The organism is Pantoea sp. At-9b (assembly GCF_000175935.2).
Taxonomy (GTDB): domain Bacteria; phylum Pseudomonadota; class Gammaproteobacteria; order Enterobacterales; family Enterobacteriaceae; genus Pantoea.
In genome coordinates this window covers 1,441,788-1,557,130 of sequence record NC_014837.1, presented here as the reverse complement: position 1 = coordinate 1,557,130, position 115,343 = coordinate 1,441,788, and the positions used below count along the sequence as shown (strand labels likewise).

Here is a 115,343-nt window from a genome sequence, read left to right as displayed (position 1 = left end):
CCGCTGCAGGCCGGTGACGATTTGTAATCAACAATTTTTTCCAGTTGCTGGTACGCCGGTTTTAACGCCAGCTTTTCGTTAGCCGCCGTCATCGCCGCGAGGGCTTTTTTGTTGAAATCGTCGCTGCCATCGGTGACCACCGGGTTAAACACCGGGTCCATCGTGCCCATGGCATCCTGATGGGTTACCGCAATGTCACAGCCCGGGAAGGCACCATTAACGAAGAACTGGGCGGTCGCCACGGTACGTTGCAGGCTGTTAGCGTAGACGAAGACATTGTTGCTGTCCGGGCAGGTGCCGTTTTCAACCAGGCCCTGCTGTGCCAGCCACTGGCGGGTGTAATTACCCATGTAGACTTCCAGCACCCCACCTTTGGTGGTGAGTTGCCCACCAGGTACATCCCACTCTGGCCAGCTTTTCTTGGTTGATTGCTCCAGCACGCTGCCGTTGTTCGCCAGCGGTGCACGCAGGTTGTGACGGCTCAGCATCAGCACCTGCTGCAGTTGCATGTCCCCTTCCGCAGCCTGCGCTGCCATGCCCATCGGTAACGCAGCGATGACTGACAACGCGCAAAGACTCAGTTTCTTGATCATTGTGCCTATTCCATAATTCATCAGTGAAACACTCTGGCATTCAAACGATTAGCTCGGCCACAGAGCGAAATGCCCCACAGTGTAACTCAGCTTGCCTGGGAAAATCGCCAGATGTTTGCAAAAACCGTGAATGGACTATAGCAGACATGGGGGCCGCCGGTGGACTGCGGCAGCAGATTGAAAAGCAACGGGATGTTTTTCGGAATCTCTGAAGTAAAAATGCAAAAAGCCCGCATCGCTGCGGGCTTCTTTAATGTGGCGGAGGAAGAGAGATTCGAACTCTCGGATGGTTTCCCATCGGCGGTTTTCAAGACCGCTGCCTTAAGCCACTCGGCCATCCCTCCGGATAAAACAGTTACTTAACTCTGAGCGAGTTAAGTGGCGGAGGAGGAGAGATTCGAACTCTCGGATGGTTTCCCATCGGCGGTTTTCAAGACCGCTGCCTTAAGCCGCTCGGCCACCCCTCCGCAATGACGCGCACTATAAACATCCCCCCGAAAGATGTAAAGCCTGTAGCGATTCATTCGCCTGAAAAACAGTCAAAAACTTTTTAATCGGCGTCATAATCGCCATTCCGCTCAGGGAAACAGCAATTTATCGCGTAAAGAAGGGTAAAACGCCTTTTCTGTCCCGGCAGCGCTGCGTATTCTCTCCGCATATTTAGTGTTCTTTCACTTTAAGGAGCGCATGATGGATAGAATTATTACCTCGTCGCAGCGACAGTCGCTAATCAGCACGCATAAAGTGCTGCGTAATACCTACTTCTTACTCGGCCTGACGCTGGCGTTCTCGGCGCTCACCGCCACGTTGAGCACCGTCTTTGCCCTGCCATCACCAGGACTGATTCTGATGCTGGTCGGCTTTTATGGTCTGATGTTTCTGACCTATCGCCTGGCAAACAGCCCGGCAGGCATTCTGGCGGCCTTTGCCTTTACCGGATTCCTGGGATACTGCTTGGGTCCGATTCTTAACTCGTTCCTGTCAGCGGGCATGGGTGACGTGATTGGCATGGCGCTGGGCGGTACGGCGCTGGTGTTCTTCTGTTGTTCGGCTTATGTGCTGACCACCCGTCGTGATATGTCGTTCCTCGGCGGGATGATGATGGCGGGCTTTGTGGTGCTGCTGGTGGCGGTGGTTGCCAACATCTTCCTGCAGTTACCGGCTCTGCATCTGGCAATCAGCGCGCTGTTTATTCTGTTCTCAGCCGGTGCCATTTTGTGGGAAACCAGTAACATCATCCACGGCGGCGAAACGAACTACATCCGCGCCACCGTCAGCCTGTATGTTTCGCTGTACAACATCTTTGTCAGCCTGCTCAGTCTGTTGGGCTTTGCCAGCCGCGACTAACCTCTGCCAGGTTGTCATGAAAACCCCGCTCCGGCGGGGTTTTGCTTTTTCTGGCTACACCGCCCTACAATACGCGCAAACTGAACCTGAGGAGTCACCGTGATTTTTGCCGGTAAAGAGATTGCCACCGATACAGAAGGCTATCTGAAAAACAGCGCCGACTGGAGCGAAGCCCTGGCGGAAGCCATCGCCGCGACCGAGGCCATCACCCTGAGTGAAGCACACTGGGAAGTGGTCCATTTTGTGCGGGCGTTTTACCTGGAATTTAATACCTCGCCAGCGATCCGTATGCTGGTCAAAGCGATGGCACAGAAATATGGTGAGGAAAAAGGTAACAGCCGCTATCTGTTCCGCCTGTTTCCGGAAGGCCCGGCGAAGCAGGCGACGAAAATTGCTGGATTACCCAAACCGGCGAAATGTCTGTGATCACCCGGTGGTAAAACGGCTGGGTGGTTCGGCGGGTTGATGCGGTTCCACCAGCACTTTTTCCACCCGCGCGCTGCGTGGACCTCCCGCCTTTAACCACGCAATCAATGCGCTAACCTGGGGTTCTTCCCCCCATGCCAGTACTTCGACGCTGCCATCACTCAGGTTACGCGCATAACCGGTTACGTTCAGCGCTTTGGCCTGCGCTTGCGTGCTGTAGCGAAAACCGACCCCCTGCACCATACCGTGCACCCAAATTTTGAAGCAGGTTGTGCTCATTATCCCCTTCCCTCACTGTTCATTGCATTTTGCCGCTATCCACCGGAAAATAGCGCCTCATTTTTTCAGGTAAGCATAGCAAACTATGACTGTTCGATTGATTCTCGCTAAGGGACGTGAAAAATCCCTGCTCCGCCGTCATCCCTGGGTGTTTTCGGGTGCCGTTGCCCGCATGGAAGGCAAAGCCCAATCAGGGGAAACCATTGATGTCTGCGACAGCAATGGCAAATGGCTGGCACGTGCCGCTTATTCACCGCAATCACAAATTCGGGCGCGCGTCTGGAGCTGGCAACAGGATGAGTCAATCGACATTGCCTTCTTTGTGCGCCGCTTCGAGCAGGCCCAGCAATGGCGCGCCTGGCTGGCGCAACGTGATGGGCTGGATAGCTACCGCCTGATTGCAGGCGAGTCAGATGGGATGCCAGGCGTCACCATTGACCGCTTCGGCAATTTCCTGGTTCTCCAGTTGCTGTCTGCCGGGGCCGAATATCAACGCCCGGCAATTATCTCTGCCCTGCAACAATGCTTCCCACAGTGCGCGATCTACGATCGTTCCGATGTGGCGGTGCGTAAAAAAGAGGGTCTGGAGCTGACCCAGGGACCGGTCACCGGTGAGCTGCCGCCCGCGTTGCTGCCAATTACCGAGCACGGCATGAAATTGCTGGTGGATATTCAGGGCGGTCACAAAACCGGGTATTACCTTGATCAGCGCGACAGCCGCTTTGCCACCCGTCGCTATGCCGAAAATGCCCGCGTGCTGAATTGCTTCTCCTACACCGGTGGTTTTGCCGTTTCGGCGTTGCTGGGCGGTTGCCGTGAAGTGATCAGCGTGGATACGTCGCAGGATGCGCTCGACGTAGCGAAACAGAATGTCGAGCTGAATGGCCTGGATGTATCCCGTGCCCAGTTCCTGCGTGATGACGTGTTTAAATTGCTGCGTCGTTATCGTGACAGCGGGGAAAAGTTTGATGTCATCGTGATGGACCCGCCCAAATTTGTTGAGAACAAAAATCAGCTGGCGGGCGCCTGCCGGGGCTATAAAGATATCAATATGCTGGCGATGCAGCTGCTGAATCCCAACGGCATTCTGATGACGTTCTCCTGTTCCGGCCTGATGGCAACCGATCTGTTCCAGAAGATCATTGCCGATGCCGCTGTAGATGCAGGCCGTGATGTACAATTTATAGAACAGTTCCGTCAGGCAGCAGACCACCCGGTCATTGCCAGCTACCCGGAAGGGCTTTATCTGAAAGGGTTTGCCTGCCGCGTACTGTGACTTGAAAATTCTGCCCTCGCCTCCATATCTGGTGCAGGGCAGTATTTTGGGAGGTCACTATGATTGCCAGTAAGTTTGGAATTGGACAGCAGGTCCGTCATCGTCTCTCCGGGGTGCTCGGCGTGATTGTGGATGTCGATCCGGAGTATTCGCTGGAAGAGCCTAAGCTCGAAGACGTGGGGGCTGCCGAGAAGCTACGCGCCGCTCCCTGGTATCATGTGGTGATGGAAGATGAGGACGGTGAACAGGTCCACACTTACGTTGCCGAAATTCAGCTGGCCGGTGAAACATCGTTCGAACATCCAGAACAACCCTCGATGGACGAGCTGGCCGCGTCAATCCGCCAGCAACTTCAGGCACCTCGCCTGCGGCATTGATAAAAAACGGCGACCTCAGGTCGCCGTTTGTTTTAGTGCACCGGTTGCGCCAGCCCGAGTCGAGGTATCTCAATTTTCGGGCAACGATCCATCACCACCGTCAACCCGGCATCCTGCGCCAATACCGCCGCCTGTTCATTGATCACCCCCAACTGCAGCCACAACGTCTGTGCGCCAATGGCAATGGCTTCCTGTGCAACACCCCAGGCCGCCTCGGCATTACGGAACACATCGACCATATCGACCTTGCCTGGGATATCCGCAAGGGTCGCGTAGGCAGTTTGTCCCAATAGCTGCTGCCCGGCCAGTTTCGGGCTGACCGGCACCACGTCATAACCCTGATCGAGCAAATACTTCATTACGCCGTAGCTGGGACGATCGGGACGATCGCTGGCACCCACCAGCGCAATACGTTTGGTGTGGGTCAAAACATCACGAATGATTTGATCGTTCATGCATCTCTCCTTTTTCACTCGCCTGAGTGTAGATGGCATCAGGTTACACCACGCAACCCGCACGACAGAAAACTTTGCGCGGCAGCACGAATAAATATGTTAAAATGTAAATTTACTGCCATAATGTAATAATTTGCTACACATCACTGATTTGCGCCCAGCTTACGGGAGTTGAAATGAAGCTGTTTTTCGCTGTTACAAGCCTGATTTTGTTGCTTGTATCAGCAACCTGCCATGCCATAACCTTGAAACTTGATCCGGAGATCGATCTTCTGGTGCTGGATGGGCGCAAAATTTCCGGTTCTCTGTTGAAAGGTGCCGATGGTCTGGAGCTGGATCGCGGTCAGCACCAATTCCTGTTTCGGGTAGAAAAATCCCCGACGTCCTCGACAGACAACGGCCCGCATTATCAGTCTGTGCCGATGATTGTCACCTTTACCGCCAGTGGCAAAACCGTGGCGATCCGCCTGCCAGCGCTGGACAATCGCCGTGAACGTTATGCCTTCGATAAATCACTGAATTTCCAGCTGGTTGACGAACAGGGTAAAGAGATTGCCAGCATCCGCGACCGCCTGCCTTTGCCATCGAGTGGCGACCTTGAGCAAGCCATGTTGAATTATAACCGTAATGGCCAGGCCGCCTCCGTCCCGCGTTTTGCCGTGCAAACCAGCAACACGCCCGATGTTCAGTTGAACGCCGATTTCGCCTGGCAGGAAGCCAGCGACCTGCCCTCACTTCAGCGTTGGTTTGAACGTTTTGATGCGGCCACCCGCCTGCGTTTTCTTAGCTGGATGAAAACCTTACGCGCAAGTTGATAGGAACGAAACGCCAGGGGTAAACTCGTGCATCACTAACCTAGCCCGAGAAGAGTCAGGAAGCCCTATGGAGCAGACCGTTCGTACCCTCAAGATTCAGAAACATATTGCCCTCGTGGCCCATGATCATTGCAAAGCCTCACTGCTGGACTGGGTGCAGAAGAACCAAGGCACACTGCAGTCGCATGTCCTGTATGCCACCGGCACAACAGGCAATCTGATCAACCGTCATACCGGCCTTGATGTCAACGCCATGCTGAGCGGCCCGATGGGCGGCGATCAGCAGGTGGGTGCGTTAATTTCCGAAGGGAAAATTGATGTGCTGTTCTTCTTCTGGGACCCGCTCAATGCCGTGCCGCACGATCCGGACGTCAAGGCGCTGCTGCGTCTGGCAACGGTGTGGAATATCCCGGTTGCCACCAATCGCTCCACCGCTGACTTCCTGATCCAGTCACCGCTGTTTGCCAGCGAAGTCGAGATCCAGATCCCCGATTATCCACGTTACCTGGCCGAACGCCTGCAGTCGTAACGCCTCAGGCCTTCCTGCTCTGCGGTACACCTAAATCGCGGAAATGATCGACAAACACGGAAGGCCGCTCCTTATCGAACAGCAACCAAACCTGCTGACGTGCCCGCGTCAGCGCTACGTAAGCCAGACGTCGCTCCTCAGCGTCCGGAAACGCCTCAGGCTGCGGTAGCAACCCCTGCTCCATGATCGATTCACGTGCCGCCGCCGGGAAACCATCGCGGCCGTCATGCAACCCCAGCAAAATGACAAAATCGGCCTGTTGCCCTTTGCTGGCGTGAATGGTCATAAAATCCAGTTGCAGCTTAGGCCAGCGGGTTTTGGCTTTATCCAGCAGTGCCGGGCGCAGATGATGGTAGCGCGCCAGCAATAATACCCGCTCATCCGGTTTGACATACCCACTCATCTTATCGAGCAGCGGTTCCAGCTGTTCCTGCGTCAGCAATGTCACCGATTTTTTATTGCCTTTGGTCAGGCTATTCAGTGGTTTGCGCAGCTGATGTGGGTTTTGTTGTACAAAACGGTTGGCGATCTCACCGATGCGATCATTGAAACGATAGGTGGTATCCAATACACAGCGGTCACCTTCGCCGAAATAGTGATGGAAAGCCGTCGTCAGGCTCATCTCAGCACCGCTGAAACGATAAATCGCCTGCCAGTCATCACCGACGGCAAACAGCGAGGTACGCTTATTTTGTTGACGTAACGCCGTCAGCAATGCTGCCCGCTGCGGTGAGATATCCTGGAACTCATCCACCAGAATATGCTTCCACGGGCTGATAAATCGCCCTTTTTCCAGAATGGCAATCGCCTGATGGATCAGGCCGGAGAAGTCGACAGCGCCTTCAGCTTTCAACGCACTTTTCCACGCTTTCAGGATGGGAGCCATCAACTTAATGCGCTTACTAAATTGCTCGCGTTGCTCCTCGGGGACGTCAGCAATCATCGCTGCCTGTGCACCACCGTGCATGCGCATCAGTCCCAGCCAGCGCTCCAGGCGCGATGCCAGCCGCTGCGCCAGTTTGTCATCCTGCCAGAATGGCCCCTCGGCAATCTCCCATTCCAGTTCTTCCTGTAACCATTGACGCCAGCCGCTGGCCTGGGCTTTTTTGCTGTTGCATTGTTCGCGCCAGCTCTCAATCAACAATTGACGACGGGCCTTGCTGTCGCTCTCCAGCTTGCTGATGGCAGGCTGTTTATTGCTGCCTTCACGGATAATGTGCAACGCCAGGGCGTGAAAAGTTCGCGCCTGAATCGCGTTTTCACCCAGCCGGGACTGAATACGGTCATTCATCTCTTCTGCCGCCTGACGCCCAAAGGCTAACAGCAGAATTTGCTCCGGCTGCGCCAGTTTACGTTGTAGCAACCAGCCGGCACGCGCCACCAGCACCGAGGTTTTCCCGCTGCCAGCCCCTGCCAGTACCAGCAGTGCGTCTTCGCCATTGACCACCGCTTCACACTGCGAAGGATTGAGTGGCGTGGTTTCAACCGTGGAAAAGAACGTCTGGTACTGCTGCAAAATTTTTGCTGTCCATTCACGGTTGCGCTGACGAATCGCCGTTTCACCCTGCCCGAGCCATTGCTGGCAGAACTGCCACAATTCGCGGCAATTCTCGAATTTTTCCAGCCGCGATGTCGGCAAAGGCAAAGCGGAAAACTGCCGGGTAATGTTTTCTTTGACTGCCTGAAGTTCGCTGCGCTTGAGCCAGCGATCCTGCCCGGTAAAGGCGAAAATCTCCTGCTGTAATCCCGTCAAAACCTCGACGCAGACCTCGCTCATTTCCTGACTCCACTGTTGCCAGGCTTGTTGCAGGTAATGAAAAAAACGCTGCGTTTCCTGCCATTCCGTGCCGTGTAACCGCACGACTTTGTCTTCCGGCAGCAAAAATTCCAGCTCTCCCCACACCAGACCTCGCTTGCAAGCGATATCCAGTAACTGGTTGAAAGGGATGAGGTATTCGTGTCGATCGCCGCTAACTTCCACCCCTGCTTCCAGCAGGCGCACGCGATTATAAGGGTGCTGAGCCAGACGTTTACCCATTGATGTTGCTTTCAGTTCCATGTCCGCACCGTGTTCAGCCAGAGAATTATCGCGCAGTTTACCTGTCAGACCCTTGACGCTCCAGCCTTAAAACAGGCTAAACTGGGCAACACATATTGCGGATTGCAAAAGGAAAATCGTGTTATGCGCACCGTGCTCAACATTCTCAACTTTGTACTGGGTGGTGTTTTCACCACCCTGAGCTGGTTACTGGCGACGCTGGTCAGCATCGTTCTTATCTTCACGCTGCCATTAACGCGTTCCTGTTGGGAGATAACTAAACTTTCGTTGCTGCCATTCGGCAACGAGGCGGTACATATCGATGTGCTGCGTCCGGACAGCAAAAATCAGGTGATGAACGCCGGTGGAACCTTCCTCAACATCTTTTGGCTGGTGTTTTTCGGCTGGTGGTTGTGCCTGATGCATATCTCAGCCGGTATTGTTCAGTGCCTGACCATCATTGGCATTCCTGTTGGCATCGCGAATTTCAAAATTGCCGCCATTGCCCTGTGGCCCGTCGGCCGCCGTGTCGTCTCTGTTGAAGAAGCACAAGCAGCACGGGAAGCGAATGCCCGTCGTCGTTACTAAGGCGAAGTCATGATGCATGAAGCCTTACCCGGCTGGCGCCGCTATCTGTTTAACAGCAGTTTGCGTTATCTGCTGCGCATCTTTTTCGCCCTTGCCGGTTGTGCAGCGGTTCCCTGGTGGTTGCAGCAGATTGAGTGGACGATCCCCCTCACACTTGGCGTGGTGGCCGCTGCCCTGGCCGATCTTGATGATCGCCTGGCCGGGCGTCTGCGCAATCTCCTGATTACGCTGGTCTGTTTCTGTATCGCTTCGGTATCCGTTGAATTACTGTTTCCACACCCATGGGCTTTCGTACTCGGCCTCGCCCTCTCCACCTGGGGGTTTATTCTGCTGGGTGCGCTCGGCCAGCGTTATGCCACCATCGCCTTTGGTGCGCTATTGATTGCGGTGTATACCATGCTCGGCGTGGGCTTGTTCTCACAATGGTGGATGCAGCCATCACTCCTGCTGGTAGGTGCCTTGTGGTACAACCTACTGACCCTGATTGGCCATGTCATGTTTCCGGTACGTCCAGTGCAGGAGCAACTTGCCGCGAGTTTTTCTCAGCTGGCGCGTTATCTGGACGCCAAAGCCAACCTGTTTGATCCTGATGGTGGCGAGCAAGATGATGCGAACCTGATTGCTACTGCCATGGTCAACAGTCAGCTGGTGGCTCAACTTAATCTGACCAAAAGTACCATTCAAAGCCGGTTACGCGGCGACCGTGGTTCACGCAGTACCCGACGCAGCCTGCATTACTACTTCGTGGCGCAGGACATTCATGAACGCGCCAGTTCTTCACATCTGCAATACCATCAACTGCGCGACGACTGGCGCTATACTGAAGTGCTTTTTCGCTTCCAGCGCGTGCTTAACATGCAGGCACAAGCCTGCCGCCAGTTAGCTGAAGCCCTGTTTTTACGTCAGGCCTGGCATCATGATACGCACGTTGAACGCGCCTTCGAACGGCTGGAAACCGCGCTGCAACGCCTGCAACAAAATGCCCCGGACGATGCCCATATTCGCGCGCTGTTCTGGTTGCTGCGTAATTTGCGCGCCATCGACGCGCAACTGGCGTCGATCGAATCTGAACAGCAACTGGCACAACCGGCCACATCCAGCGATGACAATCTTTCCAGCGACGGCCCAGGTGGCTGGGCGGATATTCGCTTGCGCATTAGCCGTCATCTCACACCGTCATCGGCACTTTTCCGCCACGCAGTGAGGATGTCGCTGGTATTGTGCATCGGCTATGGGTTTATCCAGATTACCGGTGTGCATCGCGGCTATTGGATTCTGCTCACCAGCCTGTTTGTCTGCCAGCCAAACTACAATGCCACCCGACGTCGTCTGGCGCTGCGTATCGGTGGCACGCTGGCCGGGATTGCCATCGGGTTACCGGTACTGTGGCTGGTGCCTTCTATTGAAGGGCAGCTTGTGTTGATTGTGCTCAGCGGTGTGTTGTTCTTCGCGTTCCGCCAGATACAGTATGCTCAGGCAACGCTGTTTATTACCCTGCTGGTATTATTATGCTTCAACCTGCTGGGTGAAGGTTTCGAAGTCGCACTGCCACGCGTGGTGGATACCCTGCTCGGCTGCGGCCTCGCCTGGCTGGCGGTGGCTTTCGTCTGGCCGGACTGGCGCTTCCGCCAGTTACCCGCTGTTGCCGAGCGGACCCTCAATGCCAACTGCCGCTACCTTGATGCGATCATGGAGCAATATCATCAGGGGAAAGATAACCGTCTGGCTTATCGTGTTGCGCGTCGCGATGCGCACAACGCCGATGCCGAGCTGGCTTCGGTCGTATCCAACATGAGCAATGAAGCGCGTTATCAGCAAACGTTACGTGAAAATGCCTTCCGGTTGCTGTGTCTGAATCACTCTTTTCTCAGCTATATTTCAGCGCTGGGCGCTCATCGTGTCAGGTTAAATGACGCCACGCTGTTGAAGCTGCTGGATGATGCCGTGTGCTTTGTTGACGATGTTCTGCAAATTGAACGCGTCAGCGATGCGGAGGCCACGCAGATGCAGCAAGTGCTGCTGCACCGCCTGACAGCAATGACGGCCAGTGCCGAGACGCAAGCGCCACTGGTGTTACAACAGCTGGGATTGTTAATTGCTCTGATGCCTAAAATTGCGCGTCTACGCCGTACCCTCGCAACGGAGTAAAACCTGAAACGCTCTGCGGTTAGCGGAGCGTTTTCTGATACCACGCGCAAAGTTCGTCTCTCACCTCACGAGGCAACGCGGCTTCATGATGGCCGGAGATCGCCCCTTCTAATGCCAGTAGTGTTTTCAGCCCTATATTTTTATTAATGGCACGCAGTTTCAACCAGCTCTTCTTGGCACCTATTTCACACAAGTGTTTGACTGAGCGGATACCGACCTTGTGCAACATCATCTCCATGCGCAGGCTGAGATTAGGCAAATCCTTCAGCCGTAGCGAGACATAGCGCGTTTGTAGTTCTTCACGCGCCGCTCGTAACGCGCTCGCTGATAGCTGCATTAACTGTTCCGGTTTCTGCCAAAGATGCGTGTCAACTTTGTAATAACTGAGCGTTACCGGCATCCCACGTTTACTGTAAATCAGCGGCTCCATCGGGCATTGCGTCGCATAGTTCGTCACCGCTTCGCAGGCTCGCAAATAAAGCGCGTCGTCATTGATAAACGCAAAGACCACCTTCTCCACGGACAGGGTATAACCACCAAACTGCGTGCGAGATTCTATGTCGCCTAAGGCGGCTAAATGCGTTTTTGATTGTTCAACCATCGGGTGAGATTTTTTCATCCTGATACCTTCCTGAATTCCTTTTACCAGAACTGTCCTAATAAATACCTCATGTATTCATCAGGTTAGAAGATATTGAAAACGATCAGGCTGTTCAATGAATAAATGCATTTAAGGCGAAAATTTGTGCGATTTTGCGAGACGTTTTCAGAAATTGAGGTTGATCTTTGTCCAGGAACTCATTACTGTATATTCATACAGTTCATTACTGAGTGATTAAATTATGCGTACTCAATTCTCTGGCACCGCTGATCGTTCTCATCGTTTTGCGACTTCAGACGTAGCGCAGCCCTCTTTGGGCGGCATTACCGAATTACGCTACAGCGAACAACCTGGAATGATGCAGCTTCTGTTGCTGCCAGTACTGAAACAATTGAGCCTGCAATCACGCTGGCAGCTGTGGTTAACGCCTGCGCATAAGCTCAACCGTCACTGGATGCAGCAGTCGGGTTTGCCGCTGGATAAGAGCATGCATATCACTGAGTGCGAACGCTACAGCACAGTAGAAAGCATGGTGAAGGCGCTACGCACCGGGAACTATAGCGTTGTGCTGGCGTGGATACCTTATGAGCTAAATGATGATGAACGCCGCGAACTGAAACTGGCTGCCGCAGAAGGCGAAGCGCTGGGTCTGATTATGCGTCCTCAGGGACACGAGGGAGTTTTGAGCAGACAATCTTCAGCGTCAAAAATTCCCTCAGATTTGTTTCATTAAGTAAAATTAGGATTTTTCTCACACTGTTTTTTGCGGAAGTTGACGCTAAGCCACTGATTCTTGTCCTGCCAGCTTAGACAATGGCTTAGCCGATTTTTTCATTTCTGATCACGAAGATTATCCCGTGTCAATTGTTAAAATGTGTGTATAAATCCCTGTTTTTTTATCGACTGGCGTCACATCATACTTGTAACTTTCCAATCTCGTTGTAGACTTTACCTCGCCAGGGTGCTCAATAACCTCCGTTTTTTTCGGTAGAGTCATAAGCGAGCGTTTTGACCCGGCGAAGGATTAAACCCAGAGCAAACTATTTTTGCTCATTGCCTATTTGGATGATAACGAGGCGCAAAATGAAAAAGACAGCTATCGCAATTGCAGTGGCACTGGCTGGCTTCGCTACCGTAGCGCAGGCCGCTCCTAAAGATGACACCTGGTATACCGGTGCTAAACTGGGCTGGTCTCAGTATCACGATACTGGTTACTACGGTAACGGTTATGAGAACAACAACGGTCCGACTCACGAAAGCCAGCTGGGCGCAGGTGCCTTCCTGGGCTACCAAGCTAACCCGTACCTGGGCTTCGAGCTGGGCTACGACTGGCTGGGCCGTATGCCGAACAAAGGCAGCGAAATCAACGGCGCATTCAAAGCACAAGGCGTTCAGCTGGCTGCTAAACTGAGCTACCCGATCACTGACGATCTGGACGTGTACACGCGTCTGGGTGGCATGGTATGGCGTGCTGACTCAACTCAGAACAACAACGGCGTTCGCATCAGCGACCACGACACCGGCGTTTCTCCGCTGGCTGCTGTTGGTGTTGAATACGCACTGACCAAAAACTGGGCAACTCGTCTGGACTATCAGTGGGTTAACAACATCGGCGACGCTGGTACCGTTGGCGCACGCCCTGACAACAGCATGCTGAGCGTCGGTGTTTCTTACCGTTTCGGTCAGGATGAAGCTGCTGCACCAGTTGTTGCTGCTCCGACCCCGGCTCCGGCTCCGGTTGTTGAAACCAAGCGTTTCACCCTGAAGTCTGACGTTCTGTTCAACTTCAACAAAGCAACCCTGAAACCGGAAGGTCAGCAGGCTCTGGATCAGCTGTACAGCCAGCTGAGCTCACTGGACCCGAAAGACGGTTCAGTCGTAGTACTGGGCTTCACCGACCGTATCGGTTCAGAGCAGTACAACCAGAAACTGTCTGAGAAACGCGCTCAGTCTGTTGTCGACTACCTGGTATCTAAAGGTATCCCGGCTAACAAGATCTCTGCACGTGGCATGGGCAAATCTAACCCGGTTACTGGCAACACCTGTGACAGCGTGAAAGGCCGCAATGCCCTGATCGACTGCCTGGCGCCGGACCGTCGCGTTGAAATCGACGTGAAAGGTATCAAAGACGTGGTAACTCAGCCGCAGGCTTAAGTTTCTCGCGTAATAAAAACCCCGCTTCGGCGGGGTTTTTTTATAGCTGGATGACAGCAGAAAGAAGATTACTCGTTCCCGGTGTCACCTTTACCCAGAATAGCCTGGAGATCTTGTTTCAACGTCGACATCTGGCTGGCGTACTTCTCTTTACGTTCCGCATCTTCAATCAACTGCACAATAGTTTCAGAAAGCGTACTGCTACGACGCTGCGCCAGGCCCGCCAGGCGTTGCCACACCAGATACTCCAAATCGATCGATTTCTTCCGGGTATGCTGATGCTCCGCATTAAAGTGGCGCTTACGACGAGCACGGATGGTCTGCTTAAGACGATTATCCAAATCAGGATGAATATGCTGGGCAATCCAATCGTTGACGTCGACAGGGCTGTTCTCCATCGTCAGCAGCGTATCCACCGCAGCCTGTGCAGCACTCAGCTCCAGATGACGGGTGATCAGTTCACCTTCCCGATGTTTTTTCACCAGGTATTTCCACTTCCATCCACTTTCAAGATTTTCGAGCTGCTGGTATTTCATCGGAATCTCATCGTGATCACGTAACAAACTAAGAATAACAGCTTTTTTCCTGGATGCAGCAAGGAAAAACATGTTGCGGCCATCACAATTCGGGCCGGAACTCCGCAGTGCTTAACCCGGTTGATTCCTGTATAATCGCGCTTTTCCCGAATTCGACGAATGGAATATTTTGACCAGCTCTCAACTTACGTGGCAAGCCCTGCAGCCGGATAGCACCCGCTACCAATCCATTTTCTCCAACGTCTCACTGGAAGATAGCGATAGTCTAGCCGCGGTCCAGCCGCGTCTGCTGAATGCCCTGGCGCATTTACATCATCAACAACAAGGTTTCCCGCTGCTGTTGTTACGCAGTCAGGAAAACAGCGACTACCTCGCCTGGGTTGCCTCTGCCGCGCAGCGTTTTCAGCCTGATGAAGAATCCCTGTTCGGCGGTGATTATCTGGTCATGGGTGACAATGTCAGCTTGTTGCCACCCGCGGAAAATCGCCCCTTTACCAGCCAGGGCGGTGTGCACTATGCCGACTGGATTGAATTTGAGCAGCTGTTCGGCTGCGTCCGTCAGTTTAAAGACCGCGTCCAGCTAGAGCCAGGTTTAGTCCACCGCGCCAACGGCGGCACCCTGATCCTCAGCGTCAACACACTTCTGGCACAACCGCTGATGTGGTTACGACTGAAAAAATGTGTTGAACAGGGTCAGTTTGAGTGGCATTCCCAGAATGAGCGCCAGCCATTACCGGTTGCGATTCCGCCGTTGCCGTTACAGCTGCGCCTGATTCTGTGCGGCGAACGTGATGCATTGGCCGATTTTCAGACTTTGGACACGGAAGCGCATGAAATGGCGCTTTACAGTGAGTTTGAAGAGAGTCTGCAGTTGGTGGATGAAGACGATATGACGTCCTGGTGCCAATGGACGCTCACCCAAGCCGAGCTGGCTGGTTTGCCGGCCCCGGAAGCGGACTTCTGGCCTTTGTTGATCAATGAAGCCGTGCGTAATACCGGCGATCAGGACACTTTACCGCTTTGCCCACGCTGGTTACGCCGCCAGATGCAGGAAGCCGCGCTGCACGGCGATGTCCTCAATGCTGAAGCGTTGAAGGATGCGCTGGAAGCCCGCCAGTGGCGCGAAAGTTTCCTCGCCGATCGTATGCGTGATGAAATTCTGCTCAACCAGATCATGATTGAGACAGAAGGGGAAGTCGTCGGTCAGATCAACGGTCTGTCAGTGATTGAGTTTCCGGGCCATCCCCGTCCGTGGGGCGAACCGTCCCGTATCACCTGCGTGGTGCATCCGGGTGACGGTGAATTTACCGACGTCGAACGTAAAGCAGAGCTGGGCGGCAATATCCATGCTAAAGGCATGATGATCATGCAGGCCTACCTGATTGCCGAGCTGGAGCTGGAGCAGCAGCTCCCCTTCTCCGCTTCACTGGTGTTTGAACAATCCTACTCTGAAGTCGATGGAGACAGCGCATCTCTGGCTGAGCTTTGTGCGCTGATCAGTGCACTGGCGAATCAGCCGCTCAATCAGCAAATCGCCGTCACCGGTTCGGTGGACCAGTTTGGCAATGTCCAGCCCGTCGGTGGCCTCAATGAAAAAATTGAAGGCTTCTTCAGCATCTGCAACGAACGCGGCCTTACCGGCCAGCAGGGCGTTATTTTGCCTGCCAGTAATGTGCGTCATCTGAGTCTGAATGCCGCTGTGGTTGAAGCGGTACAGCAGGGTCAGTTCCATATCTGGGCGATTGAAAGTGTCGATGAAGCATTACCCTTACTGACCGGTGTGGCGTGGCAAAGTGAAAGCGGGGATTCCCTGCTGAGCACCATTCAGGAACGTATCGCGCAGCTGAACCAGCAAGAAACACGTCAGCGTCCATGGCCCTTACGTTGGCTTAACTGGTTCAACCACAGCTGATAGCATTGCCCAGCGTACAACTGTTCGCTAATATTCGGGCTTCACTAAATAAGGCTTATTGAGAACATGGTAGATAAACGCGAATCCTATAGCAAAGAAGACCTGGTTGCCTCAGGTCGCGGAGAACTGTTTGGCGAAAACGGACCGCCGCTTCCATCAGGCAATATGTTGATGATGGACCGCGTGGTCAAAATGACCGAAGACGGCGGTAAATATGACAAGGGCTTTGTCGAAGCCGAACTGGATATCCGCCCTGACCTGTGGTTCTTTGATTGCCACTTCATCGGCGATCCGGTGATGCCAGGTTGTCTCGGTCTGGATGCCATGTGGCAGCTGGTTGGTTTCTATCTGGGTTGGTTAGGTGCAGAAGGTAAAGGCCGCGCTTTGGGTGTCGGCGAAGTGAAGTTCACCGGTCAGGTGCTGCCAACAGCGAAGAAAGTGTCTTATAAAATTCACTTCAAACGTGTCATCAACCGCAAACTGGTGATGGGCGTGGCTGATGGCGAAGTGTTTGTCGACGGTAACCTGATTTACTCTGCGACTGATCTGAAAGTGGGTCTGTTTAAAGACACCACCGCTTTCTGATTCCCCTGTCCCCTGAAAGATTCGGGTCATCTCCAATCGTTGAAGGGTACAAATGACAACCTCCGCATTACGCGGAGGTTTGTTCCTTAACGATAGACATCCGGCTGTGCTAAGCCACCGCCGACCTGTCCTCCATGGCTTGTCGCCAACCTCCCAACCAGTGAGACCGTGCGTCGATCATTTGATACGGGCAAATCTCTTTTGAGCGTCCCGTAATACCGGCCTGATAGCCTCGTGAATGTGCTCGTTCCAGGCGGTCTCGTTTCTGTCTCTTCATACCTCGTTTCCCTCATTTCAGGTCTGGTGGAATCTGGTGGAAAGATAGAGTGGTGGAATAATGTTCAACCACTCTAACGTTCTAACGCCATGCGCCGAAAAGATCAATGCGCAAATTTCACGCCAATGTCATAAATATGACCTGAAACCGACATCACAGAATGAGGTAAATTTTCGGAAAAATCGCTTATCTGGCTGATTAGCCAATAAAAAAGTCCCTGATATTTTTGCCACTCGTTAATGACAAATCAAGGACTTAGCTAAGCTTCGAACAATTCTTAATTTAGCGCGATCGCATTATTCGCTATTTGTTGGGCGACTTGCTGCCAACCCAGCGCCAGCGTGCGCACCAGGGCATCATAGCCATCTTCCGTCTGCGGCAGCGTCAGATTAAAGCCATGTTTGATTAGGCGTCCTTCATGTTGCAACACCCATTCACCGCTCACAACGGCTTTTCCATCAAAGCGCCCCTGGAAACCGGTCACGTTAACGCTCAACGTATCATGCGTGTCACCCAGCGGCGAACCAGACACCAGACGGCCTGGCAGCGCGCGGCTAAGATTATTCACCAGCGTTTGCTGCAATTGTTGGTCGAGTGGACTGGCCCACAGATTATTAGCGGCGATGACGTATTTCACGTCGCTGGTCTGATACACCAAACCATTCCCCGCCAGATAATCTGGCACGCTGATCTGCTGCACCCAAAGCATCGGCTGCTGGCTACTGGCCTCGCTGCTGACAGGTGCCACAGCGGCACCCGCAGGCAGTTGGTAGTAAGTGGTTTCAACGGTGCTGCTGCAACCCGCCAGCAGCAGCAGCGCCCCAATCATCAGCCCTTTTTTCACTGTTTCGCCCTCTTTGGCTGTGGGTCCTGGCCCGGTTTGGCTTCAAACACCAGCGCGTTACTTTTGCTGTTCAACGTTTTCAACACCGGCTGCAATTCACGCAGCGTCTTATCCAGTTGCTGCATATCCCCCACCAGCTTGTTGTAGGCTGGCGAGCCCGGTTGCAGCCCTTTCATGCTGCGGTTCAGCTCACGTAACGTCTGTTGCATATCGGCCGGCAGCGTCTTCATCGCCGGGCTGGCGGTGATCTGATTCAGGTTGTTCAACGTTTTCTGCAACTGTTGCAGGGTTTTCTGGCTCTCTTTCAGCGTACCGGTCGCTTCATTAATCATCGGATTAAGCGGCAGGTTGTTGATCTTATCGAGCGCTGCCAACAGTTTCTGCTGGATCTGGCTCAGCCCCCCGCTGACGGTTGGAATCACTTCAATACCGGCAACTTTGTTGGGTCCCTGATAAGCCGGAACATTGTCGTAGAAATCCAGATCAATATAGAGCGCCCCTGACAGCAGGTTACCCGTCTTCAACGTCGCACGCAGGCCGCGTTTTTTACCATCCTGGAGATGTTGTTCCAGGTTGAAATCCCCGCCCAGACGGCTGAGGAAGCGATCAGGTTCGATGCGGATCAATACCGGCACGCGATAGTCGTTATCCAGAGCCTGATTGACGCCGGGAACCATATAAGGTGCCTGTGCAACCGTCCCCAGACGAATGCCGCGGAATTCCACTGGCGCGCCCGCCTGCAAGCCACGAATCGAGTCGGTAAAGAACATCAGGAAATCAATGTGGTTGGTGTAGAGCGAGTTTTGGATGCTGCGCTGATCGTCAAACAGATGATACTCGGCCTTGTTCTGTGCCACGTCACCCAGCTCCCACCCATCCGGCACATCAAAGCTAACACCGCCGCTAAACAGCGTGGTGAGCGATCCCATTTCTACGCGCATCCCGGAAGAGGACATATCCACAGCGATGCCGCTGTCCTTCCAGAAACGCACATTGGTGGTCACCAGACGATCATAGGGTGCAGAGATAAACAGCTGGTAGGTCATCATGCGTTTATCGGTATCAAAGCTGCTGCTCTCCACTGAACCCACCTGATAGCCCCGGAACAGTACCGGATCTCCCGGGGTTAACTGCCCGGCCTTTTTACTGTCCAGCGTAATGCGAATACCTTTTGCATCAGGCGGTGCCAGCGGCGGCGCATCCAGCAGCGGGTAACTGGTCGGTTTTTCGCCCTTTGTGCCCGGCTGCAATTCAATGTAAGCACCAGACAGCAAGGTGCCGAGACCGGTGATCCCCTCACGGCCAACCTGCGGCTTCACCACCCAGAACACGCTGTCATCATGCAACAGTTTCTCCATGCCGGAGTTCAGCCTGGCCTTGATCTCGACATGATGTAAATCATCAGTCAGCACCGCGCTTTCCACTACGCCAACATTGACGCTGCGGCTTTTAATCGTGGTTTTGCCCGCTTCAATACCTTCGGCATTTTCGGTGATCAGCGTCACTTCCGGCCCCTGATGGCTGAAGTGATAAAAAAGAATCCATCCACCGATCAACAGCGTGACGATGGGTACAATCCAGACCGGCGACCAGCGTTTAATCTGGTCGACGTTAGCAATGCCCTGATGATTGTCCGTCAAGACGCGGCTCCTTACGTTCGGTTTTCCGTACACGATCCCAGGTCAGACGCGGATCAAAAGCCAATGCTGCAAACATGGTGAGAATCACCACCATCGCAAACAATAGCGCGCCTGGCGCCGGGTAAACACTCATTAATCGCCCCATCTGCACCAGTGCGGAGAGAACGGCGATAACAAATACATCGATCATTGACCAACGGCCAACAAATTCCACCACCTCATAAACCAGATGCATCTTTTCGCTGTCATGCTGGCCACGGCCACTGGCATCCCAACACAGCCAGCCAATTGCCAGCATTTTCAGCGACGGCACCATGATGCTGGCGATAAAAATCACCAGCGCCACCGGCCATGAGCCTTCACTCCACAACAAGATCACCCCGGCCATAATGTTAGAGGGATATTGTGAGCCCAATGTCTCTGTCACCATGATCGGCATAATATTGGAAGGAAGGTAGAGCATCAGGGAGGTAATCAGCAATGCCATAGTCCATTGCAGGCTGTGGGGGCGTCGCGCATGTGCCACCACGTTACAGCGGCTACAGTGATGACGGGCCACCGGCATGATGGCGGTACAACAGGGGCAGCGTCGCATCCCTTGTTGCAAACCGCTAATACCCGCTTTCGGTGCATGCGGGAGCGCGGGCAATGGCGCGATCTTCTGCCACACCCAGCGGCGATCCACCACCTGAAACGCCCGCAACTGCAATACACAAAACAGGCACCACGCCCAGAAACTCATCCCCAGACCAATCTCACCGTAGGCCATCAGTTTGACAAAACTGACCAGCACGCCGGCCATGAAAATTTCCGCCATGCCCCAGTTACGTAACTGAAACAGGATACGCGCCAGCACCAGACGCAGGTGGTGCGGCATTCTGACACGATTGACCAGCAAAATGATGGTCACCATGCAGAATGCCGGGATGCCTTGTACGAACAGCAAAAACAAGGTTGCGAGGCTACTGTAGTCCTCGCGCACCATCACATTGGGAATTTCCGGTAGCGAGATTTCACTACTGAGGCCGGCGACATGCATATTAACGAAGGGGAACAGATTCGCCAGCACCAGCATAAACAACGCGGCAAGAGCATAGCCGGTCGGACGCTTTTGCGGCTCGTGCCAGTTGGCGGTCAGCGTAGTATGGCAGCGCGGGCAACGCGCCCGGCTGCCGACCGGTATAGCAGGCAATTTAACCGTTAAATCGCACTGTGGACAGAGTATCCACGATTGCGCATCATCCGCTGCACACATACCGGTTTCCTTCTGTATTAAGCGCCGTTTTTCAACGCTTCCAACTCTTCCCAGCGTTCAAACGCCGTTTCCAGTTCCTGCTCAGTCTGCGCGAGGGCATCCAGCACCGGCTGCGTTTTATCATGCGGCTGACTGAAGAAATCCGGATGGCTCATCTGCGCCTGTAACTCACCAATGCGCGATTCGAGTTGCTCCAGTTTTTGCGGCAGCTGCTCCAGCTCACGTGTCAGGTTATAGCTTAACTTGGCGACATTACGTTTGCTGGCATCATTTTTTTCTGCCGGTTTTACTGACGTCGTGGTTTTCGCGGCCGGTGCTGTCTTCAGCTGTTTATAGGCGGCACGCTGCTGCTGCGCATCATGATAACCACCAACAAAGGTACCTATCTCACCGTTGCCTTCAAAGATCCAACACTCAGTGACGGTGTTATCAACAAACTGACGATCGTGGCTCACCAGCAATACCGTGCCCTGATAGCCATCAATCAACTCCTCCAGCAGTTCGAGCGTTTCCACATCGAGGTCGTTGGTCGGTTCATCGAGAATCATCAGGTTGCTGGGTTTCAGGAACAGACGCGCCAGCAACAGGCGGTTGCGTTCACCGCCGGAAAGCGCACGCACCGGCGTCATGGCACGTTTCGGGTGGAACAAAAAGTCCTGCAGATAGCCCAGCACATGGCGCGGCTTGCCGTTCACCATCACTTCCTGCTTGCCTTCCGCCAGGTTATCCATCACGGTGCGATCCGGATCCAGTTCCGCGCGATGCTGATCAAAATACGCCACTTCCAGCTTAGTGCCGGAGTGCACGCGACCACTGTCCGCCTTCAGTTGTTGCAACATCAGGCGCAGCAACGTGGTTTTACCGCAACCATTAGGGCCAATCAGCGCAATCTTGTCACCACGCTGCACCTGCGAAGAGAAGTCCTGTACCAGCACCTTGCCATCGACAGCGTAGTTGACGTGTTCCAGCTCAAACACAATCTTGCCGGAGCGTGAGGCTTCCCCCACCTGCATGTTGGCTTTGCCCATCACTTCACGGCGTTCAGAACGCTCACGGCGCAACGCTTTCAGCGCGCGCACGCGACCTTCGTTACGGGTACGACGCGCTTTGATGCCTTGGCGAATCCACACCTCTTCCTGTGCCAGCTTGCGGTCAAATTCGGCGTTTTGCATCTCTTCCACGCGCAGCGCTTCTTCTTTGCCCAGCAGATACTGGTCGTAATCGCCCGGCCAGGAAACCAGCTTGCCGCGATCAAGATCGACAATACGTGTCGCCATGTTGCGGATAAAGGAACGGTCGTGCGAAATAAACACGATACTGCCGGTAAAGGTTTTGAGGAAGGTTTCCAGCCAGTCGATGGTTTCGATATCGAGGTGGTTGGTTGGTTCATCCAGCATCAGTACGCGTGGGTTGCTGACCAGCGCGCGCCCCAGTGCCGCCTTACGCAGCCAGCCACCGGACAGCGACGACAGCTCGGTATCTGCCTGTAAACCAATTTTCTCCAGCACATCATTGATGCGGCTTTCCAGCTGCCACAGATTGTGGTGATCCAGAATGCCCTGCAAACGCGCCATCTCGTTGAGATTTTTCTCGCTCGGATCTTCCATCACCACATGGGAAATGGCGTGGTACGCCTTCAGGTGCTCCGCCTGTTCTTCCACCCCTTCGGCGACAAAGTCATACACCGAACCGGTGATGTTGCGTGGCGGGTCCTGTTGCAGACGCGCCACCACCAGGTCGGTTTCATAAATAATGCGCCCATCATCAAGCGGCTGCTCGCCGTTGATGATTTTCATCAGCGTAGATTTACCGGCACCGTTGCGGCCCACCAGACAGACGCGTTCGCCCTCTTCAATGTGCAGCTCGGTGTTATCCAACAACGGCGCATCGCTGAAGGAAAGGTAAGCGCCATGGATACTGATCAGTGACATAAAACTTATTCCTTACCGGCGTGGCTAACCAGCCAGCAGTTGTGAATGTGATGATTACGGGCGAAGTCCTGCGACTGGGTCTTCTGGGTGATTTCCTGCGCCTGCAAGCCCAGACGCTGTAACCCATCGAGATCCATTTTAAAACCGCGTTTATTGTTAGAAAACATAATGGTGCCGCCACGACGCAACAGACGCTTCAGGTTCTGCATCAGCATCAGATGATCGCGCTGCACGTCGAAATCGTCTTCCATACGCTTCGAGTTGGAAAACGTCGGCGGATCGATGAAGATCAAGTCAAACTGTTCGTTACTCTCACGCAGCCAGCTCAGGCAATCTGCCTGCATCAGGCGATGCTGACGGCCAGTCAGGCCGTTGAGGCGTAAATTGCGCTCTGCCCACTCAAGATAGGTGCGCGACATATCCACCGTCGTCGTTGATTTCGCGCCACCCAGACCGGCATGGACACTGGCACTGCCGGTGTACGAGAACAGGTTAAGGAAATCTTTGCCCTGACTCATTTTGCCCAACATCTGGCGTGCAATACGGTGATCGAGGAACAGGCCGGTATCAAGATAGTCAGTCAGGTTCACCAGGAAGCGAGCGTCAAATTCCTGCACTTCAAAGAAGTTGCCTTTTTCCGCCAGCTTCTGATACTGGTTTTTGCCTTTCTGACGCTCACGCGTCTTCAGTACCAGGCGGTTCGCCGGGATCTCCAGCACGCTGAGCGTGGCGCTGATCACGTCAAACAGGCGCTGGCGCGCTTTGTTGGCATCAACCGTTTTCGGCGGTGCATATTCCTGAATCACTACCCACTCGGCGTAACGATCCACCGCTACGTTATATTCCGGCAGATCAGCATCGTATAAACGATAACAATCGATGTTCGACTGACGCGCCCATTTTTCCAGTTTTTTCAGATTCTTGCGCAGGCGGTTGGCGTAATCTTCGGCGATCTGTGCCGCACCTTCCCCACTGGTGGCCGCCAGCTGATAATTTTTCTGCACACATTCGAGCGGGCCGTTTTTCGCTTTGAATTGACGATCGGCACGCAGCGACAGGCAGCTAAGCAGTTCCGGTGAAGCGCTGAACAACGACAGGTTCCAGCCACCAAACTTCTGCTTCATGATGCGACCCAACTGGCTGTGCAACGCAATCAGCGCCGGTTCACTCTCCAGACGCTCACCATACGGCGGGTTACTCAGCACCGTGCCGGTCACTTCAGCGGGCAGCGGATTACTCAGCTTCAGAACATCCTGTTGGGCAAAGGTGAAGAGATCGGCCACACCGGCACGACGCGCATTGGCACGCGCCCACTCCAGCACGCGCCCATCATTGTCATAACCAAAGAAACGCGCGCTGGTGGCCGCCGTGCCTGCGCGGGCGCGCTGCTGCGCTTCGCTGCGCAATTCCAGCCATAACGGTTGATTATGTTTTTTCCAGCCGTTAAAACCCCAGCGCGAACGCAACAGGCCCGGTGCCCGATCGCAGGCAATCAGTGCCGCTTCAATCAGCAAGGTGCCGGAACCACACATCGGATCGATCAGTGGCGTGCTGGTTTGCCAGCCGGAACGCATCACAATCGCCGCTGCCAGATTCTCTTTCAGCGGTGCCTGGCCGGTTTGCTGGCGATAACCACGCTGATGCAGCGCATCACCACTCAGATCCAGCGCGATGCTGACACGATCTTTATTCAGCCACGCATTGATACGAATGCCCGGCTGTTCCCGATCCACATTAGGACGCGGCAGATTTTGGCGCGTAAAACTGTCAACAATGGCGTCTTTGATGCGCAGCGCCCCAAACTGGCTGTTGCGGATCACTTCATTCGTACCGCTGAAGTGAATGGCAAAGCTGGTGTTGCTGTCGAAGATGTCACACCACGGAATACTCTGGGCACCGACATACAGATCGAGATCGCTCCAGACGCCGAATTCTCCCAGCGGCAGTAAAATTCGCGAAGCCAGGCGGCTCCACAGCAGACTTTGGTACATCACGCGGTCATCGGCCTCGAAATGGACCCCGCCCTGCACCACCTGCAAATCCTGCGCACCCAGCGCGTCCAGCTCAGTTTTCAACAGCTCTTCGAGCCCACGCGCCGTACTGGCAAACAGAGAATTCATATCGTCACTTATACCCTTGATAAAATTGTTGCGCATTATAGCGAATCAGCGTCCTATGTCCTAAAGTTAGCTTCTTTTTGTCCTGTATGACGGCTTTCAGGGAGTAGTGATGATTACGTTGTCCCGTCTGTATATCCATCCGGTGAAATCGATGCGTGGTTTGCAGCTGTCGCATGCTCAGGTGCAGGAGAGCGGCCTGGGCTTTGACCGCATCTTTATGGTCACCGAAACCGATGGCACGTTTATCACTGCCCGTCAGTACCCGGAGATGGTGCGCTTCACGCCCGCGCTGTTACCGGATGGTCTGTTTTTACAGGCACCAGACGGCAGCCAGGCCTTGATTCGCTTTGCCGATTTCGCCGCCGATGACGCGCCCACCGAAGTATGGGGGAATCACTTTACTTCACGTGTTGCCCCGGATGCGGTCAATCAATGGTTAAGCGGCTTTTTTCCGCGCCCGGTGCAGCTACGCTGGACCGGCTCGCAACCCACCCGACGAGTTAAACGCTTTGATCAGGTGCCATTGAGTTTCGCCGATGGCTTTCCTTATCTGCTGGTGAATATGGCGTCATTGCAGGATCTGCAACAACGCTGCCCCGCCAGCGTTCGGGTGGAACAGTTCCGCCCCAATCTGGTGGTCAGTGGCGCGCAGGCGTGGGAAGAGGACAGCTGGAAAACCCTGAAAATTGGCGATATCACCTTTGAGATGCCGAAACCCTGTAGCCGCTGCGTGTTTACCACCGTGGGAACCGAAAGTGGGCAGAAACATCCGCAGGGCGAGCCGCTGGCGACGTTGCAACGATTCCGGAGTGCGCTGGATGGCAGCGGCGATATCGATTTCGGTCTGAATTTAATTGCGCTGAACAGCGGCGTGATCCGGGTCGGCGATCCCGTCACCATCATTGAAAAACAACCCACGCGTGCCTACGGTGCCGGTCAGGTGGTGGAGACGCTGGCGACGACCGCCAGCCCAACCAGTCAAGTCACCATCGGTTATCAAGGCAGCGCCTTTGTTGGCGACAATCAACAGGTTTTGCTGGAGCAACTGGAAATGCAGGGCTTTCGCATCCCCTACTCCTGTCGGGCCGGGATTTGCGGCAGCTGCAAAATGACGCTGGTAGCGGGGGAAGTGAAAGCATTAAAGAAAAGTGCCGTGCGCGCCGATGGCACCATCCTGAGTTGTAGTTGTATTCCCGCCGGAGATATTGAGTTGGCGTAACCGCTTATACCGCCCTGGCGAACGGGGCGGATGATTCCTGCTGACAACGTTGCAGGCGATCGTTCATGACTTTGATCGCATCCCCCAGCACCATGCCTTTACCTGCCACGGTCAGTGCATGTTGTGCCAGCAGGCACAGCGCCGCATTCTCACCACTCTCCACCACCAGCAGTTGTGCCTGCTCGCCGCTATCGGCCAGCGTCACCGCCACCATGTCACCTGCGGCAGGCTGCCAGCTATGGGCGTGGCTGGTGAAATGCCAGCTTTTCGGCATCAACGGTTTGAGAAAACGGCTGGCAACCAGCGCATTTAATACCAGCTCCGCACGTTGATCGCTTTTTAATCCGCTCTGACGACAACGTTCCTCAAAGGTAAAATAAAGCGCGGCATCATCCACGCAAAAACCGCTTTCACTGAATGCATCCGGCGTGAGCATTTTACGTGAGAAGCGCGAGCGAAATAACATGCCATCAGCCAGATCAAGCATCATCCGGTCATGCTCCGCGTCAAAATACCAACGCCAGTTGTCATCGGGTTTGATTTTCATGATGTGCCCTGTGGTTTATCGCTGCGCAAAATTGCGGTTCACAGCAAGGAAAAATAACGCTAAGGAAAAGCTGAAAAATGCACCAGCAGAACAAAATATAAACGAGCCAGAGGGATAAATAAACCCCCTGGCGAGGGAATGTGGGAAATGTCTTAGAGGTGGGTCACGATATCTTTAATTAAGCCAGGACCTTTATAAATAAATCCGGAGTATATCTGCACCAGGGTGGCACCTGCGGCGATTTTTTCACGCGCCGCTACCAGCGAATCAATCCCCCCGACACCAATAATCGGCAGGCGGCCTTGCAGCTCCTGTGACAGGCGGCGAATGATTTCAGTGCTGCGTGTTTGTACCGGGCGACCACTTAAACCACCGGCTTCTTCGCTGTATTTCAACCCGGCAACCAATGAACGGTCCAGCGTAGTATTGGTGGCAATCACACCATCAATTTCATGGCGGACTAAACTGTCAGCCACCTGGATCAATTCCTCTTCAGAAAGATCCGGCGCGATCTTCACGGCCACCGGAACATATTTAAGGTGCCGTTCCTGCAACTCTTTTTGCTTTAATTTGATCGCCGACAGCAGATCATCCAGCGCTTCACCATATTGCAGCGTGCGTAATCCTGGGGTGTTCGGCGACGAAATATTGATGGCAATATAACCGGCATGGGCATACACCTTCTCCATGCAAATCAGATAATCGTCTTTGCCTTGTTCAACCGGTGTATCTTTATTTTTACCAATATTGATACCAAGGATTCCTTTAAAACGCGCCTTTTTAACGTTTTCCACCAGGTGGTCGACACCCAGATTATTAAATCCCATGCGGTTAATTATGCCTTCCGCTTCCACCAGGCGGAACATACGCGGTTTATCATTACCGGGTTGCGCACGGGGTGTGACGGTGCCAACTTCGACAAAACCAAAGCCCATCGCACCAAAGGCATCAATACATTCGGCGTTTTTATCGAGACCGGCTGCCAGCCCCAGAGCATTTGGAAAGGTCAGCCCCATACAGTTCACTGGACGCGCAGGTAACGACTGGCGGATAAACCCTTCCAGCGGCGTACCACTGATAAAACGCAGTTGTTGAAAGGTAAGTTCGTGCGCGCGCTCTGGATCGAGCTTAAACAGCGCCGGCCGGACGATAGGATATAACATGCACTCTCCTGAATGGCGGAAGCTTCGTGAAAGTCGGGGTGCACGGGAAAATGTGCGCCAGAATGGTAAAGGCCTCTGGCACAAAAGTAAATTACAGCGCGCGGAAACGCAGGTCAGATTGACCTGCATCATCATTCACTTGCGGTATCTTTAATCGGTGAACGGGTTGAGGGAGGATTATGCAGGTATTCGCGCAGAATACCGTGCCGCGCCATGACCCAAAAAATCCCCACGCAGACGAGAAATTCAGCAATCACCATGGACCAGGCGGCACCGATTGCTCCGTACTTCCAGGCCAGAAACGCACAAACCGGAATGTTGATTACCCCCGGGCCTAACATCACCAGCATACGCTGGCGCGCCAGACCGTGTGGGATCAGCACCTGCAACCCGGCCGGATAAGCGATGTTGCCGAACAGAAAGCACAACACAAACACCCGCAGCACGTCTGCCGAGGCGACAAACTCTTTCCCCAGCAGAATACCCACCACCTCATCGGCGAAGAAGTACGTAAAGATCACAATGCCCAGGCTGAGCAGGAAAGAGATCAGCAAACTTTTCCGTGTTGCGGCGATAGCAGCCGCTTTATCACGGGAGAACAGATAACTGACGCGGGGAAAGAACGCGTTACCGATCTGTTCCGGCACCGAGTTTGCCGCCTTACGCAGACGATCGGCCCCGTTATAGATACCAATCGCGTAGTGAGAGGTAAAGGCCGCCAGAATCACCACGTTGACGCTGTTAAACAAATTGGCACCCGCGATGGCGATAAACACATGCACACTGTCTTTCAGGCGCTGTTTGATTTCACCAGGTTCGAAACGATAGCGGCCAATCACCTTCATCATTAATACAAACCGCAGGGTGATCAACGCGCTGATGATCGACACCACGCCAGGGATCAGCGCCGCCAGCCAGGTATCGTCGGGCGTTTTCACCAGCAGAAAGGTCAGCGGAATGGCGCAGAAATTACCGAAGGTGGCGATCACCGCCGTTTTGCCGAGTTTCTCAAACCCCTGCATCAACCAGCCAAAGGAGAACAGCGAACCCAGCAACGTGGTGCAATTCGCCAGCACCACCCAGAACAGATAGTGCCAACCCGGGTTAAGCCAGGTAGCCAGCAACAGCACCCCGCTGGTGGACAGCATCAACAATAATTTGGCGTTGAAAGTCGACCAGAAAATTTGCGTCACCCGCGTTTTATCTTCGCGATGGTGGGCAATGTCCTTGGTGGTATAAACGTTAAAGCCCCAATCTGAGATGGTGCTGCAATACATCACGCAGGCAATCGCCAGCGCCAGCACCCCCATCTGGTTGACGCCTAAAATACGCGCCAGATAGGGCAAGGTGACTAAAGGAAAGAGAAATGACGCTCCCCGATAGGCCAGCAAAGATAAAATATTAATCACTAAACTCTTATCGAGTGTTTTAGCCATGACGCAACAACCTTAATGCTCATACCAGCAATGACTTTCGCACTGAATCCTGGTTCAATCAAACCACCTGAACACTTTTCGGAATAAGGCGGTTTTTCTTCATCTCCTTCTTCACTTTGTAATTCTGGAGACGAATAAACAGTTCCGGCTGATTCAATAAAAGCCACTCTTTAAAACCGGTGGGTTTGATTTCCCGACCGAGAAAACGAATGGCATTGATCACGTAATGTGGTACCGGCGTGCGGTTATACAACGAGAGATAAATCATCAAGCGAAAAGAATGTAACAAATACTCTTTCTGCAACTGATTGCGCCAATTATTTTTCTCCAACGTGGTCATTAAATCATGATAGGCCTGCATGAAAGCATGATAACGCTGCAAAAAATAATCACTATTTTTACTTCCGTTAGTTAATGAACCCGCACGTACACGTTGTTGATAATAACTGTTCTCGCTCACCCACGCCTGATGACTTTTCAGAAAAGCGCCAAGGCTGAAGCAATGATCTTCGTGCACCCGTTGCTCAAAACGTAACTGATAATTATCCACCACTGTGCGTTTCAATATGTAGTTCCACGCCGCAGAGGTATAAGTGCCGTTGCGTAATAAAGAGGAAAGTACCTGTTGCGCCGGTTGCAAACCCGCAAGGTCATGCTTCACTTTGAAGGAGCTGAGCTGTGGCTTTTCATGATCGAAGGCTATCGAGTTGAAGCAGAACAGCTCCACCTGCGGGTGTTGCTGCACCACGTGCTGCAACTCCTGTATCAGCCCCGGCGCGACGCGGTCATCCGGGTCACAGAAAAACAGGAAATCCCCTTGTGCCAGCTCAATCCCTTTGTCGCGCGCCAGCCCGGCCCCACCGTTAGGAACAGTGATAATCTGCACCTGTGGCATCCTGCCGTAATGATGCCTGAGCAGTGCCAGCGTGCCATCGGTTGAGCTGTCATTAACAATAATGATTTCATTGGGCGCAGATATTTGCGCTAACAGAGAATCCACACATTCAACAATATATTTCTCTACGTTGTAAGTAGGAATGATAACGGACAGCAGTTTCTCTGACATAAGCACTCTCTTTTTTAAACTTTTTAAAAAGAAAAACAGCAACCACACCACTGTGCGCCAGAACGCACAGAATGCATTATCAAAAAAATCATTTAGCGCTAGCTTAATCAGTGGCGGGAGGTTTTGACAGTTCCGTTTTTCAACTGAGCCTCTGATAACCAGAGAGAATGATTATCAGCCATAAAGTATCCGTTTATTATTTTCACCCTGTTGACTTGTGGTTTACTCTTTACGCCCGAAAGAAATCTTGCCATTTGTAATTTAAGACAAAAAACCATTTAAAAACGGTTTATTTGTCATGGATAGTGATAGTAGCGAAAGCGATTAAATTGATACCTGATGATACAACCAGACATAATCACCCTGCTGTCAGTCACAGCTTCATGATTGTTTTTACGGAAGATTATCGTTAATCAATGAATATAATAGCGTTGTGCGCTGGTATGGTGCGGACATGACTTGTGAACCCAAACGATACAGTTGTTATCCTTCTGCACACTAATAAATCTGTGCTGCTGCATTTCATTGCTTTAAGAGAGTGAATCATTTCTATTTTGTGACTCACTGGTTTTCGGAATTGTCGTATCGATCCCTCCACAGATCATTATTGGTACCCGGCGTTTATTTGCAGATTCCGGCTTACCATTGCCGGATAAATCATTTAAGCCCTGCCCCCTGCTCTGTCAGGATTACCACATCAGTTCTCAATATCAGATAATCAATAACTTTCAGTTATAAGGAGTGACTATGCGGGTTATTACGCTGGCAGGCAGCCCACGATTTCCTTCTCGTTCTACCGCGCTGCTGAGCCTGTGCCAGCAGGCGTTGGAAGCACGCGGTGTCGAAGTGATTCCCTGGAATATTCACAACTTTCAACCGGAAGATTTACTGTATGCGCGTTTCGATTCCCCGGCATTACAGGCACTCAAAGAGGATCTGGCGCTGGCGGATGGCTTAATCGTTGCCACGCCAATTTATAAGGCCTCATTTTCGGGCGCACTGAAAACGCTGCTGGATCTGTTACCGGAACGCGCGCTGGAACATAAAGTCGTACTGCCGCTGGCGAGTGGCGGCAGCGTGGCACATATGTTGGCGGTGGATTACGCCCTGAAACCGGTGCTCAACGCACTGAAAGCGCAGGAAGTGCTGCATGGCGTGTTCGCTGACGACAGCCAGATTCAACACTATGACCGCCAGCCGGAACTGGATCAGTTACTGGCCGCACGCATTGATGAAGCGCTGGATACCTTCTGGCATGCGCTGCATCGTCGCCATCAGCCCTATGCGCAAGCCGTATAAAGGAAGACGTATGAAAAGGACGCTATCCGGCTTGCTGCTGTTTACCCTTAGCGCATTGTTCAGTCTGAGCACACACGCCGCTGAAGCCCCGGCGCAGTTTCGTATTGGTTACCAGAAAGGTTCGGTCAGCATGGTGCTGGCCAAGTCCCATCAGCTGCTGGAGCAACGTTTCCCGCATACGCAGATTCAGTGGATTGAGTTTCCCGCCGGTCCGCAGATGCTGGAAGCGTTGAATGTCGGCAGTATCGACCTCGGCAGCACCGGCGATATCCCACCGATTTTTGCCCAAGCCGCAGGCGCGGATTTGCTGTATGTCGGCTCGGAGCCACCCAAGCCCAAAGCCGAAGTGATTCTGGTGCCAAAGGATAGCCCGATTCACAGCGTGGCCGACTTAAAAGGCCATAAGGTCGCATTTCAGAAAGGCTCCAGTTCGCACAACCTGTTATTACGTGCGCTGGCGCAGGCCGGTCTCAGCTTTAAGGATATTCAGCCCACCTACCTGACCCCTGCCGATGCCCGTGCGGCCTTCCAGCAGGGCGACGTTGATGCCTGGGCGATTTGGGACCCCTACTACTCTGCCGCGTTATTACAAGGCAATGTCCGCGTGCTGGCCGATGGCAGCAAACTGAATCAAACCGGTTCGTTCTATCTTGCCACGCGCCCATTCACCGCCGCCAATGGCAACTTTGTACAGCAGGTGCTGCAAACCTTCAGTGATGCCGATGCGTTAACCCGTAGCCAGCGCGACCAGAGTATTGATCTGCTGGCGCAGGCCATGGGTCTGCCCAAACCGGTGATTGCCAGCTATCTCGACCATCGGCCCCCTACCACCATTACGCCGGTCAGCGCCCATACCGCGCAGGCCCAACAGCAAACGGCCGATCTGTTCTATGCCAACCATTTGATGCCGGTGAAGGTGACGATCGCCGACCGCATCTGGCAGCCACAGTCCGCCCAGCCTTAAGGAGTGAATAATGAGCGTATCCGTATTCTGGTTTCTCCCGACCCACGGCGATGGTCACTATCTCGGCACCGATCAGGGTGCGCGCCCGGTGGATCACGCCTACCTGCAACAAGTTGCGCAAGCCGCCGATCGTCTCGGCTTTGGTGGCGTGCTGATCCCAACCGGTCGTTCCTGTGAAGATGCCTGGCTGGTGGCGGCCTCACTGATTCCGGTGACGCAGCGTCTGCGTTTTCTGGTCGCGCTGCGCCCCGGGGTGATTTCACCGACCCAGGCCGCCCGTCAGGCCGCCACCCTCGATCGTCTGTCGAATGGCCGCGCATTATTTAACCTGGTCACCGGCGGAGACCCAGAGGAACTGGCTGGCGACGGTGTGTTCCTCGATCACCGTGAGCGCTATGCCGAATCCGCCGAATTTACCCGTATCTGGCGGCGTGTGCTGGAAGGCGAAACCGTCGATTATGAAGGCAAGCACGTCAAGGTACGCGGTGCCCGTCTGCTGTTTAAGCCGGTGCAGCAACCCCGCCCCCCGCTGTGGTTCGGTGGTTCCTCTGACGCGGCGCAGGATCTGGCGGCTGAGCAGGTCGATGTCTATCTCACCTGGGGTGAACCACCAGCCCAGGTCAAAGAGAAAATCGCCCAAGTGCGTGCGAAAGCGGAAGCTCAGGGGCGCAAAGTACGTTTCGGTATTCGCTTGCATGTCATTGTCCGTGAGACGAATGAAGAAGCATGGCGCGCGGCCGATCGGCTGATTGCCCATCTGGATGATGCCACCATCGCCAAAGCGCAGGCCGCACTGGCCCGCACCGACTCTGTCGGGCAGCAACGTATGGCGGCGTTGCATGGTGGCCGCCGTGACAAGCTGGAGATCAGCCCGAACTTGTGGGCCGGTGTCGGCCTGGTACGTGGCGGTGCCGGTACGGCATTAGTTGGGGATGGTCCGACGATTGCCGCACGCATGCAGGAATATACTGACCTCGGAATCGAGACCTTTATTCTTTCCGGCTATCCGCATCTGGAAGAGGCGTATCGCGTTGGCGAGTTGCTGTTCCCGCATCTCGACCTGGCGGTGCCGCAGATTCCACAGCCGTCGACGATTAAAGCGCGCGGTGAAGCGGTCGCCCATGACTTCGCGCCCCAAAAAGTGTCGCAGAGCTGAGGAGCCGATCATGGCAAAGAAACAACTGACCAATGCTCTGCTGCCGTGGGCGCTGCCGGTGCTGCTGGTGGTGGTATGGCAATTGGCCTCACAAATCGGGCTACTGTCGACACGTATTTTGCCCTCGCCGGAAAATATCCTGATCACCTTCTGGAAGCTCTCAGCCAGCGGCGAATTGTGGCAGCATCTCGCCATCAGTGGCTGGCGCGCGGCCATCGGTTTCAGTATTGGCGGCTCCATCGGCCTGTTACTGGGCCTGATTACCGGCACCTCGCGCTTGGGTGAGCGTCTGCTCGATACCTCGGTGCAAATGCTGCGTAACGTGCCACATCTGGCGCTGATCCCGCTGGTGATCCTGTGGTTCGGCATCGATGAGGCGGCGAAGATTTTCCTCGTGGCACTCGGTACGCTGTTCCCGATTTATCTCAATACCTACCACGGTATCCGCAATATTGATCGCGGGCTGGTGGAGATGGCGCGCAGCTATGGCCTCTCCGGCTGGAGTCTGTTTATTCAGGTGATTCTGCCCGGCGCGCTGCCGTCAATCATGGTTGGAGTGCGCTTTGCGCTGGGTCTGATGTGGCTGACACTGATCGTCGCCGAGACCATCTCTGCCAACTCGGGCATTGGCTATCTGGCGATGAACGCGCGTGAATTTCTGCAAACCGACGTGGTGGTGGTCGCCATCATTCTGTATGCCCTGCTCGGCAAACTGGCCGATGTTGCGGCACAGCTGCTGGAGCGCGTCTGGCTGCGCTGGCACCCGGCCTATCAATTGAAGGAGGCTAACGCATGAGCACTGCAACCCTCACCCCGGCGCGTCTCAACAGTGGCACACCGGTGGGCGTTAACGGCGTCGTCAAACGCTATGGCGACCGTACCATCCTGAATAACATCGACCTGCATATTCCGGCAGGGCAATTTGTCGCCGTGGTGGGCCGCAGTGGCTGCGGCAAAAGCACCCTGCTGCGTCTGCTGGCCGGACTGGAATCCACGACGCACGGCGAGTTGCTGGCGGGCAATGCGCCGCTGGCATCCGCGCGCGACGATACCCGTCTGATGTTTCAGGATGCCCGTCTGCTGCCGTGGAAAAAGGTCATCGATAACGTTGGGCTCGGCTTGAAAGGCCGTGCCTGGCGGGAAAACGCGCGGGAAGCGCTGGCGGCAGTTGGGCTGGCAGAACGCGCTAACGAATGGCCAGCCGCCCTGTCCGGTGGGCAGAAACAGCGCGTGGCATTGGCACGAGCCTTGATTCATCGACCGGGCTTGTTGCTGCTGGACGAACCGCTGGGTGCGCTGGATGCGTTGACGCGTATTGAGATGCAGGGATTAATTGAATCACTGTGGCAACAGCATAACTTCACCGTGTTGTTAGTGACGCACGATGTCAGCGAAGCGGTGGCGATGGCGGATCGGGTGTTACTGATTGAAGAAGGCCAAATCGGGTTGGATCTGACGGTTGATCTCCCGCGGCCCCGTCGCCGTGGCTCTGCCCGTCTGGCGGAACTGGAAGCTGAAGTGCTGGACCGCGTGATGAAACGCAGTTCCAGCGAGCAGCCGCTGCGCTTGGCGCAGCAGCGATAACCAAGCCCTCACCCCACCCCTCTCCCGCAAGCGGGAGAGGGAAGAGTGCCCTATGCAACTTATTATGCGTTTAACGCTTTGGTGATCTTCTCGTACAGATCGCCGGACAACTTATCCAATCCTTTCAACGTCTCCAGCGCCTGACGCATCAACGCCTGACGTCCGGCATCGTAACGCTTCAGACGAATCAGCGGTTCAATCATGCGCGCAGCAACCTGCGGGTTACGCGTGTTGAGATCGGTCAGCATCTCCACCAGGAATTGATAGCCGCTGCCATCTTTGGCATGGAAGGCCGACGGATTCGCCGAGGCAAAGGCCCCAATCAGCGAGCGAATGCGGTTCGGGTTGCCCATGGTGAAAGAGCGATGATGCAACAGTTCGCGCACCTTGCTCAGCACATTGCTCGCCGGGCTGGTCGCTTGCAATACGAACCATTTGTCCATCACCAGGCCATCCTGATGCCAACGCTCGTCATACGCCGCCAGTAAGGCATCACGACACGGCAACTGGGCAGCCACTGCCGCCGCCAACGCCGCCAACGCATCGGTCATGTTGGTGGCGTGCTGATATTGCGCCTGTACCAGTTTATCGGCCTGTTCCGCATCGCCAAATGCCAGATAACTCAGACACACATTCTTCAGCGCGCGTTTGCCAATTTCCGCATGCTCAACCCGGTATTCATGGCTCTGATTGGCACGATACACGGCGAGGAACTCATCACTCAGTTCCTTCGCCAGGGTACGCACCAGCGCTTCACGCACGTCGGCAATCGCCTGCGGATCAATCACTTCAAACAGCTCAGCGATTTCATTCTCGGAAGGCAGCGACAGGATCAACGCCATCAGCGCCGGATCGCCCTGCTCATCCAGCAACACCGCGCGGAAAGCATCGGCCACATGCAGCGGCAGCGACAACGGTTGTCCCTGTTGATGACGCGCCACATTCAGACGAATGTAGGTCGCCAGCAGGCTCTGCGCCGCATCCCAGCGTGAAAAGTCGTTGCGCGCGTGGCGCATCAGGAACGTCAGTTGCGCATCACTCCATTTATAGTCAAGCTTCACCGGCGCAGAGAATTCGCGCAGCAGTGACGGCACCGGCTGGAAATAGACCTTATCGAACACAAAGCTCTGGAACTCTTCCGTAACGTTCAGCACATGATGCACCGGGTGACCGTTGTGTTGCAGCGGGATCACCTTGCCTTCACCGTCGTACAGCTCGATATCCAGCGGGATATGCAACGGCAGCTTCTCTTTCTGCTCGGCGGTCGCGGGCGTGTGCTGGGTGACATGCAACGTATACTGCTCCAGCTCCGGGTTGTAATCATCGCGCACCGTTAACACCGGCGTACCAGACTGGCTGTACCAGCGACGGAACTGCGACAGATCGACATTAGACGCATCTTCCATCGCCTGCACGAAATCATCACAGGTCGCCGCGCTGCCATCGTGACGTTCAAAATAGAGCTGCATCCCTTTCTGGAAATTCTCTTCGCCCAGCAGGGTGTGCATCATGCGAATCACTTCTGAACCCTTTTCATACACCGTCAGAGTGTAGAAGTTGTTCATCTCAATGACCTGATCCGGGCGGATAGGATGGGCCATCGGGCTGGCATCTTCGGCGAATTGCGCACCACGCATCACACGCACGTTATCGATACGGTTGACGGCACGAGAACCGAGATCCGAGCTGAATTCCTGATCGCGGAACACGGTCAGCCCTTCTTTCAGGCTCAGCTGGAACCAGTCACGGCAGGTAACACGGTTGCCGGTCCAGTTGTGGAAATATTCATGACCAATCACCGCCTCAATGCCGAGGTAATCTTTGTCGGTGGCGGTTTCCGCTTTTGCCAGCACGTATTTGGAGTTAAAGACGTTAAGACCTTTATTCTCCATGGCACCCATATTGAAGAAATCCACCGCGACGATCATAAAGATATCGAGGTCATATTCGAGGCCAAAACGCTCCTCATCCCACTTCATGCTGTTTTTCAGCGAGGTCATTGCCCAGTCGGCGCGGTCAAGATTGCCGCGATCGACGAAGATCTCCAGCGCCACATCGCGCCCTGAACGGGTGGTAAAGCTGTCGCGCAGCACATCAAAATCACCGGCGACCAGCGCAAACAGATAACAGGGTTTCGGGAACGGGTCCTGCCATTTCACCCAGTGGCGGCCATCTTCATGACGGCCACTTTCCAGCTTGTTGCCGTTGGAGAGCAGGAACGGATAGCGTGCCGCATCCGCAATAATGGTGGTGGTAAAACGGGCCAGCACATCCGGGCGGTCCAGATACCAGGTGATGTGGCGGAAACCTTCGGCCTCGCATTGCGTACACAGCGCCTCACCCGACTTATATAAGCCTTCCAGCGCGGTGTTTTGATCCGGGTGAATATCATTGATGATGGTCAGGGTGAAGGCATCCGGTAACTGGCTCAACACCAGCGCGCCCTCTTCTTCGCGATAATGCGACCAGGGATGTCCATCCACCGCCAGCGAGACCAGCGTCAGGTCTTCGCCATCCAGACGCAGCTCAGCCTGGCTGTTACCTAAACGCTTCACCTGGCTGACCGCCGTGACGCGGGTCGTGACCTCATTGAGGTCAAACGTCAAATCGATATCAGTGATGGTAAAATCAGGTGCACGGTAGTCGTGACGATATTTTATTTGCGGCTGTTGCGTCATAAATCCTTCTCGCATCGTTAAAAGGTATACCCGTCAAAGTCTAAGCGGGTTGGGCCTCACTTGCCACGCACAATGCGTGCCTTAGCAGAAAATGCTACAATTTATTAACAATGGCACAAATGACCATCGACCTGCCCCCTGCAAATATGGTGTGATCGCGGTCTATTACTGTTTTATACTCCTGCGTCTTTATGACTTTGTTGAACACCGGGCTATGCTCCGCGGAAGAGGATGCTGAAACGCACCATGACAGGACACGCTTCCCCGATTTTGACCACGCTGCTTGATACCGATGCCTACAAGCTTCATATGCAGCAGGCCGTATATCATCGTTACTACGATGTCCCGGTCACGGCGGAATTTCGCTGCCGCGGCTCCGAGTTGCTCGGCGTCTACACGGATGAACTCCGCACTCACATTGATGCGATGCACTCCCTCGCCTTGAGCGAAGAGGAGTTTCGTTACCTTTCTGCCCTGCCTTTCTTTGACGCCGACTATCTCAGCTGGCTACGTGGCTTCCGCTTCGATCCCCGCCAGGTGGTGGTGCGTAACGATCACGGCAAGCTGGCGATCCAGATCAGCGGGCCATGGCGTGAAGTGATTCTGTGGGAAGTCCCCTTGCTGGCGCTGATTAGCGAGCTGGTGCATCGTCACCGCACGCCGCAGATCGGTGTCGGACAGGCCGTCGACCATCTGCAACAAAAATTGGCGGATTTTCGCCAGCAGGTGGGCGATCTGGATATGTCCCGCTTTCATCTGATGGATTTCGGCACACGCCGTCGCTATTCACAGCCGGTGCAGGAAGCGATCGTCAGCACCCTGAAACAGGATTTCCCCTGGCTGGTAGGCACCAGCAACTATGACCTGGCGCGCCGTCTGCAACTGAATCCGGTTGGCACTCAGGCCCATGAATGGTTCCAGGCGCACCAGCAGATCAGCCCGGTGTTGGCGAACAGCCAGCGTGCCGCACTGCAATCCTGGCTGGATGAGTACGATGACCAACTCGGTATCGCGCTGACCGATTGCATCACCATGGATGCCTTCCTGCGTGATTTCGGCCCCGGTTTTGCTCATCGCTACCAGGGGTTGCGCCATGATTCGGGTGATCCGGTGGAATGGGGTGAGAAAGCCATCGCCCACTATCAGCGATTGGATATCGATCCGAAAAGCAAAACCCTGGTGTTCTCCGATAATCTGGATCTGGACAAAGCGCTGGCGCTGTATCGCCATTTTGGTCAGCGCGCCAACGTGGTGTTTGGCATCGGCACACGCCTGACCTGCGATATTCCGGGCGTCACGCCGCTGAATATCGTGATCAAACTGGTGAGCTGCAACGGCAAGCCTGTCGCCAAATTGTCAGACAGCCCGGGTAAAACCATCTGCCAGGATAAAGCCTTTGTCCGTGCGCTGCGGAAAGCCTTCGACCTGCCGCTGGTGAAAAGAGCCAGCTGACCTCCCGCCAGCAGGGTGCCTGCACCCTGCCGTGCTGCAACAAATCTCCCCGTATCCCGGCAATTTTGCTTGTTTCCTGATGGCTCGTAAGTAACATAGCAAAACCCCGGTATGGGGAATGTATAAATTGACTTCATCCTAATATATAGAGAGATATTTATGAGCGTAGTGCCTGTAGCGGATGTACTGCACGGCCGGGTCGCGGTTGACAGTGAAGTCACCGTGCGTGGTTGGGTGCGTACCCGAAGAGATTCCAAAGCCGGTCTTTCCTTTATCGCCGTTTATGACGGTTCCTGCTTTAATCCCGTTCAGGCTGTCGTCAATAATTCTCTGAATAATTATCAGGACGAAGTGCTGCGTCTGACCACGGGCTGCTCAGTGATTGTGACCGGCAAAGTGGTGGAATCACCGGGCGAAGGCCAGGCGTTTGAACTGCAAGCGACTCAGGTTGAGGTGGTGGGCTGGGTGGATGATCCGGACACCTATCCGATGGCGGCCAAACGTCACAGCATTGAATACCTGCGTGAAGTGGCGCACCTGCGTCCGCGCACCAACCTGATTGGCGCGGTGGCACGTACCCGTCACACCCTGGCGCAGGCGCTGCATCGCTTCTTCCACGAAAACGGTTATTTCTGGGTTTCCACGCCGCTGATCACCGCGTCCGACACCGAAGGTGCCGGTGAAATGTTCCGCGTCTCGACGCTGGACATGGAAAATCTGCCGCGTGACCCGCAGGGCAAAGTCGATTACGACAAAGACTTCTTTGGTAAAGAAGCCTTCCTGACGGTGTCAGGCCAGCTGAACGGCGAAACCTACGCCTGTGCGCTGTCAAAAATCTACACCTTCGGTCCGACCTTCCGTGCTGAGAACTCCAACACCAGCCGTCACCTGGCTGAATTCTGGATGCTGGAGCCGGAAGTGGCCTTCGCCACCCTTGATGATGCAGCGGCCCTGGCGGAAGCCATGCTGAAGTATGTATTCAAGGCCGTGCTGGAAGAGCGTGCTGACGACCTGGCGTTCTTTGCCGAGCGCGTAGACAAAGATGCGATTTCTCGCCTGGAACGTTTTGTTAATGCAGATTTCGCACAGGTGGACTACACCGATGCCATCGAGATTTTGCTGAAAAGCGGGCAGAACTTCGAAAATCCGGTCTCCTGGGGCGTCGATCTGTCATCAGAACACGAGCGTTACCTCGCCGAGAAGCACTTCAAAGCGCCGGTGGTGGTGAAGAACTATCCGAAAGATATCAAAGCGTTCTACATGCGTATGAATGACGATGGTAAAACCGTGGCGGCGATGGATGTCCTCGCTCCGGGTATCGGGGAAATCATCGGTGGTTCACAACGTGAAGAGCGTCTGGATGTCCTGGATGCACGTCTGGCGGAAATGGGTCTGAACAAAGAAGATTACTGGTGGTACCGTGACTTACGTCGCTACGGCACCGTGCCACACTCCGGCTTCGGTTTAGGTTTCGAACGATTAATCGCCTATGTCACCGGCGTACAAAATGTAAGGGATGTTATCCCGTTCCCACGTACACCGCGTAATGCCAATTTCTAAAATCCGCGATTAATTATAAGTAATTCATATATATAACGAGGTCGGCTCTGCCGGCCTTTTTTTATTTTTGTAAATTTAGAGTTCTCTCACAAAGTTCCCGAAAATTTACATCTTGTAATACAATTTTTCTTTTTGATACTTAATTGCGAGATTAGTAGCATTTTCGGGGTAGAATTACCAACCCCGGGATGGAAAGATGCGTGCAGACACAGGAGACACCAAACTTCTTTCAAGGTTCCCGTAAAGGTTTCTTGACGGCAGTGGCAGGTGTCCAAATAACTCCAATGAGGGTAATAAAAAATGATGAAGCGCAACATTCTTGCAGTGGTTATCCCTGCTCTGTTAGCTGCTGGTGCAGCAAACGCAGCAGAAATCTACAACAAAGATGGCAACAAATTAGACCTGTACGGTAAAGTTGATGGTCTGCATTACTTCTCTGACGACTCAAGCAACGATGGCGACCAGTCTTACGTGCGCTTCGGCTTCAAAGGTGAAACTCAGATCACCGACCAGCTGACCGGTTACGGCCAGTGGGAATACAACATCCAGGCTAACAACTCTGAAGGCGGCTCTGACGCACAGTCTGGCAACAAAACCCGTCTGGGCTTTGCTGGTCTGAAATTCGCAGACGCAGGTTCTTTCGACTACGGTCGTAACTACGGCGTTGTTTACGACGCAATCGGCTGGACCGACATGCTGCCGGAATACGGCGGTGACTCAGGTTACTCTGACAACTTCATGGCTGGCCGTTCTACCGGTCTGGCTACCTACCGTAACACCAACTTCTTCGGTCTGGTTGATGGTCTGAACTTTGCTCTGCAGTATCAGGGTAAAAATGACCGTACCGACGATCCGCGTCGTGCGAACGGTGACGGCTGGGGTACTTCAGTATCTTATACCTCTCCGATCGGTGTTGGCATCGTAGGTTCTTATGCTTCTAGCGACCGTACCAACGCGCAGAACGAAATGAACTACGGTAACGGCGACAAAGCTCAGCAGTGGGCAACTGCGCTGAAATATGACGCGAACAACGTGTACCTGGCAGCAATGTACAGCGAAACCCGCAACGCGACCTATATTGCTAACAGCAATACTTCCAGCGTTCAGAACGGTTTCACTGGTTTTGCTAACAAAACTCAGGTTATGGAATTCGTTGCTCAGTACCAGTTCGACTTCGGCCTGCGTCCGTCTGTTGCCTACGTTCAGTCTAAAGGCAAAGACATCGAAGGTATCGGCGATGCTGACCTGTACAAATATGCTGAAGTGGGCGCAACCTACTACTTCAACAAAAACATGTCTACCTACGTAGACTACAAAATCAACCTGCTGAACGATGACAACCCGCTGGGTCTGAACACCGACGATATCGTAGCAGTTGGTCTGGTTTACCAGTTCTAATCTCCCGATTAGTACCGTGTAATACCTTAAAAGCGGAGCCTTCGGGCTCCGTTTTGCTTTTCAGTGATCCACATCTCAATAAGCGCCATTAATGGCAGCCTCTGCATTATTTCTTTTTCGTCTCAACGGTTGGCAAGTGTGCCGACTGACGCTAACCTGATAGCTCATTTCGCTAAAGTTCACGCAACTGGACCTGACTCATGTTTGAATCGATCTCTGCCGCACCCGCCGATCCTATTCTTGGTTTGGCCGACCTGTTCCGCGCCGACGACCGCCCGAATAAAATCAACCTTGGCATCGGTGTCTATAAAGACGAAACCGGTAAAACGCCGGTGCTGACCAGTGTAAAAAAAGCTGAGCAATATTTGCTGGAAAACGAAACCACCAAAAATTATCTCAGCATTGATGGCCTGGCTGATTTTGCACGCTGCACGCAGGAGCTGTTGTTTGGCAAAGAGAGCGCTCTGATTGCGGCAGGACGCGCCTGCACGGCGCAAACACCGGGTGGTACGGGTGCGCTGCGTGTGGCCGCAGATTTCCTCGCTAATCAGACCAGCGTGAAGCGTGTCTGGGTGAGCAATCCAAGCTGGCCGAACCACAAAAACGTTTTCAACGCTGCGGGCCTCGAAGTCTGCGATTACCAATATTACGATGCCGCCAACCATACGCTGGATTTTGACGGCATGATTGCGTCACTGCAGGCCGCGAAAGCGGGTGATGTGGTGCTGTTCCATGGCTGCTGCCATAACCCAACCGGCATCGATCCAACGGTCGAGCAATGGCAGCAGTTAGCCGCACTGTCGCAGGCTAACGGCTGGTTGCCGCTGTTCGATTTCGCTTATCAGGGCTTTGCCCGTGGCCTGGACGAGGATGCCGAAGGTCTGCGCATTTTTGCCGCTTCACATCAGGAGCTGATCGTTGCCAGCTCTTACTCAAAAAACTTTGGCCTGTATAACGAACGCGTGGGTGCCCTGACCGTGGTTGCCGCCACTGCCGATGTGGCCAAAACCGCCTTCAGCCAGGTGAAATACAGCATTCGTGCCAACTACTCTAACCCACCGGCTCACGGTGCGGCGGTAGTGGCAACCATCCTCGGCAATGATGCACTTCGTACTATTTGGGAACAAGAACTGACCGATATGCGTCAGCGTATCCAGCGTATGCGTCAGTTGTTCGTTAACACGCTGGCTTCGAGCGGTGCCGAGCAGGATTTCAGCTTTATCATCAAGCAGAACGGTATGTTTTCATTCAGCGGCCTGACCAAAGATCAGGTGGTACGCCTGCGTGAAGAGTTTGGCGTCTACGCGGTGAACTCGGGGCGCGTTAACGTCGCGGGCATGACGCCAGACAATATGTCGGCGCTGTGTGAAGCGATTGTCGCAGTGCTTAAATAATCACGGCACCAACCCGCCGTAGCGGCGCGATTCATCGCGCATCTTTAACAGCCACGCGCTGAAAATTGCGCGATAAATCGCGCCGCTACGGCTATTTTATTGCAGGAACGGGTTGCTGATGCGCTCGCGTCCCAGCGTTGAAATGGGGCCATGTCCCGGAACGAAAGTCACATCGTCGCCCAACGGCAGCAGTTTGGTTTTGATCGCGGCGATTAAATCGCTGTGACTGCCTTGCGGAAAATCTGTCCGTCCCACTCCACCGTTAAAAATCACATCGCCCGAGATCAGCAGACGACCGGCACGGTCAAAGAACACGATATGGCCTGGGGTATGGCCTGGACAATGCAGCACTTCCAGCGTCACCTCACCCACCTGCACCGTTTCCCCCTCTTCCAGCCAGCGATCTGGCGTCAAAGGCGCGCACTCAGGCAAACCAAACATGCGACTTTGGGTAGGTAATGCCTCCAGCCAGAAAGCATCAAGCAACTGCGGTCCGACAATCGGCACCTGATAATGCGCTGCCAGTTCAGCCGCCGCGCCGACATGATCAAGATGGCCATGCGTCAGCAGAATCTGTGCCGGGGTGATACCACGTTCTGCCAGTACGGCAATGATCGTCGCCGCATCGCCGCCGGGATCAACCAGTGCAGCCTGCTGAGTGTCGTCACCCCAGATAACAGAACAGTTCTGGGAAAATGCGGTGACCGGAATAATGAGGTAGTTCATAGCGCTCCATGACCGACACACGCAGCGCTGTCGGTGTTAGGACCAGTGCCTTACAGGACCAGTATCAATGTGAACAAAGTTGCTGCGCGGGTAATATCCTACACCACCTGCACGCAGAGATAACGCCGCTTTGCGAACATTGCTCAGGGAAATGCCTTCGATGTGGAAGTCCATCGCCTGTCCCTTGGTGTGATAACTGTGTTTTGCCACGCCAGGACCGGACTCACGCAACATATTGTTGGTGGCGATGGTGCGATAGCCTGAAACCAGTTGAATCGGTTTACGTGTTCCCAGCGCAGCCTGGAGGCGATAAATCTGATCAAACAGATGCGGATCAATGGTCCTGATCTGATTGGCGCGGTAATCACGGAAGAAGTGGTTTAAGCGAGCTAACTCATCCTTGTCATAACTCTTGCCGTTGAAAAACTCCGTTTTGAGGGTTTCGCCGGTGTGAAGGTTATTAAGCGTCAAAATACGCGGACGGGAAGTGGAGATCGAGGCCAGTGCAGAGCCAGGAAGAAGTGCCAAACCTGCCGTTGCGCCTCCTATCAGGAGCAATTTGCGACGCTGAGAATCAAAATTAGCCATGAAACGGGGTTACCTGAGAATAAAGCGAAAAAAATGTGTAAAAAGCACACAAGGCGGAACATTAACGTCAGCCTCAGACTCAGTCAACCCAGAATCAGGGAAAGAAAATGCAGAACCGGCGCAAAATCGCAATTTTGCCACCGGTTCTGAGCAAGTTAAGTTGGCAGGAGATGTGTTAAATCAATCACTAGAGCAGTAATTGCCCCGCTTTAGCCAGCACCTGGCTACCTGAACGCGCCGGGTTATCATAATTGTAAATATCTGTACGATATTGCGGCTGACCGTCATCCGCCACCCAGGCCGTCAGATAATAGAGATTCACCGGAATACGATGACGGATCGGCACGTAGCGGGTATTGCCCTCTTTCAAGGTGTCGGAGATACGGCTGTCATTCCAACCCGCATCCTGCAACAGCAGATCTGCCAATTCCGACGCCTTATTGACACGTACACAGCCCGAGCTGAGCGCACGGATATCACGCTGGAACAGGTTATGGTTCGGTGTATCGTGCAGGTAGATCGCATCCGAGCTCGGCATATTGAATTTATAACGCCCCAGCGAATTCATCGCGCCGGGAGCCTGACGGATGCGGTACGGGAAGCTGGCCGCAGAGACCATATTCCAGTCGAGCGACGAAGGATCGATCACCTGCGCGTCAGCGCTCCAGCCCGACAGCAAGGTGTAACCGTGTTTATACAGATAACCCGGGTCCTGCTTCACCTTCGGTACAATATCCTGGCGCACCAGCGACGTCGGCACATTCCACGGCGGATTGAGCACCACATTATTTAATGCGCTGCGCATCAGCGGTGTTTTACGGTCAGGACGGCCAACGATCACCCGGGATGACAGAATGGTCGCACCATTGTTGTAGTAGGTCAGTGAATAGTTGGGGATATTCACCATGATGCCGTTATGCATATCATCCGGCAGCAAACGCAAACGCTGGATATTGAGTGCCAGCAGGGCCGCGCGCATTTGCGGCGAGACATTCAACCACTCACGGGTACGTGGCCCAATCGCGCCATCATCAGCCAATCCTTGCCAGTGCTGGAAGCGTTTCACCCCCTCCACCAGCGCGTTATCGTAGACATTGTTGGCCGATTGCACCGGATTGGCCGCGACATTACCCGGCGCTTGTGGTGCCTGAGCCGACAGGTCATTCACACTGGCAGCCGATGGGCTAACCGCAACCGGCTGTGCACTCTGGCTGACCGGCACCGGTGCCACAGGTACCGCATCGTCTGCCGGGGTTGGCGTTGCACTGTGACCGGACAACATGCCGGTACGCTGTAAAATTTCACGCAACGCAGGCACATCATTACTGATTTGACCGGGCTTCAGCGTGCCGCTGTCACGTAATTGCGGCCACGGGCGGTTATCGTTCAACAGGGTTTTCAGCGCCGCATGCATTGGGGCGTATTGCGGATGCTGCGGTTCGAGAGAGAGGACAAAGGCGCGGCTCCCCCCGCCATTTACGGCATTTTGCCACTGGTTAATCACCGCAACCGTGGGCATGGCCATCTTATAAGGTACGTTACTGTACAGCCAGGTTTCACCCTGCGTCGGGACATTGGAAACGAATTGCAGGTAGCCCAGCATGGCGTCGCTGAGCACCACATCACGCGCCAGCCCTTTGATCGCCGGGTTGGTCAGTAGCCCGACCCAGCGGGTAAATTGTGGCTGCACGCCGGATAACGCCACCTCTGCCAGCTGCTGCTGGAACGCCTGCACCGCTGACCGATCCTGCCACAACGGTGCCATATTACGCGCGGCATAGATCCCCGCCAGGCCTGGAAGATAGAACGGTTGTTCACTGGGGCTGAAAACCTGCTGAATCTGACGCTGGCTCTCCGCAACCGACAGCGTGTGGTGCGCAGTACCAGGTAACGCTGCAATGATTGCCGCATGGCTGGCCGCCAGTGGCGACAATACCAGTGACAAACTGAGTGCGATGACAGCACGCTTACATCTGATCTTATTATTCAGCAACATCCCTGGCCCCCTTCTCGCCTAAGACACAGCCGACTCGTTATGCTGTGTACGACCTTATACATATTTTTGAGTATACAAATAAAAACGGCATTTGCCTCTGGTAGCAAATGCCGTTTACACATTAACCGTAGCGATAAATTTTAACCACAATTCCCGCTACGAATTTTCTGTTTCCAGGTCCGGCGCGCTATTTTCGCGTTTCACTGGCGTCGGGTCCGCAGAGAAGCCACGCAGCCCCACCACATGGACGTGTTCGGTGTTGTTAAACACCTTACGCACCAACTTATAGGTGGTCCCTTTTTCCGGGCTGATGTTTTCCGGGGCAGCGATCACCAGCTGCATTTCCAGACGCTCACACAACTCAAACAGGGTGGCAATGGAACGCGCATCAAGACGGGCTGCCTCATCAAGGAACAGCAGGCGGCATGGGGAAATATCCTTGCCACGCAGACGGCGTGATTCCTCTTCCCAACTCTGGACCACCATCACCAGAATCGACATACCCGTACCGATCGCTTCACCGGTTGAGAGCGCACCACTCTCCGCACGTAACCACCCATCAGAGCCACGGTTAACTTCAACCTCCATCTCCAGATAGTTGCGGTAGTCGAGCAGCTCCTCACCAATGGTCTGCGGCGTGCGCTGGCCCATATCAATTTGCGGATTGAGGCGTTGATACAGCTTCGCCAGCGCTTCTGAGAAGGTCAGGCGATTGCTGTTGAACAGATCCTGATGCTGTTCGTGTTCCTCGGACAGCGTATCCAGCAGCATCGAATGGGTTTCACGCACGTTAACGTTGAGCCGCACGCTACGCACCTGACCAAAGCTTACCGCCTGTAAACCCTGATTCAGCTGACGAATACGATTCTGCTCGCGCTGAATGGTTTTACGAATGATATTGGCAACACTGCGTGAACTGATGGCGAGGGTCTGCTCACGTGCCGTCAACTCTTCCGTCAGTCGATTCAGCTCAATCTCCATTTGCTCAATCGCTTCCACCGGATCATCGGTACGAATGATGTCCTGACGAATACGCTCGCGCAGATGCTGATACACCGCGATAAAGAACTGAATTTTACGCTCCGGACGTTTCGGATCTTCCGACATACGCAGCACATCACGCAGGTGTTCATTATCCGCCACCGCCAGACGCAGCGCACCCAGCGCTTTATCCGACATTGAACGCAGTTCATCACCGCCGAGATACGCCAGTTCACGACGGTGCAGGCGACGCTCAACACCGTTCTCTTTCACCAGGCGTAACACCGCGCACCAGCCCGCTTTAGCGGTCGCTACCTGCTCACGCACCTGATGGTAATCACGCTCCAGCTTACGCAGTTTCTTCTGCAAGCTGTCCATTTCTGCTTCGCAGAACGTGAGCTGTTTCTCCAGCTGGTTACGACGCGCACGGTTATGGCTCAGCGCGGTATAGAGTTCATCGCGACGCGCGCGCGCGCGCTCCTCGGCGCTGGCATCGGCGTGTACCCCGATGTCCTGCATCTCCTGCTGCAACTCTTTCAGCATGTCGCGCTTGGCGTCATACGAACTTTTCAACGAAGCCAGCACTTGTGAGTACTGGGTCAGTTGGGCCTGATGTTCGCGCAGGCGCTCACGTGCGCGGCTACGTTCACCTTCTGCCTGTTCGAGGCGCTGGCGCAATTTTTCGTTGAGATCGCTGTTGCCGGTCAGCATGCCAGCGGAATCTTCATAGCTGAAATGCGCACGACGCTGTACCACTTCAGTCAGGGCAAACGCCTGCTGACGCGCTTCACGCTGCACCTGTTGGGCCTGCTGATAATCACGCTCCAGCTGATCGTGTTGCTGCGGGTCGCTTTGCAGCACCGGCAACAGCGGCTCCAGTTTGCTCAGTTTGTTGCTGTGCTGATGCAGGAAACGCGCCGCTTCCTGCGCTTCTTCGACCCGCTCACGGATCTCTTCGCAGCGATCCGCCAGGGTGTCATCCAGCAGCAGGGTCACGCGCGGCAGCAGGCGGTTAAGCTGAGCAACGCCCTCTTTCGCCTGCTCATACTGCATGCGTTGCTGCTGGTTATCGTTTTCGTGCTGACTCAGCGCGCGTTCCAGTTCGCCGCGGCGGCTGTTCAGTTGGCGCATCAACGCTTCCGGATCTTCATCAAACGCCACCGCGAGGTGGCTGCCGATAAAGCGGCTGAACGATTGGTGCAGACGCTGCGTTTTCTGCACGTCAAACGAGAGCGTCGCGTAACGTTCGGCCAACTGATCACGCTCGTTATTCAACAGCTCCAGCTGATTCTCACGCGCGGCGCGGCCAAAGAGCGGCACTTTCGGGTAGCGCGAGTAACGCCATTGACGCTCGGCGACCTTCACCACCACCGCATTTTCCAGCTCATCAACGCCGAATACGCTGTCATCAAACGACTGCGGGTCACCCTCAATCAGATAGAGATCTTCCGGGCAATCCTCCAGGCCATTCAGCAGTTCACGCACCAGCGACAGATCCGGCACCACGATCGCATGACGCGATGGGCCATACAGCGCGGAGAAGTACGGCGCATCGTCCAGCGTGACGTCATCATAAATTTCTGACAACAGCACGCCGCCAAACCGCTCGGCCAGCTGAGTCAGGCGCGCATCTTCCGCCCCGCCCGGTTGGCTGAGACGTTCGATTTGCTTCTCGACCTCACGTTTACGCGCCGCCACCTCGTCACGTTCGACGGTGGTTTCACGCTCACGCTCCAGCAGTTGCTGCATAAATTCGGTGATTTGCTGGCTACTGGTCAACTGCTGCCCGGTTTGCTCGCTGAGTTGCGTCAGGATCTCCTGCGCAGCCAGCCAGTGTGGCGCACGCGCGGTTAACATCGTGATACGCTCGCGCAGTTGCTCCAGCTCCTGGCGCATCAGCATACGGCGTTCACCGGCATCGGCCACGCTGCTACTCAGTTGCTCAATCTGCGCTTCCAGTTCGCGCTGCAAGCCTTCCAGTGCGTCAGCATCATATTGCTGTCCCTGACGCTTACAGAATTCCGCCAGCAAGCGCTCGGCTTCGTTCTGCTCACGCAGACGCTGCTCCAGTTCGTTCAAACGCAAGCGCAGTGAGGAGAGTTGTTCGGCGTGATGACGCTGATTGGCCGCATCGCGCAGCAATTCACGCCCCACCTGCCAGGCATCCTGACGGTTAACCTCACCGGCAATGCTGGTGACCAGCGCCAGTGCCTGATCAAACTGGCTGTGCGCCGCTTCGGCAACACTGAGTTTCTGTTCCAGACGCAGCAGTTGCTCTGTCGCTTCTTCTTCGCGTGCCTGGAAGGTTTCCTGCCATTCCGCCGCGTTGTCGATGGTCAGATCCGGCAACTGGCACTGGGCGCGCGCTTTCTCCAGCGCCTGCAACGCCTGTTGATACTGAATGGCACGGGTTTGCTGCACATCCAGCGCCTGCTGGAAATCGGCCAGCTGACTTTTCAGCTCATCCACTTCCACTTCAGCCGCTTCAGCGCGCGCTTCGTTCTCTTCATGGACTTCGCGGGCTTCCGCCACCACCTCGTTCTGCTCTTCGAGACGGTAAGTCAGCTCTTCCAGATCGGCATCGTAACGCTCGATCTTCTCCTGCTGACGCATCGCCGTCTGCACCAGGTTCAGGTGATCGCTGGCAGCCTGATAATCGGTTTCCAGATCGTTTTCCGCGCCGCTATGCTCAGACAGCTCACGCGCCATTTCGATATGGCGATATTGCTCTGATGCCAACTGGTTGCGGCTGGTAAACAGTTCATTACGCAGCTGCAAAGCACCATCCAGATGGATGCGACGTTCATTGGCGTGACGCATATAATCCGCCGAAACGTAGCTGGTGGCTTCGGAGATCAAATGTTTAAACAGGTCGCGGTCGGACTGGGTGACGCGAATGGCTTCCAGCGTCATGCGGTTTTCCCGCAGCGCCGCTTCCATATCCTGGAAGGCTTTACGTACACCGCTGTTTTCCGGCAGCAGGTAATCACGCAGCGATCGGGTAATGGCGCTGGAGATACCGCCATACAACGACGCTTCAATCAAACGATAGAACTTGCTGCGATCGCCGGCGGTACGCAGACGACGCGGCACCACTCCGAGTTCAAACAGCGTGGCGTGATAATCCGTTACCGAACTGTACTGGCGGAACTGCACCCCTTCCTGCGCTTCAACGCGATCCTTCACTTCAGCCAGCGGCAACACGCGCGCCTGGCGGCTACCGAGGATTTCCGTCAGGATGTCAGTGGGTTGCGTATCCGTGGGCAGGCCGTGAATGCTGAACGGCTTGATGTCCACCTTCTTATCGCGTCCGGCAACCTGTTGCAGACGCACGCCGACCACCACACGCTGATGGCGCGAGTTGACGACATCCAGCACGGCATAGCAGACGCCCGCACGTAATTTACCGTGCAGACCTTTGTCGCGTGAACCGGAGGTCGCTCCGGCCTCGGTGGTGTTACGGAAATGCAGCAGCGTCAGATCCGGGATCAGCGCCGTGACAAAAGCCGCCATGGTGGTGGATTTACCCGCACCGTTACCGCCTGACAGCGTGGTCACCAGTTCATCAAGATCAAAGGTACGGGCAAAGAAGCCATTCCAGTTGATCAGCGTTAGCGAACGAAATTTACCGCGTTCAATCATGCCTGTTCATCCTCCGCGTTATCACTCGCTTCACTCTCGGCGTCGTTGTCATTGTCGCTTTCTTCGCTGGCTGCCGTATTTTCTAACGTCATGGCTTCACCATCGCGAATCAGACGCAGCTGCGCTTCGCGGGCATCATCACCGCTGCGCACGTCCGCACCGAAGCGGAATACCGATTCGGTGATACGGAATTTGCTGCTGTCATTGCCCATAAACCACACCATGCCGAGACGACGCAGGCGGTTCAGTGAAGCGCGCATCTTCTCCTGCAATTTGGCACGGTCGAGGTCGGAACCGGTGGACCGCTGGTTCACCAGCTTGAGCAGTTTGCTCTCATCGGCCAGCGACAGCAGCTCATCGTACAACTCCTGCTGAGTGAAGATGCCCTCGTTAGCGAGACGTTCCGGGCTGAGATAGAGGTAGCAAAGAATTTTGCCGACCATCATATCCAGCTCGGAAAGCACCGAACGCGGGATCAACGTCGTCGAACGCGGGCGCAAATAGAAAAAACCTTCCGGCGCACGAATCAGTTCCACGTTGTAACGCGCATAAAACTCTTCGAGATACTCCTGGTAATCCATCAGGAAAGCGTGATTATCCAGCTCTTCGATGCCAATGTGGCGTCCCGCGCGTAACTGGCTATCGAGCGCAGGAAAAAGAGGATTAGCCAGTGCCAGCGCCAGTTTGACTGGCATCACTTGTTCAATATTTGTCGATGACATGTGCCTGCACCTTGGCTCCGTATTCATTAATGGTCTGCCATTCCGCGGGCAGACCGGCTAAATCAGCCTCGGCCACGCCGAGACGAACCGCCTGATCGATGACAATACGCGCCAGATCGAAGTGGCGCGCACGAGGATATTGCGCCAGATAGTCGCGCATCACCGTAGCGAGGTTGAGGGGTTTTTGTTCCTGCTTATACACCTGCAAGGCTTCTTCAATCATCGCGGCCAGCTGCTCGCGGATTTCATTAAACTCTTCGAACTCCAACTCTGCCGGGAGTTCACCCATCACCTCGTCGTTGCGCAGCGTCATCTCGTCGTCGCGCATATCAAACAGACGGTCGGCGTTGGCGTAGGTCAACGCCCAGGGTTGGTCAAAATAGTTCTGTACCGACAAACGTAAACGCTGGGCGAACACCCGGTTCTTGTCCATGTCGATGGCGGTACGAATGAATTTGTGAACGTGACGGTCATAGCCGATCCACAAATCAATAGCCTGCTGGCCCCAGCTGATAATGCGGTCCAGCTTGTTTTGCAGATCAAACACCAGCTTATCAACAAAGCCGAGATCCGGGCTGCTCAGCGTGGCGTCCTGGATACGCAGCAGATTGGCTTGCAACTTGTCGCCCGCCGCTTCCAGCGTATCCTGCAACTCACGCAGCGTGCCGGACGTTTCTGACAACAGCATTTCACAGCTGGAGATCGCCGCACGCCAGTCTTTGTTCAACAGGTCAGCGATATCGGTTTTCACCGCTTGCTGCTGCTCATCCATCAAACGCTGCGTCATGTCGATGCTGTCGAAGATCTCCGCCACCGAATATTTCAGCGGGGCAAAGACGTTGCGATGCCAGTGGAACTCATCTCCGTCCTCTTCCGCTGCATCCGCCGCACGTTTCAGCTCCTGCGCCACAATCGACAACTGCATAGAAAGACGCAGGGTCGAAAATTCGCGCTGGCGAATGTAATAGTCGGTAATGCCGATAGCCAGCGGCGTCAGACGGTAAATGGCATGGCCTTCCGTCAGCTCGCTGGTAAAACGGTTGAGCAGGCGCTGTCGCACCATATCGTTGATGGCGTTATTGGCACGCACCTGTACGGTTTCGTGGGTTTGTTCAAACGCCTTACTGACATGACGAAATGCGTCAATCAGCTCGCCTTCACTCATTTCGCCGTCCATCCGCTCCCCGTTCAGGGTGGCGATAGCCAGCAAAAACGCCAGACGTTCAACTGGCAGCGCAAGCGAAAAGTCGTTCTTGCGCGCCCATGCCACCAGTTCGGGCACCGTCTGGGAAAAATCGCTCATAGTTGGTCCTTCTACCTGGGTTTGCGCGCGGTCACATGGATATAACGCCCTAAACTTAAAAAGGGCTCCTGGCGACAGTAGCGCCGTTCCATCTCAATAATGGACTCAACGTCTTTCACAGCGGCAGACTGCTCTTTCATGTAGTCACAAAAGACACGGATGCCAGCGCGCTGTTCAATCTCAAATCCACAGTCTGTCAGCCAGCGATACACCTCTTCGGGATCGCGTGGATAATCGGGTGACAGCGTGCGCTTCTTGCGCTTGGACATATTGGCCTGTAGATAGCCGAAATTGCCGAGGGTTAACAGGCGCATGGTTAAAGCATGACGATTAAAAAACATCAGCGACAAAACACCGCCAGGTTTCAGGGTGTGCCATAACGCCTGCAATACCGCCTCGGGTTGCGCTACCCACTCCAACACAGCGTGAAACAATACCAGATCAACCGGCTTATCCAAATGTTCGCCGACCTGTTGCGCGCTAATTTGTTTGAATTGCATGTTGTGGCTCACACCCTCAGCAAGCGCATGAGCTTCAGCTAGCTTCAACATTTCCGCAGACAGATCGCACAACAGCACTTGATGACCACGTGCCGCCAGACCACTGGAGATTTGTCCTACGCCGCCACCGGCATCCAGCACCGACAACGGCCCATCGGGCAGGGTCGGCAGCAGCGTATCCAGCTCATCCCACAGGATCGCCTGACGCACCATGCCTTTTTTGGTGCCATAAATGTTCTTTGAAAATCTCTCCGCGAGATCGTCAAAGTTACGATCCTGCATGCTGGTCGCTCCGCTCTGCTGCCTTCAACTTGTGCTATTTTGTCACAGGCTCAACAAGAATGAACCTTTCATCCCGTGGTTAGTGTCTGGCTGCTGTTTTTTCGGCCAAAAGGAGCAATTTTCGATGTTTTTCACGTTAAAAAAAGTGATCGGTGGGATGTTACTGCCCTTGCCACTGCTGCTGTTACTGATGGCAGCCGGACTTTTATTGCTCTGGTTCAGCCGCTGGCAGAAAAGCGGCAAAATTCTGATATCAATCAGTTGGCTGACTCTGCTGTTACTCAGCCTGCAACCGGTGGCCGACCGCCTGTTGCTGCCGCTGGATAATGCTTATCCGACCTGGAACCGCAACGTCAGCGTTGATTATATCGTGGTGTTGGGGGGCGGATATACTTTTAATCCGGATTGGGCACCCAGTTCGAACCTGATTGGGAATAGTCTGCCTCGCGTGGCTGAAGGGGTGCGTCAGTGGCGACGCTATCCACAGGCGAAGATGATCTTTACTGGCGCGGCAGCAGGGAATAACCCGATGAGTAACGCGCGCGTGGCAGCACAGGTGGCGGAAAGTCTCGGCGTGCCGGAGAGCGTCATTATCGTGCTGGATCAGCCCAAAGATACCCGGGAAGAAGCGCAGGCGGTGAAAATCGCCGTAGGGCAACATCCCTTCCTGCTGGTGACCTCCGCCAATCATCTGCCACGGGCGATGCAGTTCTTCCAGGGGGCGGGGCTCAATCCGCTGCCAGCTCCGGCCAATCAAATGGCCATCACCTCACCGTTAAACGGCTGGGAACGCGCGTTACCTTCGCCGTTGTGGCTGAGCCATAGCGAGCGGGCAATTTATGAAACCCTGGGCCGTGCGTGGCAGGCGCTGCGTGGCGATGACCTGACGTCACCCCAGCCAGGGGAGTAGCTGTTCGCGCGCGTTATCAAAGCGTGCACGATCAAACTGACCGGTGCTGACCAGCGTATCAATGCAATCCCAGAGTTGATACAGCCAGCGCCGCCAGACAAACCCTTCCGCGACCGGTGCGCGCTGCAAATAATGCTGCAACAGCGAGGCTTCGGCCCCGTTGTCGCCCAGCCGCATCAGCTCAAATTCGCGTGGTGCCCACAGCACATTGCCGGGTTGCGTCATCGCCACCAGTTGGTCGCTACGGACATCTTTCATGATGCTCGCCAGCCGCAGGTTGCCGTGGATCAGCACGCAGGGATCGTCAAATCCCGCAAACAGGTGGGCCAACTGCTGACGGCTGCGAAACAGGATCTGTCGATCGTCGAGGGTGAAGTTCGGTGGTGACAGGTAGCCCAGGGTGGACCACAGCACTTCGACCCGCTGCTGATACCAGGCAGGCCAGTGGTTTTCCTGAATGCTGTCGATGCTGCCCACCAGTCCATGGCTGTCGATACGATGCCAGGCCAACAACCCTTCAACCACCTGCTCGCAGAGCTGCTCCCAACGCGCGGCGGTGCGCGCCGGGGCTTCGGCAGAGACCCCATTGAGGCGCGCCATCAGCAACATTTCATGCACTGGCTTCTGCTGACTGAGCACCAGACCAAACACCGCCGGGACGGCAATCAAGCCATCACGCCCCAGCATCGCCAGTTTTTTCGCTTCCAGCGCCGCCCGCCCCTGATGGCGGAAATATTTCGCGACCACCGGCATCGGTTTATCGGCGTCATCGTATAGCGCATACAAGCGCGACTGGGACTGTTCACTGATGGTTTCAAGACGGCCAACGCTTTCGCCAAGCACCAGCGTGAGTTCTGAACGGAGCTGTTCCATGCGTCATCCTCCCGAGAAAGTGACTTAAATATCCTGGAGGTCACGGCAGCGCAGAGTGATGCGCCAGATCAAAGAAAAGAACAGCAGGGCCAGCGACAACCGCTGGCCCTGCTGGATTAAGCCTGCATGGCAGCGCGAACGCGCAACAGGTCTTCCGGGGTGTCAACGCCGACGCTCGGCACCGTTTGCGCTACCGCGACATGGATTTTCTCGCCATACCACAGCACGCGCAACTGTTCGAGCAACTCAATCTGCTCCAGTGGGCAGGGCTCCCATGAAATATAGCGCCGAACAAAGCCAGCACGGTACGCATAGATACCAATATGGCGCAGGAGCGTATCACCCGCCTGCTCACGCGATTTCGCGTAACGTTCGCGATCCCACGGAATGGTGGCGCGTGAGAAGTAGAGCGCGTAGCCCTGCGCATCGGTCACGACTTTTACCGCATTGGGGTTGAACGCTTCTTCCGCATCACGAATAGGCACGGCGAGGGTAGCCATCCCGGCATCCGCCTGAGCCAGATTTGCCGCCACCTGGCGCACAATCGCCGGTGGGATCATCGGCTCATCACCTTGCACATTGACGATGATGGTGTCATCCGGAAACTGATATTTCTCAATCACTTCCGCCAGACGTTCGGTGCCGGAATGATGGTCAGCACGCGTCATACAAACTTCACCACCCGCCGCTTCAACCGCCGCTGCGACATCAGGATGATCGGTGGCGACAATCACACGATCGGCACCGGACTCACGCGCCCGCTCCATCACGTGTACCACCATCGGCTTACCCAGAATATCGACCAATGGTTTGCCCGGCAGGCGCGTTGAAGCATAGCGTGCCGGAATAATGGCGACGAAACTCATGGATGGATCTCTTCAACAGACAGAGTACGCGCTTCGTTTTCCAGTAATACCGGAATACCATCACGCACCGGAAACGCCAGCCCATCGGGTTTGCAGATTAATTCCTGCTGTTCTTTGTTGTAGTACAGTTTTCCATTGCAAACCGGGCAGGCCACAATCTCAAGTAAACGGTGATCCATAATCTCCTCCATACCGGATCGATTCGTCAGGCCGTTAGCATACCATAGCGCAGCGCATGGCAACGTGCCGTAATCCACTACTCAGTTATTCTCCAGCCATCCAACCAGGCGGCACGTAACGCCGACGGTGCCTGCTCAATCACCACCTCACTGGCTCCCTGCCATTGGGCAAAGCGCGTGATGGCACGCTGGACATCATTGACAAAACTGGCCGTCACACGCGTGCCCTCTTCCAGCCAGAAAGCACGGATCACCAATTGTTGTGCCTGGCGATCCATCTTCGCATCGAGTCGCCCTTTCAACACGCCACGGTGCAAAACCGGCAATACGAAGTAGCCAAACTTGCGTTTTTCGGCCGGGGTATAACATTCAATACGATAATCAAAATTGAACAGCTCCAGCGCCCGACGTCGATCCCATACCACCGGATCAAAGGGAGAAAGCAGCGTGGTGTGGGTGGCGGACGGTGATGTTTCCAGCTGCGGGAGCAACGCATGATGCAGCCACATCTCACCCAGTTGCTCAACCTGTACCGGAATGATCTCGCCCCGCTCCTGCGCCGTCTCAAGCCAGGGTTTCAGTGCAACCCGCTTCAGCCGATAGTAATCAGCCAACCAGGCCGCGCGGAAAATACCCAAAGTGCGCGCGCTGTGGTTGAGCATACTGACCACCGCATCCTCTTCACTCAGTGCGTGTTGCGCATCATCCCAGTCCGGCATCACGCGTTGCTGTAGGTCATACACGCGATGAAAATTGCGCCGTTCAACCACCATCAATTCGCCTGCGCTGAACAAATTTTCCAGATGGCGTTTATGGGGTTTCCACGCCCACCAGCCTGGTTTAGTGTTTTTTTCCGTGGCGAAATCAGCAGCCCGTACCGGGCCGTTAGCGTTGATATGCGCCAGCAAGTCGGCAATCTCCTGCTGATGCTGCTCAACCCACTGCGCATTGTATTTCCAGCCGAGGCGCGCCGGATCAAGCATCCGGTGGCGCAGTAGCGGATAGTCCTCACGCGGGATAAAACAGGCTTCATGCGCCCAGTATTCAAATAACTCGCCCGATGCCAGCGTCTCTTCCAGCCAGTTTATCGGGTAGTCGCCGAGGCGGCTGAACAGCACCAGATAAGGGCTACGTGCCACCACATTGATGGTGTCAATTTGCAGTAGCGACATCTGACGAATCGTGGCGTGAATATCAGCGAAACGCGCGCGCCGCCCGGTTGGACGAAGCAACCCTTGTGCGGCGAGATGAAGATTACGGGCGGTCTGTAACGAGAGGGAATCAGCGAGGCTCATTACTCAGTTTCCCTGTAAAGGCTAGCGCAGCTGTGCGTCGCGTGCGCTGAGACAAAGTTGCGTGATGTCATCCAACAACGCAGGCAAAGCGGCACCCGCCAGATGTGCATCGACGGGCAAAAACCACCAGTTTTCACGCGCAAACGCACGGCATTTGACCGCGTCTTTTTCCGTCATCAGCAGACACTGGCCCTGCTGTGTCAAACGGCTCAATTCGTCTTCGCTGTAAGCGTGATGGTCAGCAAAAGCGATTTCAGCAACGGGCTGTAACCCTTGCTGCTTAAGGGTAGTAAAGAAGCGCGGCGGATGTCCAATACCCGCCATCGCGATCACCGGCGGCAACTGCGCCAGCGGGACGCTCTGCCCGCTAGCCAGATTTATTGCCTGACCCGGTTGTAATGTCATGGCGATTTCACGACCTGTGGCCTCACCACCGTTAACGATGATGGCATCCACCTGTTCGAGGCGTGAAGCCCGCTCACGCATCGGCCCGGCAGGTAACCACCAGCCATTGCCGAAACGGCGTGCGCCATCCACCACCACCACTTCACGGTCACGTTGCAAGGCATAGTGTTGCAACCCATCATCTGTGATGATCACATCCAGTGGCTGCCGGGACAGTAACGCTTCGACGGCAACGCGGCGTTTTGGCGCGACCGCAACCGGCGCGCCAGTGCGCTGTGCAATCAAAACCGGCTCGTCACCTGCCAGTTCGGTGGAGGTTTCACCATCAACTAACAGTGGATAGCGTTCTGCTTTACCGCCATAGCCACGTGAGACCACCCCCGGGCGCAGGCCGCGTTGTTGCAACGCCTGCACCAACCAGATGACCACCGGCGTTTTACCGTTACCGCCAGCGGTGAGATTACCCACCACGATCACCGGACAGGGCGCGCGCCAGCTTTTACGCCAGCCACGCTGGAAACTGAGGCGGATCAGCCAGCTGATTGCCCCATACAGCAGACTGAGCGGCCATAACAGCAGCCATAACGGCGAGCGCCCACTCCAGATGCGTTCAATCATTGGCCAAACTGCAGTTTGTGAAGTTGCGCGTAGGCGCCTTTTTCCGCCAACAGTACGTCATGCGTACCACGCTCAACAATACGGCCATCTTCAACCACCACGATTTCATCGGCTTTCTCGATGGTTGAGAGGCGGTGCGCAATCACCAGCGAAGTGCGGTTTTTCTGCAACTCATCCAGTGCCGACTGAATCGCCCGCTCTGATTCGGTATCCAGCGCAGAAGTGGCTTCATCGAGGATCAGGATCGGGCAATCACGCAGCAACGCACGGGCAATGGCAATACGCTGACGCTGACCACCGGAGAGCAGGACACCATTTTCGCCGATGACAGTATCGAGGCCGTTATCCATTTTCTTGATGAAGTCCATTGCGTGCGCCATGGTCGCAGCCCGCTCGATCTCTTCACGGCTGTACTGATCATTACGCGCATAGGCAATGTTATTGGCAATGGTATCGTTGAACAGATGCACATTTTGCGACACCAGCGCTACCTGATTACGTAACGAGCTCAGGGTGTACTCACGTAAATCGTACCCATCCAGCAGGATTTCGCCCTGTTGAATATCGTAAAAACGGGTCAACAGACTCGCCATCGTTGATTTACCCGAACCCGAACGGCCAACCAGCGCCACCGTTTTTCCTGCCGGCAGGCTCAGATTAATATTGCGTAGCGCCGGGATATCACGGCCAGGGTAAGTAAAGGTCACATTACGGAACTCAACATCACCTTTAGCGCGATCCAGTTGGCGCGTACCCTGGTCATTCTCCTGCTCGCTATCCAGAATGCTGAACAGCGTCTGACACGCCGCCATACCACGCTGGAACTGCGCGTTAACGTTAGTCAGCGACTTCAGTGGACGCATCAGGGCGATCATCGAAGAGAACACCACCGTGATGGTACCGGCAGTCAGCGTATCCATCACGCTCGGGAAGCTGGCGGCATACAGGACAAAAGCCAGTGCCAGAGAAGCGATCAACTGAATCACCGGATCAGAAATAGATGAAGCAGAGACCAGCTTCATACCCTGCTGACGCATCCGGTTGCTGACGCGCGCGAAACGCTCAGATTCCACGTCCTGGCCGCCGAAAATCAGCACTTCTTTGTGCCCTTTCAGCATCTGTTCGGCGCTGGTGGTTACTTGCCCCATGGTGTTCTGCATGGTTTTGCTGATATTACGGAAGCGTTTGGAGACGTTACGAATCGCAAATGAAACAATCGGCGCCAGGACAATCAGAATCAACGACAGCTGCCAGCTGTAGTAGAACATCATGATGAACAGGCCAATGATTGATGCGCCTTCACGCACTACCGTCACCAGCGCGCTGGAGGACGATGAAGCGACCTGTTCTGAGTCATAGGTGATACGGGACAACAGCGTGCCGGTTGACTGCTGGTCAAAGAAGGCCACCGGCATGCCCATCATGTGGCTGAACAGACGTCGACGCATGTTCATCACGACATTGCCGGAAACCCATGAAATGCAATAGCTCGAAATATAACTGGTTATCCCACGTATCAGCATCAAACCAATGACGGCCAGCGGCATCCACAACAGTACGGATTTGTCAGCCTTACCGAAGCCGTCATCCAGTAAAGGTTTCAACAGGGAGAGCATTAAGGTATCGCCAGCCGCATTGAGTATCAGCGCCACAGCAGACACAAATAAGCCAGCTTTGTGGGGCGCAATCATCGGCCAGAGTCGGCGAAATGTCTGCCACGTTGAGAGATCTTTGTCTTGTTGCATTATTTAGTCACGCTGTTTGAAATAGCCGCTCATTCTACCTGGATTCACGTTTGACGCCAAACCACTGATGATACCAACGGGGCAATATTTGCTCTCTTAACCCCTTAATCTGCCAATGACCTGCGCGAATCCCGATATGAATCTGTCCGGATTGGGCGGTGTCATACCAACGATACCCGTACTGATGATAGGCGCTGAGTACCGTCTTCGCTGGCATCCGCCAGGCGTTATAGCGCGCCACGGAGGCGATTGCGACCTCTCCAGAAACATGACGCAGCAGCAACTCGCTGGATGAAGTTCGGCTGCCATGGTGGGGCACCTGTAAAATCGTTGAGACCAGCGCCTGTTGCTGTTGGGCAACCAGCTTCCTCTCGGCCTCCCGTTCAATATCACCGGTCAATAACAGACTCACTTTGCCATCATCGACGCGCACCACGCAGGAATCATTATTTTCTCCGTGGCTGGCACCACGCGGTGGCCATAATACGCTGAAACGCAGTTTCCCCCAGCGCCATACCTCTCCCTGATAGCAAGGCAGATGATTGGCCTCAGCCAATGCACTGCGCACGGGTGTGGTGGGAGATGCGGCCATAATCGATGCCAGCCCGCCACGGTGATCCAGATGCTTATGACTTAAAATAATCGCGTTTAAGCTGCTGTTTTTACGCTGTAACCACGGGAGGATGACGCGGCTACCCGCGTCCCCCTGGGTCCAGCGTGGACCGGCGTCATATAACACGGCCTCATCACCCTGGGTGATAACGATCGCCAACCCATGCCCGACATCGATCATATCTATCTGCCAGTCATCCTGCGGTTCACTGACGCGCCAGAGCAGCAGGGTGACCGCGACACTGCAACATTGCAGGGGCGCGCGATAGACCATACCGCTACGCCAGACCACTCCCCCACCCCACAGCAGCAGCATCGCGGGTAAGGCGTCACTCCACGGCAACCAACCCGCGGGCAGCGAGGCCAGCACTTGCATCACTCGATGGACCGACTGGTCTGCCAGCCACCATAATCCGCTGGCAAGCGACGCCACTGGCATCATCATCGCCAGCAATATCAGCGGCACCGTAATAAATGAGACCACCGGAACAGCCAGCAGATTAGCCACCAATGCACTCCAGCTAATACCTTGAAACAGGAAAATTTGCAGAGGAGCCATCAACAACATCATCCCCAGCTGTAAATGCAGCAGTTGCAGCACCCACCAGCGGCGTCCGCTGCGAAAGCGTGCAGGTAGAGCAAACCATTGATACCAGATAAGCAGCACTGCCACCGCTAAGGCGGATAACCAGAAACTCTCGGATAAAACGCTAAGCGGGTCCAGCGCCAGCAACAAGCCGACGCATAACGTCCAGACCTGCCAGCCGCTCAGTTGCCAGCCAGCAATGCGTAACAATACCCATACGGTCAGAGCCAGCATGGCACGCTGTGCGGGTGGATGGCTGCCGGAAATCCAGCAATAAATCGCCGCGGTGCACCAACTGGCAATCAGGGGAAGCAGGTAATTAATCCTCCGGGCGGGGAAGATTCGTTGCAGCATCCGCATGCATAACCAGCCGATACTGGCGGCCAGCGCGATATGCATGCCTGAAATCGCCATCAGGTGTGCGGTACCCGTCTCACGTAATATGCGCCGCTGATCCTCCGTCATCGCCTCTCGCTTACCAAATGCCAGCGCCTGGACGATTGCCGGTGTTTGCATCCCTACGAATGCAGGCAAATGATAGTTAATCAGACGCGAGCGCCAGCTACACACTGGATTCACCCGCTCGCGTGCCGCAATCAGCCCTTGCAAAGGCTGGTGTTGTGCCACCGCAAAACGTTGTGCATCAAACTCCCCCTCGTTGAGTCGTGCATGCACGGCGCGTAACCGCAGTTGCATCTGCCAGCGTTGACCACTACAGAATGGCTCCCCTTCACCGTTGTGGTTCAGCGTGGCAAACAGGGGTGGGAATTGATATCGCCCATTAATTTGCACCAGTTGCACCGTCAGCTGTTTATTATCCTGACGAACATCGGTTATCCGCACGAGGGCGTTGACCGGTGCCTGAGTGAGCTGGTCAATACTGGTGATCATTTGGCGGGCCTCGACCAACGCCCATAGCATCAGCAACAGCGCAAGCCCGATGAGGCGTAACGCACAGACAGGCTGTAGGCCGAGCAACAGCGCGGTGGCAGCCATCGCCATCAACGTGCTATTACCTGGCAACACCGGTATCACGCCTAATGGCAACGCCGCCAGGATCATCAATCGTGCCATAACTATCCATGTCATCTGCATCTTTCTTCTCCAGGCGAGGAGAGTAGAGTGTGCCAGAGGCGATGAAGATTCGGATGTGCGGAATTAACGAGTCTGGAGGCAGCTCCAAAGATAATCAGACTTTTGCATCGGTATTACCGGTATTCTGGAGCGCGCTCACGCCTGTCATCAGGCAAAAAAAAACGACACCCGAGGGTGTCGTTTTCAATGTTCGGTAACGGCTTAGCCGTAAATGTTCGCACGGTCACGCAATTCTTTGCCCGGCTTAAAGTGGGGAACGTATTTGCCTTCCAGATCCACTTTGTCACCCGTTTTCGGGTTACGTCCGGTACGCGGTGCGCGGTAGTGCAAAGAAAAGCTGCCGAATCCCCGGATTTCAATGCGCTCGCCTTGTGCCAACGTAGTGGCCATATGCTCGAGCATCTCTTTAACCGCATCCTCAACGACTTTCGCCGGAATATGAGTCTGCTGGCCTGCAAGTCTTTCAATCAGTTCTGACTTGGTCATGTAACCTCCGGTTAATCCCTGTTTGGAAAGGTATGACAGCTTTTACCGAAACCGGGCAGCTTACGCCGCCCGGTGCTTCGGGTCGATTACTCGCCTTTAGCCGCTTTGAACGCTTCAGCCATAGCGTTAGAGAAGTTGCCTTCTTCCTGTTTGGTGTTAACAGTGTTGATAGCTTCTTTCTCGTCAGCCTGGTCTTTCGCACGGACAGACAGACTTACAACGCGGTTCTTACGGTCAACGCCGGTGAATTTAGCTTCAACGTCGTCACCAACACTCAGAACCAGAGTTGCGTCTTCGATACGGTCCAGTGAAGCTTCAGAAGCGCGCAGGTAACCTTCTACGCCATCAGCTAATTCTACTGTAGCACCTTTCGCGTCAACTGCAGTGACTTTACCAGTCACGATAGCGCCTTTCTTGTTCACGGTGATGTAGTTGTTGAACGGATCTTCAGCCAACTGTTTCACACCCAGAGAGATGCGCTCACGCTCTGCATCAACCTGCAGTACAACGGCAGCGATTTCGTCGCCTTTTTTGTACTCACGAACGGCTTCTTCGCCAGTCGCGTTCCAGGAGATGTCAGACAGGTGAACCAGACCGTCGATGCCACCGTCCAGGCCGATGAAGATACCGAAGTCAGTGATTGACTTGATTTTACCTTCAACGCGATCGCCTTTGTTGTGGGTCTCTGCGAACTGCTGCCACGGGTTAGATTTGCACTGCTTCAGACCCAGGGAGATACGACGACGCTCTTCGTCGATGTCCAGAACCATAACTTCAACCACGTCGCCCACGTTAACAACTTTAGACGGGTGGATGTTTTTGTTGGTCCAGTCCATTTCAGAAACGTGTACCAGACCTTCAACGCCTTCTTCGATTTCTACGAAGCAGCCGTAATCAGTCAGGTTGGTCACACGACCGGTCAGCTTGGTGCCTTCCGGATAGCGTTTAGCGATAGCTACCCACGGATCTTCGCCCAGCTGTTTCAGGCCCAGAGATACACGGGTACGCTCGCGGTCGAACTTCAGCACTTTAACAGTGATTTCGTCGCCCACGTTGACGATTTCGCTCGGATGCTTAACGCGTTTCCAGGCCATGTCAGTGATGTGCAACAGGCCGTCAACGCCGCCCAGGTCCACGAATGCGCCGTAGTCAGTGAGGTTCTTAACGATACCTTTGACTTCCATGCCTTCCTGCAGGTTTTCCAGCAGCTGATCACGCTCAGCGCTGTTTTCAGATTCGATAACTGCGCGGCGAGAAACCACCACGTTGTTACGTTTCTGGTCAAGCTTGATTACTTTGAATTCAAGCTCTTTGCCTTCCAGGTGCAGAGTGTCGCGAACCGGACGCACGTCTACCAGTGAACCTGGCAGGAACGCACGAATACCATTCAGCTCAACTGTGAAGCCACCTTTAACTTTGCCGTTGATAACACCGGTAACAGTTTCAGCATCTTCGTAAGCTTTTTCCAGCGTGATCCAAGCTTCGTGACGTTTAGCTTTCTCACGGGACAGCAGGGTTTCACCGAAGCCGTCTTCTACTGCGTCCAGAGCAACGTCAACTTCGTCGCCCACCTGGATTTCCAGTTCGCCAGCTGCGTTCTTGAACTGCTCTGCAGGGATTGCAGATTCAGATTTCAGACCCGCATCAACCAGAACTACGTCTTTGTCGATAGCAACAACGACGCCACGAACGATGGAACCCGGACGGGTTTCGATTTCTTTCAGGGACTCTTCAAAGAGTTGAGCAAAAGATTCAGTCATATTGATAATCTTCAGGATTCTTCAATTTAACGTCCACCTGACGTCATTGTCGGATGGGGTTGTTTCACATGCCCGGCACCGGATCCGTGGTACAGGGTTACAGCAATTCGGTTGCCGAAATATTAAATGCCCAGCTTTTGGCGGGCATAATCAAGTGCCATTTCAATAACTTGCTCAATGGACATACTGGTTGAATCCAGCACCAGAGCATCAGAAGCAGGCACTAAAGGCGCGATAGCGCGGTTACGATCGCGGTCGTCGCGTTCCTGTATCTCGGCTAAAAGGCGATCAAAGTTAACACTAAAGCCCTTCTCCTGCAACTGTAGCATACGGCGATGAGCACGCTCTTCAGAACTGGCATCCAGGAAGATTTTTACCGGTGCATCGGGGAACACCACCGTCCCCATATCGCGACCATCGGCAATTAAACCTGGCTCCTCACGAAACGCCCGCTGACGGCGCAACAGCGCTTCGCGTACCCGAGGGAATGCCGCCACACGTGACGCCGTGTTGCTCACTTCCTGAGTACGGATTTCACCGGTAACGTCTTCACCTTCCAGGATGACCTGCATTTCACCTTCGACGGAAAGAAAACGCACGTCGAGGTGGGCCGCCATCGGCACTAAAGCCTCTTCTGATTCGATATCTACCTGATGATGGATCGCCGCCAGAGCCAGGACGCGGTAAATTGCGCCAGAATCCAGTAAGTGCCACTGCAACGACTCAGCCATCGCTTTACACAAGGTTCCCTTCCCTGCACCACTAGGCCCATCGATGGTAATAACCGGGGCGATTGCCGTCATTGTTTTCTCCTGTTGCTGAATGCGTATTTTCAGCCGGCATGGCTGTGTGGATTGCGCAGCATTATACGCTGACCGCGTCGGGTTCGTTACCCCTTAGCGCAGACAGCGTTATAAATTTGGACAGAATCGGAGGAATTTCCGGCACGAAGACCAGTAGAAAGTAAAGTCACCCGGCGCGGAAGGCCGCCGGGTGTAACGATCAGGAAGTGTGGCTGATTTTCGCTAACTGCTGGAAATAGTCAGGGAAGGTTTTCGCCGTACAACCCGGATCAAGGATCGTCACCGGCGTGTCTGACAACGCCACCAGCGCGAAACACATCGCCATGCGGTGATCGTTGTAAGTGCCAATATCCGCATGCTGTAACTGCGCTGGCGGGGTAATGCGAATAAAATCGTGCCCTTCTTCGACTTCCGCACCAACTTTACGCAATTCAGTCGCCATCGCAGCCAAACGGTCAGTCTCTTTGACGCGCCAGTTATAAATGTTGCGCATCAGGGTGGTGCCGTTGGCAAACAATGCCGTGGTGGCAATCGTCATCGCAGCATCAGGGATATGGTTCATATCCATATCGATAGCATTCAGGGAACCACGGGTACAGGCGATGTAATCATCACCCCATTCAATGCTGGCACCCATTTTTTCCAGCACGTCAGCAAAACGGATATCGCCTTGCACACTGTTGCGACCAATACCTGTCACACGCACCGTGCCGCCTTTAATCGCGGCTGCGGCCAGGAAATAGGAAGCAGATGAGGCATCGCCTTCCACCAGATAATCACCCGGTGATTGATACTGCTGCTTCCCCTTGACGACAAAGCGCTGGTAATTCTGGTTATCAACATCAACACCGAAACAACGCATCAGGTGCAAGGTGATATCAATGTAAGGCTTTGATACCAGATCACCTTTGATGCTGATGGTGGTGTCCTGTTGCGCTAAAGGTGCCGTCATTAATAACGCAGTCAGAAACTGGCTGGACACGCTACCGTCAACCGTCACATCACCCCCATTAAAGCCCCCTTTGAGCAGTAACGGCGGATAGTCGGTCTGTTCCAGATACTCGATTTTTGCTCCGCCCTGACGCAGTGCATCAACCAGGTGTCCAATTGGACGCTCTTTCATACGCGGCTCACCGGTCAGCACGATAGATTGCTGACCAAGGCACAGCGCGGCAGCCAACGGACGCATGGCGGTACCCGCATTACCTAAAAACAGCTCCAGCGGTTGCTCTGAATGCAGTGGGCCAGCATTACCGATCACTTCACAGACCGTGCGATCAGCAGAAAGTGTATAGCTCACACCCAGCGCTTTCAGCGCGTTGAGCATATGCTTCACATCATCGCTATCCAGCAAGTTGGTCAGGCGTGTGGTGCCTTTTGCCAACGCGGCCAGCAACAGTGCACGGTTAGATACGCTCTTGGAACCCGGTAAGTTTACCGTGCCATCAACACGCGCAATCGGTTGTAGAGTCAGGGAGTCCTGCATGTGAAACTCAATCTCCAGAAAAGAAGAAACCCCGCCTGAAAACAACGGGGTCTGGCACCAGTCAGACTGGCATAGATGAATAATTAACCGTGGCGACGCTCAAAATCGACCATGAAATCGGTTAAGGCTTTAACACCTTCCAACGGCATCGCATTGTAAATCGAGGCGCGCATACCGCCAACCACACGATGCCCTTTCAGTGCATGCAGGCCAGCTTTCAGCGATTCGTCGAGGAACACTTTATCCAGCGCAGCATCGGCCAACTGGAAAGGTACGTTCATACGTGAACGGTTCTCCACCGCAACGTCGTTACGGTAGAAGTCGCTGCGATCAATCACCCCATACAGCAGGTCAGCTTTGGCCTGGTTCTGTTTGTCCATTTCTGCCACGCCGCCTTTCTCTTTCAGCCATTTAAACACCAGGCCAGAGAGATACCATGCAAAGGTCGGCGGGGTGTTGAACATAGAATCGTTCTCAGCCAGCACCTTGTAATCGAGAATAGACGGCACATAGCTGTGCGCTTTGCCCAGCAGGTCTTCACGCACGATAACCAGCGTCAGGCCAGCCGGACCGATGTTTTTCTGCGCACCGGCATAGATCACACCATAACGGCTGACATCAATCGGACGCGACAGGATGGTTGATGAATAGTCAGCCACCACCACTTTATCGCCAAAGTCAGGCTGCTCATCAATGGCGATGCCGTCGATGGTTTCGTTCGGGCAAAAATGCACGTAGGCTGCGTCATTGCTCAGCTGCCATTCACGCATGGGCAGAATCGCACGCTTGCCATCACGGGTCGTTTTTACGTCGATAGTATTTGGCGAGCAGTATTTCTCAGCTTCTTTGATTGCACTGTGCGCCCAATAGCCGCCATCAATGTAGTCAGCGCTTTTCGCCGATCCCAGCAGGTTACCCGGGATAGCGGCAAACTGCGCACGCGCGCCGCCATGACAGAATAAAACTTTGTAGTTGGCAGGGATTTTCAGCAGATCGCGAAAGTCTTTCTCAGCTTCTTCCGCTACCTGAATAAATTCTTTACTACGGTGACTGATTTCCATCACCGAGGTGCCTAACCCGTGCCAGTTTGTCAGTTCTTGTTCTGCACGACGGAGCACTTCAACCGGCAGCATCGCTGGACCGGAGCTAAAATTATAAACCTGCGTCATTTCCCCTCACCACTGTCATATCGAACGGTTATGAATACCCTACCGGTTTTATCATTGCCTCCGGATGGCTGCAATCATTTATCCTGCCGCGATCACATTTCCAGAGCCGGCTCCACCGCAGCTTATGTCATAAATGTAATCGACAATGGAATTTTGTGAGGTTTATCTGCGAAGTAAAATCAGATTGCCGCCAGACGAATAAAACCCCGTAACATAAGAGAGAGAAACTTCATCATCCGAATGGCGAATGTCGCGTAAAACCCGTATTATTGCGCGCTTTACGCCCACCCCATTGACTCAGAGAGCGCCATCATGACGCAAACTTTTATTCCCGGTAAAGACGCCGCACTGGAAGACTCCATTTCACGCTTCCAGCAAAAATTGCAGGATTTGGGTTTTAACATCGAAGAGGCCTCCTGGCTGAACCCGGTTCCGCACGTGTGGTCAGTGCATATTCGCGATCGTGACTGCCCGCTGTGCTTTACCAACGGTAAAGGTGCCAGCAAAAAGGCTGCGCTGGCTTCTGCGCTGGGCGAATATTTTGAGCGTCTCTCGACTAACTACTTCTTTGCTGACTTCTGGCTGGGTGAGTCCATCGCCAACGGCGAGTTTGTGCACTACCCCAACGAGAAATGGTTCGCCCTGCCGGAAGATGACAGCCTGCCAGCCGGGATCCTCGATGCCCGTCTGCGTAAATTCTATGATCCTGACGATAGCCTGAGTGCGGCGGATCTGGTTGATCTGCAATCCGGCAATGCCGAGCGTGGCATCTGTGGCCTGCCCTTTACGCGTCAGTCTGATCAGCAGACGGTCTATATCCCGATGAATATTATCGGCAACCTGTATGTGTCCAACGGCATGTCAGCGGGCAATACCGCTAACGAAGCCCGTGTGCAGGGGCTGTCTGAGGTGTTCGAGCGCCATATTAAGAACCGCATCATTGCCGAGTCCATTAGCTTGCCGGAAATTCCAGAAGCGGTGATGCAGCGTTACCCTGGCGTGGTGGAAGCCATTGCCCGCCTTGAAGCGGAAGGTTTCCCGATTTTTGCCTACGACGCCTCTCTCGGCGGCAACTACCCGGTCATCTGCGTGGTGTTGTTCAACCCGGCAAACGGCACCTGCTTCGCATCATTTGGCGCACATCCTGATTTTGGCGTGGCGCTGGAACGTACCGTTACCGAACTGCTGCAAGGCCGTGGTCTGAAAGATCTCGACGTGTTCACACCGCCGACTTTCGATGATGAAGAAGTTGCGGAACATGCCAACCTGGAAACCCACTTTATCGATTCAAGCGGCCTGATTTCCTGGGATATGTTCAAAGACGATGCTGACTATCCGTTTGTTGACTGGAGCTTTGCTGGCAGCACGCACGAAGAGTTCGACACCCTGATGGCCATCTTCCGCGCGGAAGATAAAGAAGTGTATATCGCTGATTACGAGCATCTGAGCGTCTATGCCTGCCGTATCATCGTGCCGGGCATGTCTGATATCTACCCGGCTGAAGACTTACTGCTGGCGAATAACAACATGGGTGCGCCGCTGCGTGAAACCCTGCTGGCGCTGCCGGAAAGCCAATGGGAACCGGAAGCCTATCTGGAGCTGATCACCCAACTGGATGAAGAAGGACACGATGACTTTACCCGTGTTCGCGAACTGCTGGGTCTGGCCTCGGGCAAAGACAATGGCTGGTTTACGCTGCGTATTGGTGAGCTGAAAGCCATGCTGGCGCTGGCGGGTGGTGACCTCGATCAGGCACTGATCTGGACCGAATGGACGATGGAATTTAACCAGTCCATCTTTAGCGCTGAGCGTGCTAATTACTACCGTTGCCTGCAAACTCTGCTGTTGCTGGCGATGGAAGAAGAACGCGATCCGGTGCAGTATCACCGTGCGTTTGTGCGCATGTATGGCGAAGCGGCCGTTGACGCTGCCTCTGCTGCCATCAGTGGTGAAGCACCGTTCTACGGCCTGCAAGCCGTGGATTTGGATTTAAAAGCCTTCCCGGCCCATCAGTCGTTGCTGGCCGCTTACGAAAAGTTGCAGGCAGCCAAGCGTCGTTATTGGTTAGCGAAATAAATCGCCCTTTTTCACCGTAAAAAGGCCGGATAACGAGCAAAAAAGGCGCTGAATAATTTCAGCGCCTTTTTTATTGTCCGGGGTTTCACCTTTGTCCGGAAAATTTTGCATAACATTTCAGATTCAACCACTAATATTCGTTAACAATTCAACCTTTCTTTAGACGCTTCACTCAACAATATTTGTAAATATTAAAAAATATTTAATCATTTAAATTCAATGCATTAAGTCACTTTCACTCTGAAAATGACACCAGATATCACCACCCCTCCGGTCAAATATGATCCATATCAAATCCTGTCCTATACTCCTTTGTTAGTATTAATCCCAGATAATTCCTGGAGAGCGTTAGTGTGAAAACTGACAACCCGTTTAATTCATTATTACCGGCTGCAATGGCAAAGGTTGCTGAAGATGCCGGGGTTTATAAAGCCACTAAACACCCCTTAACCACCTTCTTTCTTGCCATAACTGCTGGCGTATTCATTTCTATCGCTTTTGTGTTCTATATCACCGCCACTACCGGTAGCGGCACAATGCCTTACGGCATGGCAAAACTGATTGGCGGCATATGTTTCTCTCTGGGATTGATGCTGGTAGTGGTCTGCGGTGCCGACCTCTTCACCTCCACCGTATTGATTGTGGTGGCAAAAGCCAGTGGCCGCATTACCTGGGCGCAGTTGGGCCGTAACTGGTTGAATGTGTATATCGGTAACTTGTTGGGTGCCCTGTTTTTTGTGGCTCTGATATGGCTCTCTGGCGAACATATGGTGGCGAACGGTGCCTGGGGTTTAAACGTTCTGCAAACTGCTGACCATAAAATGCACCATAGCTTCATTGAAGCAGTCAGTCTCGGCACGCTTGCCAACCTGATGGTGTGCCTGGCAGTTTGGATGAGCTACTCCGGGCGTAGCCTGCTCGACAAAATGGTCGCGATGATTCTGCCAGTCGCAATGTTCGTCGCCAGTGGCTTTGAGCACAGTATCGCTAACATGTTTCTGATTCCAATGGCGATTATGATTCGTGATTTCGCCAGCCCTGAATTCTGGCAAATGGCGGGGGCCAGCGCCTCACAGTTCCAGGCGCTCAGCGTCGGTAACTTTATTGTCGACAACCTTATTCCTGTCACCATCGGTAACATCATTGGTGGTGGCTTGTTAGTCGGATTGACCTACTGGGTTATCTATCTGCGCGGTGATGACCCGGTACATTAATTAAGTATTGAGTATGGGCACGCGTGACCGCGTGCCAAACGTGAAAGTTTCCCTAAATAAAGGCAGGTATATCATGACCGAACTGAATGAAAAATTGGCGGCAGCCTGGGAAGGATTTAGCGCGGGCGAATGGCAGAACAGTGTCAACGTCCGCGATTTCATCCAGAAAAATTACACCCCTTATGAAGGCGACGAGTCATTCCTCGCAGGTGCAACGCCGGCCACCACTAAATTGTGGGATAACGTGCTGGAAGGCATCAAGATTGAAAACCGTACTCATGCACCGGTTGACTTTGATACCGACCTCGCTTCAACCATCACCTCCCACGATGCCGGTTACATCAACAAGTCACTGGAAAAAATCGTTGGTCTGCAAACTGAAGCCCCGTTGAAACGTGCCATCATCCCGTTCGGTGGCATCAAAATGGTAGAAGGCTCCTGTAAGGTTTATGGCCGTGAGCTGGACCCTTCACTGAAAAAAGTCTTCACTGAGTACCGTAAAACCCACAACCAGGGCGTGTTCGATGTCTACACCCCAGATATCCTGCGCTGCCGTAAATCCGGTGTGTTGACCGGTCTGCCAGATGCCTATGGTCGTGGTCGTATCATTGGTGACTACCGTCGTGTCGCACTTTACGGCATCGACTACCTGATGAAAGACAAAGTTGCGCAGTTCAATTCTCTGCAAAGCGATATGGAAAACGGCGTCAATCTGGAAGCCACTATCCGTCTGCGTGAAGAGATTTCTGAACAGCACCGTGCGCTGGGTCAGATCAAAGAGATGGCGGCTAAATACGGTCACGATATCTCTCTGCCTGCCACCACGGCTCAGGAAGCGGTGCAGTGGACTTACTACGGCTATCTGGCTGCGGTTAAATCACAGAACGGTGCTGCGATGTCATTTGGTCGCGTGTCTACCTTCCTTGATGTTTACATCGAACGTGACATCAAAGCGGGCAAACTGACTGAAGATGCCGCCCAAGAACTGATTGACCATCTGGTAATGAAACTGCGCATGGTGCGCTTCCTGCGTACCCCGGAATATGATGAGCTGTTCTCTGGTGACCCGATCTGGGCAACGGAGTCTCTGGCCGGTATGGGCGTCGATGGTCGTACTCTGGTGACCAAAAGCACCTTCCGTTTCCTGAATACGCTGTACACCATGGGCCCATCACCGGAGCCTAACATGACCATTCTGTGGTCAGAAAAACTGCCGATTAACTTTAAAAAATATGCGGCAAAAGTTTCCATCGATACCTCATCACTGCAGTATGAAAACGATGACCTGATGCGCCCTGACTTCAACAACGATGACTACGCCATCGCGTGTTGCGTTAGCCCAATGGTGATCGGTAAACAGATGCAGTTCTTCGGTGCTCGCGCTAACCTGGCGAAAACCCTGCTGTACGCAATCAACGGCGGCGTTGATGAAAAACTGAAAATGCAGGTTGGCCCGAAAGAAGCGCCCATCACTGATGACGTGCTGGACTTCGAAACCGTTATGGCGCGTATGGACCACTTCATGGACTGGCTGGCAAAACAGTATGTCACCGCCCTGAACGTTATCCACTATATGCATGACAAATACAGCTACGAAGCATCGCTGATGGCACTGCATGACCGTGATGTTTACCGTACTATGGCGTGTGGTATCGCGGGACTGTCTGTCGCCGCAGACTCCCTTTCCGCTATCAAATACGCCAAAGTGAAACCGGTACGTGATGCGGATGGTCTGGCGATTGATTTCGAAATCGAAGGCGAGTACCCGCAGTTTGGTAACAACGATGCACGCGTCGATGATATGGCTTGTGACCTGGTTGAACGTTTCATGAAAAAAATTCAGAAACTGGCGACCTACCGCAATGCTGTTCCGACTCAGTCAGTGCTGACCATTACCTCTAACGTGGTTTATGGTAAGAAAACCGGTAACACCCCAGATGGTCGTCGTGCTGGCGCACCGTTCGGCCCGGGCGCTAACCCGATGCACGGACGTGACCAGAAAGGTGCGGTTGCCTCACTGACATCTGTTGCGAAACTGCCGTTCGCCTACGCCAAAGATGGTATCTCTTATACCTTCTCCATCGTGCCGAACGCACTGGGTAAAGATGATAACGTCCGTAAAACCAACCTCGCAGGCCTGATGGATGGCTACTTCCACCATGAAGCCAACAATATCGAGGGCGGTCAGCATCTGAACGTGAACGTGATGAACCGTGAAATGCTGTTAGATGCGATGGATCACCCGGAAAAATATCCGCAGCTGACCATCCGTGTTTCCGGTTACGCCGTGCGTTTCAACTCGCTGACTAAAGAGCAGCAACAGGATGTCATTACCCGTACTTTCACCAAGTCCCTGTAATTCATCCCGCTAAAAAAAGGCTCCTGCGGGAGCCTTTTCTCCAGGTCGTTTTGCCAGAAGGCTAACCGTGGCTCTCTGGCAAAACCGACTTAAACCTCAGAGCACAACACAGATTGTGCCGCCTGATGCCAGGCTAAATTGGAGAACTCATCGCAATGTCAACCATCGGTCGTATTCACTCCTTCGAATCCTGCGGCACCGTTGACGGCCCGGGAATCCGTTTTATCACCTTCTTCCAGGGCTGCCTGATGCGCTGCCTCTATTGCCACAACCGTGATACCTGGGACACCCACGGTGGCAAAGAGATCACGGTAGAAGATTTAATGAAAGATGTGCTGTCGTACCGCCACTTTATGAATGCGTCGGGGGGTGGCGTGACGGCTTCCGGCGGTGAAGCGATTCTCCAGGCAGAATTTGTGCGTGACTGGTTCCGCGCCTGCCGCGCGGAAGGCATCCATACCTGCCTCGACACCAATGGCTTTGTCCGTCGTTACGACCCGGTTATTGATGAATTGCTTGAAGTAACCGATCTGGTGATGCTCGATCTCAAACAAATCAATGATGATATCCACCAAATTCTGGTCGGCGTCTCGAACCACCGCACCATGGATTTTGCCCGTTATTTGCAGAAGAAAGGCACCCGCACCTGGATTCGCTATGTCGTGGTACCCGGCTATTCCGATGATGATGATTCGGTGCATCGCCTGGGGGAATTCACCCAAGACATGGATAACATCGAGAAGATTGAATTATTGCCTTACCACGAATTAGGTAAGCATAAATGGATTGCGATGGGTGAAGAGTACAAGCTGGAAGGCGTCAAACCACCGACAAAAGAAACCATGGAGCGGGTGAAGAACATTCTGTCCGGCTATGGTCACCAAGTGATGTATTGAAACGCAGGGGAGCTTAAGCTCCCCTTTTTCAGGCATGGGCCACAGGTGTAGCGTGCTGGTCGGCTTTACGCAGTAACATCACCAGATAAACCAGCGCAACCCCCGCAATCATCACAAACAACAGACGGTCTGAGTAGCTTTGCATCAGCATCGCCGTGGTGCCCGGACCCACCAGGCTGCCAAGCGTGTAGCTGAACAGCAGTGCCTGGTTCATCGCGACCAATTCATGATGCGCCACCGTTTCACAGGCCCATGACATCGCGACCGGATAGAGCGTAAACCCGGCCAGCCCCAGCACAAATAAAGCCGGTGCCATGGCCGCATCGCTCAGCATGGCAATCGCGCCAAGGATAATGACAAACACCTGAACACGCAGCACCAGCAGGCGGCCAAAGCGATCGGCCAGACGGCCAACCGGCCACTGCCCGACAATCCCGGAACTCACCAACAGCGCCATCCAGTATCCCACAGTGGCGTCGCTCATGCCCTGATGCGCCAGATAAAGCGGCATCAAGCCGTACAGCGATCCCAGTAACACGCCGGAGATAATGCAGCCGTTGATGCCCAGGCGAGAACTGCGACGACGCATCATCGGCCAGATACGGCCTGGTGAAGCCTCTTCGTTAACGCTGCCTGCGTTAACACGGACGAACACCACCGGCAGCACGGCGCAGAGCACCAGCGCAGTCACCCACGGAATGACATGCAACAGCTCGGTTGAGACCCGACTGACCAGTAGCTGCCCGGCGACGGTGCCGAGATAATAAATAATCATATAGGCGGCAAGTAACTGGCCGCGATTGCGTACCGTGCCGCTACAGAGCAAGGCACTTTCCACCACGACCCACATCAGCGCACAGCCCACACCCGCGATAAAACGCAGCAGTGTCCAGCTGTAAAAGCCACCCAGCAATGCCATCCCCACCGTTGCCACCGCAAACAGGATCGTCGCCAGATAGTAACAGCGGTTAAAACCGTAATGCGTAATCAACCAGCCAGCCAGCAACGTGCCTGCAAGGTTACCGGTATAATAGGATGAACTGACCATGCCGACCTGCCAGGTTGGCAGTTGATCATGCGTCAGCCATAACGGCACCAGCGTATTAAGCACAGCGATAGACACCGTCAGGAGCAGCAGACCGCAGAGCAGCAGCAGGACGGGGCGCGACCAGGTTGACATAGGGAAAAAACCAAAGGAATAGAGAGAATTGCGCGCAGTTTGCCAGTTGCTATTTTAAAGTCAATGAGCAAAAAAACACCGCCGCATTTTTTGCTGCTAACCCATTTAATTTTTTTATCTTCAGTAAGTTAGAGTACGAAAGAACTTTCTTAACCGTCTCGCTATCTCTATGAATTTGTGGATTTTTAGACGATCAGCTCAGACAGGGGTCGATAACGTTTATTTCTGATTAATTCCGGGTAAAGATTAAATCCGTTTTATGCAGGAAATAAAAAACCCGGCAGTGCCGGGTTTTTTTAAAACAGCTGAAGATTAACCAATAAATTCAATGCCGCCCATATACGGACGCAGAACTTCTGGCACTTCAATACGGCCATCGGCCTGCTGATAGTTTTCCAGCACGGCAACCAGGGTACGCCCCACCGCCAGACCAGAACCATTCAGCGTATGCAGCAGACGCGGTTTCTTCTCGGTCTTGCTACGGCAACGCGCCTGCATACGACGCGCCTGGAAATCCCACATGTTGGAGCAGGAGGAGATTTCGCGGTAAGTATTTTGCGCCGGTAACCAGACTTCGAGGTCATAGGTCTTGGTTGAACCAAAGCCCATGTCGCCGGTGCACAGCAGCACTTTACGGTACGGCAGGTTAAGCAGTTGCAGCACCTTCTCGGCATGACCAACCAACTCTTCCAGCGCCTGCATTGAGGTTTCCGGTGCGACGATCTGCACCATCTCGACTTTGTCGAACTGGTGCATACGGATCAGACCACGAGTATCACGACCGTAGGAGCCCGCTTCTGAACGGAAGCACGGGGTGTGTGCGGTCAGTTTGATCGGCAGGTTCTCTTCTTCGACGATCTCATCGCGTACCAGGTTGGTCAGCGGCACTTCAGCGGTCGGAATCAACGCATAGTTGCTGCTACCCGCTTCTTCATCCAGCGGTTTGGTGTGAAACAGGTCCTCACCAAATTTCGGCAACTGACCAGTACCATACAGCGTGTCATGGTTCACCAGATAAGGCACATAGGTCTCAAGATAACCGTGTTGCTGGGTGTGCAGGTCAATCATAAATTGACTCAGAGCGCGATGCAGACGGGCAATTTGTCCCTGCATCACCACAAAGCGTGAACCGGTCAGCTTCACCGCTGAAGCGAAATCTAAACCTTTCGCCAGTTCACCCAGTTCAACGTGATCTTTCACCTGGAAATCGAACTGACGTGGCTCACCCCAGCGTGCAACTTCGAGGTTTTCCGTGTCATCTTTACCCAACGGCACTTCGTCTGCCGGCAAGTTAGGCAGGGCCAGAGCAAAATCACGGATTTCGTTTTGCAGGGCATCCAGTTCTGCTTTTGCCGCGTCCAGGCGTTCGCCCAGCACGTTCACTTCCTGACGCAGCGGCTCGATATCTTCCCCACGTGCTTTGGCCTGACCGATGGATTTGGATCGGGAGTTACGCTCAGCCTGCAGATTTTCCGTTTCTACCTGCAATACTTTACGACGCTCTTCATGGGAGCGCAGCGTTTCCACATCCAGTTTAAATCCCCGGCGTGCCAGTTTTTCTGCGACTGCGTCTGGCTCGTTACGCAGCAGATTGGGATCGAGCATGCTTATCCTGTGTAATTAAGGTTGATTGAACGAATGAAGTGATGCATCCCTCTGGAATGCATTGAATTCCTGGATCACCTTACCGTAACGCCTTTAGGAGCGGTAGCGTTTTATCGGGCTATTTTGATCCTGTTCAGCCAGCCAGGCGAGTTTTTCGCCAATTTTCCCCTCAAGACCACGGTTGGTGGGATGATAGTAGCGAGTTTGTGCCATTTCTGGCGGAAAGTAGACCTCGCCAGCGGCAAACGCATTCGGCTCGTCATGGGCGTAGCGATACTCCTTGCCCAACCCCATCTCTTTCATCAATTTGGTGGGGGCATTACGCAGATGCTCAGGGACGTCATAATCCGGGAACTCGCGCGCATCGCGCATCGCCGCCTTGAAGGCGGTATAAACCGCATTACTTTTCGGTGCACTGGCGAGATAAACAATCGCCTGGGCGATGGCACGTTCACCTTCGGCTGGCCCTACGCGGGTAAAGCAATCCCAGGCGGCAATCGCTACCTGCATACCGCGCGGATCGGCATTGCCTACGTCTTCAGAGGCAATCGCCAGCAAGCGACGCGCCACATACAGTGGATCGCCACCGGCGGTGATAATTCGCGCATACCAGTAAAGGGCGGCATCCGGCGCGGACCCCCTTACCGACTTATGCAGGGCAGAAATCAGGTCGTAGAAACGATCGCCTTTCTTATCAAAACGCGCCGCCCGCTCCCCGGACACTTCATTCAACAGTTGCGGCGTCAACTCACGCTGGCCTGCACCGTTGGTTTCTGCCATATCCGCCATCATTTCCAGCGTATTCAGCGCCCGGCGGGCGTCACCGTTCACCAGCTCGGCAATCATCCGCCGCGTGTTGTCAGGTAACAAAATATCGCTGTTACCATAACCGCGTGTGCTGTCCTGCATCGCCTGCTGCAAAACCTGCTCAATGTCAGCGGTGGTTAACGATTTCAGCAGGTAGACACGCGCACGCGACAACAATGCCGAGTTCAGCTCAAACGAGGGGTTTTCGGTGGTGGCACCAATAAAGGTGATGGTGCCATCTTCGATATGCGGTAAAAACGCATCCTGCTGACTTTTGTTAAAGCGATGCACCTCATCCACAAACAAAATGGTGCGACGGCCAACCTGGCGGTTTTGTCTGGCTCGTTCAATCGCTTCACGGATCTCTTTTACGCCCGAGGTAACGGCAGAGATGCGCTCAACATCGGCTTTACCATAATGCGCGATAATCTCGGCAAGCGTGGTTTTTCCTGTCCCCGGTGGCCCCCACAGAATCATCGAATGCAGATGCCCTGCCTCAATCGCACGCGGCAACGGTTTACCGGCTGCCAGCAGATGTTGCTGCCCGATGTATTGTGCCAGCGTCACTGGCCGCATACGCGCGGCCAGTGGCTGAAACTCATTGCTGGAGGCGAAATCCAGGGAAAGATTACTCACCGTGACCTCACTGACGTTGATCGTCTACCGTTACCCCTTTCGGCGGCGTAAAGGTGAATTTATCCGGGCTGATGGCACCATTGGTCTGGCTTTTCAGCTGATAGCTGCTGCGCTGTCCATCCTGTTCAATCGCACTGAATTGATTGATGGTGCCTGACGGGGTGACGGTGATGGTGAACTGCTTGAGATTCCCGTCGCTACTTTTTGGCGTCAGCTCGAAATTATCGCCCTGCTGTTTGATGTTGTACTGTGTCCAGTCACTGGGCTGGTTGCGGGCAATCAACATAAACGGGGTGTTGCTGGTGGCATTCTTCAACCAGCTGGCGCTGACCTGTTCAACGAACGGATTGTAGAACCACAGCGTTTTACCATCGGAAATGATGACGCTTTCGTCCGGTGCAGTCATGTGCCAGTTAAACAGGCTGGGACGTTTAACCCACAGCTCACCTTCGCCATCCTGCACGTTGGCTCCGCTGCCATCGGTCACTTTCTGGCTAAAGCTGGCATGGAAGCTGTTAACTTTGTTCAGACGCTGCTGCAAATCGCTGGACGCATCAGCCAGCACGGAAGCAGAAAGAAAAGAGGCCAGCAGACCGCAGGCAATAACGCGTAATTTCATCTGATTCGATTCCTTATTCATTGTTTCCCGACACTTACTGCATTAAACGTAGTTGCCGCACTGTCTCTTCGACAGGAGAAAAAGCCGAAAGCTCCCGTTGATATGGGGGTCGACTGCCAGATAAACAATGGGCCAGTAAATACTGGCCCGAATTAACTGTTGGCGGATGTTCAGTTACATCTCATGTGGCGGCGGCGACAGCACCTCACGGTTACCGTTATGTCCAGGTTCAGACACAATGCCCTGCGCTTCCATCTGTTCAATGATACGCGCGGCACGGTTATAACCGATTCGGAACTGACGTTGCACCCCAGAAATCGAGGCACGACGCTTATCCACCACAAAAGCCACCGCCTGATCGAACAGCGGGTCCAATTCTTCATCACCGTCCAGACCGGCAGCGCCACCTTCGTTCTCTTCGCCCGCCGTGATGCTATCGATATATTGCGGACGACCACGCGCCTTCCAGTCCTGCACCACCGCATGAACTTCCTGATCGCGGACAAATGCCCCGTGTACACGCATGGGCATTGACGAGTTCGGCGGCATATACAACATGTCACCCATGCCGAGCAGTGATTCCGCGCCACCTTGATCGAGGATAGTACGTGAGTCGATTTTACTGGATACCGTAAAGGCGATGCGTGTCGGGATGTTAGCTTTGATTAACCCGGTAATCACATCCACGGATGGACGCTGGGTCGCCAGCACCAGATGGATACCTGCCGCACGCGCTTTCTGCGCCAGACGGGCAATCAGTTCTTCCACTTTCTTGCCCACGGCCATCATCAGGTCAGCAAACTCATCCACCATCACCACGATGTAAGGCAGTTTTTCCAGCACCGGCGGCGTAGTATCCATGCTGTCACCCGGTTTCCAGAACGGATCGGGGATCGGACGGCCCATCGCCTCAGCCTGTTCCACTTTTTCGTTGTAACCGGCCAGGTTACGCACGCCAAGCGCAGACATCAGCTTATAGCGTCGCTCCATCTCACCCACACTCCAGCGCAGCGCATTGGCCGCATCTTTCATGTCGGTCACCACTTCCGTCAGCAGGTGCGGAATGCCTTCATAGACCGAAAGCTCCAGCATTTTCGGGTCGATCATAATAAAGCGCACTTCTTCCGGCGTGGCTTTGTACAGCATGCTGATGATCATGGCGTTCACGCCGACCGATTTACCCGAGCCAGTGGTACCCGCCACCAGTAAGTGCGGCATTTTGGCCAGATCCGCCACCACCGGCTGCCCGGCGATATCTTTACCCAGCACCACGGCCAGCGGCGAAGGATTGTCACGGAATTTCGCGCAATCCAGCACTTCGCGCAGATACACCGTCTGACGATGTTTGTTCGGCAGTTCGAGGCCAACATAAGGTTTGCCCGGAATCACCTCTACCACACGCACCGCCACCGCCGAAAGAGAACGGGCCAGGTCACGTGACAGGTTAGAGATACGCGCGGCTTTGACGCCAGGCGCAAGATCCAGCTCAAAACGGGTGATCACCGGTCCTGGCGAGATCCCCACCACTTCGGCCTTCACGCGGTAATCGGCGAGGCGGGCTTCCACCAGGCGCGCCGTTTGCTCCAGCGCAAACATATCAACCGGCTCTTCTTCCGACGGAGGCGGCGTCAGCAGGTCCAGCGTGGGCAGCGGCGTAGAGGGGCGTTCCAGCGGCTGTTCATGGCGCACCAGGAACGGATGGAACAGGCTATCGTGGACCGATTTGGCCGGTTTCTCTTCCGCAACCGGCTCCTCTTCTGCTGCCGACCACGGGCTGCTTTCCTCATCAAAGGACGGCAGCACGTCTGGCTGCGGCGCTACCGGCTGCTGCCATTGCGCAGGCGCAGGCACTTCCGGCTCTGGCGTGGCAGCAATAGTGAACAAAGGCTCACTCGGGCTGTCATCCACCAGGTCTTTCATCGGTGAAAAATCAAAGGCTGATGAAGTGTCGAGATTAAATACCGGCCCTTCATCCGCTTCTTTTTCTGCGTGATAGCGCTGCTGCTGTTGTTCCGCAAACTGACGGGCCAGCTGAGCCTGCTGCAATGCGTCTTCGTCTTCCGCATCCGTGTGCCAGCTTTCGCCGTAACGCTGCTGCTGTTGCGACTGGAAAGCGTCACGCAGTTGCGCTTCCTGTAGCGCGGCGGCATCTTCCGCTGCGACAGGATCGAGCGTCGGTGCCACATGCTGCTCTGACTCTTTCGCTTTCTCTTCTGCCATGCGCTGTGACGGCAGTTTGATGCCATACGAGGCCAGCTCACGGCGCGTCGGCAATTTCACCGGGTTTGGACGCGGCAATTCCGGGCCAATGCCCTGTTTAACCTGAGGATTGTAATCCCGCTCAGGCACGATATCGAAAGCAGGCGTGTAAGGCGCACTGGATGCTGCGGCTTTCGCCGCTCCGGCGGCCAACGCGACACTGGCGGTGGTATTCAGCGCAGACGGAGTCTGGGCTGCATCCTGCCAATTGCCCATTTTTGGACCATCGTCATCTTCGACCGGTGAGAACGACACCGTATCGGCCGGCACTTCAAAACGGTACAACGGCGGTGATGGTGGTACTTCGCTCACCACTGGCGTAGCAGGCGCAGGCGGGACAATGGCTGCCTGCGGCTGTTGCACCACCGGCTGCGGTGCAGCAACAACAGGGGCTGGAGCCGGTGCCGGAGGTGCGACCACCGGATCCTGATGGGCCGCTTCGCTGCTCATCGTAATGGCGGCAGCCGTCGCGGCACTGGCTTTCGCCAATAAGGGATCGTCCCCGACATCATCGACTTTGCGCGGTTTGGCTAACAGCACATCATCATCATCGGACGATGCTGCACGCAGCGGAGGCACAGCCTCATCTGTCTGCGGGTGTTCGTCCTCATCCTCATATTCATCCTCTTCCTGCCAGGGTTCATCCTGACGGGAACGGTTGCTGGCAAATGTCAGCACCCCCATCACCACACCGCCGATTCGTTCGGCAATCGTTAACCATGACCAGCCGGTATAAAGGGTGATCCCGGCCGCCCAGACGCACAACAGCGTTAAGGTGCCACCTGCGGAACTGAACCAGGGTGACATCGCGTTGCTGATCAGGCTACCGATCACCCCACCTGAGGCGAAATACCAGATGTCGTCAGCGTTAAGCGCCGCCAGACCACAGGTGGTCACCACCAGTGCCAGCACGCCAATCAAGCGCAGCCCCACGGCAAAGTAATCAATGTAGTCGTGGCGATCGCGTTGGCGGAAAGTGATCCAACACAAACCAATGATGACCGGAGGAATGGCATAGGCCATTACGCCGAAGATAAACAGCAAGGTGTCGGCCAGCCATGCGCCCACGCTGCCACCCAAATTATGGATAGGCTCGTGCCACGCCGTTTGCGACCAACTGGGATCGGAAGGGTTAAAACTGACCAACGAAACCATCAGATAGATGGCAAACAGGGCCACAAGGATAAGCAACGCTTCAAGCAGCCGACGTCCGCTGCTCAGCGGTTGTAATGAAACGTCTTTGTCTTCTGTGTATTCCTGGCTCAAGAGAACTCTCCAGGTGCCTGTAAATTAAGAAGGCAACAGCGCCGGGCTAGCCCGACGCTGGTCCTGTATGAATTCACAGGAGTGTACCGAAATCCTGCACGCTTTGCACCTGCCCTGCGTTAACGGGTTTTGATCACCAGGCGATTGCTCTGTTTGACCTCTTCCATTACCACGTAGGTGCGGGTGTCGTTTACGCCCGGCAGGCGCAGCAAGGTTTCACCCAGCAGTTTACGATAGGCGGACATATCCGGCACACGGGTTTTCAGCAGATAGTCAAAGTCACCGGAAACGAGGTGACACTCTTGAGTTTCCTCAAGTTTTTGCACGGCGGCGTTAAATTGCTCAAACACATCTGGCGCGCCACGATTCAGAGTAATCTCAACAAATACCAGCAGTGAAGCGTCAAGATAATGCGGGTTGAGCTGTGCGGTATAGCCAAGAATGAAACCCTGACGTTCCAAGCGACGAACACGCTCAAGACACGGCGTCGGCGATAATCCAACACGTTTCGAAAGCTCGACATTGGAAATACGACCGTCTTTCTGCAATTCATTCAGAATGTTTCTGTCGATACGATCCAGATCTTTTCCGGGGCGCTTCTTATTGTCTACCATTATTATTGTCTCTCTTAATTCCTTCCCTTAACCTGCCACACCCTGAAAACATTCATTGTTCAGGGCCTTACTGAAGTGAAGACGATAAGCCTGTGCAGTAATGCGACCATCCGTATGACGCATGTTGTCTGTCCACATCATGCGTCATTACCAATGTCAGGCTGTTTAAATCTGGCGAAACAAACCAAAACAGGTATGAAATTCTGTTTTGTATCGCTAAATCTTCTTTGCTTCTGACAATGTTTTCGCAAATGCGCAGGCGATTGTCAAAGTAAAACATCCAAATTCAGTACAAGATGCCAGACAGAGTGCTGGGTTCCTGTTTTCTAATGAGATTTTTTATACAACTGCACCACTAATTACCGAGCATTGCCCCCTTTTGGCGCAATCCGCGTGCAGAATCTGTTCTCATCGTCTACACCGCTTGCAGCGATTGTTAACAAAATTGCTGAAGACTTTTTTTGCGGCGCTATTTTCCCTACAATCGCTGGCTATGTTGTCAGAAAAAAACTGAGGAACACATGAGTACGGCCAAACACAGTAAGCTGCTCATTCTGGGCTCCGGCCCTGCCGGTTACACCGCAGCAGTCTATGCCGCGCGCGCTAACCTGAATCCGGTATTGATTACTGGCCTGGAAAAAGGCGGTCAGCTCACCACCACCACAGAAGTGGAGAACTGGCCAGGTGACCCGCACGATCTGACCGGCCCATCGCTGATGGAACGCATGCACGAGCATGCGGAAAAATTTAATACCGAAATCATTTTCGACCATATTCACACCGTCGATTTGCAGAACCGTCCGTTCCGCCTGACCGGCGACAGCGGCGAATACACCGCGGATGCGCTGATCATCGCAACCGGAGCCTCTGCGCGCTATCTTGGTTTACCGTCAGAAGAAGCGTTCAAAGGTAAAGGCGTGTCGGCCTGCGCCACCTGTGATGGTTTTTTCTATCGCAACCAGAAAGTCGCGGTGATCGGTGGGGGTAACACCGCCGTGGAAGAAGCGCTGTATCTGGCGAATATCGCCGCCGAGGTGCATCTGATTCACCGTCGCGATAGCTTCCGCGCCGAAAAAATCCTGATCGATCGCCTGATGGAGAAAGTACGCAACGGTAATATCGTGTTGCATACCGACCGCACGCTGGACGAAGTGGTGGGTGACCAGATGGGCGTCACCGGTCTGAAGCTGCTGTCGACCAAAGGTGAAGCCGCTGAATCGCTGGAAGTTGCCGGTCTGTTCGTCGCGATCGGACACAGCCCTAACACCGCCATCTTTGCCGGTCAGCTGGCGCTGGAAAATGGTTACATCAAAGTTCAGTCCGGTCTGCACGGCAACGCAACGCAGACCAGCATCCCTGGCGTGTTTGCGGCAGGCGATGTGATGGACCATATCTATCGCCAGGCGATCACCTCGGCAGGCACCGGTTGTATGGCGGCGCTGGATGCAGAGCGTTACCTGGATGGTTTGGTTAAAAACGTTAAGTAACTTGTTAATAACCTGATCATATTTCTTGAAGGCGACCTGTTTTGGTCGCCTTTTTTATTACCTGCGTGCTACAGTTCATGCGCCTGACGTTGTTGGGGTTTTTAACCTCGCAACAGCTTCTCTTCTGAGTAATTGAACGGCTTCGTATGAACAAATCGCGGCAACAGGAACTTATCCGCTGGCTCCGCCAGCAACGTCATCACGGTGCGCGCAGTTTGCGTCTGGTCTCGCTGTTGGGATTTGCCAGCGCATTGGTGATTATTGCCCAGGCCTGGCTGCTCGCCTCGCTGTTGCAGGCGCTGATCATCACCCATCAGCCACGGGCTGAATTACTCACCCCGTTCAGTCTGCTGCTACTGTGCTTTGTGCTGCGTGCCGTGCTGAATTATGGCCGCGAAATGGCAGGCCAGCGTGCCGGGATGGCAATCCGCCGCGCCTTGCGCCAGCAGGTACTGGATCGCCTGAATACGCTGGGTCCGGCCTGGATTCAGGGCAAGCCAGCTGGCAGCTGGGCCACGCTGCTGCTGGAGCAGATTGAGGAGATGCAGGATTATTACGCGCGCTATCTGCCACAGATGTCGCTGGCGGTGTTTATCCCCTGTGCGATACTGGTGGCGATCTTCCCGATTAACTGGGCAGCGGGCCTGATTTTATTAGCCACTGCGCCATTGATCCCGTTTTTTATGGCGATGGTCGGTATGGGCGCTGCCGATGCCAACCGCCGCAATTTCCTTGCCCTGGCCCGCCTGAGCGGAGATTTCTACGACCGCCTGCGTGGCCGTGAAACGCTGCGCCTGTTTGATCGCGCCAGTGCAGAACAACAGGCCATCACCCGTAGCACCACCGACTTTCGCCAACGGACCATGGAAGTGCTGCGCCTTGCCTTCCTCTCCTCGGCGGTGCTGGAATTCTTTGCTTCGCTGGCGATTGCGGTGGTCGCGGTGTACTTCGGCTTTTCCTACCTTGGTGAGCTGAATTTTGGTCATTATCACAGCGGCGTCACGTTGTTCGCAGGTTTCCTCGCCTTAATCCTTGCCCCCGAATTCTTTCAGCCACTGCGCGATTTAGGCACCTTTTACCATGCCAAAGCGCAGGCGGTGGGTGGTGCCGATGCCCTCGACCGCTTTTTGCAGGAAAGCCCGGACGTGCAAGCTGGCGAGTCAGGTGAGTCTTGCGCCTTCTCCGCCCCATTGCAGCTGCAAGCCCATGATCTGGTGGTGATGACGGCCAAAGGGGAGCCGCTGTCTCAGCCGCTGACCTTTAGTCTCAGCGCTGGCAAACGCGTGGCGCTGGTAGGTCAAAGCGGTGCAGGAAAAACCGCCTTGATGAACGTACTGCTCGGCTTTCTGCCTTATCAGGGTTCGCTGAAAATCAATGGTATCGAGTTGCGTGAGATTACGCGCTCAGCCTGGCAACAACACCTCGCCTGGGTCGGTCAAAATCCCCACTTACCGGCCAGTACCCTACGCGAGAATGTACTGATGGGGCGTACCGTGAGTGAAGCTGAACTGGAAAATGCCCTCGTTCTGGCCGCTGTCACTGAATTTCTGCCGCGCTTGCCCCAGGGGCTGGATACGCCACTTGGCGACGGTGCAACAGGCTTATCCGTCGGCCAGGCGCAACGCGTTGCGGTTGCCCGCGCGTTGCTGAAACCAGCGCAACTGCTGTTACTGGATGAACCGGGCTCCGGCCTGGATAGCCAGAGCGAACAACGTGTGATGAGCGCGCTGAAACAGGCCGCCACGCAGCAAACCACCCTGATGATTACGCATCAACTCGGTGACCTCGCCAGCTGGGATGAAATCTGGGTGATGCAACACGGCCAACTGGTGCAGCAAGGTGAGTGGCAGCAGTTGTATCAGCAGGAAGGCCCATTGCGTGAGATGGTGCAACACCGCCAGAGGGAGATTGCCTGATGCAGAGTTTGATTCCTTTCCTCCGCCTGTGGCGACGCCATCCATGGCGTCTCGGTCTGGGGATAGTGCTGGCCATCGCGACCCTGTTGGCCAGCATCGGTCTGCTGACGCTCTCCGGTTGGTTCCTTGCCGCCTCATCAGTGGCTGGCGTGGCAGGCCTGTACAGTTTTAACTATATGTTGCCTGCTGCCGGTGTACGCGGCGCAGCCATCATTCGTACTGCCGCCCGCTATTTTGAGCGTCTGGTCAGCCATGATGCGACCTTCCGCGTGTTGCAGCATTTGCGCGTCTTCACTTTCAGCAAATTAATTGCGCTGGCACCGCAGCAGCTGGCGCAATTCCGCCAGGGCGATCTACTGAACCGCTTTGTCAGTGATGTTGACACGCTTGACCATCTCTATCTGCGCGTAATTTCGCCGCTGATCGGGGCAGCAGTGGTGATCTTTGCTGTAACCCTGGGATTGTCCTGGCTGGATGTGCCACTGGCGTTGTTGCTGGGCGGCATCATGCTGGCGACACTGTTGCTGATGCCACCGCTGTTCTGGCGTGTTGGCACGGCTGCGGGGCAGCGAATTGCCCACCATCAGGCCAACTGGCGTTTACAACTGACGCTGTGGCTTACGGGTCTGGCCGAACTGCAAATTTATGGCGCGGCAACACGCTGGCGCGCACAACTGGATCGTGAAGAAGCAGACTGGCAGCTGGCGCAGCGTAAACAGCATCGTTTACAGGCGCTGGCGCAAAGCCTGTTGCTGCTTATCACCGGCGTGACCGTCACGCTGTTGCTGTGGGTCTCTGCGGCAGGCATTGGTGGGGATAGCGCACCTGGTGCCCTGATCGCGCTGTTTGTCTTTTGCGGGTTAGCGGCATTTGAGGCTCTGGCCCCGGTTGCTGGTGCCTTTCTGCCGTTAGCGCAGGTCACCAGCGCCGCACAGCGCGTGCAGGAGATTATCGATCAACCTCCGGCAATCCGTTTCCCGACCACCAAAGTCAACACGTTACCTGGGATGCGTCTGGCGTTGGAAAATATTCAGTTCAGCTATCCGCAGCGTCCGGAAGCGGTGCTGAATGATTTTTCCCTGCATTTGCAACCTGGCGAGCATCTGGCGCTGCTTGGGCCAACCGGCTGCGGCAAATCCAGTCTGCTGGCCTTGATCACCCGTGGCTGGGAAGCGCAACAGGGCAATATCACCCTGAACGACTTGCCTATCGCCAGTTGGGATGAAGCCTCACTGCGCCAACGCATTAGCATGGTAACGCAGCGGGTGCATCTGTTCAGCCAAACCCTGCGTGACAATCTGTTGCTGGCCTCACCGACAGCGAGCGATGAGCAGCTCATTGATGCTCTGCATCAGGTGGGCCTCGGCCATTTGGCCGACCACAGCGAAGGGCTGAATGCCTGGATGGGAGAAGGAGGTCGCCCTCTTTCCGGTGGCGAACTACGCCGTCTGGCGATTGCACGCGCCTTGTTGCATGGTGGTGACCTGTGGTTGCTGGATGAGCCAACGGAAGGATTAGACGCCACTACCGAGCAGCAAATTCTCACGCTGTTGCAGCGGGTCAGTCATGGCAAAACCTTAATTATGGTCACGCATCGCCTGAGTGGTCTGGCACAAATGGATCGTATTTGCGTGATGGATCAGGGGCGCATTATTGAATCCGGTACCCATGACGAATTAATCTCAAAAGCAGGACGCTACTGGCGTTTCCAGCAACGGTTTGCGCTATAGTCTTAGCGAACTGCTGTAAGGGTGATTAACGCAATGAGATTGGTTCAACTGTCACGCGATTCGCTGCATTTCCCGCCTCCGGAAATGGCGCTACGCGAGCCAAATGGCTTGCTGGCGATGGGCGGTGATCTCTCCCCTGCCCGTCTGATGAATGCGTACCAGCGCGGTATTTTTCCGTGGTTTTCGCCCGGCGACCCGATTCTCTGGTGGTCGCCTGATCCCCGCGCCGTGTTGTTGCCGGAGTCATTTCATCTCAGCCGCAGCATGGCACGCTTTCACCGCCAATCACCGTACCGTGTCACCATGAACCAGGCCTTTGCACAGGTGCTGGAAGGCTGCGCCAGTAATCGTCAGGAAGGGACCTGGATCACCTTCGAGGTGAAACGCGCCTGGCTACGACTGTATGAACTGGGTCACGCACATTCTGTTGAGGTGTGGCATGAACAGCGCCTGGTGGGTGGATTATATGGTCTCGCGTTGGGACAGATTTTTTGTGGCGAGTCGATGTTCAGTCGGCAGGAAAATGCCTCCAAAACCGCGTTGTGGGTTTTCAGCCAGCATTTTCTGCAACACCATGGCCGGTTGATTGATTGCCAGGTGCTGAACCCTCATACCGCCTCATTAGGCGCGGTGGACATTCCACGCGGTGATTATTTGCAGTATGTACAAACCTTGGCATGGCAGCCTGTTTTAGCCGGTTGCTGGCAAACACAAACCCTTTTTTGAGCGCTGGCGCAGATGTTTTGCACACAATACGCAGTGAAAGTGATATAATAGTCGAGTTTGGTATGTCGTCCGCGCTTCGCTGTGGCGAGCCGGAATTGCCAGGCTGGGAAAGTGACTGTTTTCCCGAAGCTGTTTCAGTTGAGCATCAGAGGCCAATTGCTACAGATTCTTAGCCCGCTAATCCCCCGCAGACGTCAAAAACACCCGAATTTATCCGTAATGCACGCGCATTGGCGCGACGCACGGCGAAGTGTTGGCAAAATCACCAACGTTTCTTTACATAAATCATGGAATTCGGCATTATCTTGCCGGTTCAACAGTTTGGTAGTTCACCCAGAGGATTCGATGGCCAAAGAAGACAATATTGAAATGCAAGGTACCGTACTGGATACGTTACCTAACACCATGTTCCGCGTAGAACTTGAAAACGGGCACGTGGTTACCGCTCATATCTCCGGTAAAATGCGCAAAAACTACATCCGCATCCTGACGGGCGACAAAGTGACTGTCGAGTTGACCCCGTACGACCTGAGCAAAGGCCGCATTGTCTTCCGTAGTCGCTGATTTGTTGTTCACGTCACGCGTTTTCTGAACGCGAAAAAAGGCCGGATACGTATCCGGCCTTTTTCATGCTTAATCCGTAGCGGCGCGATTTATCGCGCGGGTCTTATCGGCAACTGGCACTGATTTGCGCGATAAATCACGCCGCTACGAGTCAATGCAGGCATATAAAAAAGCCCCCCTGATGCAATGCACCAGAGGGGCTTTTGTCCTACAAGGCTTTTAATTAATGCACCGTGCCTTCGGTTTTGCGTTTTTCCGCACTCAGGAAGTGATACGTCAGCTGGTTTTTCTCTTTATCCAGCGCAACGGACACTGATCCACCATCCACCAGTGAACCAAACAGCAGTTCGTTGGCGAGCGGTTTTTTCAGGTTTTCCTGCACGGTACGCGCCATCGGACGTGCACCCATCGCTTTGTCGTAACCTTTCTCAGCCAGCCAGTCACGTGCATCATCGCTGACTTCCAGCGACACGCCTTTCGCATCCAACTGCGCCTGAAGCTCGACGATAAATTTATCCACCACCTGATGAATCACCTCGGTAGACAGGTGACGGAACCAGATAATGTTGTCGAGACGGTTACGGAACTCCGGCGTAAAGATCTTTTTGATCTCTTCCATCGCGTCAGTGCTGTTGTCCTGCTGAATCAGGCCAATCGATTTACGCTCGGTCTCACGTACCCCGGCGTTGGTGGTCATCACCAGCACGACGTTGCGGAAATCGGCTTTACGGCCGTTGTTATCCGTCAACATACCGTTATCCATCACCTGCAACAGCAGGTTGAACACATCCGGATGCGCTTTCTCGATTTCATCCAGCAACACCACGGCGTGCGGATGTTTGATCACCGCATCGGTGAGCAAGCCACCCTGGTCAAAGCCGACATAGCCCGGAGGTGCACCAATCAGACGGCTGACGGTATGACGCTCCATATATTCCGACATATCGAAACGCAGCAACTCAATACCCAGCGCTTTCGCCAACTGCACCGTCACCTCGGTTTTACCGACCCCGGTAGGACCGGCAAACAGGAAGGAACCGACCGGTTTACGTTCCTGGCCGAGACCAGCACGGCTCATCTTGATGGCTTCAGTCAGCGCCTCGATGGCATTATCCTGACCAAATACCAGCATTTTCAGACGATCGCCGAGGTTTTTCAGCGTATCACGATCGGTCGCCGAGACACTTTGTTCCGGGATACGCGCAATACGCGCAACCACCGTCTCAATATCGGAGACATTGACCGTTTTTTTCCGTTTGCTGGCGGGCACCAGGCGCGCACGCGCACCGGCTTCATCGATCACATCAATCGCCTTATCCGGCAAATGACGATCGTTGATGTATTTCACCGCCAGCTCCACCGCCGCTCGAACCGCTTTGGCGGTGTAGCGAACATCGTGGTGCGCTTCGTATTTCGGTTTCAGGCCATTGAGGATCTGCACCGTTTCTTCAACCGACGGTTCAGTGATGTCGATTTTCTGGAAACGACGTGCCAGCGCCCGATCTTTCTCAAAAATGTTACTGAATTCCTGATAGGTGGTAGAACCCATCACGCGAATTTTACCGCTGGAAAGCAAAGGCTTGATCAGGTTCGCGGCATCCACCTGCCCACCCGATGCCGCACCCGCACCGATGATGGTGTGGATCTCATCGATGAACAGAATGCTGCTGTTGTCCTGCTCCAACTGCTTCAGCAGCGCTTTGAAACGTTTTTCAAAGTCACCACGATACTTGGTGCCTGCCAACAGCGAACCAATGTCCAGCGAGTAGATAGTGCAATCTTTCATCACTTCTGGCACATCGCCCTGCACAATTCGCCAGGCAAGACCTTCGGCAATCGCGGTTTTACCGACCCCGGACTCACCCACCAGCAGCGGGTTGTTTTTACGGCGACGGCACAATACCTGAATAGCACGTTCCAGCTCTTTCTCGCGGCCGATCAGCGGGTCGATCCCACCGACTCGAGCAAGCTGATTGAGATTGGTGGTGAAGTTTTCCATACGTTCCTCCCCGCCTGCTTGCTCTTCGTTAACCGGATTTTCCGCATTATTTTGCGCCTGGCCAGGCTCGTCTTTACGCGTACCGTGGGAGATAAAGTTCACCACATCGAGGCGGCTCACTTCGTGTTTACGCAGCAGATAAGCCGCTTGCGACTCCTGCTCGCTGAAGATGGCGACCAGCACATTCGCGCCAGACACTTCACTGCGCCCGGATGACTGGACATGGAAAACCGCACGTTGCAGCACGCGCTGGAAGCTGAGCGTCGGTTGTGTATCGCGCTCCTCTTCACTGGCAGGCAACACCGGTGTGGTTTGTTCGATGAAGGCTTCGAGTTCCTGTCGCAGAGCCACGATATCCACCGTACAGGCTTCCAGTGCCTCTCTGGCCGACGGGTTGCTGAGCAGAGCCAGCAACAGATGCTCGACGGTCATAAACTCATGACGGTGCTCACGCGCTCTGGCGAAAGCCATGTTTAAACTGAGTTCCAGTTCTTGATTGAGCATTAGGCACCTCCCCCAATTATCGCTCTGACGACCTTTCCCCTATATGGAGACGGTTTCAGGCTTTTTCCAGCGTACACAGCAACGGATGTTCATTTTCTCGTGCGTAAATGTTCACTTGGGCAACTTTGGTTTCCGCCACTTCTGCAGTAAATACACCACAGATTGCCTTTCCCTGGTAGTGAACTTTCAACATCAGCTGCGTTGCACGTTCAACATCATAAGAAAAGAACTTTTGCAGAACGTCAATAACAAATTCCATAGGTGTATAATCGTCATTATTCAGAATGACTTTATACATTGAAGGCGGCTTTAACCCTTCGCGTACTTTGTCTTCGGCCAGATGTTCAAAGTTAAGCCAGTCGTTTGTGTTTGCCATAATGTTCCGTCGAAATTCTGCGTTACGGTTGTGCGCATTTCTGCGCTCACACCTAAAGTTTAACATGCCTGTCAAGCCACTTTACCCTCAGTAAAAAATGGTCCTGAAAGCACATGCGCGACCTGTATCACAAAATTTGCAATAGCGTTAACTGCCTCAAATTTTGATGAATTTCCCCCTGCGCGCTCGGGTCGTTTGCTTGACGATAAGGACCGTTTCTCTACATTCTACTTACACAAGCTGAGTGAGTTTTGAACAAACTCGACTCACAGCTTCAATAACCTCACCTACTTATCAAAATGTCTTGCGAGGGAAGTAAAAGCATGGAGACGGGTACTGTTAAATGGTTCAATAACGCCAAAGGCTTCGGCTTTATCTGTCCGATTGGCGGCGGCGACGATATCTTCGCACACTACTCCACGATCCAGATGGAGGGATACAGAACGCTGAAAGCCGGCCAGCAGGTTCAGTTTGATGTCCATGAAGGGCCAAAAGGCAATCACGCCAGCCTGATTGTGCCAGTGGAGACATCGGTGCCGGTGTAAACCTGCGCCACTTCCTCCATTCTGACCACTCCCGAAAAAAAATGCCAGCCAGTGATGCTGGCATTTTTCTTTTGAGAATTTTACGTCCCGATGTAGCGAGATTTCCCCGTGAAATCAATCCGCCTTGCCATGTGCCAGCCACATCACGCGTGAAAATAACGCATCCAGCAAAGGCGGAATCGACTCAGGCCCACGCTCAGCCGCTGCCAGCGCTACCGCAATCGCCAGTTCCGGTTTGGAACTGTGATGTATCGCTTTGGTGATAATACGCCGGGCGTTCATCGGCACGTTTAACGGCAGGTGCGCTGTCTGATGATAAACGTCACTAAACCCATGCTTGTAAAAGAAGTTCTCGATATCCAGTGCCGGCAACATCGTCAGGTGATCGACATCATGCTCGTGTGGGAGTAACTGGCTGCGGGTGGTCGCCGCATATTTTTTCCCGGCATCATCGCCATCGGTCAGCACGTGCCAGGCGATCCCCATACGGCGGGCAAATTTCAACAACGGTTTCAGGCCGGACTGGGCAAATTCAATCACCTTCACCCCTTCAGCCGCGAAGTGGTAGCCGCGCTGACGCGCCAGTTCATTGATGATCCACACCTCCGTCTCTCCCTCCACCAACAACCAGCAACGTGCAAACAGGGCCGACGGACGATTAACGCGAATGTGGAAACCAATGCGCCGACTCTCCTCTGCACTCAGCCCTTCCGGGCCAATGCGCCAGGCCGCCACGCGTGTCGGTTCACGTACCAGACGACAAACACTTTCCAGCGGCACCTGCGACAACAGTTCACCCGAATTGGTGGTGGCAATTTTTTGCACCGGCATCAGATCCAGCAAGTTCCACGCCACCGCCAGCATAATCGGATGCAGACGTGTTTCCGGGTCCTCAACCAGCAACATCGGACGCGCACCGACCGGCAACGCGGCGTTGCCGTGCGCCTGAATCAACAACGAGAACATGCGTAGCAGAATCACCTGACGACTACGTGATTCTGTCCCGGCGATCAGCTGGTTGAGTTTATCGAGTGAACGCCAGCCTTCGCCGCCGTGACGCACTTCCGGTGCCACGCGCGCCATGCTCCCCCCCGGGTGCTGCACCAGAAAATAATGCTCCAGCAGTTGCTGCATGGTATGCAGCCCCTGCCGCAGCAGTTCGTCGCTCAGCATTTGTGGTCGTGACACCAGATCGCGCGTCAGCTTATCGACCTCCAGCGCCAGCTCGCTGAGGGTACTGGCACGCAGTGCCGGGTCGTTCTCCCCCTGGCGCGCTCGACGACTAAAGCGGGCATCACGCACGCGCAACACCGGGTAGAAGGTTCTGATATGGGCCAACGCCTGCGCAGTACCTGCCAGCGGCAACACATCGCCACGCGCATCAATAAACCGATGAGTGGTTTTCACCTGTTGTTCCTGACGTTTACCGCGTGCGCTGAAACAGAGATAGCGTCCGTCATTATCATGCTGCCAGAACGGCTGTAGCACCGGTTCATCATCGTGGCTCTCGGCACGAAAGCGAAACACCAGCTGCAACTGATGGGTGCGGGCCTCAAGCTCACCCGGCGGGAAGTGGAAGTCATGTTCGGTAAACAGATAGGATTCCGTCGCGGGAGCCAGCAACAGCGTTAACGCATCAAGCAGACTCGATTTCCCCCAGGCATTTTCACCAATCAACAGATTGGTCGCGGTCAAGGGTAAGGCCAGCCGGTTAATGCCGCGAAAACCATGAATATCGATATGTTCCAGAATCATCGTAGCGTCCATCCTGTTCTTTGCCTGAGCATGGTTCGCCTTGTGGCATTGGTCAAGCCGTCTCACCGGGAAAAGGTTTACACTTCAGGTATTTTTCGTTAGCGTGACGCCTCTTTTTTCAGGGACGAATCACATGATGTACACCGGATTGATCATTATTCTGCTGCCACTGATGCTCGGTTGGTTGCTGCCACGGCAAAGTCCGCGCCTGCTGAAAATCGCCAATCGGTCGCTCGGCTACATTGTTTACCTGATCCTGTTTTTTATGGGCATCAGCCTGGCGTTTCTCGACAATCTCGGCAGCAATCTGCTGACCATCTTCCATACCGCCTTGATCAGCATGCTGTGCATCCTCGCCTGCTCGCTGGGTGCGCTGTGGCTGCTGGAGAAACGCTATCCGTGGCAGCATAACCATCGTCCACAGACGCTGCCGTCACGTTGGCATATGGCGCTGGAGTCAGTAAAACTGTGCGTCACCGTCGCCGCAGGATTTCTGCTGGGATTAACCCACGCCACGCCGCTACGTCATGCCAGCACCGCCAGCGAGTACGCCTTGATTCTGATGCTGTTTCTGGTGGGCATTCAGCTGCGTGGCAGCGGCATGACGTTGCGGCAGATCATTCTTAATCGCCGTGGTCTGTTGGTGGCGGCGGTATCGTTGGTCAGCGCGTTGTGTGGCGGCGCACTGGCCGCCACGTTGCTCGGCCTGCCGCTGAAAACCGGGCTGGCGCTGGCAAGCGGTTTCGGCTGGTATTCACTCTCCGGCATTCTGATGACCGAAGCGTTCGGCCCGGTGATGGGCAGCGCGGCATTCTTCAATGATCTGCTGCGTGAATTATTCGCCATCATGTTGATCCCGCTGCTGGTCATGCGTCATCGCTGCACTGCGTTGGGGCTGAGCGGTGCCACCTCGATGGATTTCACCTTACCGATCCTGCAACGTGCAGGCGGAATGGAGATTGTCCCGGCGGCTATTGTGCACGGTTTTATCATGAGCCTGCTGGCCCCGATTCTGATCGCCCTGTTCTCCGCCTGACCCCAGAGGACGCAGCGCATTTTTTCACGGCTGCGCGCGCTGCGCATCGTCTACGCTTCTGACTGACCGTATTTTCCCGGAAAGGAGTGTTTGATGAAGCAAACTGTTGCAGCGCTGCTGGCAAAAACGCTGGAAAACGCCGGTGTGAAACGCATCTGGGGCGTGACCGGCGATTCCCTGAATGGGCTAAACGACAGCCTTAACCGCATGGGTACCATCCAGTGGATGCCAACCCGCCACGAGGAAGTCGCCGCTTTTGCCGCGGGTGCTGAAGCACAGATCACCGGGCAGCTGGCGGTATGCGCCGGTTCCTGCGGGCCGGGTAACCTTCACCTGATCAACGGCCTGTTTGACTGCCACCGCAATCACGTACCGGTGTTAGCGATTGCCGCCCATATTCCCTCCAGTGAAATCGGCAGCGGTTATTTCCAGGAAACCCATCCGCAGGAATTATTCCGCGAATGCAGCCACTATTGCGAATTGGTGTCCAACCCCGAGCAACTGCCGCAGGTACTGGGGATCGCGATGCGCAAAGCCATTCTCAACCGTGGCGTTTCGGTGGTGGTTTTGCCCGGCGATGTGGCGCTGAAGCCCGCACCGGAAGGCGCGCGCGCCGATTGGTATCCGCCGCAATTGCCGCAGGTGGTGCCGTCAGCCAGTGAAATCGCCCGGCTGGCGTTAACCTTGAATGGCGCTAAAAATATCACCCTGATGTGCGGCAGCGGCTGTGCCGGGGCGCATGCTGAAGTTGTCAAATTGGCTGAGACGCTCAAAGCCCCGGTGGTGCACGCCATGCGCGGCAAAGAACATATCGAGTATGACAACCCTTATGACGTAGGAATGACCGGCCTGATTGGCTTCTCATCCGGCTTTCAGGCGATGATGAACGCCGACACCCTGGTGCTGCTTGGCACGCAATTCCCCTACCGTCCCTTCTATCCGGCAGAAGCCACCATCATTCAGATCGATATCAACCCCGCCAGCCTGGGCGCGCACAGCCACGTGGATATGGCGTTAGTGGGCGATATCAAAGCCACCCTGGCGGCGTTGCAGCCACAGCTCACCAGCAAAAGCGATCGCCAACACCTTGACCACGCGTTGGAACACTATGCCGATGCGCGTAAAGGGTTAGATGAGTTGGCAACGGCCAATGACAAGCAGGCCATTCATCCGCAGTATCTGGCGCAGCAAATCAGTCATTTTGCCGCTGAGGATGCCATCTTCACCTGTGATGTTGGCACCCCGACCGTATGGGCCGCACGCTACCTGAAAATGAACGGCCAACGGCGACTGCTCGGTTCCTTTAATCACGGTTCGATGGCTAACGCCATGCCACAGGCATTAGGCGCACAGGCGATCAACCGTGACCGTCAGGTGGTGGCGTTGTGTGGCGATGGCGGATTCAGCATGCTGATGGGCGATTTTATTTCCGTGGCGCAACTGAAGCTGCCGGTGAAGCTGGTGATCTTCAACAACAGCGTGCTGGGATTTGTGGCGATGGAGATGAAGGCTGGCGGCTACCTCACCGATGGCACCGAGCTGGAAAACCCCGATTTCGCCGCCATCGCCACCGCCTGCGGCATCAAAGGGATTCGGGTGGAGAAAGCCTCGGCGCTGGACAGCGCGCTGGAGGAAGCCTTCGCCCATGATGGCCCGGTACTGCTGGATGTGATCACCGCCAAAGAAGAGTTGGCAATCCCGCCACAGATCAAACTGGAACAGGCCAAAGGTTTCAGTCTGTATATGCTGCGGGCGATTCTGAATGGTCGTGGCGATGAAGTCGTGGAACTGGCGAAAACCAACTGGCTGAGGTAAAACGGTTTCAGCAGACCAACCAAACATTTCAGGCGGGCACTCAGCCCGCTTTTTCTTTCAGGAGAGCGACGTGATCGATTTACGCAGTGATACCGTAACCCGCCCAAGTTCCGCCATGCTCGATGCCATGATGGCTGCCGAAACCGGCGATGATGTTTACCGTGACGATCCCACCGTCAATGCGCTGGAAGCTGAAGCCGCCCGACTGAGCGGAAAAGAAGCGGCGTTATTTTTCCCTACCGGTACACAGGCGAACCTGGTGGCGCTGCTGAGCCACTGCCAGCGCGGCGAAGAGTATATCGTCGGGCAACAGGCGCATAACTACAAATACGAAGCCGGTGGTGCTGCGGTACTGGGCAGCATTCAGCCACAACCCATTCTGGCGGCTGAAGACGGTACGCTGCCGCTGGCTGATGTCGCCGCCGCCATTAAGCCAGACGATATCCATTTTGCCCGCACCCGTTTACTCAGCCTGGAAAACACCCATCACGGCAAAGTGTTGCCACTGAGTTATCTGGCCGAGGCCTATCAGTTTACGCGTCAACATCAGTTGGCATTGCATATTGATGGCGCGCGTATCTTTAATGCCGTGGTGGCGCAAAATACCACGCTGGAAGGGATTGCCCGTTACTGCGACACCCTGACTATCTGCCTGTCTAAAGGCTTAGGCACGCCGGTGGGGTCGTTATTGTGTGGTGATGCCGCGTATATCGAACGCGCGCGTCGCTGGCGCAAAATGACCGGCGGCGGCATGCGCCAGGCCGGGATTCTGGCGGCGGCGGGACTGTATGCGTTGCAACACCATGTGGCGCGCTTGCAGGACGATCACGACAACGCCGCCTGGCTGGGCGAGCAGTTACAGGCGTTGGGGGTGACCGTGGTCAGCCAGCAGACCAATATGTTGTTTGTGCAGGTTCCGCCGCAACAGGTTGAAGGGTTAAAAGCCTGGCTTCAGGCGCGTGATGTGCTGATTAGCGTTGGCCCGGTGACGCGCATCGTGACCCATCTGGATGTCAGCCGCGACGATCTCGCCCAACTGGTTGCACACTGGCAGGCCTTCCTGCAACAGGCTTAACGCGCGGGGTTACTGCGCCGCACCATACTTCGCCAGCAACGCACGGGCAATCGCCAGCGTCTCGGCATCGGCCAGGCCACGGTAATCCCGTGGCCTGAAATGCATCTGAAACGCCGCAATCACCTTCCGCTGCATCAGCGGCGTGGTGGCGGCTGTCACGTCATAACCATAGCGTTGCAGCGCATCCAGCAGTTCAGCTTGATCAACGGGAGCATCGCTGGCCTGATCGCCAAGGTAACGCTGCACGGTGGCCGTAGCGGGCCAGGCACCCAGCCCCTGTTGTGCCAATTGCTGCCACGGGAACAGTGGCCCCGGATCCTGTTTGCGCTGGGGGGCGATATCACTGTGTCCCACCACATTTTCCGGCGGAATGCCGTAGCGCTGGGTGATGTCTTTAACTAAGGCTTCCAGCACGGTGATTTGTGCCGGGCTGAACGGCTGCCAGCGCAGCCCAGTCAAGGTACGTTGATAACCGCTGTTCACCAGTTCAATGCCCACTGAGGTGTCGTTGATACGGGTGGCACCACGCCAGAAACTCGGCCCGGCGTGCCAGGCCAGCTCACGCTCTGGCACCAGTTGCCAGATTACCCCGTTGCCGCTGCGTTGTGCGGGCTGTGCCGGGATCAGGTAATGCGCGCTGACCTCACGATCGGTCAGCGTCGCCAGCGAGGAAGGGAGATCTTCGGCGGTGTAATGGATCACCACCACTTTAATGCGTGGCCGTGCGCCCTGTGCCGGGTGTGAAGTATCAACCCAATAGCCGGGGCGTGCCTCAATCGCGGACTGGCAACCGCTCAGGATTAACATCGCCAGCAGCATCCCGCCGCCTGTCAGCCTCATCAACATTCCTTGCTCCTCATCCGTTAGCGCACGTCGCGTTGCAAACCAACGCTATACTCTATGCTAATTATGCCGCTTTGCCAGTGAACAATAAGGAAATCGAGATGAGAAACAATGCTTTTGCGCTAGTTGTTCCCGCTGCTCTCCTGCTCAGTGCCTGTACCACCGTTGAGCCGGTAATTAAGGATAATGGCCCCCGTATGGCAGCCTGTGTCGAGGGTGGCCCGGATAGCGTGGCACAGCAATTCTACGACTTACGCGTCAGTCAACCGACCCAGGGTTTACCGGACAATGCGCTGCTGGCGAAATATCGCCCTTATCTGAGCGACCAGCTGTATCAAAAGCTGGTGCAGGCCAATGGGCTGAGCAATAAGCCTGGCGACTGGCGCAATGGCGATCTGTTCTCCAGCCTGGCACAAGGCCCCACTTCCGCCGAGGTCGCCAGCGCCTCCTCCATCCCCAATCGGGATGCCCGCAATATCCCGCTCCGTGTTGATTTGACGCGGGGCGATAAGCAGTGGCAGGACGAAGTGCTGATGATCCGCGAAGGCAGTTGCTGGGTGGTGGATGATGTGCGCTATGTGGGTAACTGGCCGCATCCGGGTGGCGGTTCGCTGAACCAGTTGCTGGAGGAGCGTTAATTACCTGTCTGGCGTGATAAATCACGCCGCTACAAAATGTACCGGTTGTAGCGGCGCGATTTATCGCGCTTTTTGTCTGCTGCACCGCGATGTCGAGATATTGTGCTACGCTTTTTACCTTTAACTGCTGTTTAATAAATTTTAACCCACCTCAATTGCATAACTATTCTGGTGACGTTAAGATTCGCGGCATCAATTGCTATTCATTTATTGCGCATGAGTATTCAACTAACCGGCATTAACTGTTTTTACGGTGCCCACCAGGCGCTGTTCGATATCAACCTGGCCTGCCCACAGGGCGAGACGCTGGTGTTGCTCGGTCCGAGCGGCGCGGGGAAAAGTTCGCTCCTGCGCGTGCTCAATCTGCTGGAGCAACCGCGTTCTGGCAGTTTGCAGATCGCTGGCAATCATTTCGACTTCAGCAAAACACCGTCTGACAGCGCGATCCGTGAATTGCGTCAAAACGTGGGGATGGTGTTCCAGCAATACAACCTGTGGCCGCATCTGACGGTACTGCAAAACCTGATCGAAGCCCCCTGCCGTGTGCTGGGTTTAAGCAAAGATCAGGCCCGTGCCCGTGCCGAAAAATTGCTGGATCGTCTGCGTCTGACCCCTTATGCCGAACGTTTCCCGCTGCATCTCTCCGGTGGTCAGCAACAGCGTGTGGCGATTGCCCGTGCGCTGATGATGGAACCGCAGGTGTTGTTATTCGACGAACCGACCGCCGCGCTCGATCCGGAAATTACCGCGCAGATTGTCAGTATTATCAATGAACTGGCGCAGACGCAGATTACCCAGGTGATCGTTACCCATGAAGTGGAAGTCGCACGCAAGACCGCCAGCCGGGTGGTGTACATGGAAAACGGTCACATTGTGGAACAGGGCGACGCCAGCCACTTTACACAGCCGCAAACCGAGGCGTTTGCTCACTATCTTTCGCACTAAGTCAGGATGTCTCTAATGAAAAAAGTCGTACTTGCTGCACTGCTTGCTGGTCTGAGTCTGAGCGCTTCTGCTGCACAGACCCTGCGTTTCGCGACCGAGGCTTCTTATCCTCCGTTTGAATTCGTCGATTCTGACAACAAAATTCAGGGCTTTGATGTCGATCTGGCCAATGCATTGTGTAAAGAGATCGATGCGACCTGTACCTTCACCAATCAGGCGTTTGACAGCCTGATCCCGAGCCTGAAATTCCGCCGTTTCGACGCGGTGATGGCCGGAATGGATATCACACCAGAGCGTGAAAAACAGGTCCTGTTCACCAAGCCTTACTACGATAACTCGGCGATCTTTATCGCGCAGAAAGGCAAACTGGCGGATGTCGCGGCGCTGAAAGGCAAGCGTGTCGGCGTACAGAACGGCACCACTCACCAAAAATACCTGTCTGACAAGCACAGCGACATCACCGTGGTGCCGTATGACAGCTATCAGAACGCTATCCTCGACCTGAAAAATGGCCGCATTGATGCCGTGTTCGGTGACACCGCCGTGGTTAACGAGTGGCTGAAACAGAACCCGAACCTGGCCGCCCTGGGTGACAAAGTGACCGACAAAGCCTACTTCGGCACCGGTCTCGGCATCGCCGTGCGCATGGGTAACACCGAATTGCAGGAAAAATTCAACGCCGCGCTGGATAAAGTGAAAGCCGACGGTACTTACAAAACCATCTACAACAAATGGTTTCAGCAGTAATTTCTGATGAATGAAATGATTCCACTCGCAAGCGCCGCCGGTATGACCGTCGGCCTTGCCGTTTGTGCACTGATCGCCGGCCTTGCGCTGGCGATGATTTTTGCTGGCTGGGAATCGGTGCGCTGGCAGCCGCTGGCCTGGGTCGGCACCGGACTGGTGACGCTAATCCGTGGCCTGCCGGAAATCCTCGTGGTGCTGTTTATCTACTTCGGTGCTTCGCAGTTGCTGCTGACGCTATCCGATGGCTTCCATATCAATCTCGGCCTGTTCAGCATTCCAGTCCAGGTGCAGATCGAGAACTTCGACGTCAGCCCGTTCCTGTGCGGCGTGATTGCGCTGGCGATGCTCTACTCCGCCTACGCCTCACAAACCCTGCGCGGCGCGTTAAAAGCAGTGCCGGTGGGCCAATGGGAATCCGGTCAGGCGCTGGGGATGAAGAAGTCCGCGATTTTCTTCCGTCTGATCATGCCGCAGATGTGGCGTCATGCGTTACCTGGCCTCGGCAATCAGTGGCTGGTGCTGTTGAAAGATACCGCGCTGGTGTCACTGATTAGCGTTAATGATCTGATGCTGCAAACCAAAAGCATCGCCACCCGTACCCAAGAGCCGTTTACCTGGTATCTGGTTGCTGCGGCCATCTATCTGATTATCACGCTGTTCAGTCAGGCGGTGTTGCGCCGTATTGAATCGCGCACCACGCGTTTTGAGCGGGGAGCCTGATATGCTGCAATATTTACCCGAACTGCTGAAAGGGCTGCATACCAGTCTGACATTGACCGTCGCCTCGCTGATCGCCGCGTTGGTGTTGTCGCTGCTGTTCACCGTGGTGCTGGCGCTGAAAGTGCCGGTGGTGAACGCCATCGTCAAAGGCTACATCACGGTGTTCACCGGTACGCCGCTGCTGGTGCAGATCTTCCTGATTTACTACGGCCCCGGCCAGTTCCCCAGCATTCAGAACCTCCCCTGGCTGTGGCATCTGCTGTCGCAGCCGTGGCTGTGCGCCCTGCTGGCGTTGTCACTGAATAGTGCGGCCTACACCACCCAGTTGTTCTACGGTGCGGTACGTGCCATTCCTTCCGGCCAGTGGCAATCCTGCGCGGCGCTGGGAATGAACCGTAAAGATACGCTGCGCATTCTGCTGCCGTATGCGTTTAAACGCGCGCTATCGTCCTATTCCAATGAAGTGGTGCTGGTGTTCAAAAGTACCTCTCTGGCCTACACCATCACGCTGATGGAGGTCATGGGCCATGGTCAGCTGCTGTATGGCCGCACCTATGATGTCACGGTGTTTGCTGCCGCCGGTTTGGTGTATCTGTGCGTCAATGGTTTGCTGACGCTGATGATGCGTCTGATCGAACGGCGCGCGCTGGCATTTGAGCGTAGAAATTAATATCCAGGCGGGTTTTCCCGCCTTTTTTCATTATTTATACAACATTCTTGCATAATGATTCATTCGGTGGCATCTTGTTACGCGTTCGCCTCCGGGCGTAAGTGATCTACAGGAGTCTCAAAATGAAAAAATGGATCGTTGCTGCTGCACTGGCAACTCTGGCAATGAATGCCTTTGCGGCGGAGAAAATCCGCTTCGCTTCTTCCGCGACTTATCCTCCGTTTGAATCTCTGGACCGTGAAAATCAAATCGTCGGCTTTGATATCGATCTGGCAAAAGCGTTATGCCAGCAAATGAAGGCCGAATGTACCTTCACCAATAACGCGTTTGACAGCCTGATTCCATCGCTGAAATTTCGCCGCTACGACGCGGTGATCTCCGGGATGGACATCACTGCCGATCGCAGCAAGCAGGTGGATTTCACCCAACCCTATTATGCCAACTCGGCGGTCGTCATTGCGCGTAAAGGCCAGTTCAGCGATTTCAGCCAGCTGAAGGGCAAACGTATTGGCATGGAGAACGGCACCACCCACCAGAAGTACCTGCTGGAACAGCATCCGGAAGTGGTGGCCGTGGCGTATGACAGCTACCAGAATGCGATTCTCGATCTGAAAAATGGCCGTCTGGACGGCGTATTCGGGGATACCGCCGTGGTAAACCAGTGGCTGAAAACCAATGCCGATCTGGCACCGGTCGGTGCGCATGTGACGGATGCCAGCTACTTTGGCACCGGTCTGGGCATTGCGGTACGTAAAGGTAATAGCGAACTGCGCGATCAGCTGAATGGCGCACTGGCGGCCATCAAAGCCAACGGCACGTACCTGCAACTCAATCAGAAGTGGTTCCCGGAATAACGTTTATGGGGTCGACGCAGTGTCCAACCTGACAGGTTCTGCACTGTCCTCCGTTCAGGATGATCGCTGCGTCGTCCCCACCCTTTCAGCGCTTAGTCAGTAAGGTCAGCACTTCAAAATGGGCGGTATGCGGGAACATATCGAACAGCTGCACACGGCTAACGTCATAAGCGCTCAGGCGCGCAATATCCTGCGCCATGCTGTGCGGATTACAGCTGGAATACAGAATGTAGGCCGGAGCCATCTGGCTGAGATAAGCACATAACTCAGTCCCAATCCCGCGACGTGGCGGATTAACCAGCACCAGTTCAGGCACCTGATCACGCGCGGTGGCGAACTGCGTGGAATCGAGAGCGGCAAAACTCACATTCTCCAGCCCCAGTTGCTGTGCTGACTGGCGGGCACAAGCGATCGCTTCCGCGTTGATCTCAATCCCGGTCAGCTGCATCTCAGCGCTGGCGCAGTGCAAGCCAAAGCCGCCGACACCGCAAAACAGGTCCCACATGCTGCTCACCCCCAACTGCGCCACCCAGTCGCGTGCCGTCGCGTACAAACTGGCCGCCACCTGCGGATTGGTCTGGAAGAAACTTTGCGGACGAATATACAGCGGGACATGGTTAAACCTTTCCGCCAGCGCCTGATCTGGCGTTAAGGCAATCTCCTCATCACCTTCGAGGATCGCCATATGCACCGGCTGAATGTTGGCAGAGATCACCGTCAACTGCGGCAGTTGCTGTTGCAGCCACGGCAGGGCGGCACGTAGCTGCGCCAGTTTGCTGTCGGAACGCAACACAAAACGCAGCATCATGCCGCCCTGCGTGCTTTCCGTCAGTAACAGAAATTTCAGCTCACCGCGTTTGCGTGCCACGTTATACGGCGTTAAACCCGCACGGGCGATAAAGGGTTTGAGGACAGCAAACACCGCGGCAAAACTGGCGGGATAGAGTGGACAAGCGCACAGATCGATCGGCTCGCCCGCGCGCGACATCATGCCGAACACCGGACGCTCGACGCTACCGCTCACCACCATTTTGGCTTTGTTACGGAACCCCTGTTCCTCAGAGGTTACCGGCGTGCGCCACTCCCCCACCGTCTGCTGCGCCAGCAGTTGCTCCAACAGCGACTGTTTCTCGCTAAGCTGCTGTGGATAAGGTTTTTCCAGCCACTGGCAGGAACGGCAGCGGTCGGCATCATAAAGCGCGCAATGCATGGTGGGGCCTGTATTCTGAATCGGGAGAAAAAACGGGGGGCGATTGTATCACCGGCGACGGAAAAAAGCGCGACTGCTGGCCGGGACAAACAACAACAACAGCACCATCACATCCGGGAGTTTCTGTGAAAGCGTATGGTGGATGATCTGTGCGTTAGTTTCGCCGTCGATGCTAAAAATCTCCGGGTAAATCCAGCCCATCGACGCCATCAGCATGTATCCCAGCACGATAATCTGGGTTGCCACATAACCCCAGCGCCCCCGGTTGCTGCCGCGCATCAGGGTGAAAGCACAGCGCAGTTCAAATAAAAAGATCAGCTGGCTGGCAATAAAGATCGCGGTGGAATCCCAGGCTTGCGCGCTGCGGTGCACAAAGTTGACCATCTCTTCAACACCCAGCGCATTCGCCAGCATCACTACGCTGATACAACGTGTCGCGATAATGGCGATTCCCGCGACCAACACCGGTGCCGGGGTTAACAGGGTGATTTTTTTCAGGGTTTCCGACATCGACCGACTCCATAACAAAAGGCTGGTGTCACCAGCCTTTCATATAGTGGCAAATGTTACGGATTTCAGCCACGTCTTGCTTTCTGAATATCGCGCAAACGCTGCTTTTCTTCGTGCGCCATAAAGCGCCAGGCAATAAACCCGACCAGACCGACGACAAACAGAATCAGCGATGCCAGGGCGTTGATCTCCGGGTTAACGCCACGGCGCACGGTGGCAAAGATCGCCATCGGCAAGGTGGTGGCACCGGGACCGGTCACGAAGCTGGCAATCACCAGATCATCCAATGACAGGGTAAACGCCAGCAGCCAGCCGGTAATGATCGCCGGGGCAATCATCGGGACGGTAATCACGAAGAATACCTTAAGCGGCGTTGCACCGAGATCCATCGCGGCTTCTTCAATCGAACGGTCCAATTCACGCAGGCGCGAGTTGATCACCACCGCCACATAGGCGGTACAGAAGGTCACGTGGGCCAGCCAGATGGTCAGCATGCCACGATCGCTCGGCCAGCCAAGGGTGTTGCCCATCGCCACAAACAGCAGCAACAGCGACAGACCGGTGATCACATCCGGCATCACCAGCGGCGCAGTAAGCATAAACGCAAAGCCGTTGTGCCCTTTGAAACGGCCAAAACGCACGATAATCACCGCCGCGATAGTACCCAACACCACCGCCATGCTGGCGGACATCGCGGCGATGCTCAGGCTGAGCAGCACCGCATCGATCATCGCATTGTCCTGGAACAGCACGTGATACCAGTGGAACGAAAAACTCTCCCACACGGTGACCAGCTGAGAGCTGTTAAACGAGTAGGCCACCAGCAGCAGCATCGGCGCATACAGGAACAGGAAGCCGAGCACCAGAATCGCGGTACGCCACGGAGAGCGGATAGCCGGTAACTGATTCATCCCTTCTCTCCCATTTCACGGTTTTGATGTTTGTGGAACCAGACAATCGGCAGGATCAGAATCAACAATATGATCACCGCCAGCGCTGACGCCACCGGCCAGTCACGGTTGTTAAAGAACTCCTGCCACAGGATACGCCCAATCATGATGCTGTCCGGGCCACCCAGCAGTTCCGGGATCACGTACTCCCCCACCGCCGGGATAAACACCAGCATCGAACCGGCGATAATGCCACCTTTGGTCAGTGGCACAATCACGCTGAAGAACGTCTTCAACGGACGCGCACCCAAGTCCAGCGACGCTTCCACCAGTGAATAATCAATACGCGTCAGCGCGGTATAAATAGGCAGCACCATAAACGGCAGGTAGCAGTAAACAATACCGATATACACCGCCGTATTGGTGTAGAGGATCACCAACGGGTGATCGATAACGCCCAGCCACATCAGGAAACGGTTGAGAATACCGTTATTGTTCAGCAACCCCATCCAGGCGTATACGCGCACCAGGAATGACGTCCATGACGGCAGGATCACCAACAACAGCAGGATGGTGCGCATCGAAGGTTTACTGTGCGCTACCGCCCACGCCAGTGGATAACCAATCACCAGACAAATGATGGTGGAGATCGCCGCCACTTTCAGCGATTGCAGATAGGCATCGGCGTACAACGGATCGTCCGTCAGTTGCAGATAGTTACCGAGATTGAGCACCAGATTGAGCTGATCATCAGCCCAGGTGACCAAATCGGTATAGGGCGGGATCGCCCGCGCAATATCGGCAAAACTGATTTTTAGCACGATCAGGAACGGCAGCAGGAAAAACAGCACCAGCCACAGGTAAGGCAGTGCGATTACCAGCTTGCGGCCATGCTGCATCTTAATGCGCGTGGCCCAGCGCTGTAGCGGGGTGCCGGGCTGTTCCGCCTCGGTGGCACCGGGTTGAGAAATCTGGCTCATTCCGCCTCCTTAAACCGTCAGAACCACACAGCTGTCCGCATCCCAGCACAGACGCACTTCGTCGCCCCAGGTGGGCGCGCCTTTGCGGTAGCGATGGGCATTTTGCAACTGGGCGCTAATCATCTGGCCACTCTGCAAACGCACATGGTAGATCGACAAGTCACCGAGATAAGCGATATGTACCACTTCACCCACCGCGAAGTTACAACCGTCGGCAGGCACCTCATCGCACAGCATCACTTTTTCCGGACGCAGTGCCACATGCACCGGGACGTTATCGACGATGGAGACATCGGTCTGCACTTTCAGCGGATGGATCAGGCCCGGGCTTTCCAGCACCAGACCGTCTTCACGCCGCTCGCGCAGCAAGCCTTCAAACACATTGACCGAGCCGATAAATTCGGCGCTGAAGCGGTTGGTCGGGTGTTCGTAGATCTCTTCCGGCTCGCCAATCTGGGCAAATTTGCCACGGTTCATAATGGCGATACGGCCCGCCATGGTCATCGCTTCTTCCTGGTCGTGGGTAACCATCACGCAGGTCACGCCGACGCGCTCCAGAATATCCACCACTTCCAGTTGCATCCGGTCACGCAGTTTTTTATCCAGCGCACCCATCGGCTCATCCAGCAACAGCAGCTTCGGACGTTTTGCCAGGCTACGCGCCAGCGCGACACGCTGACGTTGACCGCCAGAGAGCTGATGCGGTTTACGTTTGGCGTACTCCTGCATGTGCACCAGCGCCAGCATTTCTTCAACGCGGCTGGCGATTTCGCCTTTCGGCAGTTTGTCCTGCTTGAGGCCAAACGCGATGTTTTGCTCCACCGTCATGTGCGGGAACAACGCATAGGACTGGAACATCATGTTGATCGGCCGCTGATAGGGCGGCACATGGGAGAGATCCTGCCCATCCAGCACAATCTGACCGCTACTCGGCACCTCGAATCCCGCCAGCATACGCAGCAGGGTCGATTTGCCGCAGCCCGAAGGACCGAGCAGAGCAAAAATCTCACCTTTGTAAATGGTCAGACTGACATCATCCACGGCATGCTGGCCGTCAAAGGATTTGGTCAGGTTGCGGATTTCCAGCAGCGGCGTTAATGCCTTTGCGGTTTTGTTATGGGGGCGGGGAATCGCGTCGCTCACTAACTTATCTCCAACGCTTAGCGACTGTTAACCTCAGCCGCTAAAAATGGCACAACAGAGGCCATCACCGCGCCTCTGTTGTCGTCCTAATACAAGTGAATCCGTTCAGAACGAATTACTTACCACTTTTAACTTTAGTCCATGCACGGGTACGTACACGATCCAGTTTCGGATCCTGGACTTTCAACACGAACAGCTTGGACATAATATCCGCTGGCGGGAAGATGCCCGGGTTGTTACGTACATCAGCATTGATCAGCGGCAGAGACGCTTTGTTGCCGTTGGCGTAGTTCATCTTGTTGGAGATGTCCGCGATCACTTTTGGATCCATGATGAAGTTCAGCCACTGATAGGCTTCGTCGAGATTTTTCGCGTCTTTCGGAATTGCCATCATGTCGAAGAACGCCAACGCGCCCTGCTTCGGTACGCTGTAAGCCAGGTTCACACCGTTTTTCGCCTGAGCAGCACGATCTTTCGCTTGCAGGATGTCACCCGACCAACCGATCGCCACACAAATGTTGCCGTTCGCCAGGTCGTTGATGTACTGCGAAGAGTGGAAATAACGGATGCTCGGACGCAGCTTCAGCAGCAGATCGGTCGCCGCCCCGGAGTAATCTTTCGGGTCAGAGCTGTTCGGATCTTTGCCGAGGTAGTTCAACACGGTGGCAAAAATCTCTTCCGGTGCGTCGAGGAAGGAAACCCCACAGCTTTTCAGTTTTTCCAGGTTTTCTGGTTTCAGCACCAGATCCCAGCTGTCAACCGGCGCATCTTTACCCAGTACCGCTTTCACTTTATCGACGTTATAGCCGATACCGGTGGTGCCCCACAGGTAAGGAATCGCGTATTTGTTGCCTGGATCGTGCTGGGCCACTTTCGCCATCAGATCCGGGTCGAGGTTTTTGTAGTTCGGCAGTTTGCTCTTATCCAGTTCCTGGAAGACGCCGGATTGTAGCTGGCGCGCGAGGAAGCTCGAAGACGGCACCACCACGTCATAACCGGTGCTACCGGCCATCAGTTTGCCTTCCAACACTTCGTTGGAGTCAAACACGTCGTAGACCACTTTAATGCCAGTCTCTTTTTCGAAATTCGGAACCGTGTCCGCCGAGATATAATCAGACCAGTTATAAACGTGCAGCGTTTTATCTGCGGCCAGCGTGCCAGCAGACGCTGTCATCAGCACACCAGCAACCACACCTGACAACCATTTTTTACGTTGGTTGAACATGTTTTCCTTCCTCCTGAGCGGGTCATCACAACGCTGCATACACGCGATCCGGACGTTGCGTTTTCTGTTTATTCACAGGCACACAATGAATCAATATTCAGCGGGAGTTTAATAGTAAAAACCTATACCTGCGCTGAGGTTGCACGTCTCAAGCAGCCCCGCAAGAATAGCCGCCCCGCTCCCCCTGCACCAGATCTCAGCGTAAAAAACGCCTTTTAGCGATAAGTATTGCATGTTTCTGCTATGGGGTTCGGTCCAGGCGGCATAAAGCACGACTAATATCTGGCGATTTAGGGCAAAATGCAGAATAAAAAGTGGTGGGGATAAAATGAAAACTGCCGCAAAAAGCGGCAGTTAAGACAAACAGGAAAATCAGTGCAGCATCGCGCGACCGAGTGAGCTGGGTTGTCGCTCCTCTTCCTCGCCCATCATCAATAAATTGTTGGCGAAGGCTTCCATAATCACCATGGAAACTTGCTCCTCGCTCTGCTTCATAAAGTGCGAGAACTGACCAAACGTTAACCCCGCCGTGGTACTGAGCGACTGGCAGACAATCAGCTTCGGCAGATTATCGTCCTGAATATCAATAAAGGCTTTCACCGTCAGGGAGCTGGCATTGATCTGCGACAGATCTCCCACCAGCGGAATCAACGCGGTCGGCTTAACTTCAGCCAGCGCGGAGAACAGGATCACGCCATCCACAAGGTCGATTTTTGCATCAAACACCCCGTCAAAATTCTGCATATGCGGCAGATGCAAAGCCTGGCAGGCATCGCATTCGAACCAGGTGATATTTTGTTGATCCAGCCAGCGACGCAGCACGTCGATGTCAGGAACGACCAGTGAATCCATCGTCATGTCCCGTGGGGTGAAGAAATAAGCGCCTTAGCTTACGGAAAAAATGAAATCGATGCCACGAAAAACGCTGAAAAGCGCGCCTCAGCCACCAGTTTTAAGACGGAAGCCGGGTAACGCGTGCTGTTCAATCCAGTCAATCATCATGGCGGCGATGTTCAGCCCGGTGGTGCACTCAATGCCTTCAAGGCCCGGTGAGGCATTCACCTCCATTACCAGTGGCCCGCGGTTGGCACGCAGAATATCGACACCGGCCACTTCCAGACCGAGGGTGCTGGCCGCTTTGACCGCAATTTCACGTTCCTGATCGGTGATACGTACCGGGTAAGCCTTGCCGCCACGATGCAGATTGGAACGAAAATCGCCCTCTTTCGCCGCGCGCTCAATCGCGGCCACCACTTCATCACCGATCACCAGGCAGCGAATATCTCGCCCCTGCGCCTCTTTGATAAACTCTTGCACCAGGATATGGGCGTTGAGGCCACGAAATGCATCAATCACGCTCTCGGCCGCCTGACGCGTCTCCGCCAGCACCACGCCAATCCCCTGCGTCCCTTCCACCAGCTTCACCACCAGCGGCGCACCGCCCACCATGGTAATCAGGTCATCGGTATCATCCGGAGACGAGGCAAAGCCGGTAACCGGCATGTCGATGCCTTCACGTGCCAGCAATTGCAGCGAACGCAGTTTGTCGCGCGCCCGGGTGATCGCCACCGATTCGTTCAGCGGATAGCTGCCGCACAGCTCAAACTGGCGCAACACCGCCGTGCCATAGAAGGTGATGGCGGAGCCAATACGCGGGATCACCGCATCGAAGTGTCCCAACGGTTCACCACGATAATGCACCGCGGGCGAGGCCGGGTTGATATTCATATAACAGGAGAGAGGGTCAATAATCTGCACCTGATGGCCACGCGCTTCCGCGGCTTCACGCAAGCGTTTACACGAATAAAGCGATCCATCACGGGAGAGAATGGCCATTTTCATCGCAGAGTTCCTTATGCTTAACGAGTTGCCCAGCCCTGCTGATGCAGGTAATCCAACATAAACGGACGCGTTTCTCTGATGATCAGCCGCTGAATCAGTTCACTCCAGGTTTCTGCACGTTGATTGCTGTCACGCTGTTGATAATAGATGCTGGTACGACTGTCGTATTCCGCCAACACCGCCGCATCAAAGGGTTGATAGGTGTTTTCGTGCACCAGCATCGCCTGCGGAATGCGCGGTTTGATATCCGGCAACGCCGCAGGATGGCCGATGCAGAAACCAAACAGCGGCAACACAAATTTTGGCAGGCCGAGCAGCGTGGTAACCTCAGCAATATTGTTGCGAATACCGCCGATGAAGACACCACCGAGACCGAGCGACTCCGCCGCTACCATTGCATTTTGCGCCATCAGCGCGGTATCCACGCAGCCCAGCAATAACTGTTCAGCCCGTCCCAGTTGCGCTTCCGGGCAGATTTGCAAGTGGCGATTAAAATCGGCGCAGAACACCCAAAACTCGGCCGCTGCGCTTACCCAAGGTTGCCCGCCGGTCAGGGTAACCAGTTGCTCACGTTTTTGCCGATCGGTAATACGAATAATAGAGGAGCATTGCAAAAAGCTGGAGGTCGAAGCCGCTTGTGCCGCTGCAATAATGGCGTCGCGCTGCGCCTGATCGATGTCCTGCTCGGTAAAAGCGCGAATGGAACGGTGGCTGCACAGTAAATCAATGGTCGGCGTCATAATCCTCTCCGGTTACTTCTTTTTGTCGTGTTGATTGAACAACTGCGGGGCCATCGCTTTGGCGGTGCGCCACATCATCAACCAGGCCGCAGGCAGCATCAGCGCAATGCCGACAAAGAACAATAGCGTCGCCAGCGTTTTTTGGCCGATCGCGGCAGGCGCAGCGATCCAGTCATTGACCAGCGCCAGTGCGCCAATCACGGCGATCACGCCGACGGCTTCCAGCAACAGTACCGGCTTTGGTAATCGGGCCAGGTTGCTCATGTCCGGGCTCTCCCACAGTTCAATCCGTTAAGCCGTCTGTTATAGCACAATTGCCTGACGGTAATCCTTTGTCTGAATCTGACCCTTTTCCATCGAAGGATGGCATTGTGCCTACTCACCGCCCACGTGGGCGCGTTTTTATACTGGCGACTCCATATTGCCAGAGGAATAAACCATGCAACTGACTCAGATTCGTAACGCGACCTTAAGGCTGGAGTATGCCGGTGTGCGCTTCCTGATCGATCCCATGTTCGCTGATAAAGACGCGTGGCCCGGCTTTGCCGGTTCGGCGCGCGCTCATCTGCGTAACCCGCTGGTACCCTTGCCAGTGAGCATCGATGAGCTGCTGGATGTTGACATCATCCTTGTCACCCATACCCATCAGGATCACTGGGATGAGGCCGCGCAACAGCGCATTCCCAAAGACCGCATCATCTATACCCAAAATGCACGCGATGCCGACTTACTGCGTTCACAGGGTTTTACCCACGTACAGGCCCTGGCCGCAGAGAACGCTATTGCAGGCATCGTGATCAGTAAAACCGGGGGCCAGCACGGCAGCGATGAAGCCTATGCCATCCCCGCCGTGGCGGAACGTCTGGGTGATGCCTGCGGCCTGGTTTTCCGTCATGAAAACGAAAAAACGCTGTATATTGCGGGCGATACTGTCTGGGTAAAACCCTATGTTAATAGCCTGAACACCTTTACGCCGCAGGTGATTGTGCTGAATATTGGCTGTGCCACCCTTGACGGCCTTGGTGCCATCATCATGGGTAAAGAGGATGCGCTGCGT

Annotated in this window: 97 protein-coding genes, 2 tRNA genes and 3 pseudogenes (2 of these 102 cut by a window edge); 43 read left to right on the top strand and 59 right to left on the bottom strand. The window is 54.6% G+C overall.

Translation table 11 applies throughout. From position 1 onward, the window contains the following. From agp to PAT9B_RS07030, 3 genes are all read right to left on the bottom strand, one after another. Positions 1-593 carry the beginning of a bifunctional glucose-1-phosphatase/inositol phosphatase gene (gene agp / locus PAT9B_RS07040; protein WP_013508566.1) on the bottom strand. 1,015 nt of this gene lie to the left of the window's left edge, so 593 of the gene's 1,608 nt are visible here — the first part of the coding sequence; it begins with the start codon at positions 591-593; its stop codon lies beyond the left edge, outside the window. A gap of 256 nt (positions 594-849) precedes the next feature. After that, a tRNA-Ser gene (locus PAT9B_RS07035) sits at positions 850-937 on the bottom strand. Between the two features lie 35 nt (positions 938-972). Further along, positions 973-1,060, bottom strand: a tRNA-Ser gene (locus PAT9B_RS07030). A gap of 223 nt (positions 1,061-1,283) precedes the next feature. Between PAT9B_RS07030 and yccA the strand changes: the two genes are divergently transcribed. Continuing rightward, positions 1,284-1,940 (top strand): FtsH protease modulator YccA, encoded by a 657-nt coding sequence (gene yccA / locus PAT9B_RS07025; protein ID WP_013508565.1) that lies wholly within the window; start codon positions 1,284-1,286, stop codon positions 1,938-1,940. Positions 1,941-2,039: 99 nt separating this feature from the next. Next, a complete protein-coding gene (tusE, locus tag PAT9B_RS07020; protein WP_013508564.1) occupies positions 2,040-2,366 on the top strand; it encodes a sulfurtransferase TusE in 327 nt (108 codons plus the stop codon). Here tusE and yccX read toward each other — a convergent pair whose 3' ends face one another. Beyond that, positions 2,367-2,645: an acylphosphatase gene (gene yccX, locus PAT9B_RS07015; protein WP_013508563.1), complete on the bottom strand. Its 279-nt coding sequence runs from the start codon at positions 2,643-2,645 to the stop codon at positions 2,367-2,369. 85 nt (positions 2,646-2,730) lie between these two features. On the opposite strand from yccX, the gene rlmI reads away from it, so the two are divergent. Together rlmI and hspQ are read left to right on the top strand one after the other, a co-directional pair. Then, positions 2,731-3,921 (top strand): 23S rRNA (cytosine(1962)-C(5))-methyltransferase RlmI, encoded by a 1,191-nt coding sequence (gene rlmI / locus PAT9B_RS07010; RefSeq protein ID WP_013508562.1) that lies wholly within the window; start codon positions 2,731-2,733, stop codon positions 3,919-3,921. Between the two features lie 59 nt (positions 3,922-3,980). Next, positions 3,981-4,298 carry a heat shock protein HspQ gene (gene hspQ, locus PAT9B_RS07005; protein ID WP_013508561.1) on the top strand — a complete coding sequence of 106 codons (318 nt, stop codon included), beginning with the start codon at positions 3,981-3,983 and terminating at the stop codon, positions 4,296-4,298. Positions 4,299-4,330: 32 nt separating this feature from the next. Here the strand turns inward: hspQ and PAT9B_RS07000 are convergent, their stop codons facing one another. Then, positions 4,331-4,753 (bottom strand): CoA-binding protein, encoded by a 423-nt coding sequence (locus PAT9B_RS07000; protein WP_013508560.1) that lies wholly within the window; start codon positions 4,751-4,753, stop codon positions 4,331-4,333. A gap of 176 nt (positions 4,754-4,929) precedes the next feature. On the opposite strand from PAT9B_RS07000, the gene PAT9B_RS06995 reads away from it, so the two are divergent. Continuing rightward, positions 4,930-5,568, top strand: coding sequence for a DUF2057 family protein (locus PAT9B_RS06995; protein WP_013508559.1), 639 nt, complete (start codon positions 4,930-4,932; stop codon positions 5,566-5,568). 67 nt (positions 5,569-5,635) lie between these two features. Then, the gene (locus PAT9B_RS06990) at positions 5,636-6,097 is read left to right on the top strand and encodes a methylglyoxal synthase (RefSeq protein ID WP_013508558.1); all 462 of its coding nucleotides are present in this window, start codon (positions 5,636-5,638) and stop codon (positions 6,095-6,097) included. Positions 6,098-6,101: 4 nt separating this feature from the next. On the opposite strand, the gene helD is transcribed toward PAT9B_RS06990, so the two are convergent. Beyond that, the gene (gene helD, locus PAT9B_RS06985) at positions 6,102-8,156 is read right to left on the bottom strand and encodes a DNA helicase IV (RefSeq protein ID WP_013508557.1); all 2,055 of its coding nucleotides are present in this window, start codon (positions 8,154-8,156) and stop codon (positions 6,102-6,104) included. A 123-nt stretch (positions 8,157-8,279) separates the two neighbouring features. On the opposite strand from helD, the gene PAT9B_RS06980 reads away from it, so the two are divergent. Together PAT9B_RS06980 and yccS are read left to right on the top strand one after the other, a co-directional pair. Next, positions 8,280-8,723, top strand: coding sequence for a YccF domain-containing protein (locus PAT9B_RS06980; RefSeq protein ID WP_013508556.1), 444 nt, complete (start codon positions 8,280-8,282; stop codon positions 8,721-8,723). Positions 8,724-8,732: 9 nt separating this feature from the next. Next, positions 8,733-10,871, top strand: coding sequence for a YccS family putative transporter (yccS, locus tag PAT9B_RS06975; RefSeq protein WP_013508555.1), 2,139 nt, complete (start codon positions 8,733-8,735; stop codon positions 10,869-10,871). A 19-nt stretch (positions 10,872-10,890) separates the two neighbouring features. Here yccS and PAT9B_RS06970 read toward each other — a convergent pair whose 3' ends face one another. Next, on the bottom strand, positions 10,891-11,490 hold the full coding sequence (locus PAT9B_RS06970) for a TfoX/Sxy family DNA transformation protein (protein WP_013508554.1): 600 nt from the start codon (positions 11,488-11,490) through the stop codon (positions 10,891-10,893). Positions 11,491-11,713: 223 nt separating this feature from the next. Here PAT9B_RS06970 and sulA point away from each other — a divergent pair, with 223 nt between their 5' ends. Both sulA and ompA read left to right on the top strand, forming a co-directional pair. Next, positions 11,714-12,205 carry an SOS-induced cell division inhibitor SulA gene (gene sulA, locus PAT9B_RS06965; RefSeq protein ID WP_013508553.1) on the top strand — a complete coding sequence of 164 codons (492 nt, stop codon included), beginning with the start codon at positions 11,714-11,716 and terminating at the stop codon, positions 12,203-12,205. A gap of 350 nt (positions 12,206-12,555) precedes the next feature. Then, on the top strand, positions 12,556-13,626 hold the full coding sequence (gene ompA, locus PAT9B_RS06960) for a porin OmpA (RefSeq protein WP_013508552.1): 1,071 nt from the start codon (positions 12,556-12,558) through the stop codon (positions 13,624-13,626). Positions 13,627-13,694: 68 nt separating this feature from the next. Here ompA and matP read toward each other — a convergent pair whose 3' ends face one another. Then, a complete protein-coding gene (matP, locus tag PAT9B_RS06955; RefSeq protein ID WP_013508551.1) occupies positions 13,695-14,162 on the bottom strand; it encodes a macrodomain Ter protein MatP in 468 nt (155 codons plus the stop codon). Positions 14,163-14,215: 53 nt separating this feature from the next. Between matP and PAT9B_RS06950 the strand changes: the two are divergent. Together PAT9B_RS06950 and fabA are read left to right on the top strand one after the other, a co-directional pair. Next, positions 14,216-16,074: pseudogene (locus PAT9B_RS06950) on the top strand (AAA family ATPase). 66 nt (positions 16,075-16,140) lie between these two features. After that, positions 16,141-16,659, top strand: a complete 519-nt coding sequence (gene fabA / locus PAT9B_RS06945; protein WP_013508549.1) for a bifunctional 3-hydroxydecanoyl-ACP dehydratase/trans-2-decenoyl-ACP isomerase — start codon at positions 16,141-16,143, stop codon at positions 16,657-16,659. A 109-nt stretch (positions 16,660-16,768) separates the two neighbouring features. Here the strand turns inward: fabA and rmf are convergent, their stop codons facing one another. The 6 genes from rmf to rlmKL form a co-directional block, all read right to left on the bottom strand. Next, a complete protein-coding gene (gene rmf, locus PAT9B_RS29620; protein WP_013508548.1) occupies positions 16,769-16,936 on the bottom strand; it encodes a ribosome modulation factor in 168 nt (55 codons plus the stop codon). 277 nt (positions 16,937-17,213) lie between these two features. After that, on the bottom strand, positions 17,214-17,780 hold the full coding sequence (gene pqiC, locus PAT9B_RS06940) for a membrane integrity-associated transporter subunit PqiC (protein WP_013508547.1): 567 nt from the start codon (positions 17,778-17,780) through the stop codon (positions 17,214-17,216). After that, complete coding sequence (gene pqiB / locus PAT9B_RS06935) at positions 17,777-19,420, bottom strand: intermembrane transport protein PqiB (RefSeq protein ID WP_013508546.1); 1,644 nt, start codon at positions 19,418-19,420, stop codon at positions 17,777-17,779. The genes pqiC and pqiB overlap by 4 nt, the downstream gene beginning before the upstream one ends. Next, positions 19,392-20,675, bottom strand: a complete 1,284-nt coding sequence (pqiA, locus tag PAT9B_RS06930; RefSeq protein WP_013508545.1) for a membrane integrity-associated transporter subunit PqiA — start codon at positions 20,673-20,675, stop codon at positions 19,392-19,394. The genes pqiB and pqiA overlap by 29 nt, the downstream gene beginning before the upstream one ends. A gap of 17 nt (positions 20,676-20,692) precedes the next feature. After that, positions 20,693-22,606: an ABC transporter ATP-binding protein gene (locus PAT9B_RS06925; protein WP_013508544.1), complete on the bottom strand. Its 1,914-nt coding sequence runs from the start codon at positions 22,604-22,606 to the stop codon at positions 20,693-20,695. Between the two features lie 5 nt (positions 22,607-22,611). Continuing rightward, complete coding sequence (gene rlmKL / locus PAT9B_RS06920; RefSeq protein WP_041525919.1) at positions 22,612-24,726, bottom strand: bifunctional 23S rRNA (guanine(2069)-N(7))-methyltransferase RlmK/23S rRNA (guanine(2445)-N(2))-methyltransferase RlmL; 2,115 nt, start codon at positions 24,724-24,726, stop codon at positions 22,612-22,614. A 109-nt stretch (positions 24,727-24,835) separates the two neighbouring features. Between rlmKL and PAT9B_RS06915 the strand changes: the two genes are divergently transcribed. Continuing rightward, entirely contained in the window at positions 24,836-25,945 is a 1,110-nt protein-coding gene (locus tag PAT9B_RS06915) for a YcbX family protein (RefSeq protein WP_013508542.1), read from the top strand. A gap of 4 nt (positions 25,946-25,949) precedes the next feature. On the opposite strand, the gene PAT9B_RS06910 is transcribed toward PAT9B_RS06915, so the two are convergent. The 4 genes from PAT9B_RS06910 to PAT9B_RS06895 all read right to left on the bottom strand — a co-directional run bounded on the left by PAT9B_RS06910 (position 25,950) and on the right by PAT9B_RS06895 (position 30,157). Further along, positions 25,950-26,492, bottom strand: coding sequence for a cell division protein ZapC (locus PAT9B_RS06910; protein ID WP_013508541.1), 543 nt, complete (start codon positions 26,490-26,492; stop codon positions 25,950-25,952). Positions 26,493-26,644: 152 nt separating this feature from the next. Further along, positions 26,645-27,655 carry a quinone-dependent dihydroorotate dehydrogenase gene (gene pyrD / locus PAT9B_RS06905; RefSeq protein WP_013508540.1) on the bottom strand — a complete coding sequence of 337 codons (1,011 nt, stop codon included), beginning with the start codon at positions 27,653-27,655 and terminating at the stop codon, positions 26,645-26,647. A 131-nt stretch (positions 27,656-27,786) separates the two neighbouring features. Next, the gene (locus tag PAT9B_RS06900; protein ID WP_013508539.1) at positions 27,787-29,091 is read right to left on the bottom strand and encodes a flippase; all 1,305 of its coding nucleotides are present in this window, start codon (positions 29,089-29,091) and stop codon (positions 27,787-27,789) included. A gap of 58 nt (positions 29,092-29,149) precedes the next feature. Further along, positions 29,150-30,157: a glycosyltransferase family 2 protein gene (locus PAT9B_RS06895; protein WP_013508538.1), complete on the bottom strand. Its 1,008-nt coding sequence runs from the start codon at positions 30,155-30,157 to the stop codon at positions 29,150-29,152. A 747-nt stretch (positions 30,158-30,904) separates the two neighbouring features. Between PAT9B_RS06895 and ssuE the strand changes: the two genes are divergently transcribed. Genes ssuE through ssuB form a run of 5 tightly spaced genes read left to right on the top strand, consistent with a single transcriptional unit; the run spans position 30,905 to position 35,160 of the window. Then, a complete protein-coding gene (gene ssuE / locus PAT9B_RS06890) occupies positions 30,905-31,456 on the top strand; it encodes an NADPH-dependent FMN reductase (RefSeq protein ID WP_013508537.1) in 552 nt (183 codons plus the stop codon). Between the two features lie 10 nt (positions 31,457-31,466). Further along, entirely contained in the window at positions 31,467-32,420 is a 954-nt protein-coding gene (locus tag PAT9B_RS06885) for a sulfonate ABC transporter substrate-binding protein (protein WP_013508536.1), read from the top strand. Positions 32,421-32,430: 10 nt separating this feature from the next. Then, positions 32,431-33,576 (top strand): FMNH2-dependent alkanesulfonate monooxygenase, encoded by a 1,146-nt coding sequence (gene ssuD / locus PAT9B_RS06880; RefSeq protein WP_013508535.1) that lies wholly within the window; start codon positions 32,431-32,433, stop codon positions 33,574-33,576. Between the two features lie 10 nt (positions 33,577-33,586). Further along, positions 33,587-34,372: an aliphatic sulfonate ABC transporter permease SsuC gene (ssuC, locus tag PAT9B_RS06875; protein WP_013508534.1), complete on the top strand. Its 786-nt coding sequence runs from the start codon at positions 33,587-33,589 to the stop codon at positions 34,370-34,372. After that, entirely contained in the window at positions 34,369-35,160 is a 792-nt protein-coding gene (ssuB, locus tag PAT9B_RS06870; RefSeq protein WP_013508533.1) for an aliphatic sulfonates ABC transporter ATP-binding protein, read from the top strand. Before ssuC ends, ssuB begins: the two co-directional genes overlap by 4 nt. Positions 35,161-35,222: 62 nt before the next feature. On the opposite strand, the gene pepN is transcribed toward ssuB, so the two are convergent. After that, complete coding sequence (pepN, locus tag PAT9B_RS06865; protein ID WP_013508532.1) at positions 35,223-37,838, bottom strand: aminopeptidase N; 2,616 nt, start codon at positions 37,836-37,838, stop codon at positions 35,223-35,225. A gap of 246 nt (positions 37,839-38,084) precedes the next feature. Here pepN and pncB point away from each other — a divergent pair, with 246 nt between their 5' ends. The 4 genes from pncB (at position 38,085) to PAT9B_RS06845 (ending at position 43,642) form a co-directional block, all read left to right on the top strand. After that, complete coding sequence (gene pncB / locus PAT9B_RS06860; protein WP_041525918.1) at positions 38,085-39,290, top strand: nicotinate phosphoribosyltransferase; 1,206 nt, start codon at positions 38,085-38,087, stop codon at positions 39,288-39,290. A 159-nt stretch (positions 39,291-39,449) separates the two neighbouring features. Beyond that, positions 39,450-40,850: an asparagine--tRNA ligase gene (asnS, locus tag PAT9B_RS06855; protein ID WP_013508530.1), complete on the top strand. Its 1,401-nt coding sequence runs from the start codon at positions 39,450-39,452 to the stop codon at positions 40,848-40,850. 300 nt (positions 40,851-41,150) lie between these two features. Continuing rightward, entirely contained in the window at positions 41,151-42,248 is a 1,098-nt protein-coding gene (gene ompF / locus PAT9B_RS06850) for a porin OmpF (RefSeq protein WP_013508529.1), read from the top strand. Between the two features lie 200 nt (positions 42,249-42,448). Further along, positions 42,449-43,642 carry an amino acid aminotransferase gene (locus tag PAT9B_RS06845; RefSeq protein ID WP_013508528.1) on the top strand — a complete coding sequence of 398 codons (1,194 nt, stop codon included), beginning with the start codon at positions 42,449-42,451 and terminating at the stop codon, positions 43,640-43,642. A 96-nt stretch (positions 43,643-43,738) separates the two neighbouring features. Here PAT9B_RS06845 and PAT9B_RS06840 read toward each other — a convergent pair whose 3' ends face one another. The 7 genes from PAT9B_RS06840 to cmoM all read right to left on the bottom strand — a co-directional run bounded on the left by PAT9B_RS06840 (position 43,739) and on the right by cmoM (position 54,382). Further along, complete coding sequence (locus tag PAT9B_RS06840; RefSeq protein ID WP_013508527.1) at positions 43,739-44,368, bottom strand: MBL fold metallo-hydrolase; 630 nt, start codon at positions 44,366-44,368, stop codon at positions 43,739-43,741. Positions 44,369-44,404: 36 nt separating this feature from the next. Next, entirely contained in the window at positions 44,405-44,956 is a 552-nt protein-coding gene (locus PAT9B_RS06835) for a YcbK family protein (protein WP_013508526.1), read from the bottom strand. A gap of 187 nt (positions 44,957-45,143) precedes the next feature. Beyond that, positions 45,144-46,952 carry a L,D-transpeptidase gene (gene ldtD, locus PAT9B_RS06830; RefSeq protein WP_013508525.1) on the bottom strand — a complete coding sequence of 603 codons (1,809 nt, stop codon included), beginning with the start codon at positions 46,950-46,952 and terminating at the stop codon, positions 45,144-45,146. 156 nt (positions 46,953-47,108) lie between these two features. Continuing rightward, on the bottom strand, positions 47,109-51,575 hold the full coding sequence (mukB, locus tag PAT9B_RS06825; RefSeq protein ID WP_013508524.1) for a chromosome partition protein MukB: 4,467 nt from the start codon (positions 51,573-51,575) through the stop codon (positions 47,109-47,111). Continuing rightward, entirely contained in the window at positions 51,572-52,297 is a 726-nt protein-coding gene (gene mukE / locus PAT9B_RS06820) for a chromosome partition protein MukE (RefSeq protein WP_013508523.1), read from the bottom strand. Before mukE ends, mukB begins: the two co-directional genes overlap by 4 nt. Next, positions 52,278-53,600, bottom strand: a complete 1,323-nt coding sequence (gene mukF, locus PAT9B_RS06815) for a chromosome partition protein MukF (RefSeq protein ID WP_013508522.1) — start codon at positions 53,598-53,600, stop codon at positions 52,278-52,280. The genes mukE and mukF overlap by 20 nt, the downstream gene beginning before the upstream one ends. 11 nt (positions 53,601-53,611) lie before the next feature. Then, positions 53,612-54,382, bottom strand: a complete 771-nt coding sequence (cmoM, locus tag PAT9B_RS06810) for a tRNA uridine 5-oxyacetic acid(34) methyltransferase CmoM (protein ID WP_013508521.1) — start codon at positions 54,380-54,382, stop codon at positions 53,612-53,614. Between the two features lie 124 nt (positions 54,383-54,506). Here cmoM and elyC point away from each other — a divergent pair, with 124 nt between their 5' ends. Continuing rightward, a complete protein-coding gene (gene elyC, locus PAT9B_RS06805; protein ID WP_013508520.1) occupies positions 54,507-55,292 on the top strand; it encodes an envelope biogenesis factor ElyC in 786 nt (261 codons plus the stop codon). On the opposite strand, the gene PAT9B_RS06800 is transcribed toward elyC, so the two are convergent. The 12 genes from PAT9B_RS06800 to serC form a co-directional block, all read right to left on the bottom strand. Then, positions 55,272-56,165 (bottom strand): YcbJ family phosphotransferase, encoded by an 894-nt coding sequence (locus tag PAT9B_RS06800; protein WP_013508519.1) that lies wholly within the window; start codon positions 56,163-56,165, stop codon positions 55,272-55,274. The two genes, elyC and PAT9B_RS06800, sit on opposite strands and share 21 nt — an antisense overlap. A 116-nt stretch (positions 56,166-56,281) precedes the next feature. Beyond that, the gene (gene kdsB, locus PAT9B_RS06795; RefSeq protein ID WP_013508518.1) at positions 56,282-57,031 is read right to left on the bottom strand and encodes a 3-deoxy-manno-octulosonate cytidylyltransferase; all 750 of its coding nucleotides are present in this window, start codon (positions 57,029-57,031) and stop codon (positions 56,282-56,284) included. Further along, positions 57,028-57,210 carry a Trm112 family protein gene (locus PAT9B_RS06790; protein ID WP_013508517.1) on the bottom strand — a complete coding sequence of 61 codons (183 nt, stop codon included), beginning with the start codon at positions 57,208-57,210 and terminating at the stop codon, positions 57,028-57,030. Before PAT9B_RS06790 ends, kdsB begins: the two co-directional genes overlap by 4 nt. A gap of 77 nt (positions 57,211-57,287) precedes the next feature. Next, on the bottom strand, positions 57,288-58,505 hold the full coding sequence (locus PAT9B_RS06785; RefSeq protein WP_013508516.1) for a winged helix-turn-helix domain-containing protein: 1,218 nt from the start codon (positions 58,503-58,505) through the stop codon (positions 57,288-57,290). Positions 58,506-58,526: 21 nt separating this feature from the next. After that, entirely contained in the window at positions 58,527-59,528 is a 1,002-nt protein-coding gene (gene lpxK / locus PAT9B_RS06780; RefSeq protein WP_013508515.1) for a tetraacyldisaccharide 4'-kinase, read from the bottom strand. Continuing rightward, positions 59,525-61,273 (bottom strand): lipid A ABC transporter ATP-binding protein/permease MsbA, encoded by a 1,749-nt coding sequence (gene msbA, locus PAT9B_RS06775; RefSeq protein WP_013508514.1) that lies wholly within the window; start codon positions 61,271-61,273, stop codon positions 59,525-59,527. The genes lpxK and msbA overlap by 4 nt, the downstream gene beginning before the upstream one ends. A gap of 34 nt (positions 61,274-61,307) precedes the next feature. After that, positions 61,308-63,566, bottom strand: coding sequence for a DNA internalization-related competence protein ComEC/Rec2 (locus tag PAT9B_RS06770; protein WP_013508513.1), 2,259 nt, complete (start codon positions 63,564-63,566; stop codon positions 61,308-61,310). A 201-nt stretch (positions 63,567-63,767) separates the two neighbouring features. Then, positions 63,768-64,052, bottom strand: a complete 285-nt coding sequence (ihfB, locus tag PAT9B_RS06765) for an integration host factor subunit beta (protein ID WP_013508512.1) — start codon at positions 64,050-64,052, stop codon at positions 63,768-63,770. A gap of 86 nt (positions 64,053-64,138) precedes the next feature. Beyond that, on the bottom strand, positions 64,139-65,812 hold the full coding sequence (gene rpsA / locus PAT9B_RS06760; RefSeq protein WP_013508511.1) for a 30S ribosomal protein S1: 1,674 nt from the start codon (positions 65,810-65,812) through the stop codon (positions 64,139-64,141). Between the two features lie 122 nt (positions 65,813-65,934). Beyond that, positions 65,935-66,615, bottom strand: coding sequence for a (d)CMP kinase (gene cmk, locus PAT9B_RS06755; RefSeq protein WP_013508510.1), 681 nt, complete (start codon positions 66,613-66,615; stop codon positions 65,935-65,937). 199 nt (positions 66,616-66,814) lie between these two features. Then, entirely contained in the window at positions 66,815-68,101 is a 1,287-nt protein-coding gene (aroA, locus tag PAT9B_RS06750) for a 3-phosphoshikimate 1-carboxyvinyltransferase (protein ID WP_013508509.1), read from the bottom strand. 83 nt (positions 68,102-68,184) lie between these two features. Then, on the bottom strand, positions 68,185-69,270 hold the full coding sequence (serC, locus tag PAT9B_RS06745; protein WP_013508508.1) for a 3-phosphoserine/phosphohydroxythreonine transaminase: 1,086 nt from the start codon (positions 69,268-69,270) through the stop codon (positions 68,185-68,187). A gap of 312 nt (positions 69,271-69,582) precedes the next feature. Between serC and ycaO the strand changes: the two genes are divergently transcribed. From ycaO to pflA, 4 genes are all read left to right on the top strand, one after another. Beyond that, the gene (ycaO, locus tag PAT9B_RS06740; protein WP_013508507.1) at positions 69,583-71,346 is read left to right on the top strand and encodes a 30S ribosomal protein S12 methylthiotransferase accessory factor YcaO; all 1,764 of its coding nucleotides are present in this window, start codon (positions 69,583-69,585) and stop codon (positions 71,344-71,346) included. A gap of 353 nt (positions 71,347-71,699) precedes the next feature. Then, a complete protein-coding gene (gene focA / locus PAT9B_RS06735; protein ID WP_013508506.1) occupies positions 71,700-72,560 on the top strand; it encodes a formate transporter FocA in 861 nt (286 codons plus the stop codon). 73 nt (positions 72,561-72,633) lie between these two features. Next, the gene (pflB, locus tag PAT9B_RS06730) at positions 72,634-74,919 is read left to right on the top strand and encodes a formate C-acetyltransferase (RefSeq protein ID WP_013508505.1); all 2,286 of its coding nucleotides are present in this window, start codon (positions 72,634-72,636) and stop codon (positions 74,917-74,919) included. A 155-nt stretch (positions 74,920-75,074) separates the two neighbouring features. Next, on the top strand, positions 75,075-75,815 hold the full coding sequence (gene pflA / locus PAT9B_RS06725) for a pyruvate formate lyase 1-activating protein (RefSeq protein ID WP_013508504.1): 741 nt from the start codon (positions 75,075-75,077) through the stop codon (positions 75,813-75,815). Positions 75,816-75,843: 28 nt separating this feature from the next. Here the strand turns inward: pflA and PAT9B_RS06720 are convergent, their stop codons facing one another. The 7 genes and pseudogenes from PAT9B_RS06720 to lrp form a co-directional block, all read right to left on the bottom strand. Further along, positions 75,844-76,995 (bottom strand): MFS transporter, encoded by a 1,152-nt coding sequence (locus PAT9B_RS06720; RefSeq protein ID WP_013508503.1) that lies wholly within the window; start codon positions 76,993-76,995, stop codon positions 75,844-75,846. Between the two features lie 312 nt (positions 76,996-77,307). Next, on the bottom strand, positions 77,308-78,600 hold the full coding sequence (gene serS / locus PAT9B_RS06715) for a serine--tRNA ligase (RefSeq protein ID WP_013508502.1): 1,293 nt from the start codon (positions 78,598-78,600) through the stop codon (positions 77,308-77,310). Positions 78,601-78,693: 93 nt separating this feature from the next. After that, a complete protein-coding gene (locus PAT9B_RS06710; protein WP_013508501.1) occupies positions 78,694-80,043 on the bottom strand; it encodes a replication-associated recombination protein A in 1,350 nt (449 codons plus the stop codon). Between the two features lie 7 nt (positions 80,044-80,050). Further along, a complete protein-coding gene (gene lolA / locus PAT9B_RS06705; protein WP_013508500.1) occupies positions 80,051-80,662 on the bottom strand; it encodes an outer membrane lipoprotein chaperone LolA in 612 nt (203 codons plus the stop codon). 174 nt (positions 80,663-80,836) lie between these two features. Continuing rightward, positions 80,837-82,990 (bottom strand): annotated as a pseudogene (locus PAT9B_RS31455) (DNA translocase FtsK); the annotation flags it as partial. A gap of 684 nt (positions 82,991-83,674) precedes the next feature. Further along, positions 83,675-84,076 (bottom strand): annotated as a pseudogene (locus PAT9B_RS31450) (DNA translocase FtsK 4TM domain-containing protein); the annotation flags it as partial. 230 nt (positions 84,077-84,306) lie between these two features. Continuing rightward, positions 84,307-84,801 carry a leucine-responsive transcriptional regulator Lrp gene (gene lrp, locus PAT9B_RS06695; RefSeq protein ID WP_006118610.1) on the bottom strand — a complete coding sequence of 165 codons (495 nt, stop codon included), beginning with the start codon at positions 84,799-84,801 and terminating at the stop codon, positions 84,307-84,309. Between the two features lie 521 nt (positions 84,802-85,322). On the opposite strand from lrp, the gene trxB reads away from it, so the two are divergent. From trxB to infA, 5 genes are all read left to right on the top strand, one after another. After that, positions 85,323-86,288, top strand: a complete 966-nt coding sequence (trxB, locus tag PAT9B_RS06690) for a thioredoxin-disulfide reductase (protein ID WP_013508498.1) — start codon at positions 85,323-85,325, stop codon at positions 86,286-86,288. A gap of 146 nt (positions 86,289-86,434) precedes the next feature. Then, positions 86,435-88,204, top strand: a complete 1,770-nt coding sequence (gene cydD, locus PAT9B_RS06685) for a cysteine/glutathione ABC transporter permease/ATP-binding protein CydD (protein WP_013508497.1) — start codon at positions 86,435-86,437, stop codon at positions 88,202-88,204. Then, entirely contained in the window at positions 88,204-89,934 is a 1,731-nt protein-coding gene (gene cydC, locus PAT9B_RS06680; protein ID WP_013508496.1) for a cysteine/glutathione ABC transporter ATP-binding protein/permease CydC, read from the top strand. The genes cydD and cydC overlap by 1 nt, the downstream gene beginning before the upstream one ends. 33 nt (positions 89,935-89,967) lie before the next feature. Then, complete coding sequence (gene aat, locus PAT9B_RS06675; RefSeq protein WP_013508495.1) at positions 89,968-90,660, top strand: leucyl/phenylalanyl-tRNA--protein transferase; 693 nt, start codon at positions 89,968-89,970, stop codon at positions 90,658-90,660. A gap of 345 nt (positions 90,661-91,005) precedes the next feature. Then, positions 91,006-91,224 carry a translation initiation factor IF-1 gene (gene infA, locus PAT9B_RS06670; RefSeq protein WP_002211347.1) on the top strand — a complete coding sequence of 73 codons (219 nt, stop codon included), beginning with the start codon at positions 91,006-91,008 and terminating at the stop codon, positions 91,222-91,224. Between the two features lie 223 nt (positions 91,225-91,447). Here the strand turns inward: infA and clpA are convergent, their stop codons facing one another. Together clpA and clpS are read right to left on the bottom strand one after the other, a co-directional pair. Beyond that, positions 91,448-93,727, bottom strand: a complete 2,280-nt coding sequence (gene clpA / locus PAT9B_RS06665; protein WP_013508494.1) for an ATP-dependent Clp protease ATP-binding subunit ClpA — start codon at positions 93,725-93,727, stop codon at positions 91,448-91,450. Between the two features lie 55 nt (positions 93,728-93,782). Continuing rightward, on the bottom strand, positions 93,783-94,103 hold the full coding sequence (gene clpS / locus PAT9B_RS06660; protein WP_041525752.1) for an ATP-dependent Clp protease adapter ClpS: 321 nt from the start codon (positions 94,101-94,103) through the stop codon (positions 93,783-93,785). 323 nt (positions 94,104-94,426) lie between these two features. On the opposite strand from clpS, the gene cspD reads away from it, so the two are divergent. Then, the gene (gene cspD, locus PAT9B_RS06655) at positions 94,427-94,648 is read left to right on the top strand and encodes a cold shock-like protein CspD (protein ID WP_013508492.1); all 222 of its coding nucleotides are present in this window, start codon (positions 94,427-94,429) and stop codon (positions 94,646-94,648) included. Positions 94,649-94,762: 114 nt separating this feature from the next. Here the strand turns inward: cspD and PAT9B_RS06650 are convergent, their stop codons facing one another. Further along, complete coding sequence (locus PAT9B_RS06650) at positions 94,763-96,403, bottom strand: ATP-dependent endonuclease (RefSeq protein ID WP_013508491.1); 1,641 nt, start codon at positions 96,401-96,403, stop codon at positions 94,763-94,765. A gap of 136 nt (positions 96,404-96,539) precedes the next feature. Between PAT9B_RS06650 and PAT9B_RS06645 the strand changes: the two genes are divergently transcribed. The 3 genes from PAT9B_RS06645 to ltaE all read left to right on the top strand — a co-directional run bounded on the left by PAT9B_RS06645 (position 96,540) and on the right by ltaE (position 100,329). Then, positions 96,540-97,439 carry a lysine exporter LysO family protein gene (locus PAT9B_RS06645; RefSeq protein ID WP_041525917.1) on the top strand — a complete coding sequence of 300 codons (900 nt, stop codon included), beginning with the start codon at positions 96,540-96,542 and terminating at the stop codon, positions 97,437-97,439. A 93-nt stretch (positions 97,440-97,532) separates the two neighbouring features. After that, positions 97,533-99,254: a ubiquinone-dependent pyruvate dehydrogenase gene (gene poxB / locus PAT9B_RS06640; protein WP_013508489.1), complete on the top strand. Its 1,722-nt coding sequence runs from the start codon at positions 97,533-97,535 to the stop codon at positions 99,252-99,254. Positions 99,255-99,324: 70 nt separating this feature from the next. Then, the gene (gene ltaE / locus PAT9B_RS06635; RefSeq protein WP_013508488.1) at positions 99,325-100,329 is read left to right on the top strand and encodes a low-specificity L-threonine aldolase; all 1,005 of its coding nucleotides are present in this window, start codon (positions 99,325-99,327) and stop codon (positions 100,327-100,329) included. A gap of 9 nt (positions 100,330-100,338) precedes the next feature. Here the strand turns inward: ltaE and PAT9B_RS06630 are convergent, their stop codons facing one another. Beyond that, positions 100,339-101,175, bottom strand: a complete 837-nt coding sequence (locus PAT9B_RS06630) for an N-acetylmuramoyl-L-alanine amidase (RefSeq protein ID WP_013508487.1) — start codon at positions 101,173-101,175, stop codon at positions 100,339-100,341. A 98-nt stretch (positions 101,176-101,273) separates the two neighbouring features. Here PAT9B_RS06630 and PAT9B_RS06625 point away from each other — a divergent pair, with 98 nt between their 5' ends. From PAT9B_RS06625 to artJ (PAT9B_RS06600), 6 genes are all read left to right on the top strand, one after another. Next, positions 101,274-101,810, top strand: coding sequence for a lipoprotein (locus PAT9B_RS06625; protein WP_013508486.1), 537 nt, complete (start codon positions 101,274-101,276; stop codon positions 101,808-101,810). A gap of 216 nt (positions 101,811-102,026) precedes the next feature. Further along, positions 102,027-102,755: an arginine ABC transporter ATP-binding protein ArtP gene (gene artP, locus PAT9B_RS06620; RefSeq protein ID WP_013508485.1), complete on the top strand. Its 729-nt coding sequence runs from the start codon at positions 102,027-102,029 to the stop codon at positions 102,753-102,755. Between the two features lie 15 nt (positions 102,756-102,770). Further along, positions 102,771-103,502 (top strand): arginine ABC transporter substrate-binding protein, encoded by a 732-nt coding sequence (artJ, locus tag PAT9B_RS06615; RefSeq protein ID WP_013508484.1) that lies wholly within the window; start codon positions 102,771-102,773, stop codon positions 103,500-103,502. A gap of 6 nt (positions 103,503-103,508) precedes the next feature. Further along, positions 103,509-104,222: an arginine ABC transporter permease ArtQ gene (gene artQ / locus PAT9B_RS06610; RefSeq protein ID WP_013508483.1), complete on the top strand. Its 714-nt coding sequence runs from the start codon at positions 103,509-103,511 to the stop codon at positions 104,220-104,222. Position 104,223: 1 nt separating this feature from the next. Further along, positions 104,224-104,892: an arginine ABC transporter permease ArtM gene (gene artM / locus PAT9B_RS06605; protein ID WP_013508482.1), complete on the top strand. Its 669-nt coding sequence runs from the start codon at positions 104,224-104,226 to the stop codon at positions 104,890-104,892. Positions 104,893-105,014: 122 nt separating this feature from the next. Further along, the gene (gene artJ / locus PAT9B_RS06600) at positions 105,015-105,746 is read left to right on the top strand and encodes an arginine ABC transporter substrate-binding protein (RefSeq protein WP_013508481.1); all 732 of its coding nucleotides are present in this window, start codon (positions 105,015-105,017) and stop codon (positions 105,744-105,746) included. Positions 105,747-105,831: 85 nt separating this feature from the next. On the opposite strand, the gene rlmC is transcribed toward artJ (PAT9B_RS06600), so the two are convergent. The 10 genes from rlmC to PAT9B_RS06550 form a co-directional block, all read right to left on the bottom strand. Next, on the bottom strand, positions 105,832-106,956 hold the full coding sequence (gene rlmC / locus PAT9B_RS06595) for a 23S rRNA (uracil(747)-C(5))-methyltransferase RlmC (protein ID WP_013508480.1): 1,125 nt from the start codon (positions 106,954-106,956) through the stop codon (positions 105,832-105,834). Positions 106,957-107,004: 48 nt separating this feature from the next. Next, positions 107,005-107,466 carry a YbjO family protein gene (locus PAT9B_RS06590; RefSeq protein ID WP_013508479.1) on the bottom strand — a complete coding sequence of 154 codons (462 nt, stop codon included), beginning with the start codon at positions 107,464-107,466 and terminating at the stop codon, positions 107,005-107,007. Between the two features lie 65 nt (positions 107,467-107,531). Beyond that, the gene (gene potI, locus PAT9B_RS06585; RefSeq protein ID WP_013508478.1) at positions 107,532-108,377 is read right to left on the bottom strand and encodes a putrescine ABC transporter permease PotI; all 846 of its coding nucleotides are present in this window, start codon (positions 108,375-108,377) and stop codon (positions 107,532-107,534) included. Continuing rightward, positions 108,374-109,336, bottom strand: coding sequence for a putrescine ABC transporter permease PotH (gene potH, locus PAT9B_RS06580; RefSeq protein ID WP_013508477.1), 963 nt, complete (start codon positions 109,334-109,336; stop codon positions 108,374-108,376). Before potH ends, potI begins: the two co-directional genes overlap by 4 nt. Positions 109,337-109,345: 9 nt before the next feature. Then, positions 109,346-110,479: a putrescine ABC transporter ATP-binding subunit PotG gene (potG, locus tag PAT9B_RS06575; RefSeq protein WP_013508476.1), complete on the bottom strand. Its 1,134-nt coding sequence runs from the start codon at positions 110,477-110,479 to the stop codon at positions 109,346-109,348. Between the two features lie 115 nt (positions 110,480-110,594). Continuing rightward, on the bottom strand, positions 110,595-111,704 hold the full coding sequence (potF, locus tag PAT9B_RS06570; protein ID WP_013508475.1) for a spermidine/putrescine ABC transporter substrate-binding protein PotF: 1,110 nt from the start codon (positions 111,702-111,704) through the stop codon (positions 110,595-110,597). 372 nt (positions 111,705-112,076) lie between these two features. After that, positions 112,077-112,556: a YbjN domain-containing protein gene (locus tag PAT9B_RS06565; RefSeq protein WP_013508474.1), complete on the bottom strand. Its 480-nt coding sequence runs from the start codon at positions 112,554-112,556 to the stop codon at positions 112,077-112,079. Positions 112,557-112,643: 87 nt separating this feature from the next. Then, positions 112,644-113,546 (bottom strand): 30S ribosomal protein S6--L-glutamate ligase, encoded by a 903-nt coding sequence (gene rimK, locus PAT9B_RS06560; protein WP_013508473.1) that lies wholly within the window; start codon positions 113,544-113,546, stop codon positions 112,644-112,646. A 17-nt stretch (positions 113,547-113,563) separates the two neighbouring features. Next, positions 113,564-114,286: an oxygen-insensitive NADPH nitroreductase gene (gene nfsA / locus PAT9B_RS06555; RefSeq protein ID WP_013508472.1), complete on the bottom strand. Its 723-nt coding sequence runs from the start codon at positions 114,284-114,286 to the stop codon at positions 113,564-113,566. Between the two features lie 12 nt (positions 114,287-114,298). After that, on the bottom strand, positions 114,299-114,550 hold the full coding sequence (locus PAT9B_RS06550; RefSeq protein ID WP_013508471.1) for a DUF1418 family protein: 252 nt from the start codon (positions 114,548-114,550) through the stop codon (positions 114,299-114,301). Positions 114,551-114,725: 175 nt separating this feature from the next. On the opposite strand from PAT9B_RS06550, the gene PAT9B_RS06545 reads away from it, so the two are divergent. After that, a protein-coding gene (locus PAT9B_RS06545) for an MBL fold metallo-hydrolase (protein ID WP_013508470.1) crosses the window boundary here: on the top strand, positions 114,726-115,343 show its 5' portion. 159 nt of this gene lie beyond the right edge of the window; 618 of the gene's 777 nt are visible here — the first part of the coding sequence; the start codon lies at positions 114,726-114,728; its stop codon lies beyond the right edge, outside the window.

What these genes read in the sequence shown, in the direction of transcription:
- potI (WP_013508478.1), bottom strand. Translation starts at nt 108,377, where the DNA reads ATGAATCAGTTACCGGCTATCCGCTCTCCGTGGCGTACCGCGATTCTG.
- rimK (WP_013508473.1), bottom strand. Translation starts at nt 113,546, where the DNA reads ATGAAAATGGCCATTCTCTCCCGTGATGGATCGCTTTATTCGTGTAAA.
- poxB (WP_013508489.1), top strand. Translation starts at nt 97,533, where the DNA reads ATGAAGCAAACTGTTGCAGCGCTGCTGGCAAAAACGCTGGAAAACGCC.
- pflA (WP_013508504.1), top strand. Translation starts at nt 75,075, where the DNA reads ATGTCAACCATCGGTCGTATTCACTCCTTCGAATCCTGCGGCACCGTT.
- cmoM (WP_013508521.1), bottom strand. Translation starts at nt 54,382, where the DNA reads ATGCAGGATCGTAACTTTGACGATCTCGCGGAGAGATTTTCAAAGAAC.
- pqiA (WP_013508545.1), bottom strand. Translation starts at nt 20,675, where the DNA reads ATGTGTGCAGCGGATGATGCGCAATCGTGGATACTCTGTCCACAGTGC.
- infA (WP_002211347.1), top strand. Translation starts at nt 91,006, where the DNA reads ATGGCCAAAGAAGACAATATTGAAATGCAAGGTACCGTACTGGATACG.
- aroA (WP_013508509.1), bottom strand. Translation starts at nt 68,101, where the DNA reads ATGCAGGACTCCCTGACTCTACAACCGATTGCGCGTGTTGATGGCACG.
- hspQ (WP_013508561.1), top strand. Translation starts at nt 3,981, where the DNA reads ATGATTGCCAGTAAGTTTGGAATTGGACAGCAGGTCCGTCATCGTCTC.
- trxB (WP_013508498.1), top strand. Translation starts at nt 85,323, where the DNA reads ATGAGTACGGCCAAACACAGTAAGCTGCTCATTCTGGGCTCCGGCCCT.
- pncB (WP_041525918.1), top strand. Translation starts at nt 38,085, where the DNA reads ATGACAGGACACGCTTCCCCGATTTTGACCACGCTGCTTGATACCGAT.
- PAT9B_RS06990 (WP_013508558.1), top strand. Translation starts at nt 5,636, where the DNA reads ATGGAGCAGACCGTTCGTACCCTCAAGATTCAGAAACATATTGCCCTC.
- helD (WP_013508557.1), bottom strand. Translation starts at nt 8,156, where the DNA reads ATGGAACTGAAAGCAACATCAATGGGTAAACGTCTGGCTCAGCACCCT.
- PAT9B_RS06840 (WP_013508527.1), bottom strand. Translation starts at nt 44,368, where the DNA reads ATGAACTACCTCATTATTCCGGTCACCGCATTTTCCCAGAACTGTTCT.
- rmf (WP_013508548.1), bottom strand. Translation starts at nt 16,936, where the DNA reads ATGAAGAGACAGAAACGAGACCGCCTGGAACGAGCACATTCACGAGGC.
- cmk (WP_013508510.1), bottom strand. Translation starts at nt 66,615, where the DNA reads ATGACGGCAATCGCCCCGGTTATTACCATCGATGGGCCTAGTGGTGCA.
- pyrD (WP_013508540.1), bottom strand. Translation starts at nt 27,655, where the DNA reads ATGTTATATCCTATCGTCCGGCCGGCGCTGTTTAAGCTCGATCCAGAG.
- PAT9B_RS06895 (WP_013508538.1), bottom strand. Translation starts at nt 30,157, where the DNA reads ATGTCAGAGAAACTGCTGTCCGTTATCATTCCTACTTACAACGTAGAG.
- matP (WP_013508551.1), bottom strand. Translation starts at nt 14,162, where the DNA reads ATGAAATACCAGCAGCTCGAAAATCTTGAAAGTGGATGGAAGTGGAAA.
- kdsB (WP_013508518.1), bottom strand. Translation starts at nt 57,031, where the DNA reads ATGAGTTTCGTCGCCATTATTCCGGCACGCTATGCTTCAACGCGCCTG.
- mukF (WP_013508522.1), bottom strand. Translation starts at nt 53,600, where the DNA reads ATGAGCGATTTTTCCCAGACGGTGCCCGAACTGGTGGCATGGGCGCGC.
- ssuC (WP_013508534.1), top strand. Translation starts at nt 33,587, where the DNA reads ATGGCAAAGAAACAACTGACCAATGCTCTGCTGCCGTGGGCGCTGCCG.
- serC (WP_013508508.1), bottom strand. Translation starts at nt 69,270, where the DNA reads ATGACGCAGGTTTATAATTTTAGCTCCGGTCCAGCGATGCTGCCGGTT.
- lrp (WP_006118610.1), bottom strand. Translation starts at nt 84,801, where the DNA reads ATGGTAGACAATAAGAAGCGCCCCGGAAAAGATCTGGATCGTATCGAC.
- clpA (WP_013508494.1), bottom strand. Translation starts at nt 93,727, where the DNA reads ATGCTCAATCAAGAACTGGAACTCAGTTTAAACATGGCTTTCGCCAGA.
- rpsA (WP_013508511.1), bottom strand. Translation starts at nt 65,812, where the DNA reads ATGACTGAATCTTTTGCTCAACTCTTTGAAGAGTCCCTGAAAGAAATC.
- mukE (WP_013508523.1), bottom strand. Translation starts at nt 52,297, where the DNA reads ATGTCATCGACAAATATTGAACAAGTGATGCCAGTCAAACTGGCGCTG.
- PAT9B_RS06845 (WP_013508528.1), top strand. Translation starts at nt 42,449, where the DNA reads ATGTTTGAATCGATCTCTGCCGCACCCGCCGATCCTATTCTTGGTTTG.
- ycaO (WP_013508507.1), top strand. Translation starts at nt 69,583, where the DNA reads ATGACGCAAACTTTTATTCCCGGTAAAGACGCCGCACTGGAAGACTCC.
- PAT9B_RS07000 (WP_013508560.1), bottom strand. Translation starts at nt 4,753, where the DNA reads ATGAACGATCAAATCATTCGTGATGTTTTGACCCACACCAAACGTATT.
- lolA (WP_013508500.1), bottom strand. Translation starts at nt 80,662, where the DNA reads ATGAAATTACGCGTTATTGCCTGCGGTCTGCTGGCCTCTTTTCTTTCT.
- PAT9B_RS06925 (WP_013508544.1), bottom strand. Translation starts at nt 22,606, where the DNA reads ATGTCACTGATCAGTATCCATGGCGCTTACCTTTCCTTCAGCGATGCG.
- sulA (WP_013508553.1), top strand. Translation starts at nt 11,714, where the DNA reads ATGCGTACTCAATTCTCTGGCACCGCTGATCGTTCTCATCGTTTTGCG.
- ldtD (WP_013508525.1), bottom strand. Translation starts at nt 46,952, where the DNA reads ATGTTGCTGAATAATAAGATCAGATGTAAGCGTGCTGTCATCGCACTC.
- PAT9B_RS06995 (WP_013508559.1), top strand. Translation starts at nt 4,930, where the DNA reads ATGAAGCTGTTTTTCGCTGTTACAAGCCTGATTTTGTTGCTTGTATCA.
- PAT9B_RS06550 (WP_013508471.1), bottom strand. Translation starts at nt 114,550, where the DNA reads ATGAGCAACCTGGCCCGATTACCAAAGCCGGTACTGTTGCTGGAAGCC.
- PAT9B_RS06645 (WP_041525917.1), top strand. Translation starts at nt 96,540, where the DNA reads ATGTACACCGGATTGATCATTATTCTGCTGCCACTGATGCTCGGTTGG.
- PAT9B_RS06835 (WP_013508526.1), bottom strand. Translation starts at nt 44,956, where the DNA reads ATGGCTAATTTTGATTCTCAGCGTCGCAAATTGCTCCTGATAGGAGGC.
- artQ (WP_013508483.1), top strand. Translation starts at nt 103,509, where the DNA reads ATGAATGAAATGATTCCACTCGCAAGCGCCGCCGGTATGACCGTCGGC.
- PAT9B_RS06915 (WP_013508542.1), top strand. Translation starts at nt 24,836, where the DNA reads ATGATTACGTTGTCCCGTCTGTATATCCATCCGGTGAAATCGATGCGT.
- PAT9B_RS06970 (WP_013508554.1), bottom strand. Translation starts at nt 11,490, where the DNA reads ATGAAAAAATCTCACCCGATGGTTGAACAATCAAAAACGCATTTAGCC.
- potF (WP_013508475.1), bottom strand. Translation starts at nt 111,704, where the DNA reads ATGTTCAACCAACGTAAAAAATGGTTGTCAGGTGTGGTTGCTGGTGTG.
- PAT9B_RS06790 (WP_013508517.1), bottom strand. Translation starts at nt 57,210, where the DNA reads ATGGATCACCGTTTACTTGAGATTGTGGCCTGCCCGGTTTGCAATGGA.
- rlmKL (WP_041525919.1), bottom strand. Translation starts at nt 24,726, where the DNA reads ATGAATTCTCTGTTTGCCAGTACGGCGCGTGGGCTCGAAGAGCTGTTG.
- ompA (WP_013508552.1), top strand. Translation starts at nt 12,556, where the DNA reads ATGAAAAAGACAGCTATCGCAATTGCAGTGGCACTGGCTGGCTTCGCT.
- clpS (WP_041525752.1), bottom strand. Translation starts at nt 94,103, where the DNA reads ATGGCAAACACAAACGACTGGCTTAACTTTGAACATCTGGCCGAAGAC.
- artJ (WP_013508484.1), top strand. Translation starts at nt 102,771, where the DNA reads ATGAAAAAAGTCGTACTTGCTGCACTGCTTGCTGGTCTGAGTCTGAGC.
- elyC (WP_013508520.1), top strand. Translation starts at nt 54,507, where the DNA reads ATGTTTTTCACGTTAAAAAAAGTGATCGGTGGGATGTTACTGCCCTTG.
- pflB (WP_013508505.1), top strand. Translation starts at nt 72,634, where the DNA reads ATGACCGAACTGAATGAAAAATTGGCGGCAGCCTGGGAAGGATTTAGC.
- cydC (WP_013508496.1), top strand. Translation starts at nt 88,204, where the DNA reads ATGCAGAGTTTGATTCCTTTCCTCCGCCTGTGGCGACGCCATCCATGG.
- cydD (WP_013508497.1), top strand. Translation starts at nt 86,435, where the DNA reads ATGAACAAATCGCGGCAACAGGAACTTATCCGCTGGCTCCGCCAGCAA.
- yccA (WP_013508565.1), top strand. Translation starts at nt 1,284, where the DNA reads ATGGATAGAATTATTACCTCGTCGCAGCGACAGTCGCTAATCAGCACG.
- potH (WP_013508477.1), bottom strand. Translation starts at nt 109,336, where the DNA reads ATGAGCCAGATTTCTCAACCCGGTGCCACCGAGGCGGAACAGCCCGGC.
- asnS (WP_013508530.1), top strand. Translation starts at nt 39,450, where the DNA reads ATGAGCGTAGTGCCTGTAGCGGATGTACTGCACGGCCGGGTCGCGGTT.
- PAT9B_RS06650 (WP_013508491.1), bottom strand. Translation starts at nt 96,403, where the DNA reads ATGATTCTGGAACATATCGATATTCATGGTTTTCGCGGCATTAACCGG.
- ihfB (WP_013508512.1), bottom strand. Translation starts at nt 64,052, where the DNA reads ATGACCAAGTCAGAACTGATTGAAAGACTTGCAGGCCAGCAGACTCAT.
- yccX (WP_013508563.1), bottom strand. Translation starts at nt 2,645, where the DNA reads ATGAGCACAACCTGCTTCAAAATTTGGGTGCACGGTATGGTGCAGGGG.
- ssuD (WP_013508535.1), top strand. Translation starts at nt 32,431, where the DNA reads ATGAGCGTATCCGTATTCTGGTTTCTCCCGACCCACGGCGATGGTCAC.
- PAT9B_RS06910 (WP_013508541.1), bottom strand. Translation starts at nt 26,492, where the DNA reads ATGAAAATCAAACCCGATGACAACTGGCGTTGGTATTTTGACGCGGAG.
- PAT9B_RS06900 (WP_013508539.1), bottom strand. Translation starts at nt 29,091, where the DNA reads ATGGCTAAAACACTCGATAAGAGTTTAGTGATTAATATTTTATCTTTG.
- PAT9B_RS06770 (WP_013508513.1), bottom strand. Translation starts at nt 63,566, where the DNA reads ATGCAGATGACATGGATAGTTATGGCACGATTGATGATCCTGGCGGCG.
- PAT9B_RS06720 (WP_013508503.1), bottom strand. Translation starts at nt 76,995, where the DNA reads ATGTCAACCTGGTCGCGCCCCGTCCTGCTGCTGCTCTGCGGTCTGCTG.
- rlmC (WP_013508480.1), bottom strand. Translation starts at nt 106,956, where the DNA reads ATGCATTGCGCGCTTTATGATGCCGACCGCTGCCGTTCCTGCCAGTGG.
- PAT9B_RS06625 (WP_013508486.1), top strand. Translation starts at nt 101,274, where the DNA reads ATGAGAAACAATGCTTTTGCGCTAGTTGTTCCCGCTGCTCTCCTGCTC.
- cspD (WP_013508492.1), top strand. Translation starts at nt 94,427, where the DNA reads ATGGAGACGGGTACTGTTAAATGGTTCAATAACGCCAAAGGCTTCGGC.
- nfsA (WP_013508472.1), bottom strand. Translation starts at nt 114,286, where the DNA reads ATGACGCCGACCATTGATTTACTGTGCAGCCACCGTTCCATTCGCGCT.
- aat (WP_013508495.1), top strand. Translation starts at nt 89,968, where the DNA reads ATGAGATTGGTTCAACTGTCACGCGATTCGCTGCATTTCCCGCCTCCG.
- PAT9B_RS06800 (WP_013508519.1), bottom strand. Translation starts at nt 56,165, where the DNA reads ATGGAACAGCTCCGTTCAGAACTCACGCTGGTGCTTGGCGAAAGCGTT.
- fabA (WP_013508549.1), top strand. Translation starts at nt 16,141, where the DNA reads ATGGTAGATAAACGCGAATCCTATAGCAAAGAAGACCTGGTTGCCTCA.
- PAT9B_RS06885 (WP_013508536.1), top strand. Translation starts at nt 31,467, where the DNA reads ATGAAAAGGACGCTATCCGGCTTGCTGCTGTTTACCCTTAGCGCATTG.
- artJ (WP_013508481.1), top strand. Translation starts at nt 105,015, where the DNA reads ATGAAAAAATGGATCGTTGCTGCTGCACTGGCAACTCTGGCAATGAAT.
- PAT9B_RS06590 (WP_013508479.1), bottom strand. Translation starts at nt 107,466, where the DNA reads ATGTCGGAAACCCTGAAAAAAATCACCCTGTTAACCCCGGCACCGGTG.
- artP (WP_013508485.1), top strand. Translation starts at nt 102,027, where the DNA reads ATGAGTATTCAACTAACCGGCATTAACTGTTTTTACGGTGCCCACCAG.
- PAT9B_RS06565 (WP_013508474.1), bottom strand. Translation starts at nt 112,556, where the DNA reads ATGGATTCACTGGTCGTTCCTGACATCGACGTGCTGCGTCGCTGGCTG.
- lpxK (WP_013508515.1), bottom strand. Translation starts at nt 59,528, where the DNA reads ATGATTGAACGCATCTGGAGTGGGCGCTCGCCGTTATGGCTGCTGTTA.
- yccS (WP_013508555.1), top strand. Translation starts at nt 8,733, where the DNA reads ATGATGCATGAAGCCTTACCCGGCTGGCGCCGCTATCTGTTTAACAGC.
- PAT9B_RS06785 (WP_013508516.1), bottom strand. Translation starts at nt 58,505, where the DNA reads ATGAGCCTCGCTGATTCCCTCTCGTTACAGACCGCCCGTAATCTTCAT.
- msbA (WP_013508514.1), bottom strand. Translation starts at nt 61,273, where the DNA reads ATGCAACAAGACAAAGATCTCTCAACGTGGCAGACATTTCGCCGACTC.
- rlmI (WP_013508562.1), top strand. Translation starts at nt 2,731, where the DNA reads ATGACTGTTCGATTGATTCTCGCTAAGGGACGTGAAAAATCCCTGCTC.
- PAT9B_RS06630 (WP_013508487.1), bottom strand. Translation starts at nt 101,175, where the DNA reads ATGTTGATGAGGCTGACAGGCGGCGGGATGCTGCTGGCGATGTTAATC.
- pepN (WP_013508532.1), bottom strand. Translation starts at nt 37,838, where the DNA reads ATGACGCAACAGCCGCAAATAAAATATCGTCACGACTACCGTGCACCT.
- ssuB (WP_013508533.1), top strand. Translation starts at nt 34,369, where the DNA reads ATGAGCACTGCAACCCTCACCCCGGCGCGTCTCAACAGTGGCACACCG.
- artM (WP_013508482.1), top strand. Translation starts at nt 104,224, where the DNA reads ATGCTGCAATATTTACCCGAACTGCTGAAAGGGCTGCATACCAGTCTG.
- ompF (WP_013508529.1), top strand. Translation starts at nt 41,151, where the DNA reads ATGATGAAGCGCAACATTCTTGCAGTGGTTATCCCTGCTCTGTTAGCT.
- serS (WP_013508502.1), bottom strand. Translation starts at nt 78,600, where the DNA reads ATGCTCGATCCCAATCTGCTGCGTAACGAGCCAGACGCAGTCGCAGAA.
- PAT9B_RS06980 (WP_013508556.1), top strand. Translation starts at nt 8,280, where the DNA reads ATGCGCACCGTGCTCAACATTCTCAACTTTGTACTGGGTGGTGTTTTC.
- mukB (WP_013508524.1), bottom strand. Translation starts at nt 51,575, where the DNA reads ATGATTGAACGCGGTAAATTTCGTTCGCTAACGCTGATCAACTGGAAT.
- ssuE (WP_013508537.1), top strand. Translation starts at nt 30,905, where the DNA reads ATGCGGGTTATTACGCTGGCAGGCAGCCCACGATTTCCTTCTCGTTCT.